The following is a 112,903-nucleotide window of genomic DNA, read 5'->3' as shown; positions in this document are numbered from 1 at the left end:
CCGCCTGTTGACGGCCAGGTCGGACTTTCCGATCTGGGTGCGCTACACCTTGACGCTCGGCCTGGTGGGCATCGCGTTCATCGCCCGCGTGATGCTGGATGATCACCTTCGGTCCTATCCCGTTCTACTGTTCATTCCGGCCATCTTTCTATCCTCCGTCCTGTTCGATCGCGGCAGCGGTCTCGTGGCGACGACGGCAAGCACCGTGCTCGCCGCCGTCTACTTGGTCCCGGGACCCCCATCATCTGCTGCGATCCCGCTTGTCCTCTTCGTTCTGACGGGCATCTGCATCTCCGCCGTCACCGAGCTGCTGCGCCACACCTTGAGGAAGCTTTCGGAAGCAAAACTGTACTCGGAAGTCCTGCTGCAGGAGCTCGCACACAGAACCCGGAACGATCTCGCCACGATCATGTCGATCCTCCGGCTGCAGGCCCGCTCCGAAAGCGATCCGGCCGTACAAATGGCGATCGCGTCGGCGGTGAGCCGGGTGGACGTGGTCGCGAAGGTCCACGACCGCTTGCGCGATACCGCCGACAGCAGCCGCATCGCGCTCGCGCCGTACATCCAGTCCCTGTGCGGGAGCCTCGCCGACTTCCATCGCGGCGTCCGCGCCATCACGATCGGCGTTCGCTGCGACCATATAGAGGTGCGAAGCTCGCAGGCGGCCTCGATCGGGCTGATCGTCAACGAACTCGTGACGAACTGCTTCAAGTATGCGTTTCCGGAGGGGCGCAGCGGCGCAGTGCAGGTTGACGTTCGCGCCAGGAACGGCCACGTCCTAGTGACGCAGGATGACGGCGCGGGCTGTCCGGCCGAAGTCAAGAGCGGGCTAGGCACCCGGCTCGTCAGCCTTCTCGCGACGCAGATGAAGGGCACCGTGGTGAGACGGCCTCTTCCGCAGGGCTGCGAGGTGCAGGTCTCCCTCGCACTCGACGCCTGACTCCCGCGCGCATCAAATTGAAGCTGGCCGGGACCGCAGACCGGTTGTCATAGACCGTGGAGAACGACCCAGCCATTGACCTGCGGCGGAGACCCGCGTGGCAAGCAGGCTGATCCGGAGGTCGGCGACGCCTCACGATCTGAGGGGCAGGGCGCTCCGTAGGGCAGCCGCTGCACCGATCCCAGCGACTCGCTGCCAACCCCCGGCCGCGGCGGCAGGACGGAACGATTCCGGCGGTGCGCGTTGAGTCCGCATGTGTGCCGTGGCGTTGCGTCAGTCTCGTTCGGGAGTACCGCGCGTTGCCGGCGCGCGCAAAGCTGCTATTCCAGGTTATATCGAGCCGTGTGATCCCACGTTGCGCGAGAAACCGCCACGTGGTCAGGATTGGGTCTACGAAATCAAGGCCGACGGCTACCGTGCGCAACTGCATCTGGAAGCTGGCGATGTTACCGTCTATTCGCGCACGGGGCTCGATTGGACCGAGCAGTTTTCCTCGATCGCAGCCGCGGCTCGCGAGCTGAAGGCGAAGAGCGCGATCATCGACGGTGAGGCCGTCGTCTACGGCCGGGGCGGCCTGCCCGACTTCCAGCAGCTTCGGCGCGAGCTCGGGCGCAAACGCAGCGAGCGTGTGCGCTATCACGCCTTCGATCTCCTGCACCTCGACGGGTACGATCTACGCGGGGCGGCGTATGAGGATCGCAAGCAGTTGTTGCACGAGCTTCTGAAGACGGCGCCGGAGACCTTCGTCTACGTCGAGGCTCTCGAGGCCGACGGAGACAAGGTCTTCTTGAAAGGTTGCGAGCTCGGCCTCGAAGGTCTGGTCGCCAAACGGCTCGGCCAGCCCTACCGCTCGGGCCGGCAGGAGACCTGGATCAAGCTCAAATGCAAGAAGAGCGAGACGTTTCCGATCGTCGCGTTCGTCGAGAAGCTCGGAGCTCACCCGCGCAAGATAGCCTCCCTTTACGTGGGCCGCCGTGAGAACGGCAAGCTGCTCTACGCGGGCAAGGTGCGCACCGGCTACACGGAGGCAGCCGCGCGCGAACTGCGCGAGCGGCTGGATCCGCTGATCCGCCGCACATCGCCGCTGGACGTCAAGGTCAAGAAGCCGAAGGCCGCCTGGGTCGAACCGAGCGTGAATGCCGAGGTGGAGTATGGCGCGTTGACCGACGATGGCCTGCTGCGAGAGGCCGTGTTCAAAGGACTTCGGGACGACCTCGCGGTGCGTAAGGTGAAGGCGCCGCGTCTGGTGCCCTCGTCCCCCGGACGGCCGAAGCTGGGCGTTCCCAAGGAAAACATCCTGCAGCTTCTTCCCGACGCGGTCGCGCCTTCCAAGGAGGAACTTGCCGACTACTGGGAGCGAGTCTGGAAGAAGGCGCTGCCGCACCTGGGCCACCGGCCGCTCAAGATGGTGCGGCACGTTCACGGCACCACTTTCTACCATAAGGGACCGCTTCCGAAGGATATTCCGGCAGCCGTCCACCAGCTTCGCATCCAGAAGCGCGAGGGAGGCCAAGGCACGCGCCTGTGGATCGACAGCCTGGATGGCTTCCTTGGCCTGGTGCAGATCGGAGCCGTCGAGCTGCACCCCTGGAATTCGACGATCGAGGATATCGAGCGCGCCGACCGCATCGTCATCGACCTCGATCCCGGCGACGGCGTTGATTGGGAGCAGGTCGCTGACACCGCGCTCGAACTCCGGGGCTTCATGAGGCGCGAAGGACTGGAAGCCTGGCCTAAGCTGACCGGGGGCAAGGGTATCCATCTGGTGGCTCCGCTCGATGAGCCGATGCTGCACGATCAAGCGCATCGCATCGCACGCCACCTCTGTTCCGACTTTGCCGCGCGCCAGCCCGAGCGCTACCTTCTTTCGGCGCAGGCGAGGCGCAGCGGCCGGATCTTCCTCGATTACCTGCGCAACGGGCGCGGTACGACCGCCATCGGCACCTATTCGCCGCGAGCGCGCCCATCCTTTCCGATCGCTGCGCCCGTCACCTGGGCGCGCATCGAGAATGGCGTCGGGCCGGACGCATTCACGATGGACAGCCCATTTCGGGTGAAGCAGAGGAAGCCCTCATGACGGACGCCTTCGAGCGTTGGATCGAATGGACCAAAAAAAAGCCCGGCGAAAGACCAGGGCTCCCGTCCGAGATCCACGCCACTCTCGCCTCTCTTCCTCGAGAGGATCGTGTCGACCGGCAGAAGGTCAACGCCGCCGTCGAACATCGGGCCGAGCTGACTCGGACCGGAAGGACGGCCTGGCTTTATCTCAACGACTACGAGCATGGAAAACAGCGGAACGTCGGCGATCCGGAATGGGTAAAGGTGTTCGCGTCGGCAGAGGCGGCCGACCGATGGTTCGACAAGCACGATCCGGAGGGCGTTGCCTGGGAATACGAGGTCGAAGGCGGGCAGCGGCAAACTTCCGTTTGGATCCATCTAGCCGATGAGAACTCCCGAGCGATCGGCGACGCCTCCTGGGCCAAGCTCTTCGCCTCCAAGCAGGCCGCCGACAATTGGCTCGAGCAGAACGCTCCCAACGGTAGGGCCTGGTCATATCCGGTCGACGATTAAACTGAGCACAAAGCGCGCGGGCATCGGTTGGTCCGGGGCGAAGCGGCAGCCCGCAGCAGGGCTCTAATGGGCCGATGCCAGCCGAAAAGCCCGTGAATCACTTGTTTTTCAAGTACCTCCTGACGAGATATCGTGCCAAGCCATATCCATGCCTCAGGACACGACGAATCTGGCCGCGATGGCGGAGGCCTTGAGCCGGTCGGCGGACTACCGGGTGCTGCGGCGCCTGGTGCCGCGGCCCGCGTACCAGCCAACCGTCGGGCAGGATTGTAGGACGGGCATCCTTCTGGACACCGAGACGACGGGCCTCGACCACGCCAAGGACGAGATCATCGAGCTCGGGATGGTTAAATTCGACTACGCTGCGGACGGGCGGATCATCGGTGTCCGAGACACCTTCTCCGCCTTCAATGAGCCTAGTGCGCCGATTTCCGCGGAAGTGACGGCACTCACGGGCATAACCGAAGACATGGTTGCCGGTCACAAATTCGACGATGCCGCCGTCGCGGCCTTCGCCGAAGACGCGGTCATAATGATCGCCCATAACAGCGCTTTCGACAGGAAGTTCGTCGAGCGCTACTGGCCCGTGTTCGAGCACAGGGCCTGGGCCTGCAGCATGAGCGAAATCGACTGGCGCAAACACGGCTTCGCGGGCTCGCAGCTCGGCTATTTGCTCAACGGCGCCGGCTACTTTCACCAAGCGCACCGGGCGGTCGACGACTGCCACGCCCTGCTGGAGGTTCTCGCCTTCGAATTGCCGACGGCCGGCTCGCCGGCGCTGTCGCTCCTGCTGGAGACCGCCCGCAAACCGACGATGCGGGTGTGGGCGGAGCAGACCGCGTTCGAGCTCAAGGACTCGCTGAAGCGGCGAGGCTATCGCTGGAACGACGGGAGCGACGGGCGCCCCAAGTCCTGGTTCATAGACGTCCACGAGGCCGCTCTCGACGACGAGATCGCCTTCCTTCGTACCCAGATCTACATGCAGGACGTCGAGCCAACCGTGCAGAGGCTGACCGCCTTCACGCGGTTTTCCGGCAGGATTTGATGGAATCTAGCGGCCGAGGCGCTTCTCGACGCGCTTGCGGGAATTCCCGACCTTCTTGACGGCTTTCTTCACCGCCGATGCCGAGCGGCCGGTCTTCTTCGCTTCGTAGCGGACTTCATAGTCCTGTCCCTTGGCTACCCGCGCTCGGTCCTGTTTGCGCCCTCGCGCGGTCTTCTTCTTCGCAGCCATCGGCTACTCCTATCGCGAATGATTAATGAGGGTGCAACGCCGCCAGGATTCGCAGGTTCCGCACCGTTTCTTACCTGCCGGCTGACGGCCGGGATGTTGCGGCGAGTGCCGTTTATACGGCCCATGAGCTGCTCGCCGCATCTCCCGCAAGCTGGAGGCCCGCTTCCGAACCATAGACGACAACGGACGTTAGCGAATCATGTCAGATGCCTTTGATTATTTCCGTGCCTATGCCGTCCGGGCTCTGTGCAAGGCCCGCTCGATGCCGCAGGGCAAGATGAAGCACCTGCAGCTTGTGGTTGGACGAATTTATAACCTCCTGAAGAAAGAGGCCGCTTACACTCCAAACATGCAGCACCTCGAGGACTTCCGCGCAGCGCAGAAGCTCGAGAGGTCTCTCGATCGGGAGCCTGACGTGGTCGCGAGCGCTCGACATCGTGTCACTCCACCCGGATCGCCGCATATGGCGCGGGAGGCTCATTGAGTGTCAGCCCTCGATACCCGCGCGGTAGCAGGCCTCCTTCGAGAATATGCGCAGCGCAGCGCCTTGCGCGGCGGCAATCCGTACCGCGTAAAAGCCTACTCTCGGGCCGCGGATAGCCTGGCGGCTCTTGCCGAGCCGCTCGATGTGCTCATCGCCGAAGACCGGCTCACCGAGATTCCGGGCGTCGGCGATGCTATCGCCGACATCATCGCCAAACTTCACAAGACCGGCAGTCATCCCAGCCTTGATAAGCTGCGGAAGGAATTTCCGGAGGGCGTGCTCGAGATGCTCGCGGTGCCTGGCCTTCGCCCGGAGAAGGTGCTGCGACTCTACAAAGATCTGGGCATCGCCTCGCTCGCGGAATTGGAGACCGCGGCGAAGGACGACCGCATTAAGAAGGCCAAAGGCCTCGGGGCCGCCTTGCAAACCAAGATCCTGCAGAATCTGGCGATCGCAAAGAGCGGTGAAGGCCGTCTCCACCTACACCGCGCCGCCGCGCTGCTCGCGCATGCGAAGGACTCCATCGAGAAGTCCCGCCCCGAACTCAAGCGTGTGACGATCGCCGGCGATTTCCGCCGCGGCTGCGAACTCGTCGGCGATCTCGCGATCGTTGCGGAGGCTGCCAAGGCGGACAAGACATCGAGGCCGTGGTCCGACGGGCTGCAAATCCGAGTATCCGACCGCAAGCACTTCGGCGCCGCGCTTTTGTTCGCGACCGGCTCCGCCGCCCACATCGAGCAGCTCCGGATGGTGGCCGCCGAAAAGGAGATGCGGTTGGACACCGACGGCTTGCACAAGGGGCGCACCTTGATCGCCGGCGAGGAGGCGGAGATCTATCGCGCGCTCGGTCTGCCCTTCATCGAGCCTGAGCTCCGGGAGGGCCGCGGCGAGGTCGAACTGGCTCTGAAAGGCAAGCTCCCGAAGCTCGTCACCGACCGGGACCTGCGCGGCATTCTCCACTGCCACACCGATGCCTCCGACGGCGCCGAGACCCTGGAGACCATGGCGAAGGCGACGCGCCAGCGAGGCTTCGAGTATTTCGGGGTGGCCGATCATTCCAAGTCAGCACACTACGCGGGAGGCCTCTCGGTCGAGCAGATCGCGCAGCAGCACCGGGAAGCTGACCGCCTGAACAAGCGCTTCGGCAAAGACTTTCGGATCCTCAAAGGCATCGAGTCGGACATCCTGGCGGACGGCTCGCTCGACTATCCGGGTGACGTGCTAGAGCGTTTCGATTTCGTGGTCGCCAGCATCCACGGCCGCTTCAAACTGGACCGCAAAGCGCAGACGCAGCGACTGCTTCGGGCCATCTCCGATCCTCACACCACCATCATCGGCCACATGACTGGGCGGCAGCTGCAGCGGCGGCCCGGCTACGAGATCGACGTCGAGAAGGTGCTGCGCGCCTGCGCCAAGCACGACGTCGTCGTCGAGATCAATGCCCATCCATGGCGCCTCGACCTCGATTGGCGCTGGCACCAGGCTGCGCTCGAATTCGGCTGCATGCTGAGCATCAATCCGGACGCGCACTCGATCCCCGAACTTGACAACATGCACTGGGGCGTCCTGATGGCCCGAAAAGGCGGCGTCCCGGCCGACCGGGTCCTGAACGCGATGAAGCTTCCCGAGATCACGCGCTACTTCCGCCAGAAGCGGCGCTCGCTCCCCCGCGCCGCCTGATGCCGCAGGCGCACGATCTCTCGCTCGATGGAAGGGTGGCGGCGGTCGCCGCCGATCCTGGGCACCACTTCAGCAAACCGGTTCAGGACGGCATCGTACTGGTGGAGGGCCACGGCGTCCAAGGCGACGCTCATGCCGGCCCCTTCGTTCGGCACCGCTACCTCGCCCGCCGCAGGCCACGCCTACCCAATCTCCGGCAGGTCCACCTGACTCCGGCCGAGCTCTTTGCGTCCCTCTCGGAAGCCGGCTTCGAGGTCGCAGCCGGGGACAAGGGTGAGAACATCACAACGACTTGCCTCGACTTGGAGCGGATGCCGCTCGGCACCTTCATCGAGTTGGGTCCCTCGGCAATCGTCGAGCTGACCGGTCTCCGGACGCCGTGTGTCCTCATCGACCGCTTCCGGGCCGGCCTGAAGCGACAGGTGCTCTCGTCGGCGGAAACGGGCCCACCGTTCAAATCCGGGGTGCTGGGCGTGGTCCGGGCCGGGGGAACGGTCGCGGCTGGTGATGCGGCGCGAATTCGCCTGCCGTCTTCCTCGTTTCGGCCTCTGCCGGCCGTGTAGAAAGATCCTACCATGGCCCGCAAATCGACTCTGCCTCTTCGCCTGCAGCCCATGCTGGCCACGCTGACGGATGCGCCGTTCGACGATCCCGAATGGATCTTCGAGGACAAATTCGATGGTTTCCGCATGGTCGCGGAGATCCGGCGTGGTCGGGTCGCGCTCTATAGCCGCAACGGGAAGATCATCAGTCACTCCTACGTGGAGGTCGCAAAAGCGCTAGAGGGCGTGAAGGCGGACGCCGTGATCGATGGCGAGCTGGTCGCGATCGGCAAGGACGGCGCATCACATTTCCAATTGCTCCAGAACGCCCTGCGCCATGAGGCCAAGCTCTTGTACTGCGCGTTCGATCTCATGTTCGCGGACGGCGAGGACCTGCGAGCACTGCCGCTCCTCGAGCGCAAGAAGCGGCTGAAGGCCATCCTGCCGCGCCACAAGCTGATCGCGTTCAGCAACCACCGCAAAGGCAATGGAACGACGTTCTTCGCAGAAGCCGAGCGAAGGCATCTCGAAGGCATCATGGCCAAGCGCGCCGACAGCCCGTACGCGTCCGGACGCCGGACCGCCGACTGGCTGAAGGTGAAGGCCGCGCAGCGGCAGGAGGTCGTCATCGCCGGGTTCACGGCACCGAGGCGGACCCGGCCCTTCTTCGGCGCCCTTGTGCTGGCGGTACGCGAAGGCGAAGCCTGGCGGTACATTGGCCACGTCGGCACCGGCTTCAGCCACCAGGTTCTCGGAGAGCTTCACGGCAAGCTCCTGAAGCTCAAGACGCCCAAGTCGCCCTTTCCCGCCAAGGTAAAGGATGAGCAGGTCACGACCTGGGTCCGTCCTTCACTGGTCGCAGAGGTGAAGTTCGCGGAGTGGACCAGCAAGGGAGAGCTGCGCCAGCCAGTCTATCTTGGCCTCCGGTCCGACAAAAAGGCCAAGGACGTCGTTCGCGAAAAGAGCTGGTCGCGGGAATAGTGCCGTCTAGACGAAGCGATCGACCTGTTCAGCCGGCGGCTCGCTCGGATGCAGAAGGCCACGGCGGCAGGGGCGGCAACCCGAGAACCTTGCGTACTGGTCCGAACGACCGACGGTGAGCTGCGCATGCACCGAGCCTGGCAAGAGCTTCATAGTGAGCCGGCACGGGGTAACCCTTGTGATCCGCGAAGCCGTAGCCGGGGTGAAGAATGTCGAGAGTTCGCATGACCGTGTCGCGCTCGACTTTCGCGAGGATCGAGGCCGCGGCGATACTGGCGGACTTGGCGTCGCCTTTGATGATGGCTTGCTGGGGGATGTCGATTTCCTTCAACCGCTTCGCATCGATCAGCAAGTGCTGCGGCGTCAATCCCAGCCCTCGGACCGCACGCTGCATGGCTCGGATGCCCGCCCAGTAGATATTGATCGCGTCGATCTCCTCGACTTCGACGAACGCCACAAACCAACTCTCGGCCTTTTCCTTGATCTCCTTCGCGAGTTCTTCGCGAGCCGAAGCGTCGAGCTTTTTCGAGTCATCGATCCCAACTATCCGCGTGCCAGGTTTCAGGATCACCGCGCCTGCGGACACTGGCCCCGCAAGAGGGCTCATTCCGGCCTCGTCCACACCTGCCACGGCATGATGGCCGCTTTCCCAGAGAGAGGCCTCGAAGCGGAGCATCTTGCGGAGGCGCTGCCCTTCGGACCTGTTTTCGAAGCGGCGTTTGTCGATCGAAGCCAGGATGGCACGTGCACCCGCGCGGCCATCAGCCCGCAGGATCTGCTCGACGCTGGCCTCGAGTGGTCGTTTCTCGACGACATAGCGCTGACGCAACACATCGAGCGAATATTGGGACATCGCGGCCTTCGCACAGACTAATTGGGAAAGCGTGTCCGTAAACTTTGTGGCGATTGTCTGAAGTTAGGGCGTTGCCGCCATCGTCAGCCTGCGCAGGCCCCGTCGAGAGGAACCGCCCGCTCTAGCTGGGGGCCGGTATTCTGCGCCGCTACTGATCTGCATCTACGACCCGCATGTCTCCAAACGGAACCAACCGCTGTCTTCATTCCTTTAGAAAGGAGTGGAGCCTCGCTCCCAAGGTGCTTCCGAGGACAGGCCCATGCTCCGAGAGACTCGCAACGAAGAACAGGTTCTGGACCGCACCGCCGAGGTCGCAGCCACCATTGCGGAAGAAGGCCTCCGCTATGTCAGCGACTCCGCGCCCGGTTACACCCGCAAGCGGACGGGGACTACCTTCAGCTACTACGACAAGGACGGGAAGCGCATCACCGATGACGCCCTTATCCAGCGCATCAAGTCCATCGGTATCCCGCCGGCCTATGAATCCGTCTGGATCTGCCCTTCGGCGAACGGCCACATCCAGGCGACCGGGCTCGATGCGCGGGGCCGCAAGCAGTACCGCTACCACTCGAAATGGCGCGAGCTGCGCGACCAGAACAAGTACGAACACATCGTCCAGTTCGCTGCCGCGCTGCCCGCGGTGCGCGACCGTGTCGCGGCCGACATGAAGCTGGAAGGGCTACCTCGCGAGAAGGTTCTGGCCACGATCGTCAGCCTTCTAGAGAAGACTTTGATCCGAGTCGGCAACGCCGAGTATGCCGAGAAAAACAAGTCCTACGGACTCACCACGATGCGACGAAAGCACGTTGCGGTGGGCCGCGGCGTCCTTCGGTTCGACTTCACGGGCAAGTCGGGCAAACAGTGGAAACTTCGCGTCGAGGACAAGCGGATTGCCGCCATCGTGAAGCGCTGCGCGGAGATCCCAGGACATGAGCTCTTCAAGTACCTGGACGACGACGGACAGCCGCGTACCGTCGATTCCGGCGACGTCAATGCCTACATCAAGGACATCACAGGCGAGGACTTCAGCGCAAAGGATTTCCGGACTTGGGCGGGGACGGTTATGGCGGCGTTGGCGCTGACCGAGTTCAAGAAGTACGACAGCCAGGCCGAGGCGAAGCGCAACGTCGTTGCCGCGATCGAGAGCGTCTCGAAGCAGCTCGGCAACACGCCCGCAATCTGCCGCAAATGCTACGTGCACCCGGAAATCCTGAACGCCTACATGTCCGGTGACCTCGTGAGCATGATAGAAGCCAAGATCGCTCGGAAGTTCAAGCGCCAGTACGCCAAGCTCACGCCGGACGAGATCATGGTGCTCGCATTTCTCCGCAATCTTCTCGATTCTCTGAAAGCTCCCGCCTAAGCTTCCGCTCACAGTCGGCATTAGGGCCTTTTGTTAACTGCTACGGTTCCGAAGTTCTTCCGATTTCTGGAAATCCGCGCGAACTGCTCGAGCGAGATTTGAGCGGAGGACATCGTCAAGCGCGCTCAGCAGATCATTGCCTTGAATCCTTGGGAAACTTCGTCCCGGACTGCAAGTTCGCCTGGTCGAGAAGACTTGGCGCTCTTGGAGATCGGTTGAAAGAGAAGTTCGGTGTACTTCAAAGCTCGCTGGGGCTTTTGGCGGGCGCATGGTGCCATGATGGAACTCGCTCCTTACCTAGGCGCGGCCACCTCGCGTCCCTTCCCTACATTCCTCAAGTTCGAAAGGCGTGGCCGCGCGGGCCCGCTGGCGACCTGTCGTCGGGCATGCTGTCGTCGCTCACCATGGCACTGATCCTTTGGATGATCTATGGCTTCATCCGAAGTGATTGGGTGATCGTTTGCGCCAACGTCGTCGGCGGCTCGCCGGCACTGTTCTCGCATGCAAGGTGCGGGATACGAGATAGCAGCCAGCGGTTGGTGTTTAGGCAGAGCAGCTTACGTTGGAAGTGACAACTTCTAAAGGGCTCGTCAAGCCAAGGAACACTCAACCGCCCCCGGTGTTTGATCCGCATGCGCTTTAGGCGCGAGGCTCTCTCGAGCCGGAGCGGCCCCAGCCCTGGGTCACTGATCCAGGCCTGGGGTCGTTTGCGCGCTCAGTCGAAAAAGCTCCGTTTGGAAAGTAAGCCGCCTGACCATCTTGATCTGTACACGTGCCAAAGAACAGGTGATCTCACTCGGCGGCGCCCCAGCCGTCCAGACAACGACTGGCACTTTTTCGCAGCTCAGGCTGCCTCCGCAAAGGTTCGGTTCAACTGCTCGAAGGGAATTTATTCCGAGGAGTGGGACTTCTCGCGCTGGACCTGCGGTCATCAGACCATTCCCGAGCAACTGTATTGCTCCACCGAGCACTGAAAAAACATTAAGTCCCGCCTTCTGTTGTATACGACGGATCCTGATCGTGCCATGGCATCGGTTTCCGCATTGCTCGCGTCCGAAGCAGCGATTTATCCTTGGAAGGGCCGACGGATGCTGAAGCTAAAAAATATGGGGATGGTCAAAGCAACGTTCTCGAGGCGGACACGGCCGTTCAACGATCCACCTCGCCGAACACAATATCCAGCGATCCCAGAATCGCGGAGACGTCGGCGAGTAAATGACCCTTGCAGAGGAAATCCATGGCCTGCAGATGCGCAAAGCCGGGAGACCTGATCTTGCACTTGTAGGCCTTGTTGGTCCCGTCCGAGACCAGGAACACGCCGAACTCGCCCTTGGGAGCCTCGACCGCGACATAGATCTCGCCGGCAGGAACGTGAAACCCTTCGGTGTAGAGCTTGAAGTGGTGGATCAGGGCCTCCATCGAGCGCTTCATCTCGCCGCGCCTTGGCGGCGCGACCTTGTTGTCCTGCACCAGAACCGGACCACGCCCGTCCGGAGATTTCAGCTTCTCGATGCACTGCTTCATGATGCGGACTGACTGCCGCATCTCCTCCATGCGGATGAGATAGCGGTCGTAGCAATCGCCGTTCCGGCCGATCGGGATGTCGAAGTCCATCTCGGCATAGCAATCGTAAGGCTGCGCCTTCCGCAGGTCCCAAGCCGCGCCCGAGCCGCGCACCATCACGCCCGAGAATCCCCACGCCCAGGCCTGCTCCAGCGTCACCCTGCCGATATCGACATTGCGCGCCTTGAAAATCCGGTTGAGCGAGAGCAAGCGGTCCAGATCATCGACGACCCGCAGGAACGGATCGCACCAGGCTTCGATATCGCCGATCAGCTTCGGGGGAAGATCCTGATGCACCCCGCCGGGCCGGAAATAGTTGGCATGCATCCGGCTGCCGGACGCACGCTCGTAAAACACCATGAGCTTCTCGCGCTCCTCGAAGCCCCACAGCGGCGGCGTCAACGCACCGACATCCATGGCCTGCGTCGTGACGTTCAGGAGGTGGGACAGGATACGGCTGATCTCGTGATAGAGCACCCTGATGAGCTGTCCGCGGCGCGGCACTTCGATGCCCATCAGTCTTTCGATGGCAAGGCAGAAGGCATGCTCCTGCGTCAGGGGAGCGACATAGTCGAGCCGGTCGAAATACGGAATGGCCTGTACATAGGTCTTCTCCTCGATCAGCTTCTCGGTGCCTCGATGCAGCAGCCCGATGTGGGGATCGACGCGCGCGACGACTTCGCCGTCCAGCTCCAGCACGAGCCGCAGCACGCCATGGGCGGCTGGGTGCTGAGGACCGAAATTGATGGTGAAATTTCTCAGGCTGGGAGACTGTTCGGGCATGCTGCTTCCGGTCGAAATGCTGCAGCGATCACCCTAACGGCGATCCGTCGGAGGCGACTTCACACAGGTTAAGCGCAGGCCCGAATGCTTCAGAGTTGGCGTGCCGTCCTCCGGCTTGGAACGCAGCCTCCTCAGCCGCGTTCAATGTCGAAATAAGCATCGTTTGCTGATAGCTGCCGCCACTCTGTCGTTCACGGCGTGCCTCGGCTCTTCCACCTCGGCGACGGCGCAGGATCGCTATTGCCTCCAGGGTCGGACCTGGGGCTATCCGGGTTTCGCCAGTTACGCTCAATGCATGGCGACCGCCTCGGGCACCCAGGCCCATTGCGACATCAACCCTCGCTATGCCCAGGCCCGCCGTAATACCGATAAGCACCTTCCGCTAAGGCGAGCCGTGCCATCGACCCCGAGCGATCGGTGACCGCCGTCGTCTTCTCCGGCGGCCTCGGGCTCGGAGCCTATCACGGCGGCGGGCCCTCACGGCTCTCACGCCGAGGATCGACTGGGTGGCGGGTTCATCGGCGGGCGCGATCACGGCGGCCCTGATCGCGGGCAGCTCAAGCGCCGATCGGCTGCAGAACTTGCAGAGCTATTGGCATGCAGGCGGCTGGTCAGCAAAGACGAGCGACAGCCGTCATCTCCTCGCGTGGATGAGCTCGATCAGCACGCGCCTGTTCGGCCATACCGGTTTCTTCCATCCGCGGCTTCCCGTTCCGGCCTCTCACTTCGGCGGCCTGTATGATCTCAGCCCGACACGCGAACGGCTGCGACAGCTGATCGATTTCGACCGGCTGAACGATGGTGATCCCGGCATCACGATTTGCGCCACCGACGTCGAAAGCGGCGATGTGGTGCTATTCGACTCGCCGTCCGGGCGGATCGAATTGGATCACATTCTTGCCAGTTGCGGATTCCTTCCGGATTCGCTCCGGTGCGGATTGCCGGCCGCTCGCTGGGGGACGGCGGATTTTCTCTGAACGCGCCGTTCGATCCGATCCTCGAAACTCCCGACGCGCTCAGGCTCTATGTCTTCGATCTCTTTGCACGTGACGGGAAGGTCCCCGACGGTCTCGAGGCCGCGGCCGAGCGCAAGAGCGATCTCACCTTCGGCAACCAGACCTTTCAGCGCCTCGGCCCCGCGCTGGAGGCGCGGCAGCTCCGCGCCGAGCTTCAGGGACTTGCTCGGGACGATCAGGTGTATCTGCTCAGCTATCGGCCGGGCCGCGAGGAAGCCGGTCCAGAGAAATCCTTCGACCTGTCGGAAGCTGCCATGGCGCAGCGCTGGCAGGCCGGCGTTCTGGACATGCAGCATGCCGCGGGCCTGGCTCCTGTTTGAAACGGAATCTGCAGCGTGCGGCGATAGCGACATTCCTGTAACTGCGGCGAACGGCGCGGCTCTAGATCTACCGGTCGAGGCGCTGGCGAATGTCGCGCAGAAACCGCGTCAGACCATCATCGGCGGTCATGCCAGCCGTCGGCGCAATGGTCGTGATGCCCCAGTTCGCCAGTAGGGCTTCCTGCACCGGATTGCGCTGGGCGACAAATACAAAGGATTTCGGCCGGTCCTGGCGGTGCCCTGATTCATCCCAGATCTGCCAGATCCGGTGCAGCAGCAGCCTTATGTTTGGATCCGACATGCTGTAGCCGACGAAGAGCAGCGTGCTCCCCAATGCCTCGGCGCGAAAGCGAATATCGAGCGGAGAATTGAATGAGAGCCGGTTGAGAAAGTCGGTCTCGGTCAGGACGAGCGAGTCGTCGTCTTCGAAGTCGCCGTGGAACTTGATGATGTGCGTGACGCCAAGCCCGGCGCTCGCGATCTCCTTCGCGCTGCTGATCTTCGCGTAGGGCTTCTTCAGGACATCGAAGGCGGTCTCGAGGTTGCGGTCGTAGTTCGTCGTGTAGATGACGGGAAATCGAGCTCGACGATGATCCGGTGCAGCTCGGAGGCAGCGATCCGCTCGGGATCGACGCGCCAATTGCGATCGAGCCAACTGCGGAGCGGGCCGATGCCGCCACGCTTCAGCCGGTAGTACTCCGCAAGCATCTGGTAGCCGCCGTGCATTCCATCGACGACATCGTGTTCGAGACCGAGATCGTCCAGCAGATGCTCGATCAGGGACTGCCAGGATGGCAATCCTACCGCCATCGAAACGCCGGCGCCAACGAACAGGACCGCACGGCGCCGTTCTATCGCCGTGGCCAAGACTTCGTGAGCTGGCCGCTCCTCGGATGTGAGTCCTGTCGGTCGTTGATCCGTCTAGGTGGAATGATCGGGTCGGACGCGGGTTCCTAGATCAGGGTCACATCCCCTGCCGCTCGACAGCAGAGACACACTCTTTTCGGTTTGCGCCGCGAAGCTGGCAATCAAGCGCCGAAGCTCCGCTTTGTGAACCAGGCGCGCTGCCGTTTCCGCGGAGACCCAGATCGCCTGCCGCTCACCCTTTTCAGGCCACCAGCGCTCCTGACCGTGGACCTTCATGGGGAAGACGGCCACGTTCATGGTCCGCTTGCGGTCGCCCTTCCGCTTGCGATGCTTGAAGCTGCCCATTGCGCGAGTCGCTATGATTCCGACGAGCCCCGCCTCCTCGTAAGCCTCGAGCGCCGCCGTGTGATGCGGCTTCTTGTTGCGCATTGCGGATCCCTTCGGGACACTCCATCGGCGCTTGCGCCTGGTCGTAATCAGCATCACGCGCAGCTCGGCGTTGTCCAGACGAAATGGTAAGGCAGCGAACTGCTTCTTTCCCATCAGCACCTCCAATTCGGCGTTTGTTAAGCGAACGCCGCAACCATGGTTCCTGTGCACGCGGCGCTCAGAACTTCCGCTCGACCATCTTGAGGCGCAGGGCGGCGATGGCTTCTCCGGGATTAAGACCCTTGGGACAGGCCTTCGCACAATTGAGTATGGTATGGCAGCGATAGATCCTGAAGGGGTCTTCGAGCATGTCGAGCCGCTCGCCCGTCGCTTCGTCCCGGCTGTCGTTGATCCAGCGCGCGGCCTGAATCAGGGCCGCCGGCCCTAGAAAGCGCTCGGAATTCCACCAGTAGCTCGGGCAAGACGTCGAGCAGCAGGCGCAGAGAATGCACTCGTACAACCCATCGAGCTTTGCCCGGTCCTCGTGGCTTTGCCGCCATTCCTTCTGGGGCTCGGGCGAACGGGTCTGCAGCCATGGCTCGACCAGCGCAAGCTGCGCATAAAAGTTCGTGAGATCAGGGACAAGATCCTTCACCACCGGCTGGTGCGGCAAGGGCAACACGCGCAGCGGCTCACCTTGCGGAAGATCCTCGCTCATGGACTTGGTGCAAGCCAGCGTGTTCTGGCCAGCGATGTTCATAGAGCAGGAGCCGCACACGCCCTCGCGGCAGGATCGCCGGAAGGTCAGCGTCGAATCGACGTTGTTCTTGATCCAGATCAGGCCGTCCAGCACCATCGGTCCGCAATCGCCCTGATCCACGAAGTAGGTGTCGAGCCGGGGATTGCGCCCATCGTCGGGATTCCAGCGATAGACGTGGAATTCGCGCAGGCTTGCGCCGCCCGGCTTTGGCCAGATCTTTCCCTGCTCGATGCGGGAATGTCTCGGAAGCCTGAACTCGACCATGCTCTTCTCCTCCGTCAGACCGGCGCGAAGCAGCGCAATTGCAAGAGTTCATCCGCCGACAGACCGAACAGGATGACGCGAAACGCCGGTGCTGTTGCGAGCACCAGCAGCAGCAGAAAGATGCCGTAGACCAAAGCTGGCGGCGTGCTTCTAACGAGCTTGTAGACTGCCTTGCGCATGCTCTCTCTCCGCTCCCGCACGCGCCATGGCGGCGCCCATCACGGCCATCGCAGCCCCCCACAGCAGAAAGCCGAGATCCCAGAAGATGCGCTGGCCTTCGGGCGCCGTCTCGTTGACCTGATGCAGCCTGAGGATCTGGTGGTCGATCACGCCCTCGACCAGGTTGAAGATCCCCCAGCCGAACAGGATCAGGCCGAGACATTGCCGACGTGACCATTGCAGCTCGCGCCTGCGTGCCTGCTGCCACAGCAAATAAAGAGCGGTAAGCACCGCGACATAGGTGCCGCTGTGGAAGAGGCCGTCCCACGTCGTGTTCAACCTGATATTCTCAATGGAGTCGAGTGGATACCAGCCGCTTAACATATGATGCCATTGCAGCAGCTGATGAAAGACGATGCCGTCGAAGAATCCGCCGAGGCCAAGTCCGAGAAGAACACCGGCGGACGTCGGGAAGCTGTTCGGTTGAGTGTGTTGCATGTGGTGAACTCGTGCGCGGCGCGGCACTTTGGATGCCCAAACAAGCCATTGCGCGCAGAGGCGTTCCTATGATGAAGGGCAATCTCACCAGCGGTGAGCACGCAATCGCGACCAATTCGCCGGGACTAAACATGCGTTAAACGAGCGGGACGTTCGAGCATGCTGCGCCGGCTCCATGCCGACTTGTCGAAGGATTAGGAACGTTCGACGGGGCGGACGCGTCTGTGGTCCATACGTTGGAGATGCAACATGCTGAGACGATCGTTTTTGCTCGCCCTGGGCGGGCTCGGCTTATCGACCTACACTGCAGGCGCCAGAACCATTCCGCAAAGGGACTTTCGCACGGCCGACCTCATGGGCGGCGCGTTTGCGATGCAGACAAGTCAGCTCGCCTTGACACGCACGCGCAATCCCGACGTCATCAATTTCGCAAGGGCTGAGATCGCCGAGCAGGTTCAGGTCGCGAGCGCGCTCGCGGCGGCACCAGGCGCCGCTCCGCTGCGGCCCGACCACGCCACGCTGCTGAGCCAACTCGAGGCCACGCCGGCAGGCCGGTTCGATCGGATGTACGTGCAAGGGCAGATCCGGGGACATCGCGAGTTGCTCGCGCTCAACAGTTCTTATTTGCGAAGCGGCAGCAATCCGCAGGAGCAGCAGGTTGCGCAGATGTCGCTTCCGGTCATTCAGCGACACTTGGCGATCCTGAGCAGTCTCAGGGAGATCGCGTAGGGGTTTCGACGAGAGGAGGCCGCCGTGGCATACGCCCTATTTAAGGACGGGGAAAAGCTGAGCCGGACGTTTTCGACGAAGGAGGAAACTCTGGAGAAAGCGGACCAGGCCGGACTGGTCGAACAGGATGACGGCCAGCCCGTGCTCCAGGACGATCTAAAGATCAGGCCGTGCCGCGCCGATCCCGAACCGCAGGACGAGGCGGCTCTCGACTGGACGCCGAACACGCCGGCGTCGTGATCATCCTTGGTTCATGCTCTAGCATCCCCTGCAGATGCTCTTGATCTTCCGATCAGCCTCCGATTCCTGCGAGCTCTCGGAGCGGATCTGGTCGTCGCCCTGCAACGAGGGACCGGGCGTGACCGTGCCATCGATCCGGCCGATGTTGGTGCCCCCCGCCGGATTGCCGGCGCGCCCGACGGTCGTTGATCCCCGGGGACCACCGCCACCGCTGGACTGAGCCGTCCCAGCCGAGTTGGTTCCGGGCGCAGTCGCGGCCCCGGACGAGGTGCCACCGGCGCCCGCGGAAGCGCCGGCTCCTCCCGCACCACCGCCCGAACCTCCTCCGCCGCTCTGTCCCGATGCCGGACCGGCGGAAGCGCTTGCCAACATTGGGGCCAGCACGAGACCGGTGAGCCGCATCGAAATTTTCGCGTTGCTCTTGTTCGACATCATCGATCCTGCTGATAGCCCTGATCGGTGGTTGATATTGCCGTGGCGGCCCTGAGTGTCGAAATCCTCGCGGCCCGGAACCTTCTCTTCCACCTCCACCGCCGGATCCGACCCGGGTCCTTTGTGGCTGCGCTGCTCTTGGGGGATGGGGGGCATCTTTGACATGGCGTGCTCCTGATTTCTTACAATGGAGCAATGAGATTCCCTCTCGGCCGTTCCTTGGCCGATGGCGCAGCGCGCTCACGTGAACAGACGGAACGCCCCGTGTCGATTCGGGTTGATCAGCATCGCTGGGCCGGGCGGCAACCAGCATTTTGCAGTCTCGAAAGGTGAATCGATGCCCAAGGCCGTTGACAACGACCCGGGAGAGACGCCGCTCGACGATCCGCGGCAGCAGACCGACATGCCAACTCATCGGCAGGGCAATTCGGAGAAGGACCAAATCGATCCGAAGCGGCCACCGCTCGATCTGGAGAGATGGCAGAAAACGAACACGCACTAGCCCCGGTCTACCAGGAGCGTCGCCCCGAGCCGAACGTTCTTGAGGCCGATACGCTGGCGAAGTTAGCGGTGCAGAACTGGAACAGGGAAGGCTCGCCCGTACTCCGAGCCGGGGCTTACTGCCATTTAAGCCGCGGAAAGCTGCTCGCCACATCGGCCTGTCCGCACCACTCTGCCCTCTGGTCCATTGAGTACACCTCCGGCGCATCAAGTCACTTCTGCCGATGACCCGTCAGAATTGCCAGGCACTGAGCACCAGCATGACCGGAACGAAGAGACCAGGAACGTAAAGTACATCGCGACGTCCCTCTGGTTGTCGCTTAACTCGGAATAAGCCTTTCGCATTTTTCGACTGTCCTTTATGCCGCCAACATCCTCGCGCGTACGGCTGTTCCTATGCTCTAAAGTAAAAAGCTCCCGGTCTGATGACCGAGAGCCTTTCCTGGCACAAGGGTACATCCGTCCTAACGTGCCGTGACCTTTGTCCTCACTTGTGGGAAAGCTCGCGACTTCCCATTCACTTAGTTGATCGAGGCTCTGCGCCGAAGCCGTCTGAGTGCCATCGCTCGTCGCGTAGATGCCGCTCGAGGTCGATCGCTCGATCTGCATTGTAAGCTCGCTTTAGCAACCAGTTGCGTTCCTCTCCTGGAGGAGCGTGGTCTGCCTCTTCTCGCAAACGTGTTGCGAACTGCGCCAGCCGCGCTTCGAGAGAGTCAATTTGCTTGAATCGTCTCCTGCGCTTGATCATCGGTGACCTCCCTTTGGACGTCCGGGAGTTATATCTTCGGATAAATGCAAGCTGCAGGAACATAAGTTAAATTGTGCGAAAGAAGTATTCTAGTTCATCGTATCAAATGATAGGACGGGTGAGTGGCTTGGGCACTAGAGTCAGCGCCCACCAGATATTCCAAGATCCATGGAAGATGATCAGAAAAGCATCCATTCCGGCCACCAAGGCGGATCGTTTCATTGCAACACACGCGGCAACACAGACAAATCCCGTCATTCAGAAATGCCTCCGGACGGCAACGTGGGCGGCTGACGGTCACGTGCTTGGTCCCGCCGCGGCAGCCATCTGGCTCGCTTCGCGGTTATGTGGGGGGGCGGCGTCATCACATGTCCGCGAGCCATTTGGCGGTGACAGTGGCGGCAGCGATCGCTGCTCCGAGAGTCATCAAGAGCATGATCGACCGGCAACGACCTGACCGTTGCGTGGTGGGTCAAGATCGACGAGGGGTCGGCATCTCTGGCAGGCCGTACGATTCCTTCCCCTCTGGGCACAGCGTGCATCTCGGAGCCGTTGTCGGCGCCCTGGCTTGGGCGTACCCCAGGAAAAGAACGTACATCTATGCGGTCGGCGGAGCGCTCGCCGCGACCAGAATAGCCGTGCTGGCACATTGGCCGACGGACGTCCTTGCCGGCTGGGCGCTGGGTGCCGCGATCGAGAAGTCAATCCGTCAACTATCCGCCTGACGAAGTTGGCTGCTGAAGAAAAAACTGAGCTCAGTGCACGTTGGCGATGATGGCGGCCACGCGCCGGGAGTGCTGATCCACGATGACGAGACTTTTGCCCGCGATCAGATACTGGTCGCCCCAAAATCCGTTCAGCACCTGAGTTGCTTCCGGCGGCAGGTCGGCGACGGCCGTCTGCCCGGGAACGGACGTCCCGATCATCATCTCGAAGTTGGGGCGATCCATGGCAGGCGCTTGCTGCGAGGAAAAGATCGCGCGTAGCTGCTCACGTTGTTCGCCGCTGAGGTTCGCTGGGCCGGCAGTTTGCTGGATCTCGCGGGCTCGACGGCCCGTCGAGTCTTCGTTTCGAGCGGGATCTTCCTTCGCTGCCGCGCTGATCGCCTCCCTCTGTGTCGGAACTCCGGTCCCGACCGTGGTGGCGGGTGCGCTGCTGTCAGCTCCTGTCGGCGGACGTCCAACATAGTCGGTGGTGCCGAACATCTGGGGTGCGACAAACCACAATGCAAAGCCGACGAAAAGAACCGCGGCGATGGCGCATCCCCACATCATCAGTCTGCGGGTGCCTTCTCTCTCTTCGCTTCGGGGAAGATTTGCGACCATGGCGAGCGTCTCCGATTTCTTGTCCCAACCGGAGCATCGATCCGACGTTCCTAAGTCACGGCTCTGAGGCCGCCTCCCCGGATGCGGAGCTCACCTCGCAGCGACATCATCGGTAGGAACGTTCAGCTCTCGCGAGCGCTGAATAGCAGTCGGATGACTCGCCGCGCCGACAGGAGAATGCGATGCAACGACCTTCAGAAACCAAGCTCCAATCGCTTCCGGATGAATGAAGCCATGGATTTCCTCTGCAGGGGGCATCTGCTCGCCGACGTCTCCGCAATCCTTGGTTCCCTGGACTCGTGTTCGGCGAGGTGGATCGTTAAGATGTGCTGCATTGGATACGACTTCATGACTCAGTGGCTGGTCTGGTAAAGCGCGCTTTTGGCTTTCACTAGAACACTATATCACTTGGAGGCAGTTTCGACCCCAAAAGCACCGGTGTTACGAAAGGCTGTTGATCTCTGGCTTTCTTCGCCTCGTCGTTCCTCGGGGTGAAATTGCCGTTCTCCGTCGAAGTCCTAAGCCACTTGGTCACGTCGCCGATCGCCTCTCGCGGCGAGCGGCCGAACTTCCTCAAGCTGCGGAAATATTCCAGCTGAAGATGCGCCGAGGTACCGCGCCTCGGGATGCTCTTGAGATACTGGATGTCGTCTTCCACCCCGAGATGCTCGATATCGGGAGCCAGCATCGCGATCACCGCGTCCAGCAAGCTTCTGAACGAGACAGGCTCCAACGACACCAGATCGATGTACGTGCCATCGGTCCCGTAGCGCTGGGCCCGCCAGCGATTTTCCTCGATCAGGGCGCGATGCACTGCCGAATGGTTCGCGTTCAGATCGGGATGATGGACGGCATGCCTCACCAGCGCACGAAACAGTGCCGCGATCGCGACCGAGTCCGCAATTGCCGTGCAGCAGTCGGTGATACGTAGCTCGAGGGTGGGATGCTGGAGGGAAGGCCGCAAGGCCCACCAGACATAGGTCGCGTTGGGGACGATGCCCGCGTGGACCAAAGTCTTCACGTAAGTCTCGTATTCGGTGAGGTTGCGAAACATCTCGGGAAAACCAGTGCGGGGCAGAGCGTCATTGGCGGCATTGCGATACCCCAGCAACCCTGTAGGATAGCCGCACCAGAACGGCGAGGAGGTCGACAGTGCCAGCAGGAGCGGGAGGAACGGTACCAGTCGGTGCATGATCTCGACCCGCAGGTCAGGCTCGGGCACCTCGACGTGAACATGTAGCCCGCTAATAGGGTTGCCAAGGCCGACCATCCCGAGATCGCTGATGACCTTGCTGTAGCGGCGCTTGCGCGTCATGCGCTGCTGCTGCGGCTGCGCCAGCGGGTGCGTGCCGGCGGCGATGATGCCGATACCGTGGTCCTTGCCGACTTCGGCGAGGACGGAGCGGTAGCGCGCGAGCTCGGCCAAGGCGTCGGCGGAATTGGTCAGCGGCGGGGTGGCGACCTCTATCTGCGATTGCAGTATCTCGGTGTTCAGTCGCTCACCCAGGCGCTTCTGAGATGCCGTCATATAGGCCTTCGGCAGCTCGGACCGCGGCGCAGCGGATTGGCGGTTGACCAGGAAGTATTCCTCCTCGATGCCGAAGCGGTAGCGGTGCATGGTCCTAAGCTGTCCTCTTTGTCTGTGCGTACAGGCGAGCCGCATCTCCGAAGGCGGAGAGGATGCGCGCCGATGCATGATCTGTGCTTGCCCAATAGTCCGGATGAAACAGCGTGCCGAGTGCAAAAGCGCTGGCGCCTGCGACGCTAACGGCTTCTATCGAGCCATCCTCCGCCACTGCTTCCACGATGAGCCCCGGTGCGAGATGCTTGATCAGGAAGCTGTGCAGCGAATTCACTGTGACGGCATCTTCGCCGCAGATCTGTTGCAGGACACCTCCTTTGCGCAGCGTCACTTTTTGCCGTAGCCGGTAGCGCGCATCTTCATTGTCCGCATCGGGCGTGCCGTGGCGCTGGTCTTCGGGCAGGTCATCTGGCTCCTTTTCCAGCGTACCGCCAAAAGCGACGTTCAGCTCCTGTAGGCCGCGGCAGACAAAGAGTGCGGGAATGCCCCGTGCCAGCGCGCGCGGGATCAGCTGGAGCGCGACTTCGTCGCGGTATTCGTCGAACGGGCCGTCGCGAGTCTCGTCGACCATTTGGCCGTAACGCGAGGGATGAACATTGGTCTGCCCGCCGCCGACGAAGAGGCCGTCGAGGCCGTCGAGGTAGGCGTCAATGTCAGCTTCGCGTGCCGCCGGAAGGATCCGCGGTACGGCCCCGGCGACGAGGCCGACGGCGTTCACGCAGATCAACGCGACCGAGGCGAGGTGTTCGCCGCGTGCCATCATGGTGTCGGAGAGAATACCCACCTGCGGCGCCCCGGTGCGCGCCTGCCACTGCCCGCGCGAGGCGCTGTGCCGCCACTGCTGGAGGCCGTAGGCAACCGCATCCGCGGCGCTGCCGAATTGATGGATCGCTGCCTTGAGCTCCCTGACGTTTGTCCCCAAGCGAAGCGCCCATCGACTGCAGGCGGCGGGGTCGTGGGGATCGATTGTGGGACGGGGCTCGTGCAAATGTCTCGGCTACCTTCATTCGTGTGTCTGTGCTTGGTAAAACAGCAACTGTGCAGAATGGTTGCTCTGGTCTATTGACGTGTCACGCGGTTAACTTTTGTTATGAAGCGGGTGTTTGGGCAAAAGCCGAAATACGCTGAGTTAGGATCCAAGACCGCGCCAGGTCGGCAGAGCAAGCTGAGTACGCAACTCGACAAGCCCAGGATGGACCGCCATTCCTCGCCGAGTGCCTCCGCCGCCCATTCGACGAACGTCCTAGAATTAACCTGTGTTGTGGGCGCCAGGCGAGCGATTGCATATTCTCATCAAATAGAAAAGGAAACGGGATGGGATTGACGCGCAAGCGGGTCAAGCAGACAACCTCTCTCGAACACCGCTTGGCTCAATTCGCGGAGCACATGAGGAGGCGAGCTGACGCCAAGCTGACCGGCGCTGAGAAGAACGAACTACACAAGAAGGTCGGCAACGCAGAGCAAGCCTTGGACATAGAGCGGCAGCTACGGCAACCGCATTGATGTTCACTTGGGCGGATGTACCCCAGTGAGCCAGAAGGCCTCCGGTCCGACCCCAGAGGCCTTTTTCTAGTGTTTAAGCGAAGCAGATCAGGCCCGCTATTCGACTTCAGCTCAGCGCATTCGTCACGGGTGGATGCGACGTTGGCCGGCCTGGTCGGAAACAGCGGGTTTGATCAGAGCGAGCAGCCCGCCACCGATACCCGGATTTGCCGGCGATTAGGAACGGGTGCCATCGAGATGGGGAGGTTTGGCCGCATGGGCGTAGACCGGCACGTCCCATTCGCTGCAGCGTATCGAGCGCGTCAACATGGTCGAAGTGACCCTGCGTCATCACGATGCAGGCGGGCCCGCCGCTGCCACCAAGGCAAGCGCTTGACGCGGAGTGGATCGCCTGGGCCGAGCCCGGACACCCGCATCCATCAGCACCCAATTGCCGTCCGTGCATTTTCGCAGTCAACGAAGATCACATTGACGATGGCAAGCTGTCGGTGGGCAATGTCGGCGCGACCTGACGCGTATTGTCGTTGCGGTCCAAATCGAGATATGGCTCGGCGCCCCTGCGGATAGAGGAGGAGTTTGCATCATGCCCTGCCAGCCTCCTGCGGTTCGTTCTATCGCTCGATGGTGCCCATCCGCCGGATTTTCTTCTGAAGCAGCATGACGCCATAGAGAAGTGCCTCGGCCGTCGGCGGGCAGCCGGGGACGTAGATGTCGACTGGAACGACGCGGTCACAACCGCGCACGACGGAATAGGAGTAATGGTAGTAGCCGCCTCCATTGGCGCAGGATCCCATCGAGATCACGTAGCGAGGCTCCGGCATCTGGTCGTAGATCTTGCGGAAAGCCGGAGCCATCTTGTTGGTCAATGTGCCGGCGACGATGATCACGTCCGATTGTCGCGGCGAGGCTCGGGGCGCGAAGCCGAATCGTTCCGCGTCATACCGAGGCATCGACATCTGCATCATTTCAACGGCGCAGCAGGCGAGCCCGAATGTCATCCACATCAGCGATCCCGTGCGTGCCCAAGTAATCAGTTCCTCTGCTGTTGCCGTGAAAAACCCCTTGTCGGCGAGATCGTCACGAATTCGCATGAAGTAGGGATCGGACGCATTCGCTGGCAGCCCGTCGCCAGGTCGCCTCCGATCGTGGGCAATATCGGTCTGCGGAGGAGTGTCACTCATTGGGCCCCTCGGACGCAGTTGGCTCAAAGCAGAAGGTCACCCTGCGGAGAACAGGGGTTCTACAGGAGCGTTCCTGCATGCGCCGATATGTTTGATGTTCGGCTATCGCATGTTAAGCGCCGTGTGTTTGGGAACGCGGAAGCTAACAGGCGGATCAAGGAGTGAATGCGGGCATTGGAACGATCGCTGCGGGGCGCGGTTGCGCAAGGAAACCAGTCAAACGGAGACAGCACATGGCGAACGCCGCACGCGAGACATTCGTGATTGGACTACGCAATGCACATGCGATGGAGGTGCAGGCGAGGGAGTTAATGGAACGGCAGTCGGAGCGGCTGGACGAGTATCCGGAGGTCAAAGCCAAGGTCGCAGCTCACCTTCAGGAGACCAACGAGCAGCTGAAACGGCTCGAGCGGTGCCTGGAATCATGCGGCGAGAGCACGTCCAGTCTCAAGGACACCGCGCAATCCGTGATGGCCAACATGCAGGCGATGGCGCACTCGGCCGCCAACGACGAGATCCTCAAGAATACCTTCGCCAACAATGCATTTGAGAACTTCGAGATCGCGGCCTACAAGTCCCTCATTGCACTCTGCGACGCCGCCGGAGTCACCGAGGCCAAGGCAGAACTGGAGGCATCTCTGAAGGAAGAGCAGCGTATGGCTGCGTGGATCGACTCAAACGTCGAAAAGGTGACGATGGAGTTCCTAGCGCATCAGCGGCAGGCGGCATAGTATCAAAGCGGAGGTGAGACCGCCCGTTTACCTTGCGCCGATCGGGATCTCGTCGCTCGCTGCGACCGGGCCAGCCCGCCGCATTGCGCATCCCAATGCAGGGAGTGGATTTCCAGCATCCCGGCGAGCGGGCGATGTGAAGATTTCCACCTCTCCCATTTTCGTTGCGCCCTCAGCGGTCGTCCCGAACTGGTAGCTGCCTCCGAATCTGCTCTTTCGGATGGACAACCCCTGCCTATAACGGACAGCACTAGCAACCATCGTCGCTTCATACGCTTAGAAACCGGGAAAGTCCTTTGGAACGGCTCAGGGCGGCCGAATCACAGTCGAGGTCAACAGAGGACATGACCACCGAGCGCCATCCCGAACATCCATGGTGGAAGTCCGCCGTCATCTATGAGATCGCGCTGATCTCGTTCCAGGACTCCAATGGCGACGGCAAGGGCGATCTCACCGGCCTGATCTCGCGCATCGCCTATCTGAAATGGCTCGGCGTCGACGCGGTGTGGCTGACGCCGATCTACAAAAGCCCATTCCGGGATCTCGGCTACGACATCTCGGATTACTGCTCCATCGACCCAGGGCTCGGTAGCCTCGACAATTTCGACCGCGTGCTCGAGGAGTTGCACGCCCAGGGCATCCGCCTCATCCTCGATTTCGTTCCCAACCACACCGCCAACGATCACGCATGGTTCGTCGAGAGCTCCAGCTCGCCGAACAGTGCCAAGGCCGACTGGTACATCTGGGCCGATGCTGCCGCGACGGGGGGGCCGCCCAACAACTGGCTGAGCCGTTTCGGGGGCAGCGGTTGGGAATGGTGCGAGGCGCGGCGGCAATACTATTATCACTCGTTCCTGGTCGAACAGCCCGACCTGAACTGGCGCAATCCAGAGGTGCAAAAGGCGATGGCCGACGTGCTGCGCTTCTGGCTCGATCGTGGCGTTGACGGCTTCCGCGTGGATGCCAGCGCCGTGCTGATCAAGGACGAGCTCTTGCGCGACAATCCGCCGAACCCGCAGGCCGAGGGCAAACCGCCGCCGCAACGGCAGACACCGGTGTTCACCGACGACCGGAAAGAGACGATGAATTGCATTGAATTCATCCGGGAGGTGATCGATAGCTACCCGGATCGGCTGCTGTGCGGCGAAGTCCAGGGCAAGACCGACCGGATCGGTCATTTCTATGGTGACGGTCGGCCGCGCCTGCATCTGCCGCTCAATTTCGCGCTGGTGGACGCGCAATGGCAGGCGCTGTCGCTGCAAGCGGCCATCGACGCCTATCTCAATGCCATTCCCGACAAGGCTTGGCCGGTCTGGCTGATCGGCGGGCACGACAAGCAGCGAATCGCAAGCAAGATCGGCACGGGGCAGATGCGCGTGCTGGCGATGCTGCTTATGACGCTGCCTGGAACGCCCTTCCTCTACATGGGTGACGAGATTGGGCGCAAACGTGTGCCCATTGCGCCCGATCGCGTTCGTGATCCCTTCGAGAAGCTGGTACCCGGCTATGGGCTTTGCCGCGATCCCGAGCGCGCGCCGATGCGCTGGGAAGACACCGAGAGTGGCGGCTTCACCACCGGCGAGCCATGGCTGCCTCTGGAGCGGGGCGATGCGCCAAACGTAGCTGAGCAGCAGCGGCACGAACGTTCCGTCCTTGCCGTGTTTCGCGCGCTGATCGCGCTGCGGCGCGAGCATGCCTGCCTGCGCGAGGGCGGCTACGCCCCAGTGCGATCCCGGGACGATGTCCTCGCCTTCAAGCGCCTGGCGGGCACGACGGAAATGCTGGTGGCGCTCAACACCACCTGCGAGCCGCGGAAATGGCACTGGCAGGGCCGCGGCCGCGTGCTGATATCGACTCATCTGGACCGGTCGCGCGAGCTATTGCCGGACACGACGATCCTGCTTCGGGGTAATGAAGGCGTAATCATTGCATTCATCTCCGACGACAACTTCGGCAGTGCGAACCTTTGATCGGCTCCTCTCGGCGCCATCCAGTCTCGACGTAGTTCGGTGAGGCTTTGCGAAGAGAGGGGCAGTTGACACGTTATTTGCCTGCAGGGCAGCGATCAGCCTTCTCCGAGGGACTACGCCGCAAGCGTCAAACTAAGTAGTTCTGAAGACTGCTCTCTGTTGCGCCAACCATCTCCGGCTGAGCCTTCGCGGTGCGGCAGACCGAAGGACGGTCCCCGGATACGTGGCGCCATCGTGGATTACGAACCCGTCCAAAGGATCACCATCATCCGCTAGGGTCGGGGATAATTCCCAATCGTAAGGATAAGTTAAGCCAGCCATCAAGGCCTTCGAAAGCGTAAACACCCGCGGCTCGCGATCGAATTCCAATTTGCAGCAACTCCCGCGAGGAGTCTCAACCACCGCCAAATATTCTTTTTGTCGGCCTAGGTAGGCAGCTTCAAATAGTTGGTCATCTCAGATGTCCTCTATTTGAAACGTGCAGTCAATTTCTGAGTTCTATCGCAGACGCAGTCGCCTTGCGGCCGACTAAGTCGGCGTCAGGGCAGGGCGGCGTCTCTTTGAGCCGGGACGATCCGGCAAACAACTTCATGTTAGTCCCAGTACGGGATAGCCGGGCGGGCGACCATCAGCCAGAAGATAGCCAGCACGGCTGCGAACGCCGGAAATCGAAGATCAACCACCACCAGAAGAGACGGTAATACTCGCCGGGCAGCTTGGAGTCGGTCTCGATCGCGCGAACGGCAAGGTTGCGCATTCGCATTTGCATCCACACCACCGGGAGCCAGAAGCCGCCTGTCACCACGTACAGTGCGATGGACCCCGCAACCCATCTGTCGCGAAGGGAATACCCGCTCGACCCGGCGAGCCATGTGCCCGTGATCGGCTGCAGGATCACTGCGCTTGCCGTGAACAGGGAATCGGCCAGCACCACCGTCCGCGCGACCCCCGCCATCTCGCGCAGGTCGCCGCGAAGATGAGTCACCAGCATGAAGAAGGCGATGCCGACCCCCGTGCCGAGCAGGACCGCAGCCCCGATGATGTGCCCCATCTTCACAAGGTAATAGAACATCAGCGATCCTGTCGGATCGCCATGGCGTCGAGATTGAGCATGATGATTGGCCAGATCTTCAGCATCGGCCCAAGCGGATCGGCCCACAGCCGCGGCACCAGCGCCGTACCGATCATTGCATAGCTGAGTGAGATGATCAGTGCTGCCCATAGGCCGTAGCGGCTCAGAGGCCGCCGAAGAATTGCAAGGCCAATGCGATGTCGGGGAGCGCGCCGGCGACGATTGTGAGAGCCGCGACATTTTCTGGCAGTCTGCCTTCTCGTAGCAAGGACATCCCAATTTCCCATCTCGGACCGAGCGAGATGATGCCCGTGCCACTCCAGAACAGGCCGAAGGCGCCGAAATTCAGCGGCTTGAGCAGATATAGCCGTGGAAACCAGCGTTCCTGCACCGAGGGTGGCTCACGTGCGAGCGCAGCTTCGATGTCGCGCGGTCTTATGCCGGTGATCTGACGCCAGGGCTCAGCATCGCCCGTCGCGCCGCGCCGCATTTCTGCCCGCGCGGCCGCGTTGATGGGTGTTGCCCAACCCAGCATCTGCGCAACGTCACGGGCGCGATAAGCCGCCGAAGCCACCCAAGCTGGTAGGTGCAGGCGGTAAGCCGGCCTCCAGCGGAGCCAGGAGCGAAACAGCGCGACCGTGTCGCTGAAGGCAATCCGCTCTGGACCGGCCAGATCAAGCGCGACGCGAGCGGGAGCGCCGGGTCGCAGGAAGAACACCACCGTCTCGACCACGTCGTCGAGATGCACCGGTTGAATAGCTGCGGTGCCCGGCATGACCGGTAGAATCATAAGGGATGCGAGCCCTCGCAATAGCGCGCTGCCACCATATGCCGGCCGGCCCACCACGAGAAGGCCGCAGCACGACCCAATCGACGTTCCTTGCCATCAAGGCGGCTTCGCCGTCGTACTTGGTGCGAGAAAATTCGCTAATGGCTTCGCGATTGCTGCCGATCGCCGAGAACAGGATCACACGGCGGATGCCCGCACTTTCACACGCGGCGTAAAGCGCTGCGCTTCCAGCGACATGAACGGCTCGCAGGTCCTGGCCGTGCAGGGCACCCGCCGCGTTGATGACGGCATCGACACCTGTAAGAATACCCTTCCAATTCGAAGCGTCGGTGGTCCGGGCGACATCGAGGGTAATGTGCTGCGTATCGGATGTGACTGTTGGATGACGCGACACCAGTACGCATTCATGCGCTCCGGCCGACAACTTGCCCGGATTGCCGAGCCGATCAGTCCCGTACCTCCGATGAGAAGGATGCGCATAGACTGGTCCTTCATCTAGGCTATCCGAGAACGGCTGTGCCAACGAATAAAGCGAATCTATTATGATCGTTCCTGCGGTGGAACTGATGAGGTCGTGCAGCACTGCCTACTAGCTGGCCGGCACCTTGCCTCGAACGCTCGCCAACCTAGGCCTGCTTGCTCCCACGGCGGAAATGAATTGCTGCGTTGAGCCCTTGCGGGAACGCTCTCTCGCGGCGCTCGGCAAAGTTCAGCCAAGGGCGCACCACGAGACATCTCAGAGCAAGACAGCTTACGCTCAGCAGATCAAACCAGCCGCAGCGCCAAGCTCCAGGTTTAGCGGATCGCGTTCGCCACGCAGTTTCAAATAGAACAGGTTACGAGCGACCTGGAGCCGATTTCTATGCGTGCGCATTCGGATTGGAAGCGAATCTACGACCAGATCGTAAATCGCTCCGAGCAGCGACAGGTCCTCAGGTGAAAATACCGTCGATCCGAACATGTCGTGTCCATGCGTTTGTGGTGATGCCCTTGTTCAATCACACGGCCGGCATTTGCGCCTTATCCTTTGCAAAGTTTCGCCAGCTTATCGCACATTGAGCTGCTGCCCGCACAGGAGCGAGAGCACTCTTCGTAGGCATGCGCCACCTGATTTGGCCCAACATAGGCACGCCTGCGCATCCACGTATGTTGGGTACATGACCGACAGCAGCTCAGCTTGCTGGTAACTAATCGCGCATGAATCATCTTCTGTACTGGTGCCGCAAACTCGCACGGCTGATCAAGCCTGAAGACCGATTGCAGCTTGAACCGGCGGATGAGCGGTCGTCATGGATTCGGCGGGAGAAAGCATGGATCAATTCGGGCCTACAGCCGCCGAAAGAGTCTTGACCCCATCGCTGCGGCTTCGCCATCTGCAAATGCGTTGCACTATGGCGGCAGAGCGAAGCAGGGACCCGTTGGTGCGGGCATCATGGCTCGCAGCGGCAACGGCTTACGACGTGCTGCGATCGTCGCTCGAGCACCTCAAGCCGGCTCCAGCAAGCGGGCGTATTGATCGATAATGAGGCGGTAGCAGGGGCATGCCGCAGCTTCCAGACCCGGCCGATCGATGACTTCGATATGGCCGCGACTATAGCGGATCAGGCCGGCCTGCTGGAGCATCCGCGCCGCAATCGTTACCGTCGGACGGTGCACTCCCAGCATCTGACCGAGGAACTCTTGGGTCAGCGTGAAGCTCTCGCCGTTGACCCGGTCGTGGGTATGCAGGAGCCAGCGGGCACAACGCTCCTGCACTTCGTGCAGGCGATTGCAGGAGGTTCCCTGGGCGATCTGGTTGAGCAAGGCCATGACGTAGCGCATCAGCCGGGCATTGAACGTCGGCGTCTGTTTCAAGACCTCGAGCATGCCGCTCGCAGCAGCCCGGAAGCCCGCACCTTCGACCTGCACGAACACGCGGCTTGGCATGGTCGATGCGCCGAGCAGAAGGGGAACGCCAACCATTCCCTCGTTCCCCACCGTCGCGAACTCGATGATGTCGCCGTCCTCCGGCTCATTCACCATCGAGAGCACACCTCGGGTCGGGAAATACATGTGGGTGATAGGCTCGTCGGGCTCCGCCAGTACCTGCGTGTAACGCAACTCGACAGCTTGCAGATGTGGCTGCACGAGCTCTAGTTCCCGGTCGGGCAGGTTCGCGAGGAGCCTGTTATCCATTGCACTCCTCGGGCTCGGGACTAAAGGTAGGTCATCTGGATGGACATATGGCCTCTGTTCCAATAAACGCAGCCGGTGGTGGTTCCTGTCTCGGAGCGGTCGGCGTCGTGGCCTCCGGGGGTGGCATTCCGGCGCTCATTGACATCGTTCGGAGGCTGGAGCCGGATTTTCCACTTCCGATATTCATCGCGCAGCACCTGCCCCGCATCCCGCTTCCCCTCGACCAAACTCTGTCTTGGCACAGCAGACTCCCGGTGAGATGGGCCAAGGCAGGTGAGCCAGGCAAGCTGCCCGGCATCTACCTGGTTCCGCCCGGAACGGGACTTCGCCTGACCCCGAGTGGCGTTGCGCTGGATGCGCTTCCGCCGCAATCGACCAGCTGGCTGGCGTCGTGTGACCGGATGGTGAGAGCATTTTCGCCCGCTTCGGCCGCCACACTGCCGTGATCGTGCTGAGCGGAATGCTGCCTGCCGGAGTCCACGGCATTCGGGTGGTCAGGCAAGGCGGTGGCATCACGATGGCCCAGGACCACAGTTCTCGTCACATTGAAATGCCAAGCGCCGCAATCGATTTTGGAAAGGCGGAGATTGTCTGCGGGCCGGCCGGGATCGCTCGCGTATTGAGTCTGTTGCCAGACCTTTGGCGTGGGGCACCGGACGACATAGAAAAGCTGTGAGGCCATTCTCAGAGCTTCCGATCATCCCAACCAGCTCCCTGCATTCGCATTTCTAAACGCGTACGAAGCACTTTTGATTGCATGTCCTAAATCTTTTCGGCCGGAGCGAGCGCTCTCGACATCTGGGACAGCGATAGACGACAGGGCTTGCGGGCAGTGTTGGAGGCATGGACCGTCTCAACGACCTTCAGAAACCAAGCTCCAATCGCTTCCGGATGAAGCTGCTGAACAGGCCGCTGAACATCCAGCAGGACCGCACGCCAGACCGGAGCTGACCGACCCGGACAAGACACCCGGCTGCGGTGTTTTGCCCGAACCGGATGATCCGAACATCAGCCCGACGGGTTAGAAATAGAGACCCGCGGGACGGCAACGGAAAGCAAAGATCGCGGCGCAGACCTCAGCCGTCGCGGGTGCAAGCCAATCCTGCTCGGCACACGTTGTCATTTCTCCCGGACGGCTGGGAGAACCTGCTCTGCGAACGCCTCGATGAAGCTCAACTGCCGTCGGCCCACTTGGTGGAGATGAATCTCGGCAAATCCCATGTCAGCGTACTGAGCAAGCCAGGCGCGATGCTGCCCCAGGTCTGCCGACACCAGGACCGATCGGCGAATGTCCTCGCCCTTGACCAGGCGGCCCACATTGTCGAAATCCTGTGGTCGTCGAAGGTCCCAATTCACCTCTCCGCCGACCGCATTTGAGGCCCATTGGTGCAGGGCCTCGGCTTCAGCTTCTTCTTCCGTCGGAGCCCAGGACAGCGCCATTTGCAGGATGATGGGCTTGCCGTCCCCGCCTCCTCGACGGAAGGCCTCGATTACCCGGGTAAGCTGCTCCGGCTCGGCCTGAACGGTGATGAGAGCGTCGGCCCAGCCGCCCAGCCACTCTGCTGTCGTCTCGGTCGCGGCCGCTCCGACCAGCATGACCGGCTCCTCCGGGGCGGGTATAGAGCCTGGCTTCAACGACGTTCACCGATGGGTGACAGTCTTGCCTGCGAGGAGCGCCCTGATGACATGCACGCATTCGAGAAGGTGTCCGTTGCGCTCCTGCTTCTCAGGCCACGGCATGCCGGTGATGGATTCGTTGATCGCCTCGCCGCTCCCAAGAGCTAACCAGATGCGACCCGGATACATCTGCCCGAGCGTCGCGGCACCTTGTGCGATCACCGCAGGATGATAGCGATAACCAGGCGCCGTAATGATCCCGAACGGGAGGCTAGTCGCTTCCAGTGCTGCACCAAGCCAGGACCATGCGAAACCCGATTGCCCCTGTCGCTCGCTCCATGGATGAAAATGCTTGCGCCAAAAGCATGCATGTCCCGCCCGGCCGGAGCGTCCGTCCCTAGGTGCTACTCGCGGGCAAGTTCGCCGGGAAGATGCTGCTCCCCCTGGTCGGTGAGAGTTGGAAACTCGCCTTGGTTTACTAAGGCCACCACGGGCTCGACGGTTTCGGTTGTGACCGGTTTCTGCAGATGCGGCTTCGCGTCCTCGAACGCGATGGCCATGCGCGCCAACTCCCAATGCGCTTCGGCTTTTCCTTCTGGTTGGCCCTCGTCCAGCCACATACGATGAGCGCGCTCACGTATTCTCTGCTCCAGATCGGTCATGCGCGTGCGCTTCAGATGATTTTGGGCATCGACTCTGGCCGGTCGAATACTGGGCCGTCAGAGTCGTCGGCATCGGTCTCGTCCTCTGCCGCCGCGCGAACGGCCTCTTCTGTCTCGCTCAGTCCGTCGATCGTCTCGTTTGCTCCCATGCCCGGCTGATGCTGCCCCGTCACGTCACTCCTCGGCCGCGCGCCGACAGGTTTCTCCACGTCTGACGCGGAAGGCGAAGCCGGATCAGCGCCAAGATTATCTTCTCGACCCGTTATACCGGGGAGCAGGACTTGATCTGATCCCTGCACCTGTGCGGTGTTGGCGTATTGTGATCCAGATGGCGAATTGATTTCGTTGCGATCCAAGGCTGCCTCCTGTCTGATCACAGGACTACCCATTTGCGCTCATGATCGTTCCTATTATCGATCCTTCGTATCTTTGAACGCCTGTACGCACTGGAGCGTCCAGACGGCCCAAGGGCGGAGTCCCTGCCGCCGGCCCTAAACGCGATGGAGTTGCCGGGGATCCCGCGCTCTCTCGGCCAGAAGTGGCACTCGCTCGCTCTACGCCGGCTTGGTCGCATACACACGACCTCTTGCTCAGGGGAACGGTATGGCAATCGTCGGCGATCGCAGCCCCAATTCAATAAGCCGTCACCGCTCGAAGTCGCTTTGCCGCAAAGAGTCCTCATGGCGAGCAGGAGGCTGGCTGAATGCCATCCCTCGACCTCGCGGCGTAGCAAGTTTCCTGCGAGAGCACGCGCAGCGCACCGGCTTGCGCGGCGGCAATCCCTACCGCGCAAAAGCTCGTCCCGGCCCGCCGATAGCTTAGGAGCCTTTGCCGTGTCGCTGGACGCAGTCATCGCCGAAGACCGGCCGCGTCGGCGACGCGATATCTGCGATCGCTACAATGCTTCACTTAAACGGGCGGGGCCTCGCCTTGAAACAGCGTCACTTCGACACCGCCTCAACATTGCAACTTTTTCCCGATTTGACTGCGCTTGACCCTGTCGCGACGGACGCGACGGCCTACGGAGGCACACTTAGATATCTGATGTGCGCTGTTGCCATAGCTTGTACGACGTCGGTCTCGGCGATGCCTGTTGCGACTCCGGATGCAATCGGCGGGCCCGCCTCAACTGCGATCGAAGTCAAGGGTGGACACGGTCATGGTGGCGGCCACGGGTGGGGGCACCGCGGCGGCCGTGGCCATCATTACGGGTGGGGAAGAGGCCGTGGCCATCACTACGGCTGGAGCCGCCACCATCATTGGTGAATGCCAGGGCCGCTCGATAGCGGCCCTTTTCATTGTAGACCAGGCGGCGAACAGCCATCTCTGGCCCTTCGCTAAATCGCTTGCTGACGTTCTCGCGACCGCGTCTTTTCAGGCAACGTTTTCTCCGCGGACATCTGGAAGCCAGCCTTATCGCTGTCGTCCGGCACCCCTCCGCGCGTTTTGAACAAACCGTTTTTGTCGCTCCGGCTGGCAAGCGACACTAGGAACGATTCAAGAAAGCGTGAGTTCGACATCAAATCCAAGAAACAAAGCAAGAGGGTAACGCGATGACACAATCCGTGGAGGAGTTGAGACGGGAGTCCGAGCGTAGCCGCGCGGAGCTGGCGGCGACGGTCGGACGGTTGAAGGAGCAGATAGCGGACACTGCCGAGGACATTCGCCACAAAGTCTCGCCGCAGCACATCAAATCCGAAGTGACCGAATACGTCACCCACAAGACCCAGAGCTGGGTCGATGGCCTCAAGCAACACATCATGGACAACCCGATGCGCGCAGTGGCCGCGGGCGCCGCAGTGGGCGTTCCGTTGCTGAGGTTGGCGCGAGGTACGCCGCTGCCGCTTCTCATGATCGGGGCGGGGCTGGCCCTGACGTCGAAGACGGTGCGGGATCGCGCTGCAGATGCGACCGGCCCGGTCATGGACAAGGCGGGGCGCATGCTTGACGAGGTGACGCAGGGCGCGCGGTCCATGCAAGGCGACGCCAAGGAGACGCTATCCTCCGCGCAAAGCCGAGCCGCCGGCATGGCTGATGACGTCCAGGACAAGGCCGCTGGTCTCGCCGCTGATCTGCGGGCGAGCGCGGCGCAGGCTGCCAGCTTCGCGAGTGAAAAGCTCAAGAGCGGCATGGACGCGGCCAAGGATGCCGCTGCGAGCGCGCCCAACCAGGCCCGACAGACCATCGGCGACAACGCCGCGCTGATCGGAGGCTTGGGCATCGCGATCGGGGCCATCATCGCTGCGGCTCTTCCCGAGACCAAGGCTGAAGCCAAGGTGATGGGCGGAGCCAGCGACGGAGTGAAGCAGGCTGCGGCCGCGGCGATGCAATCCGGATTCGAGGCAGCCAGAGACGCGACCACATCCGCCGCCGATGCTGCGACGCAAAAGGTCGCCGAGGCAGATCTCGGCAGCCATGCCAGCCGCATGACCCAGAACATCGCCGGCACATTGAAAGAGGCTGCCGACGACGTGGTCAAAGCTGCCTTTAGCCCCTCTCAACCCAACACGTGAAGGAAACCATGATGAGCGATTTGGACCCGCACAACGTGACGCAGTTCGGAAAGAAGCAGGACAAGGGCACCGCAAAAGATATCAAGGAGCAGATGAGCGATGCCGGAGCGGAGGTGAAACAGCGGGCGGGCGACGCTTTCCGGGCATCGGCCGACGTCGCGCGCGACAGGTTCGGTGAGGCCGCGGATGCAGCAAAGGGGGTCGCGGAAGGAACGGTGGACCAGATCCAGAGCCAGGCGCGCGAGCAGCAACGTTCGGGCGCAGATTTCGTCGAGCGCCTCGCAAGCAACATCCGCGAAGCCGGCCGGGCTTTCGAGAGCGACGTCCCGTTCGCCGCTCGCGGCATCGGCTCCGCCGCCGACTATGTCGAGGACGCTGCGCAGAAGATCCGGGATGGAAGCTTCCGAGATCTCGTCGAAGGCGCGACCGATTTCGCCAAACGTCAGCCTGCGGCCTTTCTCGGCCTATCGGTGCTGGCAGGCTTCGCCGCCGTGCGCTTTCTGAAGGCGTCGGGCGGACAGTCCTCATCCAGCGGGCAGCGCGACACGACGGATGGATCGTCATCGCAAAGCAGTCGAAACCCAAGCGGGACGTCGTTCTCGGCGGGACAAGAAACCTGGGCTCAGGAGTCCATGCAGCGTGGTCCCAATCGGCAACAAACCTCCTCCACAAAGGGCAGCACAGTACCATGAGCATCGAGCGCGATATCAAAACCAGCCAGAGCGAGTTCAGGGCGATCTCGACGCTGGTCGGCGATGCCATGTCGCAGTTCGCCAAGCTCTTCCAGAACGAGATCGACCTGGCGAAAGCGGAGCTCGGCGAAAAGCTCCAGAAGATTGGCGGCGCGCTGGGTTTGATCGTGGGTGGCGCCGTTCTGGTGATCCCGGCGATCGTGATGGCGCTTTTTGCCCTGTCCGCCGCATTGATCTCGGCGGGATGGTCGCAGCCCGTCTCTTATCTGACCTCGGCCATCATCGCGGTGGCGATCGCCGCCGTGCTGGTCGCAATCGGCATCAACCGGCTTGATGCGCGTCAGTTGGCCCCCCGAGAAACGATCGGCCAACTCGAAAAGGACAAGGACACCGTGAAGGGAATGGTGCGATGAACAGCACGAAAACCAGCTTTATGGACAGTTTGGTGATCGCCGCCCGGGAAAACCCGCTTGCCGCCGCGCTGATCGGAGGCGGCGCGCTCTGGTTGCTGACCGGCGATCAGAAGCTGAAGAGCGCGGCGCGTTCGGCTGCGGAGGCCGTCGCACCCGTCGCCGAGATGGGATCGCGCGGCGTGAGGTCGGCGGCGTCTGCCGTCAAGCAGACCGTAGCGCCTCCGACCGCACCTGAAATGGACAACGACAGTTCCCTGGGAGTCGGAGAAACGTTTCGAGGCGCAAAAGCTGCCGCTTCCGATGCGGTGTCGGGAACTGCCGACAGCGTCCGCAATCGCTTTGACGAGGGCGTCGCCTTCGCGCAGGAGCAATTCGGCAAGCTCGGCAATTCCTTTCCGGATAAAGAAGCGATCGACAGCGCGAAATCGTCACTCACGGATATGCTTGAGCGGCAACCCCTCGTGCTCGGTGTCGTGGGCGTCGCGATTGGTGCAGCCGTGGCAGGCGCGTTCCGCGCGTCCGAGCTGGAAAACAGATATATCGGCGACGTCAGCGACGATGTGAAGGCCGACCTGAATCGGCGCGCCGGTGCGGTGTCGCAGGCCCTGCGCGAAGCCTCTGATACGGTCGTCTCAGAAATCAGCGACACCGGCGCGGAAGTCGTGGACCGGGTTCGGCAGGCCGGTATGGACGCTGCGGCAGCCGCGCGCGCAGGGGTGAAGTTGCCTTCGTGAGGTGGAGGAGCGCGCGGAGGACGGCGCGCTATTCCACACTAGTCAGGCCAAGATGGCTACGCAGATCGCACCGCGTGACGTGACTCTGAAATGGCACGCCTTTATCGTCCGGCGAGGGAGCCATATACGAAGGGTACGATAATGGCGCCGACTACGGCGCCAATGAGCCCGCACTCTCTCCCGACACTGCCCGAGCCTCACGGGAACGTTTCACAACGGGGTTCGGCTAAGCGCCGCGCGCGTTGCCGACGCGTCTGCTTCATAGGGCTGCCATGTCTAATGCGGATCGCTCCCCGTCCTGGGAAGAGGAGAATGTCCCAGCGGCCTTGAGCCCGGCTTCTACCCTCTTATCGTTGCACATCGGCGTGGTCATCGTGGCTGCGCTATACGTCGCTCGAGAGGTGCTCGTTCCGATTACGGTCGCGGTCCTACTGTCCTTCGTCCTGTCGCCTTTGGTGAACTTCTTTCGGCGCTTTCGGCTCGGCCGAGTACCATCAGTTCTTATAGCCGTACTCCTTGCGATCGGGATTATTGGCGTCATCGGCACTGTTATTGGATCTCAAGTGGCACAATTAACGCATCGTGCCCCGGAGTATGCGGCGACAATCGAGAAGAAGGTATCCAACGTGCGGGAGTTCGCGTTGAGCAAGTTGTCAGGTGTGCTTGAGCACCTTGGTTACGAGGGTAAGTCTGGCCAAACCTCGGCTGCGCCGCCGTCCTCGTCGCCAAACGTTGATTCGCCCGCTCCCGAGCAACCAGCGCCCGGCACTCAACCATCGAATCCCTTATCGCTGCTGGAAAAATATCTGTCCCCCGTCCTGTCGCCATTCGCGACGTTCGGCATCATCGTGGTGGTCGCCATCTTCGTCTTGCTCCAGAAGGAGGATTTGCGGGACCGTATGATCAGGTTGTTCGGCTCTACGGACTTGCATCGCACGACCCTTGCGATGGACGACGCCGCCAAGCGCTTGAGTCGCTACTTCCTGGCACAACTTGCCTTGAATTCGGCATTCGGTGTCGTCATCGGAGTAGGCCTGTATTTCATTGGTGTGCCAAACCCTCTTCTGTGGGGCATCCTTTCCGCGCTGCTGCGGTTCGTACCCTACATCGGCTCATTCATCTCCGCAGGCCTTCCTATCGCACTTGCAACGGCCGTTGACCCGGGGTGGTCTATGGCAATCTGGACGGCCGCGCTGTATGTGGTGGTCGAGCTGCTCGTCAGCCAAGGCGTCGAGCCCATTCTCTACGGTCATAGCACTGGTCTCTCGCCGTTCGCGGTGGTGGTTTCGGCGATTTTTTGGAGCTGGCTTTGGGGATCGATCGGACTTGTTCTTTCGATGCCGCTAACATTGTGCTTGGTCGTTCTAGGCAGACACGTTGACCGACTCGAATTTCTTGACGTTCTACTCGGCGATAGGCCCCCGCTTACCCCCGTCGAGAGCTTCTATCAACGCATTCTTGCAGGCGATGCCGACGAAGCCCAAGGCCATGCGGAGCTCCTGTTGGACGAGCGTTCCTTGTCTTCCTACTATGATGAGGTCGCGCTCAAGGGCCTGCAGCTTGCTGCAAATGATGCGGAACGCGGCGTGATCGGTCACCGGCAACTCGAGAAGGTCAGGAACACGGTCCTCGGCTTGATAAGTGAACTGTCTACCTACGATGACAGCCATCCCCCGCCGTCCGCGGAGCCTCCTGCAGGTACTCCGAAAGACCAGCGAGGCATGACGCAAGCGCCTTTGCCAAAGACCATCTTGAATGCTCAGTCGCTCTCGGCTCCGTGGCGGGGCGAGAGGCCGGTGTTGTGTCTTGCAGGCAAAGGTCCACTCGACGAATCCGCAGCTGCGATGCTGGCGCAACTGCTCCAGAAGCACGGCCTCGGAGCAAGGACAGCGAGCTATCATGAGGCATCCCGGGAAGGGATCAGCTCCTTAGACGTGGAAGGTGTCGCAATGGTTTGCATCTCTTACCTCGATATCCGAGGCAATCCCTCGCATTTGCGATATCTGCTGCAGCGACTGAGGCGCAGACTTCCTGGTGTCCCCATTCTCGTCGGCCTATGGCCGGCCGATGACGAGGTTCTCAAAGACAAGGCAGTGCAGATCGCAGTCGGTGCCGATCACTACGTCACTTCCCTGAAAGCGGCTGTGGATACCTGCTTAGCCGAAGCCCAGAAGGGGTCTCGACCGGCAGCCTTGGCACAAGGCAGCTCTTCCGCCAGGCGAGACGAACGTTAGCTCACCTACCTTGTGCCGCGCCAACCGTGTCGGCGACCCGGGCCCCACGGGCCCCCAGCTTAGTCGGAGGCCCCGACGTAGTATCGCGCGCCGTTTGATGCTCCATTTCGGCGTCGATTTCCGCACCGAGGAGAACCACGATGGCTGAGATCCACAGCCAAGTCATGAAGCCAATGACGGCCCCCAGCGAACCGTACGTCTCGTTGAACTTGCCGAAACTGGCGGCGTACCAGGAAAACAAGCCGGAGACTGCGAGCCAAAGGAGTGCCGCAATTGCGCTGCCCCACGTGACCCAGCGCCATTGGGCTGCCTCGCGGCTGGGGCCATAGCGGTAGATCAAAGCCAAGGCCAACGTGAGTACCACAAACATCGCCGGCCATCGGCCGATCCGGAGCAGAAGATCGCCCGTTTTGGACAAACCTAGATAGTCGAGTGCCACGGGGACGGCGACGATCGAGCCCAGAGCTGCGACCATCAAAATGATGCCGCCGATCGTGAAGCTAAGAGTAACAGCATTTAGCTTGAAGAATCCGCGCTTCTCGTCTTCGCCATGCACGATGTTCAGCGTGTCAAACAGCGACTTCACCGCGGCGTTTGCACTCCAGAGGGATGTTGCCAACCCAACCAGGAAGGTTATGCCGAGCGTGTTGGAGCCCTTCGACGCCACGCGCGTCAGCTGCTCTCTGGCGACATCCACTGCCCCGCCCGGCAAGAAGCCGCCGAGCTGATCGAGGTGTTTGCCGATGGTCATAGGATCGGAGAAGAATCCATAAACCGCAACGAAGGCTGCGATTGCGGGGAAAATTGCAAGGATGCTGTAGTATGTCATACCCGCTGCGAGAGCCAAGACTCTATGCTTCGAGGTATTCGAATAGACGCGCAGCAAGATATCTTTCCATCCTTTCGCTGGAATCTCGGTTGGCGAGGTCGCCTGTCGGCCGCGGTCGTCTGCGTGAGCCTGCGGGCCGGCTAACGACCGGGCGCCATCCGAATTTCTCGGGGGCGAGGTCTGTTCGTCGGAGGGGGCGACACGTTCCAAAACGAAAGCGATTGCAACCAATCCTACAGCCGTCGCCAGTCCCCATCCGCCCAGGTTTTCTTCGCCGGGTTTCTTGTCGATCTTCATCATCGTGGCCTCCGCGACATCCAATCGGAGCGAACGACAACTGTTCCTTCAATGGCGAGCCTCCCCATCTTTGGTCACTTAACTTCACCGCTGCGGGGTGGCTTCGATCGGAAGGCCCCACGACAGTGATCGAAGCCGGACCCGAGGCGATCATCGAGTGGACCGGTCTCCGGACGCCTTGTGTCCTCATCGACCGCTTTCGGGCCGCCTTAAGCGGCACGTGCTCTCGTCCGGGGAAACGCGCCTTCCGTTGATATGCGGGGTGATGGGCGTGGTCCGCGCCCGCGGTACGGTCGCGGCCGGCGATACCGCGCGGGTGCGGCTACCGCCGACCTCGTTGGAGGCCTTGCCGGCTCTGTAAGAGCCCGGTGCACAACTCGGTCGCCTGATGGCCGAATCGGAATGCGGACGTTAGATCGGGCGGGCATGGCCGCAAACAAGGTAACGGCGGTACGCTTGGGGCTGGGGAGGCGATCGACGGTCCGGGACTATCAAGCCGCACAGCTTCGCTGAGCGGCTTTTTCTTTGACTAGGAGGCGTTCGCCCTGGCTCGTTCACGGGCCTCGCGGCGGCGTTCTCGGCACTCGCGCCGGCGCTTGGCACGGTCGGCGAGCTGCCGCGGCGGAGGAACCGGCGCTATGTCCGTTACCGTCGGGGCAGTCTCGCTGACTGCAGTCACCTGGATTACCTCCGGCGACGGCCGGGCTTCCATGAACTCGAGCACTTCCCGCCCTTTGCAAGTCAGCCTCCATCCGCCGTGTATGCGTTCGACCAGCCCTTGTGACCAGATGTCGAGATCCGGGACCCGCGCCGCGAGGCGTCTGGTCCGATCCGCCCAGTCGCGTCCGCTGGTCGCCAGGGATGGCCATGTCCCTCTTGAGGTCCGCCATGACGGCAAAACCGTCGGGGTAGGCCACCCGGATCTTCAGGACCGTAACCTGGAAGTTCACGCCCCGCTCCCGGATCAGATCAGCGCCACATCGTGGGCGCGCGCGACAAGGCTTCCGGGCCAACCTGCCTCAGCCCCTCGCGAGAAACTTCGCCTTTGGATGCTGCTTCCAGGATCTTCGATGCGACGTGAGCACGTGCACCGATCTCGCGGTGCGAGACGCTCTCGCATACTTCATCGAGGACCGCGCGCAAAAGCGCGGTGGTTGCAGTGTCGAACATGAGATGCTCCCTAAGGGAAAATCCTATTCTAGCCTAGTTTTGCCGGCTTGGGATTCGGGCATGTTAACCTTCAGGAATCCGTCGGAACTAGACGGGGGCTCTGGCGCCCGATGCCGATTCTAGCCGCGTTGCAGCGAGCACCAGGTGGGCCGACTCGGATGTGCGGTTGGAGCTAATGATAAGCGGCCGGTGACCAGAGCCAGGGTCGTCGATTGAGCTGAAGATCCCGTAGTGACGGAGCCAGCCTCCCAGCAACATCCCTACTACCCGTCCAAGGCGTTCCGGAGGGTCTTGAGAAGATCTTCGGACCTCCAGGATTTCCCGACATTTGCTGCGTCGCGCAGGACCGCATGGGCTTGGAGATCGGCGGCGACATAGCCGCTGGCGAGAATGAAGGGCACGGACATCGCCTTGAGCGCTTCGGCCACCGGGGTGACCCATTTCCCGGCCAGGTTGACGTCGAGGATGGCCCCGTCGGGCCGGTCATCTTTCAGCAACGCGAGAGCGGCGTCTACGTCTGGGATTGGACCGATCACGCGATAGCCGGCGGTCCTTAGCTCCGTCGAGCTCCAACGCGATGAGGTACTCGTCTTCGACTAGCAATATTCAGGGAGCGTCGTGCACAATGTGTCCCCAGGCTTCAAGGCTCCACAGGTGCGTTGATGTGAACTCTTAAACCAGTCGCCTCATACTTCAGTTCCGGTGCCGCGACCTTCAACGGCTGCTCCACTAGATCACCCAGATCAGTCTCGGTGCCGCCAGCCAGCCCAAGGCTCTCGGCTCCGGACACAGTTTGGAGTCGCCCCAGGAATGCATCGCGGAACTCCTTTGCTGAGCGGTCTTCCACATTTTCTGTCTGATTGGCGAGAGAGCGAATGATCCCGAGAAGGTTCTTCATTCGACGGCGCGTTTCGGAGAGGAGAATGTCTTTCTTGGCCTCGCTGTGCCGCCTCTCGGATACGTCCTCGAACAGGATCAAGATGCTGGTGCTGTTATTGTCAGGGTGAACGAGGCGCCGCGCACTGACCAGCATCGTACGGGCGCCGATGGTCGGGAAATCGGCCTTCACCTCGTATCCGACCACCGCCGTAGACCGGGAATGATCTCGCCAACCAGGCTTTTGAGTTCGTCCATGTCCCATTGACCGGTGCCTAGGCTGAATAGGCTGCGCCCCACCGTGTCGTCGCGACTAACCCTGAAGGTTGCGTAAAACCCCGCGATTGGCCGTCAGAACACATCGGCTTGGTCAAGGACCAGCAGGGATTCCTGCAGGGTGTCAACGATCCCTTGCGCCTGGACATGCTCGCTGCGCCGAAGCCAGTACAAATCTTCCAAATGCATTCTTGCCTCTCACCTCAGCATTAGAGTTCCCTGAACCCGGTACATAGGGAGCTGGAGGGCAACCGAATTGCGCTGGAAATAACCTCTGTTAATGGGGGCCCATTTCGCATTTTCGGCGTTCCATGCGTTAATAGAGCATGGACAGCGAACCCATTGTCGACGACCTCAAACGACAGCTCGCCGCAGCCCACGCCGAAATAGTTGAGCTCCGGGGTTCGCCGCAGCGCTGGCAAACCCTGCGCGCGGAGGAGGAAAAGTACCGCGCCATGTTCGATCTGATTGACGAGGGCTTCTGCATCGTCGAGGTGATCGAAGGAGAACGGGAGCCGATCGACTATCGCTTCCTGGAGACGAACGCCTCGTTCGAACGCCAGACCGGTTTGGTGGGCGCCGTAGGCCGCAGAATGCGCGAGTTGGAGCCAGAGCACGAGGAGCACTGGTTTGAACGCTATTCCCGGATCGCTCGGACGCGCACCCCCGAACGTTTTGAAGATCGTGCCGACGCACTCGGCCGCTGGTACGATGTCTATGCGTTTCCCGTCGGCGCGCCCGAACAACGACGCGTCGGCATCCTTTTTCGCGATGTGATCGAGCGCAAGCGCGCGGAGCAGCAGCAGTTATTGTCGAACAAGCTTTTGCGCACGACGGTTGATAGTTCGCTGCAGATGATCCAGCTGTTCAAAGCAGTACGAGACGAACATGATACGATCGTCGACTTCGAGTGGCTCCTCACCAACAAGAAGTGGAACGAGCGCTGGGGATCGAATGTCGGAAAGCGCCTGCTCACCGAAAATCCGGCAGCTGTGGAGTCCGGCGTCTGGGGCAAGTTCCTGGAAGTGATGGAGACAGGCGCTCCGATCACGCACGAGCACTTCTATAGGCAGGAGCAGTTCGACGGCTGGTTTTTGCAAACGATCGCAAAGGCCGACGACGGCATCTTGCTTTCAACACTCGACATTACCGATCAAAAACTCACCGAAGCGGCTTTGCGCAACAGCGAAGCTGAGTATCGCATGCTGTTTGAGGGCATCGGCGAGGGATTTTGCCTCTGCGAGCGCGTTGCCGGCGAGCCGGTCGACTATCGCTACCTTGCAGCCAATCCCGGCGTTTCAGCGTCAGAGTGGATTCGCTGACCCGGTCGGCATGACGATGCGAGAACTCGTGCCCGGGATCGAGGAATCGATTATCGAACACTATCGCCTGGCGGAGGAAACCGGACAGCCGCAGCGGTTCGTGTCGCACGTAGCGGTGCTCAACCGTTGGTTCGAGATTGAGGCAACATCGGCGACGCGGCCGGGCCGCATTGCGATCCTTTTCAGGGACATCAGCCAGCGCAAGCACGCAGAGGCCGTTCTGCGCGAGAACGAGGAACGGCAGGCGTTCCTGCTCAAGCTGACCGATGCACTCCGCCCGCTCGCGGATGCCCAAGCGATACAGGCGACCACCGCCCGGCTACTCGGCGCGCATCTGGGTGTGGACCGCGCGATGTATGCGGAAGTGACGGGCGAACCCGGCTCGGAGACAGGGGTAATCCGCGGCCAGTTCATCCGGCCTGCAACTCCGGGCCGGCCTGCTCCGCCCCCGTTCCCGGATCGTTTTACTTACGAGAGCTTCGGCACTGATGTGATGGGGAGACGCTATAGCGGCGAAGGTCTCGCCGTCGCAGATGTGAACGCCGACGCGGGGTTCGATGCGATCGAAAGCGCGGCATGGGCCAGCGTAGGCGTTCGCGCGGCGATTGTGGCGCCGTTGGTGAAAAGCAAGCGGCTGGTCGCCGAACTGGGCGTTCACTCCGAGACGGCGCGCATATGGACGCAGGCTGAGATCTCGCTGGTGCACGAGGTCGGCGAACGAACGTGGGCCGCAGCAGAGCGCGCCCGCGCCGAAGCCGCGCTACGCGAAAGCGAGGAGCGGTTTCGTCAGTTCGCCGATGCATCTTCCGATGTTCTGTGGATACGCGACGCGCACACGTTGGCGGCAACTTATGTCAGTGCCGCCGCGGCAAGGGTCTACGGAACGACTCCAGAGAGCCTGATCGACAACCAACACTTTTGGGATTCGCTGATCGTGCCGGAAGATCGTTCCAGAATGAGGGTGCAGCTCGAGAATGTGGGTCGCGGCGAGGCCCTTTTAGAAGAGTTCAGGATCTTGCGGCCAAGCGACAATGTGTTCCGCTGGATACGCCGCGCCGCTTTTCCTCTCATCGATGCGCAAGGCCAGGTCCAGGGCGTTGCAGGCATCTCGTCGGACGTCACCGAGACAAGGCTCCTGACAGATCATCAGGCCGTGCTGCTGGCCGAGTTGCAGCACCGGGTTCGCAACATCATGGCGATGATGCGCTCTGTGACTTCGCGGACGGCCGAACGCGCAGATAGCGTGGCCGATTACGCCTCGCTTATGGCCGGACGGCTGCTTGCGTTGTCGCGCGTGCAAGCTCTGTTGACGCGCGCGGCGAACGCCAGCGTCGACATCAAGACGATCGTGAGCGGAGAATTAAACGCACAGGCCCACCACAGCAATCAGTTCAGCACGGATGGTCCCGATATAGAGCTTTCTCCGAAAGCCTCAGAAGTTCTCACACTAGCGTTCCACGAACTAACCACCAACGCCCTCAAGTACGGCGCCCTCTCCTCGACAGATGGGAAGGTATCCGTCTTCTGGACCACCTTCGAACGACGTGGCACAACCTGGCTGGGGCTTGATTGGATCGAGGGAGGTGCTCCGCGGGCCTTCCTAGAGGTCGGGAAGCGCCCGCGGCGGGGATTTGGAACCGAGCTTATCGAAGGCCGTATTCCATATGAGCTCGGCGGCAGAGGCAGCGTGTCTGTAGGACCAAACGGTGCCCGGTGTCGCCTGGAATTCCCGCTTGGCGCCGGCGCAAGTATCTTGCAAACTGACGCACCTCAGGCCGCCACCGTCTTTGGAGGAGCACTCGACATGGGCAGCGCACCGGACCTGAACGGCAAGACTGTCCTCGTGGTAGAGGACGATTATTATCAGGCGACGGACACCGCCCGGGCGCTCGCCGGGGCAGGCGCAAACGTTATCGGCCCCTGTCCGACGGAAGATGCCGCACGTATCGAACTGGGAAAACAGCGACCTGACGCAGTCGTGCTCGATATCAACCTGGGTGAAAGGCCGACCTTCGAGCTGAGCGCAACGTTGCTTGAACAGTCAATTCCGTTCGTGTTCGTGACGGGGTACGATCAGGACGTCATCCCGGAGGGATACGAGCACATCGAACGTATCCAGAAGCCCGTGCTTTTGCGCCAGATCGTCGAAACGGTTTCGCGGCTGGGGGGAACAGCAGTTCAGTGAGCCGCGCTGCTTCCAGTCCCGTATTCTAAAAGGAGCGCCTGAAGACGTAGAGAGCTCCCATTAGGAACCAACGGCTCCGGTGGGACTTGGCTGCAGACGTAAAGTCCCGTCCTAGAGAAACCATGCCCCATTCGTTTCTACGAAAGTTGCGGCACGGCGCGAATCTGGCAGAGAGTGACGCACGCGAACTGGTTGCATCCGCGGGACCCGTTCGAACTGTCCGCGCCGGTGAAGATATCATGCGCGAAGGAGAAGAGTCTCACGGTCTGCCCTTGATCCTCGAGGGGTGGGCAGTCCGCTCTCGCTTTCTTTCCAACGGCAAACGTCAGTGCATCTCGCTTTTGATTCCAGGTGACCTTGCAGAACCCTTCGGCGTCTTGCCGCGCTTCCTTGACCATTCAGTCTCCGCCGTTACACCCGTCAAATTCGCGCCCGTTTCAGTTACGGCGCTGCGTGGCGCAGCACGAGCCAGCCATTCGATCGAGGAGGCGCTTTGGTGGGACCTTCTCATGTCGATAGCGATTGAACGCGAGCACATCGTTAGTCTCGGCCGCCGGGCGGCTGTCGAGCGCGTTGGTCACTTGCTTTGCGAGTTGCACATCCGCCTTACCTTGGTGGGCCAGGCCGACGACAAGGGCTTTGATCTTCCGATCACTCAAGCGGACCTGGGCGACTTGCTCGGGCTTTCGACTGTACACATCAATCGATCCCTTCAGGAATTACGGCGGCGCAATCTGATATCGTGGAGGGCGCGGCGTCTAACGCTTCACGATCTTAAGGAACTTCGCGATCTGTCCCTGTTTGATGAGAACTACCTTCACGTGGCGGTGCATCCTGTCGGAAAAATAGGTGGATAGATCCGCCCTGTTTGCGAGGTACCATGAGCGAAGATGATATGCGCGCGCGGCTCAAGGAGCTTGAGGCCGATAACCAGCGTCTTCGGCGGCTCCTGGATCAACGCAATGCGCCCGCCGAACTGCGCCACCGCCTTCGTAACACGCTTTCAATGTTTCGTTCGATTATCCGCGGATCGGCGGTCACTCCGCGCGATCAGGAGGGATATGCCGCTCACCTTGAGGATCGGCTGAACGCCTTTGCAAGAGCGCAGGCCGCAGCGGATGAATTTGGCAGAGTTCCGTTGTGGGAGTTGTTGAGCGAAGAATTACTTTCCTATGGCGTCTCTGATGGCGAGCGAGTCAGTTTGAATGGACCCGAGGTAGCGTTTCAGCCGAGACCCGGGCTCGTCTTCGCGCTGACAATCCATGAGCTGGCCGTCAATGCCGTCGAACACGGCTCGCTCGGCTTAGGAACTGGCCGGATCGAGGTGAACTGGCGCGTTCGTTCGCTCTCCAGCGGACCATGTCTGGACTTCGTTTGGAAAGAATCGGGTGATGTCCAGGTTTCCGGGAGTGACCATCGAGGCTTTGGCACCGAAGTTTTGACAAAGATGCTCCCCTACGAGCTTAGTGCAAAGGCAAGGATCGATTTTGAACCGGAGGGGCTCCGCTGTTCGATCTCTCTGCCTTTGCCGCCAGACACGGGTTCAGCTGAGGAAAGTTGATCTAACGCTGGACAAAAGGATTCAGCCGAAAGTGGACATGCTAACCTGGGTTAAGGCCGCCCACACGCTCGGCTGCTACGGGTTATTCAACAAATCACCTGGGCGTTCAGGTCCTCGGCGGCGCGTGCTCCTGCACCAGGAGCATCCGTGACCAGCATTGCCTTCACCTTCGCGATGGCATCGAGGCGCTCGGCCCGACAGGTTCAACACTTCTCACGCTCCGTAAGCTCGCCCACATCGTAGGTGCTGCCGCCCGCGAGTTGATCACCGACGGCGCACTCGCATTGAGATCGACTTCGGCTATCCAACCAACGCCGCGAGGCGAGCGGCATGGGGCTTCAGGAAACTTAAATGACCAGCACTGACCGTTCCGATCCCCTGGTGAGCGGAGTCGATGACGTCATGATCACAGCCGAGCTGGCGAGCCGACCCTCGCGGGCCCCAGAGCACGAGAGCGAGAGCCGAGCGCTCGCACTTCTGGCCGAGGAGATGGCCAGCAATCCACGCGGCGTGCTCCGGAAGTGCGCCGAACTGGTCATGGAGCTGTGCAAAGCGGATTCCGCCGGCATCAGCATTCTGGAGCCCGGGGGAACAAGCGGTATCCTGCGCTGGCACGCTGCAGCAGGCGGGTTTGCGCCGAACCTTCATCGCACCATGCCCCAGGAGGCGAGCCCCTGTGGGACGGTGATGGAACGCGACCGCGTCCTGTTGTTCAACGAAGCCGAGCGGTTCTTTCCGGCCCTCCGGGATGTCGAGCCACGGATTTACGAGAACCTGCTCGCCCCCTGGCATGCGAAAGGCAAGGCGGTGGGCACCCTCTGGGCCATCCACCACACGCCCGAGGGACGGTTCGATGCAGAGGATGCGCGCGTGCTTCAAAGCCTTGCCCGCTTCGCCGCAGCCGCCGTCCAGATGATCTCCGCCCTCGACGAAGCCACAGCCGAACGAAACGAATTGGAGCAGCGCACGAAGGCCCTGCACGCGAGCGAGGCCCGGCTCGCGGCAGCCATAGACCTCGTCGGTCTCTCACCATACACCTGGAATCCGGTCACCGGGGCACTTGAATGGGATGCCCGGCTCAAGGCGATGTGGGGGCTGCCCCCTGACGCTCATGTTGACAAGGCGGTGTTTCTGTCCGGCATCCACCGCGAGGATCGCCTGCGTGTCGAGGCTGCTATCGCCGAATGCATCGATCCTGCTGGTTCTGGTCTCTACGCCATCGAATACCGCGTCATCGGAATCGGGGACGGGATCGAGCGCTGGGTCTTCTCCCGTGGCCAAACGGCATTCGAAAATGGCCAGCCGGTGGGGTTTACCGGAGCTGTGCTCGATACAACGACGCGCAAGTTAGCCGAGGAGGCTCTGCATCAGAGCGGAGAGCGGCAAGCGTTCCTGCTGAAGCTCAGCGACGCTCTGCGTCCTCTAGCAAATCCTGTCGAGATCAAAACCGAGGCAGCCCGCGTGCTCGGTCGTCACCTGGGTGCCGGCCGAGCGGCCTACGCCGAAGTGGAAGTAGACGGCGCGCACTTAAAGGTCGATCGCGACTACACTGATGACGTACCGAGCTTCGCCGGCCGCCACCCGTTCGAAAGCTTCGGCCGCGCATTCGTCGCGGGCCTCCGCGCCGGCCGCACCGTCTCGGTGGCCGATGCGGAGCACGACGCGCAGTCGGACGAGACGGAGAGGGCTGCCTACGCCGCCGGCAAGATCCGCGCCGCCGTGGCCGTCCCCCTCATCAAGGGCGGACGGCTCTCCGCCGTCCTCTTCCTGCACTTCCCGGCGCCGCAAGAGTGGAACGCAGAGCGTGTGGCGCTCGTCGAAGAGACGGCTGAGCGCACGTGGGCCGCTGTGGAGCGCGCCCGTGCGGAGGCCTCGTTGCGCGACAGCGAGGAGCGGTTCCGGCAATTCGCCGATGCGTCCGCGGCGGGCCTTTGGATCAGAGATGCAAACAGCCTGGAGATGGACTTCGCGAGCCCCGCTGTCGGCTCGATCTACGGCGTCCAACCCGATGAGTTGCTAGGGGACGTGAAGCGGTGGGCGGCGCTGGTCGTGCCTGACGACCGGGATGAAGCCCTTGCACATTTAGAGGCTGCGCGGCGAGGTGAGACAGTCATCCACGAATTTCGCATCCAGCGGCCGTCCGACCGCGCATTCAGGTGGATCAGGAACACTGGCTTCCCGCTCGAGGATGCCGATGGGTGCGTTCAGCGGATCGGCGGGATCGCCGAGGACATTACCGCTGCCAAGCTGGCTATAGAACACCAAGGCGTGCTGCTGGCGGAGCTTCAGCACCGCGTGCGCAACATCATGGCGGTGATCCGATCCATGGCGCTGCGTACCGCAGACGGCGCCGCTGACGTCGCGGACTATCGGTCATTGCTGGAGGGGCGCCTCTTGGCATTGGCGCGGGTGCAGTCCCTACTAATCCGCGAGGCGAATGCGGGTGGTTCTCTCCGAGAGATCATCGCAAGCGAGGTCAGCGCACAGGCGCATCGGGACGATCAGTTCGAGCTGGACGGTCCTGAGATCAGGCTGTCGCCGAAGGTGGTTGAGGTGCTGACCTTAGCCTTCCATGAATTGGCAACCAACGCGCTCAAGTATGGCGCGTTTTCGGTCCAGGACGGCCGGCTAAGCGTGTCATGGAAGCCATTCGAAAAGCGCGGACGCATGTGGCTGGCACTGGACTGGACGGAGACGGGCGCACCGCCGCGCGAGCCGTCCAAACGTCGCGGGTTCGGCAGCGACCTCATCGAAGGCCGCATCCCCTACGAGCTTGGAGGAATGGGTAAGATTACTCTCGAACAGGATGGCGCGCATTGTCGAATGGAGTTTCCACTAAAAGAAGGAGAAAGCATCCTCGAGACGGATGCGCCCAAGCCTGTGACCATATTCGGAGGAACGCTAGACATGACTAATGCACCTGATCTGACCGGCCGAAAGGTCCTTGTGGTCGAGGATGACTACTACATCGCTGGCGACACGGCCGCGGCGCTGCGCGGAGCCGGGGCAGAGGTCCTCGGTCCTTGCCCGGACGAGGATACCACGCTTAGCCTTTTTGATTCACAGATGCCCACGCATGCGGTGCTGGATCTGAATTTGGGCGGCGGCGGCCCGAAGTTTGCGATCGCTCGTTGGCTAAAGGAACGCGGTGTGCCGTTCGTCTTCCTCACCGGCTACGACCAAGATGTCGTCCCAAATGAGTTGGCAGACGTAGTCCGATTGCAGAAGCCACTTCCACAGCGGAAAGTCGTGGAGGCAGTCGCGGATCTGAAGGCCTGACGTCGGCTGTTCGCCTCTAAGCAGACATGCGCTCGTTGCGCGCCGATGGTTCTGATTTTGATCCGCAGATGCGATCTCGTTCGATGCATCGGCCCTCTAGGAACGTGCCAAGAGTATACTGCAGTGTCCGTAATAGCCCGGAGGGCGTTTCTTGGCGCTCTTATGATAACTGAGTGGCATGTCAGCAAACGTCCCCGGTAAGAACGATGGGCAACCCCTTTGCTCACGATGCGGATCCGCTCTGAACCTAGTGCAGCATCTGCTTGATCCGACGAGTGGCCGCACGGTTCGGCTCTTCTCTTGCATTTGCGGCGAGCAAGCGTGGCGGGACGAGGCTGCTCCACCACCCTCTGCACTTTGACCTTTGGAACGATCGATTTGACGTAAGAAGCTCCTTTGTGCTGCTTACGCCCGTTGAGCCGTTCCCCGAGAGTTCCGAGTGTTGCGCGCCTGAATTGGTCGCGACCACGACTAACGCCACGCAACGCAACTTACAGGCAGTCCGGCGAGATGGTCCAAACCGCCGTATGCTTGATCTCGGCGTCTTCTAGTTCGCGGGTCACGGGTACGCGATAGTCGGCGAGTCGGACAAGTTTTGCCTTCGGAAGGAAAGAGCGCCCGGGGTCGCCGATCAAGATAGTCGCGCCGGCGCGCGCGTGGTCGGCCAGGAATGCGAAGGCACGCGTCGCGGTGTCTCGCTCATAGAAGATGTCGCCCGCGAGGATGGTCTGCCATCGGTCGTTTGCTTTGGTGTCGAGCACGTCCTCGCGGCACGATGTGAGGTGGACCTGGTTGACCTCCGCATTGAGTTCGGCCGCCGCGATCGCGAAGGCGTCGATGTCCGACACGGTCACCCCGACCGCGCCGGCCTTCATCGCCGCGATGCCGACGAGTCCGGATCCGGAAGCGATGTCGAGCACGCGCCGGTCCCGCACGCTATCGGGATGATCGAGTACGTAGCGCGCAAGCGCTTGGCCGCCGGCCCAGGCAAAGGCCCAGAAGGGCGGGGGAAGGCCGGCCTCGTTCAGCTCGTTCTCGGTCTGCTGCCAGAGCGGCAGCGATTCATCGGCGAGGAAGATCGCGATTTCCGGCACCAGCGGCACCGATCGCAGCCGGGTGTTGGCGCGGATGAAGGATTGCGGGTCGGCAATTGTCGTGGCTGTCAAGGCGGGCCGTCGCTGTCTCGGTCCCCTGATGACTAGCACGAGCCGTCTCGCCCCGCGAAGGTGGTCGCAGTCCGTTGCTGTTCGGACATCGCATCTCCTACCACTTGTCCCTTCTAGTGTCAGTCAAATGGCTGGACCATCGCGCGGGCGACATCGAGAATCCTGACAGCCTCGAGATCAGCGAACATCAAGGAAGCCAGAGGTAGGCTTCGGGTGCGCTATGTCCTTCAGCGCGCGGTGCGTGCACGTCGCGCGGGCGTTCGGCGACGCGACCTTCACAACCCGAATGGGTAGGTGTCCGGGACGCCGGTAGGGCGATGTTCCGGCTCCAAGGGACGGACGGCATGCGTTTCGTCGAACCACACGAACGCGTCGAACTGCTGCGGCAGCGAGGCTTCCGCGTAGTGGCTTTGCAGCTCGGTGATTGGACGGTAGATGACGCCGATGAAGCGTTCGAGGCGCGGCTCGAGCAGGCGACGCCGGAGACCTTCGTCCCGGCGGAATTCGAGCAGGCCGCTCGCCGCACCTGCGTCGTGGAAGAGACGTTCATAGCTGTCCGACCGGGAAGGCCGCACCGGCATCACTTCCATTTCGGCGTCCCAATTCGACGCGGCGGCGACGGTGCCGGTGTGCGTACCGAATCCAATTGAGGATGCTGCTTCGGCGAACTTCTCTCGGCAAAGCTGCCCGATGTTGAGTTCGTCACGGACGGCGCCCATCTCGGTATAGCGGGCGTCTCCGATGTGGGAGTTGTGGGCCCAGACCACGGCCTTGGATCGGGGGCCTTGCGCGTCCAGAATATGGCCCAAGGTCTCGAACATGTGCGTGTCGCGCAGATTCCAGGATTCGGCGCCGCCATAGTACATTATGCGATAGTAGCGCTCGGCCGCGGCGATCAGCCGGGCGTTCTGGGCGGCGTCCAGGAAGCTGTCCGGATCGTTTGCCGCGTAGTCCAGTTCCTTCTTCAGGATATCTTGGCACTGTCGAAGGATCTCCGCCTGGCATTTCCGATAGCCTTAGCCTTCGGTCAGGACGGCGCGGCCGTAGGTCGAAGGCTCACGCTGCCAAGGCGTCAGGCATCCGTAGCGTTCGCGGGCTACCGCTGCGGCTTCGGGATCCACCTCATTGAGGTAGGCGAGAACGGCTGCGATCGAACTCCGCATGTTGTAGATGTCGAGGCCGTAGAATCCGGCCCGCTCGCTTGCCGGCTTCGCGTCATTGTGTTTGCGCATCCATTCGACGAAGGCGGCGACATCTTTATTGCGCCACATCCAGGTCGGGAAGCGTTCGAAGGGCCTCTCGCGCGTGCCGCGGGTCGTTCGCTGACGAACATACCGGTCGACGGCGGCGGCGTCGGGCCAATCCGCTTCGACCGCGACGATCTTGAAGCCATGCTTCTCGATCAGGTGGCGCGTGATGGCGGCGCGAGCCTGGTAGAACTCCGACGTGCCGTGACTGGCCTCGCCCAGCAGAACGATGCGGGACTGCGCGAAGCGGTCCAGCAACTCCCCAAAGGCTGGATCGTCGAAACTCGGCAAGGGTTCGATGGCGGCGCCGATCATTTCCGGCAGCGAGCGGAAGCGCGTGCGCCCGGGGACGTGATTGCTGGCGGAGCGCGTGCCGTCCTCGGCCCATCCGTGCTCTCCGATCAGGGGTACGAAGCGGACGGCGCCGAAGGTTTCCTCGGCATATTCCGTCTCGCTCAGGCGCGTGATCCGAAGCAGCGACTGTTCGCCTTCGCGACTGCCGACCGGGATGACGAGGCGCCCGCCGACGGCCAGTTGCGCCTTGAGTGCATCCGGTACGGTCGGGCCGCCGGCGGCGACCAGAATGGCGTCGAATGGGGCTTCTTGCGGCAGGCCGCGGGAGCCGTCACCGGTGTGAACGATGCAGTTATCGTATCCTAGCGCCTCGAGACGCTGTGAGGCGATCCTCGCCAGATCGCCATGTCGCTCGACGGTGTGAACCGTTCCAGCGAGCCGCGAGGCGACCGCCGCGGCATAACCCGAACCGGTGCCGACCTCGAGCACCTTGTCTGCCGACTTCAGCTCGGCCGCCTCGCTCATCAACGCGACGATGTAAGGCTGCGAGATGGTCTGCGCGTTCGCGATCGGCAACGCACAATCCTCATACGCGAATTCCTCGAAGCCGGATTCGACGAACCGCTCCCGTGGGACCTCTGCCATGACATTCAGAACGCGTCGATCACGAATGCCGCGGCCGGCAAGTTGCACCTCGACCATGCGATTGCGAAGTTGGGCGGATTCGGCCATCGCAGCACCTCCTTCGAAGTTCTGGTGCGAGAAGCCAATCAGGGGAGGCCTGCCCGGTTCCTTTCCGGATGGGCAAACCTCTGCGGCCGCAGTCTTTTCAGCGGCAAAGCAACCTTTGTTAATGGTGCAGCCGACGCACCCGCTCTAAGGTTAGGTTGGTCGCCGGACTTCAGCCGCCGACCTGAGCAGAGATCGTCCATGAGAGAACTCGACGACCGGACAAAGGCCAATCTCGACGTTGTGCTGGAAGAAGCTTGCCGGGGGCTCCCCCACGGCGGCGATCATGAACTGAGAAGGCAGATCGCCGAGAGAATGCTGGAGAGCGCCGTCGCGGGAAATACCACGCTCGCGGGTCTGACCGACGTGGCGAAGGCGGCCCTGGCAGAGGCGACGAAGAGATCGGCCTAGACGGCGACGCGTGGCCCGACGCGTAGCAAGAGTCTTCTCCCGCTGCTGGCTCGAAGGGGAGCTTCGAACGACATCCTCAATTGTCGGCTCGTTGGAGTAGCCGGAGGCAACCGACCGAACGCGCGCGCCCGACCCAATGCGGGCATGAAGAATTTTTAGTACTGAACAACGTCTCGATCTGCGCATTCAAAAGGCATGGACCTAGATCGGGAGAATCTGGCAATCAGCGCTGTGTGCCGCGAGCTGGCCAGGGTGTTTTCGGGAGAGATCAGCACTCGAAACCTGCCGGATCTAAAAGCAGAGCTGGTGGCACAACTTCGCAACGTCGCAGGACGCTCGCCCGGCCGCGAACGTCCTTAATCGACCATTAAGCATTTGGTTAAAAATTGTCGATAGGGTCGCGAATGGACAGCATTGGCGCGCAGCAAATCCCGGATTGGACATCTCAAGAGCTGGACCGACTTCTTCAGTTGGCTAGAACCAGGGCAACCGCGGCAGAGGCAGCCAGATTGTTGGATCGGCGGGTCGGCTCGGTCCGTCGCCAGGCTCGGCAGCTCGGGGTACTCCTCTACAAGGAAAGATCCTAGCCGGGCACTGAGTCATGCAGGACCGATCCTCCCAACGCCGCCGCGTTCTCAAGGCTGGCCAAATCGTGTTCGGCTCATCGGTCGTTGATTGCATCGTGCGCGACGTTTCCGGAACGGGTGCGCGTATACAAGCGCAAGGTCCACTTTGGTTTCCCGATAGCTTCGTGCTCGCGATAGCGTCGGATCGCACCTCCAGACGCTGCCATATTGTTTGGCGGAAGGACGGTCAGATCGGCGTGGCTTTCGACGAGTAAAGCCGCCTCAATGGCCGGCCCGAAGGCACTTCTGAACCTCGACCGCTGCTGAGCGGCCGCTCAATGACGTCCGCTCACCAGTGATGGTGGTGCCGCCACCCGTAGTGGTGTCCACGGCCTCTGCCCCAACCGTAATGATGCCCACGACCTCCGCGGTGACCCCATCCATGACCGTGTCCCCCTTTCACCTGAATTGCGCTCGGTTCAGACGCGCCAATCGCATGCGGTGTTGCGAAGGGCATCGCCGAAGCCGGAAGCGCGGCAATCGCAGCGAAGGCGAACGCGACGAATGCGGACAGGCTAACGAACTTCACGTGTTCACTCCTCCAAGCCGAACTGAGCACTTTGCAATGTGCGTCAGATCGTTCAATGAGGATGGCGGGAAAAAGTTGCATCAACGCACTCGTTGGGGAAATGCGGGTGCAATAAAAACGGCCCCGGCTCCGCGAGCAGCACAACGAGGCCGGGCCGAAAGTGAGTAGCGGTCTCGGCTGCAGCCTCCAGCGAACTACAAACAACGCCAGGAAAAGGTAGCCCTCCTGTGTCATTTGATACATCGAGGGCCCAAGCTCTTTGATAGACGTTTCTGAACAGGGGGGCAGGCATGGACCGGCTCAGGAAGGCGCTCGGGCACCTCGAGGCTCCGGATTGCCCGAATCGTTTTACTCCGATGAGATGGTTTCCCTCTGAATTGGTGCGCGACGACGGAGAAAGCTCGATCGCTCACCTTTTCGTCTGCCCAACGTGCAAACGCCCGCAGCGGACGGTCTCCAAGTTCACGCCCGTCAGCGTCCGGCCCGACAAGATGGCGGCTCCTCGCTTGTCATCGATCGAAGACAACAGACGCCCGCGCCGAACTGGCGGACGGAGCCGTAGCCCGCCGCCAACTTCGAAAGTAAAGGACGCGACGCGAGTTGCTCGCTGCAAAGTCGCTACTTTCGCTGCAAGGCGGTTCGAAGAGCCTTGAGGAGATAGTCGGGCCTCCACGATTTCCCGACATTGACGGCGTCGCGCAATACTGGAACGCCTTGAAGATCGGTGGCCGCGTAGCCGCTGGCAAGAACGAAAGGTACAGACATCGCCTGGAGCGCTTGCGCCACGGGGGTGACCCATTCTCCAGTGAGGTTGACGTCGAGGATGGCCGCGTCGGGCCGATCAGCCCTCAACAGCTTCAGAGCGCCATCAATGTCTGGGACGGGACCGATCACGCGGTATCCGGCCGCTCTCAACTGGGTGTCGAGCTCCAATGCGATGAGGTACTCATCTTCGACAACCAAGATTCGGGGAGCGTCATGCACAATGTGTCCCCGGGGGTTCAAGCCTCCACAGGCGCGGTGATGTGAACCCTTAAACCGCTTGGCTCATAGTTCAGTTCCACGGCGCCGCGTAAGCCCTGCACGGCGCTGAGTTCGATCAGCTTGGAGCCGAAGCCGGCGCGAGTTGGCCGCGTGACGGGTGGGCCGTTTTCCTCTCGCCAGTCGATGTGAAGAATGGTCTTGTTCTGCTCCTCCGACGTGCGCCAGCTGAGGTGCACCAGCCCGCCGGACTTGGAGAGAGCCCCATATTTCCAGGCATTAGTGACGAGTTCATGCAGAATGAGGCTCATCGGCACGACCTGCCGTGGGCTGAGGCGAATTGCTGGCCCTGCGATCAGCCGGTATCGCTCTGGGCCAGCAGCCTTCAACGACTGCTCCACCAGAACACCAAGATCGGCTTCAGCTTTGCCCGACAGTGCGAGGGTCTCGGCTTCGGCCACAGTTTGGAGCCGGCCCAAGAAGGCATCGCGGAACTCCTTGGCTGAACGGCCTTCCACATCTGTCTGATTGGCAAGAGAGCGAATGATCCCGAGCAGGTTCTTCATCCGATGGCGCGTTTCGGCGAGGAGAATGTCCTTTTGGGCGTCGCTGTGCCGCCTGTCGGTCACGTCCTCGAACAGGATCAAGATGCTGGTGCTATTGTTGTCGGGGTGAACGAGGCGCCGCGCACTGACCAGCATTGTGCGCGAACCGATCGTCGGGAAGTCGGCTTTCACCTCGTATCCGACGATGGCGGTGGACCGGGAGATGATCTCGCCAACGAGGGCCCTGAGATCGGGTATGTCCCATTGACCGTTGCCAAGGCTGAATAGGCTGCGTCCAACAGTGTCATCCCGGGCCACCCTGAAGGTTTCGTAGAAGCCACGGTTGGCGGTGAGGACACAACCGCTCTGATCAAGCACCAGGAGGGGCTCCTCCAGAGTATCAACGATCCCTTGCGCCTGAACGTGCTCGCTGCGCAGAAGCCGATACAAGTCTTCAAGATTCATCTGCCCGTCCCGCACCTCAGGAAGTTTACGTTAGACTAGTATGGCGTGCAGTCGTTCACAATCGGAATGGGCTCGGTCTGCCGGCGCCTAGCGGGGGGTAGAGTATGCTCTTCACCACTGAGGCCTATTCGGCCCCGCTGGGCTCAGACCCTTCTTGTGCTTGCCCTGAAGTTGCTGAGGCAAGGCGAAACCGTGCAAGCTTTGTTGCTCTGCGAAATACGTCCTCAGGAACCCTGGCCGGGCCCGCCCGGTTGGACGGCTGACAATCAAATTAGACGAGGACATCGACATGTCTAAGAAGCTCTTCGCCCGCGCGTTGGTCGTCACGGCTCTTTCGGCGGTTCCGCTGCATGCTTTCGCAGAAGACGCCGCGACCGATTCCTACAAGCAATCGATGGAGAAAATGAATGCGGACATGCAGAAGGGCATGGATCCGGATGCGACCAAGGCCTGGGCGAAGATGATGATCGCTCATCACCAGGGCGCCATCGACATGAACAAGGTCGTCCTGAAGGAGACCAAGGATCCGACGATCCGGAAGATGGCCGAAAAGGGAACGAGCGAACAGGAGGCCGAGATCAAGCAGCTTCAGAGCTGGCTCTCGAAGCACGGCGGCTAGTCTATGACGGGCGCGTGCTGAGCCGCGCGCGTAGTCGCCGGCAACGGCTGCAGCGACCGTTAGGCTGACACAGCCGCGCCGGACAGGTTCACTTGTCCTTGTCGCCCATGTGATGCGGATTGGTTGTCGACGGACCGCCGGTGTAGTGGTGCCCTCCGGAGGTCGTCTTCTTGGAGGAGCCGACCGTGTCTTTGGGGCCCATGTGGTGGGGGACCTCGGTTTTCGGACCGCCACTATAGTGGTGGCCGTTTTTTTCCTTGTCGGCAGTCTGAGCCATCGCGGGCAGCGCAAGCGACGCGGCAGTTACGACGGCGAACATTGTCCTGATGATCATGTGCTTTCTCCCGGGCTGAAGATGGCTCATCGAAGCAGAAAGACCGGTTTCCGTCTTTGACGTGCCTCAAGGTCGCGGGGAGCAAGCTCAAGCCCGGACGCGTCGTGCTTCCGGTCCCTTCCGGATCGAAATGCGCTTGACCGAATCCGCTATACGGCCAAGCACCCCGGTGAAGTCCGGAAAATCGATCATCGCGATCAGCAGTCCGATGATCCAGAAGATGTTGTAGTGGGTGAACATCGCGAGAAGTCCCAACGTCGCGACGAACTGATACTGCACCTTCTGGGCCTTATGGGCGATGTGCTCCGGCAGATGATGCAGGCGGAGCATAAGGACGCCGAACAAGAGGATGATCAGCACCAAAAAGATCGCCATCGGGATCAGCAACAGATCGGCTTGCCCTAGTCCTGCGACGAACCATGGCAAATGTGCAGGAACGATCGAGGGTTGAGTATCGCTCAATGGAAACTGCTCCGCGGAGGCAAGGTTCGGCCTCGAACTACAGTGGCTTCCGTCGTCCAAGGATTGACCTAGGTCAACGGGGAGCGGTCCAGTGGTAAGGTTTCGGTTGACGTGCATCAAGCGGCCTCGCGGCGGAACGGGTCATCCTGCGCCCAGCCAACCGCAATAAGGAGCTTGTCATGCGCGCATTGACCCTCGCCGCCGCGATACTCGCCTCGGCCATCGGGTATTCTGCCTGGGCTCAATCCGACGCCGACCACCAGGCTCACCATCCGGACCAGAAGGAAGCGCCTGCGCCAAAGACTACCGGGCCGCCGGAAACGCCGCGCAGCGCCGTCCCTCACGGAGCTATGGGCGGCGGCATGATAGACATGGTGGGCGCGAACATGCCGATGTCGGACATGATGCGGATGATGGGCGTGATGCGGCAGTCCGGTGCGGATGGAATGGGCGGCATGGAGACGATCGACCGCGTCGAGGGCCGGATCGCTTTTCTGCGGACCGAACTCAAGATCACCGACGCACAGCAGTCCGCCTGGAACGCGTTCGCCGACGCGTTGCGGACCAACGCTAAGACGCTCGGAGGGATGCGCGGTTCGATGATGATGCCGCAACAGGGCACCGACCTCGTCGAAAAGCTGGCGCTGCAGGAAAAATGGCTCGCAGCGCGCCTCGAAGGCACCCGTGCGATGAAATTGGCGCTTACCAACCTGGCCGGAACGTTTTCCGAGGAGCAGAAAAAGACCGCGGACGAACTGCTCGCGCCGCACATGGGCATGATGCCGATGATGGCGGCGATGCGAGGCGGCGCCACGACGGGCATGGGGATGCCGGGCAGCAAGCCGCCGAAGTAGCCTCGGTCAGAAAGGCGACCGGCGAGCTTCGGGCTCCTCATTTCGCCCGCCGAGCAGGCAGGTCCTTCGCGCCGCCCGGCGTCGGCTTGGATTCGAGTTCGGCGATCAGTTGCTTCATCTCGCCGATCTCCCGGACCTGCGCCTCGATGATTCCGTCCGCGAGCTTGCGGACCCTCGGATCCTTGATGTGGGCCCGTTCGCTGGTCATGACGGCGATCGAGTGGTGCGGGATCATGGCCTCCATGTAGGAGACGTCGCCGACCGTCTCTTGGCTTCGCACCAGCCACCGCGACCCGCCGAACGCGATGGCGGCCGCCAGCACGATCGCCGCATTCGTACGCGAATCCTTGTACATGCTCCACATGAAGCCGAGCATGATGACGGCCATCATGGCTCCCATCAGCAGGGCCATCCACGCCCTTGGTCTGGCTGAAGAACACGTGATCGAGGGCCCACGTGTTCAGATACATGAGCCCCTACATCACGATAGTCGAGACCGCGATCATCGCGGCGAAACGGGCATAGGACATGGCCGGCGCTCCGGTTGTTTATCGGGGCCAATGGAGAGCGTTCGCGAAAGTTCCGGTTGCCCGCGTCCGTAGTTGATCTGCCTCAACAATGATGGCAACGGCAGCACTAAGCTCCCAGCAGCCATAGGAGCGTGCCGATGTCGGTGCAGGACCATTCCGGATATCGAGAGCGTCCTCAGGAGGGCATGTCCACCAAAGCGAAGGCCGGCATGGTCCTGCTGGGATTTCTGGCCATCGCCGGCGCGCTCTTGTTCACCGAGCACCGGGCCCACGTGCTCGGATTGCTGATCTGGCTGCCACTTCTTGCATGTCCGCTGATGCACTTCTTCATGCATGGAGGGCACGGCCACCATCACGGCGGCCGTCGACCGAACGATCCAAGGAGCCCATGATGCACGACACCGCACCCGCCTACGGCCTATGGAGCCTCGTCATCGTCAATTCGGCGGTGTTCGTCCTGTTCGCCTACAGCTTCTTCAAGCCGCAGACGTCCCGCGACTGGCGCTCGTTCGGAGCCTTCAGCGCATTCCTGGTGGCGCTGTTCGTCGAGATGTACGGCTTCCCGCTTACCATCTACTTCTTTTCCGGCTGGCTGCAGTCGCACTATCCGAACGTCGACTGGTTCTCGCATGACGCGGGCCACCTGCTCGAGATGATGTTCGGCTGGAAGACCAATCCCCACGCCGGTCCGTTCCACATCCTGAGCTTCATCTTCATCGGCGCGGGCTTCATTCTGATCTCCGCCGCGTGGAGGGTGCTGTACGACGCGCAGCAGACCCGAAGCTTGGCGACCACCGGCCCCTACAGCTACGTCCGCCATCCGCAGTACGTCGGCTTCGTCCTGGTCATGTTCGGCTTCCTGCTGCAGTGGCCGACGATCCTCACGTTGGCGATGTTTCCGGTGCTGACGATCATGTACGTCAAGCTGGCGCGCGACGAGGACCGGGACGCGAGGGCCGAGTTCGGCGAGGCCTACGCGAAGTACGCGGCGGAAGTCCCGGGCTTCATTCCGCGCCTGAGCCGGATTCTCGGGCAAGACTCGACCGGCAGTTATCGTCACGGCTGATGCTGATCCGGAGCGGCCACGATGCGCGAGGCGTTGGGCCGCTGGCGACTATCCTCGATGCTCCTGGCGACCTCCGGCGTTCTGTTGGTCGGCGTCGGCCTCTACTTCCTTTTCCTCCGGCCACCATTGCTGCCGGAGGATATCCGATACATGAATCTGACCCCGGCCGAACTGCAGTCCATCGGGCCGAGGCTGACATCGTGGCTCTCCCAGGTATTCCGCGTCCTAGGCGGCTACGTGGCGGCGACCGGAGTGCTCGCGCTCACGTTGGCGTGGACGTCCTTCCGCGACCGTCGGGCGGTCGCTGCAGCCGGCGCCGGCATCGCCGGCGGGGTCTCGATCGGGTTGATGGCCACCGTCAACTTCATGATCCATTCCGATTTCAGGTGCTGCTCGCCATGTCCCTGGTCTGGGCCGCGAGCATCGCGGCGTTCGTCCGTGAATCCGCCGTTGTTCCAGAGGCGGGCTCGGGACTCTGACCTACGTCAATACCGGAGGGGCGGATCCGGACGACAATCCCTGCTCGAAAGGGCAGCCATGAGCGACTCCGTGTTCATCGCGAAGGGACTGACGAAGACCTACGTCTCCGGCGAGGTGATGGTGCATGCCCTCAATGACGTGGACCTCGAAATCGCCGAAAAGGAAGTGGTCGTGCTGCTTGGGCCGTCCGGCAGCGGCAAGACCACATTGCTCAACATCATGGGTGGTCTCGACCGACCGACCAGCGGCAGGCTGTTCTTCCGCGACCTGGATCTGACCGACCTCGAAGATCGCGAACTCACGAAGTATCGCCGCGATCACGTCGGCTTCGTCTTCCAATTCTACAATCTGGTGCCGAGCCTCACGGCCTACGAAAACGTCGCGCTGGTCACCGAAGTCGCCAAGAACCCGATGCGGCCTTCCGAGGCCCTCGCGCTGGTCGGACTCGAAGAGCGGATGCATCACTTTCCGGCCCAGCTCTCCGGCGGCGAGCAGCAGCGGGTGGCCATCGCCCGCGCGATCGCGAAGCGCCCGGCGGTGCTGCTCTGCGATGAACCCACTGGCGCGCTGGACTCAAAAACCGGAATTCGCGTCATCGAGGCGCTGCTCGGCGTGAACCGACAGCTCGGCACGACCACAGTCATCATCACCCACAACGCCAGCATCCAGGAAGTCGCCGACAGGGTGCTATTTTTCGCCGACGGCCGGATCGCCCGCGTCCGGACAAACGAGACCCGCCGGGAAGCGGCCGAACTCACCTGGTGACAGCATGAGCGCGCTCGACATCAAGCTGTTTCGGGACGCCAGGCGGCTCTGGGCGCAGGTTCTCGCCGTGGCCCTGGTCGTCGGTGGCGGTGTCGCGACGCTGGTGCTCGCGGTGGGCTCGCATCGATCGCTGGAGGAGACCCGGATCGCGTACTACGAACGCTATGGTTTCGGCGACGTGTTCGCCGAGGCCAAGCGGGCGCCCAAGGCGCTCGCCGACAGGATCGGCGAGATACCGGGCGTCGCCGCGGTCGACGCCCGCATCGCCAAACCGGCGTTGCTCGACATTCCCGGGTTTTCCGAGCCCGCCAGCGCGCGGTTCGTCTCGCTACCCGACAACAGCGAGCCACATCTCAACCGGCTCTACGTGCGTTCCGGACGGATTCCGGAGCCGGGGCGGGCCGAGGAGGTCGTCGTCAACGAGCCGTTCGCCCGGGCTCACGGCTTCGCCGAGGGCGCGCGGTTCTCGGCCATCCTGAACGGCAAGAAGCGCGAGCTCGTCATCGTCGGCACCGCGCTGTCGCCGGAGTTCGTCTACACGGTCGGCCCGGGCGACCTGATGCCGGACGACCGCCGCTACGCCATCGTCTGGATGTCGGAGAAGGCGCTCGCCGGCGTCTACGATCTCGACGGCGCCTTCTCGGCCGTGTCGGTCAAGCTGCAGCCCGGCGCTTCCGAGCGCGAGGTGATCTCGCGGCTCGATGCCTTGCTCGACCCCTATGGCGGGCAGGCGGCCCACGGACGGAAGGACCAGACCTCGCACGCCTGGCTCGATCATGAGCTCGACATGCTCAACAACATGAGCCGCACCCTGCCGCCGATCTTCCTGCTGGTCGCGGCCTTCCTCGTCAATCTCACCCTGACACGCCTAGTCGCGCTCGAGCGCGAGCAGATCGGCCTCCTGAAGGCGCTGGGCTACGCCGACAGCAGCATCGTGCTGCACTACTTCAAGTTCGTGGCGCTGATCGTCGTCATCGGAGTGATCCTGGGCGGCGTCGTCGGCACATGGCTCGGATATCGCGTCACCGCCCTGTTCGGGGACTTCTTCCACTTTCCGTTCCTGGTGTTCGCGAAGGCGCCGGATCTCTACGTCACCGCCGGCGCGCTCAGCGCGGCTGCCGCCGCCATCGGCGCGCTGCGGGCGCTGCGCGAAGTGGTCAAGCTGCCGCCGGCCGTCGCGATGCAACCGCCGGCCCCTCCGGTGTACTGGCGGCTGCTGCCGGCGAGCGTCCAACTAGATCAGATGGTCTCGCAGCCCACGCTGATGATGATCCGCAACATCGCCCGACACCCGGTCCGGGCGGCCTTCACGACGCTGGGGATGGCGCTGGCGACCGCGATCCTGGTCGTCTCGCTGTTCACGCGCGACACCATGGAGCAACTGATCGACGTGACGTACTTCCTCGCCGATCGACAAGATGCGACCATCGGCTTCGCCGAGAAGCGGATCGAGAACGTCGTGCTGCAGGTGAACCGGCTGCCGGGCGTTCTGGGGGCCGAGCCGTTCCGCGAGGTGCCCGTCCGGATCCGCCATGGCAACCTGGAGCGTCGGATCACGATCAGCGGCCGGCCCGCCGGTGCCGATCTGCGGCGCATCATCGACGCCGACCTCCGGCCGGTCGCGCTTCCGGAGACCGGCCTCGCCATCTCCGCCATGCTCGGGCACATCCTCGGGGTAGGGTCCGGCGACACGGTCGAGATCGATCTGCTGGAGGGCGCCCGTCGCACGGTCAGCATGCCGATCGTGGCGACCGTCGAGGACTATTTCGGTATTCGGGGAATGATGGACATCGAGGCGCTCCGCAAGCTGATGCGCGAGGCCCCCCTCGTGAACAGCGTGAACCTCAGCCTCGACGACAACCGCAAGGAGGACTTTTACGCGGCGGTGAAGTCCATGCCGACGGTCGGGGGCGTCGCGTTGCAGCGGGTCTCGCTGGCGAACTTTCGCAAGACCGTCGCGCTGCTTGTCACCACGATGGCGAGCATCTACACCGGGCTCGCCGCCGTGATCGCGTTCGGCGTCGTCTACAACAACGCCCGGATCTCGCTGTCCGAACGGGCGCGGGAGTTGGCCAGCCTGCGCGTGCTGGGCTTCACGCGCGGCGAGGTGCTGCGCATCCTGCTGCTCGAACTCGCTATCCTCACGCTGGTTGCGCAGCCACCCGGCTGGCTGATGGGCTATGGGCTCGCTTGGGTCATGAAGACGAACCTCGCCGGCGAACTGATGCGCGTCCGCCTTGTCGTCGAGCATTCGACCTATGTGGTCGCCACATCCGTCGTGGTGATGGCAGCCATCGCCTCCGCGGCCGTCATCCGCCAACGCATCGACAACCTGGACCTCGTCGCGGTCCTCAAGACGCGAGACTAGCCATGCAGGCACAGCGGATCAAATGCATCATCGGCGCTGCGGCCCTCGCCGCGATCACGGGAGGACTGGCGTGGTTCGCCTGGCCGCGTCCCGTTCTAGTGGACCTCGCAACGGTTGCGAAGGGGTCGATAGAAGTCACAGCGGATGACGACGGCAAGACCCACGTCCGCCACGTCTACACGGTCTCCGCGCCCATCGCGGGAAAGGTCCTCAGGATTTCTCATCCACTCGGCGAGCAGGGCCCTTCGCTTCACGTCGGCGATGAGGTCGTGGCCAACCAGACCGTCATTGCGCTGATGCAGCCGACGCTGCCGGGCTTCATCGACGTCCGCTCGCGCGACCAGCTTCAGGCGGAGGTCCTTGCCGCGGACGCCGCCATCCAGCAGCAGGAGGCCGAGGTGAAACGGATCGAAGCCGCGCTGGAGTTCTCCAGAACCGAATTCCAGCGGGCGCAGACGCTGCTGCGGACGCAGTCCACCTCGGCGCAGGCATTCGACAAGGCGAAATTCGAGGTGGCGACGAGCGAGGCGTCGCTGGCGAGCGCAAAGGCCCAGGTCGAGATGCGTCGCGCGGTGCGCGCCAGTCTTGCCGCGCGGCTAATGGACCCGGCGAGCACGGCTCCGTCGGCGGAGCCGACCTGCTGCGTGCGGGTGCTGGCGCCGGCGAGCGGGAAGGTGCTGGCGATCGTCCAGGACAGCGAGGCGACGGTTCTGCCCGGGACGCGTCTCGTCGACATCGGCAACCCCCTCGATCTGGAGGTCGTCGCCGACCTGCTCTCGACCGATGCGGTGCAGATCAAGGTCGGCGCCCCCGTCCGGATCGACGGCTGGGGCGGACAGCCCATCAAGGGAAAGGTGCTCCGCGTGGACCCCGCCGGCTTCCTGAAGGTCTCGGCACTCGGCATCGAGGAACAGCGGGTCCGGGTGACGATCGACTTCGCGGATCCGCCCGAGGCGTGGGCCTCGCTCGGCCACGACTACCGGGTCGTCGTCCACGTGACCACCTGGAGCGCTCCGGGCGCCCTGACAGTACCGGTGAGCGCTTTGTTCCGGAAAGGCGACCAGTGGGCCGTTTTCGCCGACGAGAACGGGCGCGCGAAAGTCGTTCCGGTCAGCATCGGCCACCGCAACAGCCGGCAGGCCGAGGTGCTCTCCGGGCTGTCTGCGGGGGACCGCGTGGTGCTTCATCCCAGCGACCGAATTACTGACGGAACGAGGATGGCACAACGCAACTGAAGCCCTCCTTCTTTCGCCACCTCGGAATGGCTCGAAATCGACCGAGTTTGACGGCCGAATCGGCCGGTCAGGTGGTACACAGCGGTGGTCACAAATCGTGGCCGCGCTATTTAGGAATCCTTGTTTTACGGCGGATTTCGCGCAATCGCGGCATCGGGGAAGGGAGTCCCACTCTCTCCGCCAAGACGGTGTAGCACCACTTCCATCTGTTCGATGCGAACGAGGTGGATCACGTGGCTATAGGGCGTCGCCAACGCAAATCTCTTCAGACGGTGCGGATGAACTCGGTGCAGTTACAGAGGCGTCGTGCAGGCCGATATGTCGGCGCCCTTCATAAGCGCCGACAGCCGGGAGGTGTGGTCACGAAATGCATTGGACACCTGATGGCTGCCTTCAGCAGGCGAGCGAAGCGAGCGCGTCCTCATCCTCGGGCGACAAGGGAGATGCCGAGGCTCCTCCTGCAAAGCGCTTGAGACTCTCCAGGCCCGACGCAACCTCCTTCCCGATCGATGAAAAACGGGGTCTCACTCGGAAGTTCGCGCCCTCCTTCTGAACGAACAAAGCGAATTCCCGGAGACAATCGTATCGCAGGCACGACAGACGATCGCCGTCGCCGGCTTGTTCCGCCTTCGCCATTCGGGATTTGAGCGCGTTCTTCGTGCTCATTTGGCTCCTGCTCAACCTGTAGCACCACCCGGGAGCCCGAATGCAGTTCATGAAGTTCCAAGCCTCGCGAAAGAGAGCATCGAGCCTGATCTCGTCGGCGTCGAGGTAGGATGGCGCTGCGAGCACCTCAATCTGCGGCATGCCAACTCCCAATAGGATCGAATGCCCGGCCGCAGCCTCGGATTGATAGGGGAGGTAAAACTCTCCCCGCCGCAATCGCTCCTGAACCCATTCGCTCCCGAAGAATCCGGCCTTGAGCCTCAAATCGTCGGCGTCGAACTCAGCGGATCTGTCCTGACCGGCACTTGCGATCACCGTCCCGCGCCATTCGCTGAGGAAACGCTTGCGCGGATGCGGCTTCCTGACCGGAGGAGGCTCACAAACGTACAAGGGGTGCCCACCGCGGACGAAAGCGCGGTCACCGACGATCAACAGATTCTCGGCGACGGTTTTCTGCGCCCGCGCGTAGACGTCTTGCTCATCACTTTCCTCGATGCGCCGAAAGGCGACCTCTGAGCCCGATCGCAACTGAGATACGCGTGCTCCCGGAAAGCGATCCGCGGGAAACAAACCGATCGGCGAACTGATATAGCTTCCCAACGCTTCGATGAGATCACTTCTGCTCCACACGCTATATTCGTAGAAATCGTCATCGGATAAGGTACGCTGATCGATCGGCCACCATAATCGCGATTCGAACGACAACAGTTCGATCATCGGCTGACCCGGTCTGACGAGCCGAAACGCGACATCGACCTCGCTCTGGTCCGCCTCTCTGATGTAGGCAGCCCGACGACCGATAAAGCATTCTTCGCGAAGCGCCCGGCCACCGCGCGGGATGAACTCGCAGGAGAACGGAAACTCCAACGTTATTGGCACCATCTGGACCACGCTCAACTCCTTCGTTTCGAAGATGCTCGCTCGTGGTCGATCCAGACTCAAACGAAACCTTTTTTGTCAAAATGACTATATGTGGACGGCCGAATTACGCGTTCGAATCAATGGCTTAAGTGAATTTGGTTGCCGGCTGCGCGCCCACGTCGGAGTCTTCTCGCCGGTCGCGACGATATGCGTGACCTGAGGCCCCGCGGTCGCCCAACGAACTGATGGCGAGGGCGTTCCTGAAGCCGCCTGCGCAACCGCAGCGGGTATGGAGCCAACGCTGGACGGGTCGCGGCCCGCGCAGACCCCTGCTCACCACCTCCGGAAAAGGAGGTCGCGCCGTTCCAGGGCCAGCGTCGTTCGGTGCCATTCTCGATAATCTTGCTGACCGCTTCGCACGCGACAAACCGGCCTATACTCAGACAACTTGCGATAGCATCGCTACTGAACCGCTTCCTCGGGAAGATTGTATTCCTCTGCGAAGATTATCTCGGCCGTCGTCTGGCACTTTAGGTAGGTCGACGACCCTCCCTCGTTCACCTCTGCTCGGCGGTGCCAGGCACCGGGGTCCCAGTGTGCGCGGCCTTCTCGGGTCCAGACTGCCGGATTGGATCGCCCTGGTCGGGCGAACGACCGCGCAGGGCCATGATTTCTGCCGAGGAGAGCTGCGGATCGCGTTTGACCCGAATCGCCGCTTCAAGGGTCGGCTCTACCGGCGAGAGGTCATCTCGCTTACGGAGATCGAGAATTCCATGAGAACGCCCCTGGGGGCGCCACGAGGGTCACGCAGCTTTCTGGTCACCGCGCAGGTCGCGAAAGTTCCGGCTCTCCTTCGCGTAAGCTGTGAGCAGGGTCTTCACCCACAGGGCCATGCCTTCGGCCTTCAGGTCGATCTTCTGCGAGCGACTGTAGTGTTGCTCGGTGACCGGGGCGAGCTTCTCGCGTTCCTTGGTCTTGCCGAGCGAGGTCTTGTGACCGAGAATGGCCGTCGCCGCTCCGCCGAGACGCTTGTCGTCGAGATACGTGGCGATCGTCCGCCTGCAGTCGTGCAGACTCCACCTTTCGATGCCGTAGAGCGCGAAGAGGTCGGTCCGCTCTTTCTTGGGGCGCGGTTTGGGGCCGGGTTTTCCCTTTCGGAGCGGTTTTTGCTTCACCGTGTGATCGTAAACGCGGCCCTGAAGGCGGTACATCGCCAGATTGATGGCGGATTGCGTAATGTGCTTCTTCGGATCGCGGCCGGTGAACATCCACTTCGACGTCCCGCCAGACAGGGCATGGTAGTTCTGGAGGATCTTGAGCGCATCGGGCGGGATTGGGAGCGAATGCGGTCGACCGCCGTCCCTGCCGCCCTTCATCTCGTCGGCCGTCCAGTTCGCGATCTTCCAGCCTCGAAGCCGACGTACGACCTTCGAGGCGTCGTAGAGACGGTCCGGGCGCAACTTGAGAAAGGCGCCGGTCCGCTGGGCCGTCAGGCAGACGCCCCACAGCGCGCCGAGCGTGCCGGGGTACGTTTCGTGCTCGCCTTCCGCGAGATGCTTGAACTTCTCTGCTATGAGAAGCGTTCGCGCGATCTCTTCGACCGTGGGAGTGCGGGTCCGCTCGCGCGTCTGGTATTCGAACGACCATCTCGTCCACCACTCGTACTGGACCTCTTCCAAGCCCGACGCTGTAGCGTGATACTTCCATGCCCAGCTCAGCATCGCCTTCGACTGCGTCACCGCTCGGTGGACCGCCGATTTGGCGTATTTCACTGCGATCGCGTCCCTGAGCTTCTCGAGGTCGCGCAGCTTGACGTCGCGGACCATCTTGTCGTTGATCGCGGCAAACTGCTCGAGTTCGAGGTAGTGCGCGTATTCCTCCCGATAGCTCCCTTTCAGCTTCGGCTTCTTGTACGCGAGGAACTTTTCGGTCAGCGTCTTCCAGGTCCAGAATGGTGCGGCCGGCCTCACCGGAAGCTTACGAACCTCCTGCAGCTTGGCGAGGCCCCGATCCAATCGTTCCGCGGTCTCCTGGTCGAAGCGCGCGCGCGCGCTTTCGGACGCGTCCGGATCCGGGAAGCCGACGAAACTCAGAAGGACGTTCACGACGTTCCGAAGGTCGCGCTTCCAGTACGCCGCGAGCTGAACCTGCTTGGCGATGTATCTGGCCTGGTCCAGCGGGAGATGTCCGACGTCGCACAGGCGGATGGTCATCTCGCGTCGTCGCAGATACCAGACCGGCTTGTTTCGCGTGATGCGGATCGTCAGACCGACGGTGCCGATGTCGCGCCATTCCACAACAGTCTTGGCGAGCTTGTCGTCCTGGCTGAGAAGCGTTGCCTGTTCGACGATGCTGTCGTTGAAACGGAAGGCCTTGCGCTTGTATTTCGCGGGCGATGGCATGGGCGAAACCTCGTACAACAATCGTACAATGACAGCTAAAAAAGGCGGGAATGTTCGCGAGACGTTCGAATACGCTATTTTTATGGATTTTTGCGTTCCTTCAACGAGTTAACGCGGTTGCACGACTTTCCAATGTGGTTTACGGAGCGTTTTCCCAAGCTGCATACGAGGGTTCGATTCCCTTCGCCCGCTCCAAGTTTCCATTCCCTATCCAATAAGCGACCGTAGGCCGCTCACCCGCCGCGCAAAGATTCCAATATATTGGTCTGTCGTTGCCGGCAGGTGCGCCTCGCCCGGCTTAAGGTTCGCTTCGCCGTGACGGGTCGGTCCTCATGTCGGGCAATGTTCGGATCAGGGATCATGGACCAACAGAAACTCGACCGCGCCATCGGTCGGCGCCTGAAGACGCTGCGGACGCAGGCGGGCATGACGTTGAACGAGCTTGCGGGCCGCTCCGGCGTCAGCCGGGCCATGATCGGGCGGGTGGAGCGGGCGCAGAGCAGTGCGACGGCGGCGCTGCTGAACAAGCTCTGCGCGGCGCTCGATGTCACGCTCAGCGATGTCGTCGCGCTCACGGAGAAGCCGCCGGAGCGCCTGGTGCGGCTTGCGGACCAGCCGCTCTGGCGCGATCCCGACAGCGGCTATCGCCGGCGTCACGCCTCGCCGCCGGATGCGGCCAGCGGCATCGAGATCATCGTCGTCGACCTGCCGGCCGGCGCGCGCGTCTCCTACAGCCCGTGGGGCCGCAACGCCTTCACGCAGCAACTCCTGATGCTGGAGGGCGCGATCGCCGTGCATATCGATGCCAAGGCGGTGCGGCTGCGCGAGGGCGATTGTCTCGATTTCGACGTGATGCGCGCCGTGATCTTCGAGAACGAAACCAGGCAGGACGCGCGCTACGTCATCATCGTCAGGCGCGGCGCTTCCTACGGCAAGTTGTGAGGACAAAGCGTGGAGACGAGCACGATGCAGATCCGTACCGGCGACACCTATGATCCGCGCGTCGTCGCGCTGCTCGATCACCACGTGACGACAGCGCGGGCGCAGACGGCGCGGGGCAGCGACCATGCGCTCGATCTCGCGGGCCTGCGTGCGCCCGAGGTTGCGTTCTGGACCGGCTGGGACGGCGAGACGCTGGTCGTCACCGGCGCGCTGAAGGTGCTCTCCGCCGGCCATGGCGAGGTCAAGTCGATGCACACGCTGCAGACCACGCGGCGGCGCGGCTATGGCGGCCAGATGCTGCGCCACATCATTGCCGAGGCCCGTGCACGCGGCATAACGCGGCTCAGCCTCGAGACCGGCTCGTGGGACTATTTCAAGCCGGCGCACGCGCTCTACCTGGCGCACGGTTTCGTCGCCTGCAGCCCGTTCGAGGGTTATGTCGAGGATCCCAACAGCCTGTTCCTGACGCTCGAGCTGTCGGCGCCGGCGCACCGGTAGCTCACGAGCGATCTTGTCGAGTACGCGCTCGGGGGCGGGACGTCGTTCCTGGACCGGGACGCAAAAAGACCGATCCCCTCATCAAATGAGTTGCGTACCTCAAAACACCTCTGCTAGCCTTCAGCCATGGCCGAGACCCTCACGCCGACTGCGCTGACGCTGAAGGACATCGCCCGCGAGGCCGGTGTCAGCCTCGCCACGGTCGACCGCGTCCTGCACAACAGGCCGGGGGTCCGCCCGGACACGGTCCGGCGCGTCAAGGACGCCATCGCGCGCAATTCGTTCCAGCCGCATGTGGCCGCCGCCGAGCTCGCGCGCGGCCGCGCCCGCCGCTTCGCCTTCGTGATGCCGTCGGGGCCGAACCCGTTCATGCAGCAGATCGAGGCCTATCTCGGCGAGATGGCGGCCTGGCTGTCGGCCCGCCGCCTCAATGTCGAGATGATCGCGACCGACGTGTTCGAGCCCGCCGCGCTCGCAGCCTCGCTCGAGGCGCTGGCGGGCGACTATGACGGAGTCGCCGTGGTGGCGCTGGACCATCCGAGCGTCCGCGCCGCCATCAACGATCTCGTCGATGCCGGCGCCAAGGTCGTGACGCTGGTCTCGGACGTGCCGTCCTCGCACCGCCACCATTATGTCGGCATCGACAACATCGCTGCGGGCCGCACCGCCGGCGCGCTGGTCGGGCGGCTGGTCGGCCAGAGGTCCGGCAAGGTCGCGATCGTCGCGGGCTCGCAGGGCCTGCGCGACCATGCCGAGCGCATCTTCGGCTTCAACCAGGTGATGGCGAGCGAATTCCCCGATCTCAGCGTACTGCCGGTGCTGGAAGGGCGCGACGAGGACGACCGTTCGGAGCAGCTGCTGGCGCGGCTGCTCGGCAAGCACGCCGACATCGTCGGCCTCTACAACGTAGGCGCCGGCACGCAGGGCGTCGCCAAAGCGCTGAACGACAAGGCGCAGAACGAGAAGGCCTCTGGCGCGGCCGGGCGCGACAAGCAGGTGGTGTTCGTCGGGCACGACGTCACGGCGCTGACGCGGCGGTTGCTGCTGCAGGGCGTGATGGATGCCGCGATCTCGCAGAACCCCGGACATGAAGCGCGCGCGGCCGTCCGCGTGCTGCTCGCGCTCGCCCGCGGCGAGCCGATCTTGAGCGAACAGGAGAAGATCCGGATCGACATCGTGATGCGGGACAATCTGCCCTAGCGGCAGGTGGATTTGGCAATAGGCGGCCAGCGGGGAAAAGCGACGCAAGATCGCTCTCCCGCGGCAGGCGAAAGGGAGGACGATTTGTATCTCGGGATCGACATCGGCACGTCCGGTGTGAAAGCGGTGCTCGTGAGCGAAGCCGGCGCGGTGACCGCGACGGCGGCGCGCGAGCTTGCGCTGTCGCACCCCGCGCCGCTGTGGTCCGAGCAGGATCCCGATGCCTGGGTCGATGCGGCCGTCGGTGCCGTCGACGATCTCGCCGCGCGCCATCCGCGCGAGGTCGCGCAGGTCCGCGGCATCGGGCTGTCGGGTCAGATGCATGGCGCGACGCTGCTTGGCGAGGACGGCCGCCCGCTGCGTCCGGCCATCCTCTGGAACGACGGCCGCTCGCAGGCCGAATGCGCAGCGCTGGAGCGGCGCTGTCCCTCGTTGCACGCGATCGCCGGCAATCTCGCGATGCCCGGCTTCACCGCGCCGAAGCTGCTCTGGGTGGCAAGGCACGAGCCGAAGATCTTCGACCGCGTGGCAAAGGTGCTGCTGCCGAAGGCCTATGTCCGCTATCGCCTCACCGGCGAGATGGTCGAGGACATGTCGGACGCGGCTGGCACGCTGTGGCTCGACGTTGGCCTGCGCCGCTGGTCCGCGCTGCTGCTGCACGCCACCGGGCTCGATCTGCACCACATGCCGCGTCTCGTCGAGGGCAGTGCGGTGAGTGCGGTGCTCGCGCCTGAATCCGCGCAGCGCTGGGGCATGGCGAAAAATGTCGTGGTCGCGGGCGGCGCCGGCGACAATGCGGCCAGCGCGATCGGGCTCGGCGCCATCGCACCTGGCGATGCCTTCCTGTCGCTGGGAACGTCGGGCGTGCTGTTCCGCGTCACCGATCGCTTCGCCCCGGCGCCGGCTTCGGCCGTGCATGCCTTCTGCCACGCGCTGCCCGGCCTCTGGCACCAGATGGGCGTGATGCTGTCGGCCGCGGCTTCGCTTGCCTGGCTTGCCGGCGTGATGGAGACGCCGGCCGCAGCGCTCCTGGCGCCGCTCGGCGAGCGCGTCGAGGCACCAAGCCCGGTCCAGTTCCTGCCTTATCTCGACGGCGAGCGCACGCCGCACAACGATGCCGCCGCCAGCGGCGCCTTCGTCGGCCTGCGCGGCGCGACCGGGCGCTCAGAGATCGTGCAGGCCGTGCTCGAAGGCGTCGCCTTTGCCGCGCGCGACAATCTGGCGGCGCTGAGCGCAGCCAGCGGGCCGATCGCCGAGGTCGATCTCGTCGGCGGCGGCTCGCGCTCGCCGCTGTGGGCGCAGATCTGCGCCGACGTGCTCGGCCTGCCCGTCCATCGCGTCGAGGAAGGCGAGGTCGGCGCCGCACTCGGCGCTGCGCGGCTCGGCCGGCTCGCCGCGACAGGCGAGAATCCCGCGGACGTCTGCACGCGTCCGCGGCGGCTCGCGAGCTTCACACCCCGCCCGTCCGTCGCTGCGGCCTATGACGAGGCCTATCGGCGATGGCGCGCGCTTTATCCCGCATTGAAGGAGTCTTCTTAAGTGAACGCGCCAGCCAAATTCTTCGATGCAAGTGCACCCGTCGCCTTCGCCGGCAAGGAGGCCGAAGGCGCGCCCGCCTTCCGCTGGTACGACAAGGACCGCCTCGTGCGTGGCCGCCGGCTCGAGGATCACTTGCGCTTTGCGGTCTGCTATTGGCATTCGTTCTGCTGGCCCGGCGGCGATCCCTTCGGCGGCGAGACCTTCCTGCGGCCGTGGCACCACGGCACCGACGCGATGGCGATGGCGCGCGCCAAGGCCGATGTCGCCTTCGAGCTGTTCCGCCTGCTGGACGTCCCCTTCTTCACCTTCCACGATGTCGATGCGGCGCCGGAAGGGGCTTCGCTCGCCGAGTCCGTCGCCAACCTCAACGCCATCGCCGATCTGTTCGAGCAGAAGATGGCAACGAGCAAGGTTCGCCTGCTCTGGGGCACTGCGAACCTGTTCACGCACCGCCGCTACATGGCGGGCGCGGCGACCAATCCGGACCCCGAGATCTTCACCTATGCCGCCGGCCAGGTCCGCGCCGCGCTGGAGGTGACGCACCGGCTCGGCGGCCAGAACTACGTGCTGTGGGGCGGACGCGAGGGCTACGAGACGCTACTCAACACCGATCTCAAGCGCGAGCTCGACCAGCTCGGCCGGTTCGTCTCGCTCGTCGTCGAGCACAAGCACAAGATAGGCTTCAAGGGCCCGCTCCTGATCGAACCGAAGCCCAAGGAGCCGACCAAGCACCAATATGATTTCGACGTCGCCACCTGCTACGGCTTCCTGGAGCGCTACGACCTGCTCAAGGACGTCAAGCTCAACATCGAGCAGAACCACGCCATCCTCGCCGGTCACTCCTTCCATCACGAGGTCGCGCTGGCCGAGGCGCTCGGCGTGTTCGGCTCGCTCGACATCAACCGCGGCGATGATCTGCTCGGCTGGGACACCGACCAGTTCGCGATGAACGTGCCGGAGCTGGCGCTGGTGTTCCACGAGATCCTGAACCGCGGCGGCTTCACCACGGGCGGGCTCAATTTCGATGCCAAGATCCGCCGCCAGTCGATCGACCCGGATGATCTCATCCATGCCCATGTCGGCTCGATGGATGCCTGTGCGCGCGCCTTCCTCGCCGCCGCCGACATGCTCGACGCCGGCGCGCTCAGCGCGCCGCTCGCAAAGCGCTACGAGGGCTGGGCCGGGCCCGAGGGCCGCGCCATTCTCGCCGGCCAGCGCTCGCTCGCCGATCTCGCCGACCGTGCGATGAGCCCCGGCTTCGATCCGCAGCCGCGCTCCGGCCGGCAGGAATATCTGGAATCCCTGGTGAACCGCTATGTCTGAGGAAACGCCGCTGATGACGAAGGCTGACGCGACACCGGTGCTCGAGCTCACCGGCATCGGCAAGGAGTTCGGCGCGATCCGCGCGCTGCATGACGTCGACATGCAGGTCTGGCCTGGCGAGGTGGTCGGCCTGATGGGCGACAACGGCGCCGGCAAGTCGACGCTGGTGAAGATCATCGCCGGCAATTTCCGCCCCACCCATGGCGAGATGCGCTTTGCCGGCAGCGCGGTGCATTTCAACCGTCCGGTCGATGCCCGCGCCGTCGGCATCGAGGTCGTCTACCAGGACCTCGCGCTCGCCGACAATCTGAGCGCCGCCGCCAACGTCTTTCTCGGCCGCGAGCTGAAGCGCAGGTTCGGACCCATTGCCTTGCTCGACCACAAGGCGATGGCATCGCGCGCGCTGGAGCTGTTCGGCGAGCTGCGCTCGGAGACGCGCCCCGACGATCTCGTCAGGCAGATGTCGGGCGGCCAGCGCCAGGCGGTCGCGATCGCGCGGACCCGGCTTTCCAATGCGCGGCTGGTGATGATGGACGAGCCGACCGCCGCGATCTCGGTGCGCCAGGTCGAGCAGGTGCTCGGCCTGATCCACCGGCTGAAGGAGCAGGGCGTCGCCGTGATGCTGATCTCGCACCGCATGCCCGACGTGTTCGCCGTATGCGACCGCGTCGTCGTCATGCGGCGCGGCGAGAAGCGCGCCGACAAGTCGATTCACCAGACCTCCCCCGAGGAGGTCACCGCCCTCATCACCGGTGCGAAGGAGGCGGCGTGATGGCCATGCCCATGGAATCCCCGATCAGCTTCACCAATGTCGGCAAGATCAGATGGTGGCAGCGCGGCATCTTCGCCTCGCAGACCGGCTACGTTCTGCTCGCGCTGGCGGTGCTGCTGGTGATCATGCATTTCGCCAGCCCCTACTTCTTCACCCAGGGCAACATGCAGAACGTGGCGAAGAACTTTTCCTTCATCGCCATTGCGACGCTCGGCGTCACCTTCGTGATCATCACCGGCGGCATCGACCTGTCGGTAGGATCGATGATGTGCTTTTCCGCCATGATCACCTCGATGGTGATGACCGAGCTGTCGGCGCCCGGCTCGCCGCTGGTACACATGGCCGCTGACGGCAAGACCGTGCTCGCCAATGTGCCCGGCCTGATCCTGCTCATCTCGATCCTCGCCGGCCTCGGCGTCGCGCTGATTGCGGGCCTCGTCAACGGCTTCTGCATCGCCGTGCTCGGCCTGTCGCCCTTCGTCACCACGCTCGGCATGCTCTCGATCGTGCGCGGGCTCGGCTATGTCGTCTCCAATGGACGCGGCAGTTTCCCGGGCGGGCCGGACGCCGATTATTTCTATGCGCTCACGTCCGGTGACGTGCTCGGCGTGCCCGCGCCGTTCATCTATCTCGTGATCCTGGCGCTCACCATGGCCGTGGTGCTGCACCACACCTCGTTCGGCCGCCACGTCTTCGCGCTCGGCGGCAATGAGAAGGCGGCCGAGCTCACCGGCATTCCGGTGGTGCGGGTGAAGATCGAGGTCTACGTGATCTGCGCGCTCGCCGCGGGCCTGCAGGGCATCATCATCTCCGGCTGGCTCGGATCGGCGCCGGCCAACATGGCGACCTCCTACGAGCTCAACGTGATCGCGGCGGCCGTGATCGGCGGCGCCAATCTCGCCGGCGGCATCGGCGGCCCGCTCGGGGCCATCGTCGGCTGCGTGCTGCTGGAGGTGATCCGCAACGGGCTCGTGCTGGCCCAGGTCAGCTCGTACTGGCAGCAGACGCTGGTCGGCGTGATCATCATTCTGGCTGTGCTGGTCGACCGCATTCGCTCGCGGATGACCTGAAATGACGACATCTCGGGAAGGCAAGGAAAACGCCGCCTATCCGCTTCCCGGGGGCTTTCGAGGGGATAGGCACCAACAAGAGTGGAGGAGACCATGAGGAAACTGCTTCTTGCCGGTATCGCGGTCGCGATGATGGCGACGCCGGCATTTGCTGCGAATTACCGTTTCGTCATCGTGCCGAAGGCGATGAACAATCCGTTCTTCGACTTTTCGCGCGATGGCTGCCTGAAGCGCGCCAAGGAGCTCGGCAACATCGAGTGCATCTACAAGGGACCGGTCGAGCATGAGCCTGCGACCCAGGCCCAGATCATCCAGGACTTCATCACGCAGAAGGTCGATGGTCTTGCCATCTCCGTCGCGGACGTCGCGGCCATGACCAAGTCGATCGAGGCGGCGACCGCTGCCGGCATTCCCGTCATCACCTTCGATGCGGACGCGCCGGGCTCCAAGCGCATCGCCTATATCGGCACCAACAACAAGGAGTTCGGTGTCGCGCTCGGCAAGGAGCTCCTGAAAATGCGGCCGGACGGCGGCAAATACGCGATGGTTTCCGGCGGCCCCGGCGCCAAGAACCTCGCCGAGCGCGTCGACGGCGTGCGCGAGGCGCTGAAGGGCTCGAAGTGGACCGAGGTCGCGGGCTCGCCGACGTTCTGCAACGACGATCCCGCGCTCGCGGTCCAGCAGATGACGGACATGCGCACCGCAACGCCGGACCTCGCCGCCATCGTTCCGATCGGCGGCTGGCCGATGTTTGCGCCCGAAGGCTTCAAGGCCTTCGCCAGCCGGAACAAGAAGGACATCGATTCCGGCAAGTTCACGCTGGTCGTCGCCGATACGCTGAAGATGCAGCTCGAGCTGCTGCGTGACGGCTACGCCAATGCGCTGGTCGGCCAGCGTCCGTTCGAGATGGGTGAGAAGGCGATGGACACGCTGCTCGCCATCAAGAAGGGCGAGAAGGTGCCGGAGATCGTCTACACCGGCCTCGATCTCGTCACCAAGGACAACGTCGCGCAGATGTTGAAGTAGGAGCGCTGCCAGCCCCGCGCTCCTGCATGCCTCTCCCGCTTGCGATTTCCGCAAGCGGGAGAGATGATTTGGAATGGAAGACGACTGCTGGAAGGCGATGGAATGAAAAGGTCGCGGCTCGGCGCTCTCGATGTCACCTCGATCGGCCTCGGTTCCGCCCCGCTCGGCGGATTGTTCTCGCCCGTCAGCGATGCCGATGCGCAAGCGACGCTTGAACGCGCCTGGTCGCTCGGCGTTCGGTTCTTCGATACCGCCCCGCTCTACGGTTTCGGCCTCGCGGAGCGGCGGTTGGGGGCCTTCCTGCGGCAACAGCAGCGCGATTCCTACGTCATCTCGACCAAGGTCGGCCGCCTGCTGCGCGCACCGGACGGTGCTGCCCCCGAGGACGAGCACTACAAGGGCACGCCGCGTGAGCGGCCGGTGTTCGATTTCAGCTATGACGGCGTGATGCGGTCGGTCGAGGAGAGCCTGCAGCGCATCGGCCTCGACCGCGTCGACGTCCTGCTCGTGCATGATCCCGACGATCATTATGACGATGCCGTCACCGGCGCCTTCCGCGCGCTCCGGCGCCTGCGCGAGGACGGCACGGTCAAGGCGATCGGCGCCGGCATGAACCAGTCGGAGATGCTGGCTCGCTTCGCCGAGGCCGTGCCGGTCGACTGCTTCCTGCTCGCCGGCCGCTACACGCTGCTCGACCAGGGCGCGCTGGATGCGCTGTTTCCGCTCTGCCAGGCGAGGGGCATCGGCATCCTGCTCGGCGGCATCTACAACAGCGGCATCCTGGCCAATCCGCGGACGAGCGCGAAATTCAACTATCAGGATGCTGATGCGGCGCTCGTGGCACGTGCGCTGGAGCTCGACGAGCTCTGCCGCAGGCACGGCACCGAGCTGAAGGCCGCCGCGCTGCAATTCTGCATGTCCCATCCGGCGGTGACGGTCGCCGTGATGGGTGCGCGCAATGCCGCCGAGGTCGCTGACAACATCGCCATGTCGGAAGCGGCGGTCCCGTTGGCGTTCTGGCAGGACTTGCGGGCGCGAAAGCTCGTCGATGTGCGCGCGCCACTTCCTGGCGGAGCGTAAGGCATGATCGTCGACTCCCATCAGCATTTCTGGGATCCCGCACGCGCCGATTATCCCTGGATGGAAGCGCCCGAGCTCGCGCCGATCCGCCGTTCCTTCGGCCCGGCCGATCTCGCGCCGCTGCTACAGGCCAACGGCATCGAGGCCAGCATCGTGGTGCAATGCCGCTCCGCGCTGGAGGAGACCGAGGAGTTCCTGCGTGTCGCGGACGTGACGCCCTCTGTCGTCGGCGTGGTCGGCTGGGCCGACCTGACCGATGCTGCGCTCGACGAAACGCTCGACCGGCTGCGCGCTTTGCCTGGTGGAGCAAAGCTGGTCGGGATCCGTCACCAAGTCCACGACGAGCTTGATGCGGATTGGCTGCTGCGCGACGACGTCCAGCGCGGACTTACCGCGGTGTTCGCCCACGATCTCGCTTACGATTTCCTCGTCCGCAGCCGCGAGCTGCCTGCCGCGATCGCAACCGCGCAGGCCTTTCCGCACGCGCGTTTCGTGCTCGATCACGCCGCCAAGCCGCCGATTGCGGCCGGCGGGAGCGCGGAATGGGCCGACCGCATCGCAGCGCTGGCTGCCTGCGGCAACGTCTGGTGCAAGATCTCGGGATTGGCGACGGAAGCGGTCTGGAATGACTGGGATGCGGAACGGCTGTTTCCGTTCGTTGCGCACGCCGCAAGATGTTTTGGCGAGGACCGGTTGATCTTCGGATCGGACTGGCCCGTGTGCCTGCTTGCGGGAAGCTATGGCGAAATCAAGACCGCGCTGGAGGCCTGCCTTGCGAGGCTCGGCCCGCGTGTGCGGGACAAGGCGTTCGGGGCGAATGCCAAGGCTGTGTATCGCTTGGGTTAATTGTAGTGGATGCGCGCTCTTACCCTCTCCCCTTGCGGGAGAGGGTGGCTCGCCGCGGAGCGGCGAGACGGGTGAGGGGTCTTTCTCCGCGAGTCACCCTTCACATGTGAGCTTGCTGAAGCAACCCCTCATCCGGCGCTTCGCGCCACCTTCTCCCACAAGGGGAGAAGGGAAGAGGCCGTGGCGCCCGCCTCGCAGCAACCCTACTCCGACATCGGCTTGTCGGAAATGTCCCAGTCTTTCCCGGTGAAGGTGGAGATGAACAGCGTCTTCATCGGCGTGTAGTCCTCGGGCGTGTAGCTGTAGGTGACGCCGTCGAGGAAATACGGCGAGTGGAAGCCATTGAGGTTCGATGCCTGCTTCAGCACGTTGGCGCGGGTGAGCTCGTCGCCGCAGCGGCGCAGGATCTCGCCCATGGTCGCGGCCTGGCCGTAACCGGCGAAGGCGATGGTGTTGTCGGGATCGATCGCCGGCGTGTACTTCTTGCGCAGCTCCTCGAACGCCATGACGTCCGGGTCCTTCTCCCATTTGGGCAGGCCGACCTCCTTGTTGTAGCGGATCGCGACGATTCCGGTGGCGTTCTCGAGGCCCGCGGCATTGAGGATCGAGCGGCCGGTGGAGCCGGCGGAAAGCAACTGCAGCGGCTTCCAGCCGAGCTCGGCCACTTTCCGGATCGACTGCGACGAGGCCTTGCCGGTCGAGATGTTGTAGAAGACGTCGGCCCCCGACTTCGAGAGATTGACGAGCTGGGAATCGACGGTCGGCTCGGTCAAATCATAGGTCTGCTCCATGATCACCTGCGCAGTGCCGCCGGCATCCGCCAGCACTTTCTTGAAGGGTGCAAGGAAGTCGCGGCCGAAATCGTCGTTCTGGTAGAGGATGCCGATCTTGGCGTTCGGCTTCACGCTGACGACGTGTCGCGCCAGGATGCGCGCTTCGGTCGGATAGAGCGGCAGGCCCGCCATCGTCCATTTGAACTCTTTCGGATTATTCCACTTCGACGCGCCGGTGTTGAGCAGCAGCTGCGGCACGCCCTTGGAGTTCAGGTATTTGTGCACGGCGGTCTGCGGCGCGGTGCCGAGCGAGCCGTACAGCGCGAGCACTTCCTCCTGCTCGACCAGGCGCCGCGTCGCCTCGACGCATTTCGGCGCGCTGTAGGCGTCGTCCATGGTGAGGAATTTGACCTTGCGTCCGTTGATGCCGCCCTTCTCGTTCAGCATCTGGAAATAGGCTTCGCCGATGCGGCCGAGCACGCCGTAGAGCGAGCCGGGGCCGGAATGCGGCACGGTCTGACCGATCTTGATCTCGGTGTTGCTGGCGCCCGCATCGTATTTCTTCTCCGCAGCCCAGACGTAGGGCGCGGGCAAGGTGGATGCGGCGATGGTGGCGAGTGCGCCGGCGCTGAAATCGCGCCGCGATGGATTCTTGGTCATTGTTGTTTTCTCCCTGGTGCGCGCATTGTGCTGACATCGCAGCTCGGCTCGCAAGTGGGAAGTCGCAGCTTTGCGACGCAATGACGCTCAAATCGTCAGGCGTTAGCGCCTAGACTCAAGTTTTCTCGGCGACGACGACGAGGCCGCGCACGGGCTCGTTGTTCTCGTTGCGCGGCGAGGCTGGCTCCAGGGTCAGCAGCTTCAACCCCGCCTTGGCGATGGCGCCGCGCACATATTCCGCCGAATGGGCATAACGCAGGCCGTCGCCGAGCACGATGCCGCTGCCGTCGTGCGTCTCCAGCGTGAAGGCAAGCACGCCGCCTGAGACGAGCACGCGCTTTGCCTCAATGAGAACAGGGGCGAGATCGGAGAGATAGACGAACGCATCCGCGGCCACGATGAGGTTCGCGCTGGCATCCAGCTTGCCGCGCAGGCCCTCGAGCATGTCGGCGACTTCGAGCGCGGCATAGAGGTTCGTCGCCCGCGCCTCCTTGATCATGCCGGGCGACAGATCAATGCCGGTGAAATGGTCGACCTGCTTGGCGAACGCGGCTGCCGCAAGGCCGGTGCCGCAGCCGAGGTCGATGGCGTGCTTGAAGTAGGCCGGCTTCTTGGCGGCGACGCGCGCGGCCAGCACCGCCTTGAAGATCAGCGTGGGGGCGCGATAGCCGAGATCGTTGATCAGCGCGTGCTCGAACCGCGGCGCGTATTGATCGAACAAGGCCTGCACATAGGCCTTGGGCATCTCCGCCATCGCGGTATCCCCGAGCCGCATCAGGTGCAGGCCGGCGCCGTGCTGGTCCTCGGGGTCGCATCGCCGCGCTTCACGAAACGCCGCGATGGCCTTGTCGCGCTCGCCGAGCTGCTGACGGATCTCGCCGAGCGTGAACCAGGCCGAGGTGAAATCAGGTGCGAGCTCGATCGCCTGCTCCAGAAGGTCGGCGGCGGCGGGCAGGTCGCCCTTGAGCTGGAGGTCGCGCGCGAACTCGAAGCGGCGGTCGGCCATGAGATCGCCGGAGGTCAGGAACAGGCGGAGCGGCATTGAGGAACCAGGAAACGAAACGGGTAATTGACTCGAAGATGTGATGGCTCGACTTATATAACAGGCATGCGCCCGCAAGACATCCTGCTGCCAAATGCTGCCGGCCTGTGCTGCAAGCCCGGCGGCTTCCATATCGACCCTGTCCGCCCCGTGGAGCGGGCCGTGATCACCCACGGCCATTCCGACCATGCCCGTGCCGGCCATGGCGCCGTGCTGGCGACGCAGGAAACGCTGGACATGATGCGGCTGCGTTACGGCGAAAACTTTGCCGGCTCGACGCAAGCCATCCGCTATGGCGAGGAGATCCGGCTCGGCGACGTCAAGGTCAAATTCCACCCCGCCGGCCACGTGCTGGGCTCCGCACAGATCGCCGTCTCGTGCAAGGATACCTGCATCGTCGCCTCCGGCGACTACAAGGACGCGCCCGATCCGACCTGCACGCCGTTCGAGCTGGTGCCGTGCGACGTCTTCATCACCGAGGCGACGTTCGGGCTGCCGGTCTTCCGGCATGGCGATGCCAGCGACGAGGTCAAGAAGCTGCTGGCTTCGGTCGCGTTGTTTCCGGAGCGCGCGCATCTCGTCGGTGCCTACTCGCTCGGCAAGGCGCAGCGCGTGATCAAGCTGCTGCGGCAGGCCGGCTACGACGCGCCGATCTACCTGCATGGCGCGATGGAAACAATCACGCATTACTACCAAAGCCGCGGCATCGATCTCGGCGAGCTCAGGCCCGCGAAGGGCATGAAGAAGGCCGCGCTCGCCGGCACCATCACCTTGGCGCCGCCATCGGCCACATCAGATCTCTGGACGCGCCGCTTTCCCGATCCGGTCACCGCCTTCGCCTCGGGCTGGATGCGCGTGCGCGCCCGGGCGCGGCAGCGCGGCGTCGAGCTGCCGCTGGTGATCTCCGACCACGCCGACTGGGACGGCCTCACCGCGACCATCGCGGCGACCGGCGCCGGCGAGATCTGGGTCACCCACGGTCAGGAAGATGCGCTGGTGCATTGGTGCCGGAGCAAAGGCCTGAAGGCGCAGCCGCTCGATCTCGTCGGCTATGGCGACGAGGAGGAGAGCGAGACGCCCATTCAAGGCGAGGCCGAAGCATGAACCGCTTCGCCGAGCTGCTCGACCGCCTCGCCTATGAGCCCGGCCGCAACAACAAGCTGCGGCTGCTCACCGGCTATTTTCGCGAGGTCGGCGATCCCGACCGCGGCTATGCGCTCGCCGCGCTGACCGGCGCACTCAGCTTCAAGCACGCCAAGCCCGCGCTGATCCGCGATCTCATCGCGGCCCGCACGGATGAGGTGCTGTTCGGCTTGAGCTACGACTATGTCGGCGATCTCTCGGAGACGGTGGCGCTGATGTGGCCGAAGGCCGCGCTCGCCGCCCACAACAACCCACCCCCGCCGAGCCTCACCGAAGTCGTCACCACGCTGCGCACGCTCGGCAAGACCGAGCTGCCGAAGCAGCTCGAACGCTGGCTCGACGAGCTCGACGAGACCGGCCGCTGGGCGCTGCTGAAGCTCGTCACCGGCGCGCTTCGCATCGGCATTTCCGCGCGGCTCGCCAAGACCGCCGCCGCTGCGCTCGGCGACAAGGACCCGCACGAGGTCGAGCTGATCTGGCCGGGCCTCGTCCCGCCCTATCTCGACCTGTTCGCCTGGCTGGAGGGCCGCGGCGACAAGCCCGTCAACCGCGATCCCGCGCCGTTCCGCCCGGTGATGCTGGCGCATGCGATCGAAGATGGCGATTTCGCCGCGCTCGATCCCGCCGACTACATCGCCGAATGGAAATGGGACGGCATCCGCGTGCAGGCGGTCGCCGGGCGCGACGAGCGCGGCCATATCACCGCGCGGCTCTATTCGCGCACCGGCGAGGACATCACGGGCAGCTTCCCGGATCTCGTGCCGTCGCTGCGCCTGCCGGGCGCGATCGACGGCGAGCTCTTGATCCTGCGCGAAGGCCGCGTGCAGAGCTTCAACGTTCTGCAGCAGCGGCTCAACCGCAAGGTGGTCTCGCCGAAGCTGATCAAGGAATTTCCGATTCACCTGCGCGCCTACGATCTGCTCGGCGACGACGAGAACGATCTGCGCGAGCTGCCTTTTGCCGAGCGGCGCGAGCGGCTGGAGAGGTTCATCGCGAAGCTCGACGATCCCCGCATCGATCTCTCGCCCACCGTGCCCTTCGACAGCTGGGAGGCACTCACCGCCGCGCGCGCCGATCCCGCCAGCGCCGGCGCCGGCGAGGACGCGGACGCCGTCGAGGGCGTGATGCTGAAGCGGCGCGATGCGGCTTATCTGCCGGGGCGGCCGAAGGGCCAGTGGTGGAAGTGGAAGCGCGACCCCCACATCATCGATGCCGTCCTGATGTATGCGCAGCGCGGCCACGGCAAGCGCTCGTCCTATTATTCCGACTACACCTTTGGCGTCTGGACCGAAACCGAGAATGGCGAGGAGCTGGTGCCGGTCGGCAAAGCCTATTTCGGCTTCACCGACGAGGAGCTGCTGCAGATCGACCGCTTCGTTCGTCGCAACACCACGGAAAAATTCGGTCCCGTCCGCCATGTCGTGCACGAGGGCGACAAGGGGCTGGTGCTGGAGGTCGCTTTCGAGGGATTGCAGCGCTCGCCCAGGCACAAATCCGGCGTCGCCATGCGTTTCCCCCGCATCAGCCGCCTGCGCTGGGACAAGCCACCGCGGGAGGCCGACCGGCTGGAGACGCTGGAGAAGATGCTGAAGGCCGAGCCGGCGGAGATTGATGTTTGAACTGTTGCCACGAAGGCGGTGCGCTCCCTCTCCCGCCTGCGGGAGAGGGCTGGGGAGAGGGCTGTCTCCGCAATGGGACACTCCCCCAGAGGAGAGAACCCTCACCCGCGCCTACGGCGCGGCCTCTCCCGCAAGCGGGAGAGGCTAGGGAGCCCGCGGCTTGCAGCGTGCCACAATCGAAGTTCTGGCTCTGCCCGAATTAAACTCCCGTAACCCGATTGACGCCCCCTTGCGGGTTCCCCATGTCCCCCGCCGTGCCCTATAATGGGGTCGAATCCGCTTCAGGAGTTTGCGATGGTCCAAGACGTCAGAGATTTGCCGGCCGGCCGCGGTGACGGCCTGCACCGCTTTCTCGGCGGCTCGCCGCTGACCGTCGCGTTCCGCCTGGTGCTGCTCTCGATCCTGGTCGGCGTCGTGCTGGCGACGATCGGCTTCGACCCCTGGAACATCATCCACAGCATCCGCCTCTTGTTCCAGCGCCTGTGGGATCTCGGCTTCGATGCGGTGAACTGGCTGTGGCGCTATTTCCTGCTCGGCGCGGTCATCGTGATCCCGATCTGGCTGCTGTCGCGCGTGTTCGGCGCGCCGCGCGGCCGGTAAGGGTGTGATCGAGGGAGTGCGCAGCCGATGCAACTGCGTTTCGTCGGCTGCGGTGACGCCTTCGGCTCCGGCGGCAGGCTCAACACCTGCTTCCATGTATCCGGGCGCGAAACGAACTTCCTGATCGACTGCGGCGCGTCGGCGCTCCCGGCGCTGAAGCGGCTCGAGATCGATCGGGGCGACATCGACCTGATCCTGATCACGCATTTCCACGGCGACCATTTTGCCGGCCTGCCGTTCTTTCTGCTCGACGCGCAATTCTCGCTGCGGATGCGGCCGCTGACGATCGCCGGCCCGCAAGGCATCGAGCGGCGGCTGCGTGAGGTGATGGAAGCGCTGTTCGAGCATTCCTCGCAGACCAGGCAGCGCTTCGAGCTGAACGTGGTCGAGCTCGCACCGGGGCAAAGCCGAAACTTCGGCACGGTGAATGTGACGCCTTATCCGGTCGTGCACGGCGAATCCGGCGGGCCGTTCCTTGCCTATCGCGTCGCGGCCGAGGGCCGCACGCTCGCCTACAGCGCCGATACCGAATGGACGGAGACGCTCATTCCGCTGGCGCATGGCGCGGACCTTTTCATCGCCGAAGCCTATATGTACGAGAAGGTGGTCAAGAATCATCTCAGCCTGAAGACCTTGGAACAGCATCTGCCCGACATCGGCGCCAAGCGGCTCGTCCTCACCCATATGAGCGACGACATGCTGTCGCGCCTGGGTGATGTCGAGCACCTCGCCGCCGAAGACGGCATGGTGCTCGTGTTCTGAAAGATGCACGCACCCGTTCATCACCGCGTCGGAAGCCGGCAGGTCTTCGCCATCGCAGGTCCCGCGATGGTCGCGAACCTCACGACGCCGCTGATCGGCGTGGTCTCGACCACCGCGATCGGCCGGCTCGACGATGCCGCGCTGCTCGGCGGCGTCGCGATGGCCTCCGTCATCTTCGACTGCCTGTTCTGGCTGTTCGGCTTCCTGCGCATGAGCACGCTGGCCTTCACAGCGCAGGCGCTCGGCGCGGGCGAGACGCGCGAGCAGACCGTGATCCTGGTGCGCGGCTTCATCGTCGCCGGCCTGATCGGCGCGGCGCTGATCGCACTGCAATTGCCGCTGGCAGGCGCACTGTTCGACCTGATGGGCGGCAGCGAGGGCGTGACGCGCGCGGCAAAGACCTATTTCATGATCCGGATCTGGTCCTCGCCTTTCGCCTTCGCCAATTACGTCATCCTCGGCTGGCTGGTGGGGCAGGCCCGCGCCAATCCGGCCCTTGCGCTCCAGGTCGTCATCAACCTCGTCAACATGGTGGCGACGATCCTATTGGTGCTGGTCTACGACACCGGCATCGCCGGCGCGGCGATCGCCGCGCTGGCGTCCGAGGCGATCGGCTTCGCGCTCGGCGTAATCGTGTGCAGGCGCTATGCACTCGGCGGTTTTGCCGTGCCGCGCGCAACGCTGTTCGATCGCGAAAAGCTGATGCGGCTCCTGGCGGTGAACACCGATATCCTGATCCGCACCGCGGCGCTGATCGCCGTGTTCCTGTTCTTCACCGCCAAGGGCGCGCGAGCCGGCGACGTCACGCTGGCCGCGAACTCCGTGCTCAACAATTTCCTCCTGGTCAGCGCCTTCTTCCTCGACGGCCTTGCGAATGCGGCGCAGCAGCTCTGCGGCCGCAGCTTTGGCGCGCGCGACGCCAAGGGATTTGCGGATTCGACCAGGCTGGTGCTGCGCTGGGGGCTCGGCTTCGCCATCGTCGTCGCCGTGCTGTTCGCAGGCTTCGGCCCCGATATCATCAACGTCATGACGGCGAGCGAGGACGTCCGCCGCGCCGCGCGCGAGTTCCTGCCCTTCATCGTGCTCGCGCCGATCCCCGGCGTGTTCGCCTTCGGCTTCGACGGCATCTATGTCGGCGCGACCTGGGCGCGGGAGATGCGCAATCTGATGCTGTTGTCGCTCGCGATCTTCTTCGCCGTCTGGCTGGCGCTGCAATCGTTCGGCAATGCCGGCCTGTGGAGCGCGCTGATCGCGTTCTACGTCGCGCGCGGCGGCTTGCAGGGCGCGAGGTATCCGGTGCTGTATCGGGCGACGTTCGCGAAGCCGTAGCTCTCGCGTCCCGGACGTGCGAAGCGCGAGCCGGGACCCAGCATGCGGCCACATGGGCCCCGGCTCTGCAGCGCACCACGCCGAAGCCGGCGCGCTGCCATAGCGCGTCGAAGACGCGCGTAAACGCGCTAATGGCGTCCGGGGCAGGACACCGAGCTACATCCCCGGCCAGTCTTCCGCCGTCAGCGTCGCCGCATCGGCGCCGACGATCTCGGAGAGCGAATCCCGCCCGGTTCGCAGCAGCGTCGAGGTCAGGTCGCGCTTGATCTCGTCGACGAGGCCGAGACCCTTGTAGACCAGCGACGAATAGAGCTGGATCAGGCTGGCCCCGGCGCGGATCTTGGTCAGCGCGGCGCCGCCCGAATCCACGCCGCCGACGCCGATCAGCGGGAACGCGCCTTCGACGCGCACATAGGTTTCCGCGACCATGCGCGTCGACAGGCGGAACAGCGGCCGGCCGGACAGGCCGCCTTGCTCCTTCGCCCGCATCTCCTCGCGCAACGTGCTCGGCCGCGCGATCGTCGTGTTCGACACGATCATGCCGTCGACCCGGCGCGAGCGCGCGACCTGCACGACGTCGTCGAGCTGAGCCAGGCTCAAATCCGGCGCGATCTTGAGCAGCACCGGCGTGTCGCCGGCCTTCTGCCTGACACGCTCGCGGGCGTCGATCACGCGCGCGAGGAGGTCGTCGAGCAGCGCGCCTTCCTGAAGGTTGCGCAGGCCCGGCGTGTTCGGCGAGGAGACGTTGACGGTGAAATAGCTCGCCACCGGCGCGAAGGTCTCGATCAGCTTGACGTAGTCGCCGACGCGGTCAGGTGAATCCTTGTTGGCGCCGACATTGACGCCGACGATGCCGCCGTGCTGCGCGCGCGCGGCAAGCCGGCGCAGCGCGACTTCCGCGCCGTCATTGTTGAAGCCCATGCGGTTGATGATTGCTTCGTCGCGCTCGAGCCGGAACAGCCGCGGCCGTGGATTGCCGGCTTGCGGCTTCGGCGTCACCGAGCCGATCTCGACGAAGCCGAAGCCGAGCCGCAGCAGCGCATCCGGCACTTCGGCGCTCTTGTCGAAGCCCGCGGCCATGCCGATCGGATTCGGAAAGTTCAGCCCGAAGGCGCGCACCGCGAGCTTGGGATCATCGGCCCGCGGCTTGACCGGTGGCAGGAAGCGCAGGCCCTGGATCGCGAGACGATGGGCGTCTTCGGGATCGAGCCAGCGCAGCACCGGCAGCGAAAAGGCGTCGAACGCGCGGATCACGGCAACAGCTCCGGAACATCGTGACCGCCGTCGGAGCGCGTGTTGAGGTTCATCACCGCGATCACCGCGCCGAAATCGAGCTCGCCATAGAGATGGGGGAAGAGCTCGTCATTGCGCGAGCGTTCCCAGCGCAATTCGCTCCCCAGCGCATCGCCGTCGACCTCGACCAGGAACAGCGCGCGCTGCCCGAAATAGTGCTTGCGCAGGGTCTCGGGAACCTGGGCCGCGGTCGAGAAATGGATGAACCCGTCGCGCGCGTCGTCTGCGCTGCCCCGGTAGACACCCTGCCGTTCCGCCTCGCGCCAGGCCGAGGCCGGACAGATTTTGTAGATCTTGACCACCGCTACCGCAGCCTTGTTTGTTCTTTGAGTCTTTTGGGTTTTTTCGTCTTTTGCGGGTCCTCGAAACCCGGGCGCGACCGTAAAGGCCACCCCTTCCGAACTCAAGGCTTAGAGCCTTTTCCGCGCCGATGAAATCGGAACGGGGGCTCCAGATTCCTGTTTTGCGCGTTTTCCTGACGCGAACGGGTACCCGCTCCGTTACGAACGCCGTTCTCCCTCGCCTCTTGCGCGAAAAACGGAAAACCTGTTGATTTGAGGACAGTTTTCCTGAGTTGCGACGGGCTGGACCTTCCATGGTCAGACAGGCCAAAGCGCAGAGGATGCTGACTCACGACCAGATCTGGGCCGCACTGGACCGGCTGGCGGCGCGTGCCGGGCTGTCGCCGTCCGGCCTCGCCAAGCGTGCCGGACTCGACCCCACCACCTTCAACAGGTCCAAGCGCGTCACCGCCGACGGACGCGAGCGCTGGCCTTCGACCGAATCGATCGCAAAAGCGCTGGCCGCGGCTGACGCCTCGATCGACAGCTTTGCCAAATTGATCGACGACGACGGCGCGAGCGATGGCCGCTCGGTGCCGCTGCTCGGTTTCGCACAGGCGGGCACGAGCGGCGCTTTCGACGAGGCCGGCCTTCCATCCGGCAAGGGCTGGACCGACATCGCGCTGCCCGCCACCGAGGACAGCCACGCCTTTGCGCTGGAGATTTCCGGCGATGCGCTTGCGCCTGTTTATCGCGACGGCGACATCGTCCTGGTCTCGCCCGGCGCGCCGATCCGCAAAGGCGATCGCGTGGTGGTGCGGAGCAAGGCGGGCGAGATGACGGTCGCGACGCTGAAGCGCCGTACGGCCAAGGCGCTGGAGCTTGAGCCGCTCGATGCGACGCAGGCCGAATGGACGATGGCGGCGGGCGACGTGGCGTGGATCGCGCGGATCCTGTGGGCCAGCCAGTGATCGCGTGACCGGACCATGACACAGTTCGCGTTGCGACCGCCATTGCGACTCACCACGCCTCTCGCATAGGTTGCGCACCTGTTGCCGACCAAGTTCATCTCGAGGGGGAATACGATGAATCGCCGCCACGCATTGAAGGCCCTGGCGGGTCTCGCACTTTGTCCGTTGTGCAAGCCGGGCTTCGCCGCCGAAGGCGCGCATTGGAGCTATGAGGGCGCCGGCGGCCCGGCCAAATGGGGCGATCTCGAGGCGGCCAACAAAGCCTGCGCGGCCGGCCTGCAGCAATCGCCGATCGACATCGAGGCGACGATCAAGTCGCAATTGCCGGTTCTGAAGCTGAGCTGGGGCAAGAGCGCCGACACCATCGTCAACAACGGGCACACCATCCAGCTCAACTTCGCCGAAGGCAGCACGCTGATGCTCGGCGACGTCAAGTACAAGCTGCTCCAGGTGCACTTCCACCGGCCCAGCGAGCATATGATCGGCGGCAAGAATTTTCCGATGGAGGCGCATTTCGTCCATCGCAACGACGCCGGCGGGCTCGCCGTCGTCGGCGTGCTCATGACCGAGGGCAGGCCGAACGCATCCTTCGCCAAGATCATCAAGACCATGCCGGCGGCGGAAGGGACCGCGGTGAAGGCCGATGCGAGCATCGATCCGCTCGCCATGCTGCCGCCGAAGCTCAGCTATTACCGCTATCCCGGCTCGCTGACGACGCCGCCCTGCTCGGAAGTGGTCGAGTGGCTGTTGCTGACCACCCCGATCCAGGTGGCGGCGAGCGATGTCGCCGCGTTCGCAAAGCTGTACCCGATGAACGCAAGGCCGGTGCAGAAGGACAACCGCCGCTACGTGCTGCGATCGATTTGAGTGCGTCACACCGCGGCTTCGCTACGTAGTTCAAGGTCATTCCCCGCGTAGGCGGGGAATCCAGTAAGCCGCGGCTTCTCGATTCATCACATCTGCCGCGGCGTACTGGATCGCCCGGTCAAGCCGGGCGATGACAGTGGAGTGGGATCACGCGCTCCTCGCCAGCGCGCCGTCGATCATGTTCACCGCGTTCTGCACGCCGTAGACCGCGACGAAGGAGCCGAAGCGCGGGCCCTTCTCCTGGCCGAGCAGCACCTGATAGAGCATGTTGAACCAGTCCAGCGTCACGCCGGGGCGGCCGTCCTTGCCCTTCTTGACCTGGTCGAGGAACGGCTCGCGGCGGCCGATCTCGTAGACGACGTTCTGGATCTCCTCGGCCGAGGCGTCCTGCGCCAGCTGCGAGAGCGCATCGCGCAGGTCCTGCAGCGCCGCGCGCTCGCTGTCATCAGGCACGCGGAACTGCTTCGTCGGCGCGACGAAGTCGCGGTAGTAGTTGATGGCGTAGCCGACCATCGCATCCAGCTTCGGATGCGTCTGCGGACTCACGCCCGGACGATAGCGGCCGATGAAGCCCCACAGCGTCTCGGCGTTCTCCGCGTTCGACGACGACACCAGCGTCAGGAGCAGCTGGAAGGTGACGGGCATGTCGCCCTGCGGCGGCCTGCCGTTGTGGATGTGCCAGACCGGATTGCCGAGCTGCTGCTTGCCGTCCTGCTTCGGAAAGCCGTCGAGGAATTGCTGGTAGTCGTCGACATTGCGCGGGATGACGTCGAAATACAGCCGCTTGGCCGCCTTCGGCTCGCGATACATGAACAGCGACAGCGATTCCGGCGAGGCGTAGCGCAGCCATTCGTCGATGGTGAGGCCGTTGCCCTTCGACTTCGAGATCTTCTGGCCCTTCTCGTCGAGGAAGAGCTCGTAGTTGAAGCCTTCGGGCGGCGTGCTGCCGAGCGCTCTTGCGATCGCGCCGGACAGCTTCACGGAATCGATCAGGTCCTTGCCGGCCATCTCGTAGTCGACGCCGAGCGCGACCCAGCGCATCGCCCAGTCGGCCTTCCACTGACACTTGACGTTGCCGCCGGTGACGGGCGTCTCGACTTCCTGGTTGGTATCGGGATCGACATAGGTCACCGTGCCGGCCGCGACGTCGCGGCGGATCATCGGCACCTGCAGCACGACGCCGGTGGTCTTGCTGATCGGCAGGAACGGCGAATAGGTCGCGCGGCGGTCCGGTCCCAGCGTCGGCAGGATGATCGCCATGATCTTGTCGTAGGCGGCCAGCATCTTCAGCAGCGTCGCGTCGAAGCGGCCGGACGTGTAATAGTCGGTCGAGCTCGCGAACTCGTAGTCGAAGCCGAAATGATCGAGGAAGGCGCGCAGCCGCGCATTGTTGTGGTGGCCGAACGACGGGTACTCGTTGGAGAACGGATCGGGCACCCGCGTCAGCGGCTTGCCGAGATGCTCCGCCAGCATCTCCTTGTTCGGAACGTTGTCGGGCACCTTGCGGAAGCCGTCCATGTCGTCGGAGAACGCCAAGAGGCGCGTCTTGATCTTGTCCTCGGTGAGCACGCGGAAGGCGTGGCGCACCATCGAGGTGCGCGCCACCTCGCCGAACGTGCCGATATGCGGCAGTCCGGACGGACCGTAGCCGGTCTCGAACAGCACCTCGTCCTTCGGGCTTTTCTTCAGCCGCGCGACGATGGCCTTCGCCTGCTCGAACGGCCAGGCGTTGGATTGTTCGGCGAGCGAACGCAACTCGCTCGGGTTTGCGGCTAGGTCAATAACGGACATCAGGGGCCTCCGGGCCGCGGAAAATAGCGATTTCCCGGCAGAATGCAAAAGTTGCGAGCTGATACCCCCAGCCCTCTCCCGCTTACACAGGGCTAGCGCATATGGGAGTTCTTCTCCGCGGCCATCCTTCGAGACGCCCGCTTTCGCGGGCTCCTCAGGATGAGGGCGGAGTGCGCGGCAGCAGTTTCAACGGGCACAGACGCTGATTAGCCTCATCCTGAGGAGGCGCGTCAGCGCCGTCTCGAAGGACGAGGCGTGCGCGCAGGCCGCCGCCACAAGTCATATGTGGTAGCCCAGCGCTTGCGGGGAGGGTTGGAGGTGTCGCCGCGTCGGATCGAATACGATGCGGCTCAATGTGCCGCTGATGCCGAGCGCTTGGTCGCGATTGGCTTCGGGGCCGGCTTGGCGCTGGCCTGCGGTGCGCTGTCCCAGCCGCCGTTCGGGGCCGCAACGTTGACGGCATCGTCGGGCTGCGGCTCGGCGCTGAAGGTCTGGATCGCGAGCTTGGCGGCGGCGAGCGATTGCGGGTCGAGGCGCTTGGCGACGTCGTCACGCTTGCCGGCGGCATCCGCATCGCCCTGGGCGGCAGCTAAGCTGAACCATTTGTAGGATTCGGCGAGGTTCTGCTCGACGCCGATGCCGCGGGCATAGAGGATGCCGAGGTTGAACTGGCTGTCGGCGACACCGCGATCGGCCGCTTTCCGGAACCACTGCGCCGCGCTCTTGTAATTGGCGCCGCGACCGCCGCCGTCGGCATCGAGCACGGCGAGATTGTGCATCGCCTTGGCGTTGCCGCGCTCGGCGGCCTGGGTGTAGTAGCGGCGCGCGATGTCGGCGTCTTTCTTCACCCCCAAGCCCTTTTCGTAGAGCGTGCCGAGACGGAAGGTTGCGGGGACGACCCCGGCCTGCGCCGCGCGATCGTACCACTTCGCCGCTTCGTCGTAATTGGTGGCGACACCCTTGCCTTCGGCAAAGCGCACGCCGATCTCGTAGGCCGCGGTCGCATCGCCCTTCATCGCGGCAGTGCGCAGGGCCGGGCCGCCGATGCCGTCAGGCAGCTTCTCGCTCGGCGGCACCTGAATCACGCCAAGCCTGGCGCGGCTGCTGCCCGACAGCGCGCCGGTGACGTCGCTGGAGGTCGGCGGCGGCACCGCTGCGGCAGGCGCTTGCGGGATTTCAACCGAGGCCGCGCTGCCGGAATTGGGAATGGGCGCCGGCGCGGCGTTGTTCTGCGACTGCCGTCCGAGCGGTGTCGGCGAGGTCATCGACGGGGTGATCTGTTCCGGCGCGGCCGGCTTGGTCTCGACCGGCGGCGGCGCGGGCTGCGGTGCCGGCTCGCTCGGAATGTTTTGCATCGCCTGCGGCGTCGGTGACAGGCTGCCGCCTTCGAGCAGGTTCATCGCCATCTTGAAGGTGCCGAGCACGATCACGACCACGCTCGCGCCGACCAGCAGCGAACGGATCTTCGAGGTGATGGTCGAGCCACCTTCCTGGCCCTTCTCCTTGGCGCGGGCGATCGCGGCCTTGGCGCCACGGGCGGGCTTCTCGGGCGGCTGCGCGGCGGCGGCCTGCGCGGCGCGGCGGGCGGCGGCGATGAAGCTCGACGACGACACCGGCTCCTTCGGTGCGGCGGCAATTTCGCTGATCGCGCTCTCGGAGGCGGCGATGCGTTCCGACGGCGAGGCGAGGCGTCCGCCCGGCCGGGTGCCCGGCTCGAGCGGGTGATCCGGCGGCAGTTCCGGCGCGAGTGCAGCGCGCGCGGTGTGCGGCTCCAGGATCTCGCTGATCGCACGCGGCGGAACCGGTGGTGCCGCCGGCACGGGCGGTGGCGCGGCGGGGGCGGCGGCGTGGAATTCGCGCGGCGCGGCGACGAAGGCGGCCGGCGCTGGCTGCGCGGCAGCGGGATTGGGCAGTTCGGGTTTCGGATCGTATTTCGGCGGCTGTGCTTGGGCTTGCTGCCGCGGCTCGCGCGCCATCTGCGCCGGCTCCATCGGCGCCGCCATCGGCATCGGCTGGGGAGCGGGGGCGGGCGCCGGCGGCGCGGTGCGCACCGCGCGCAGATCGCCCTCGATCATCGAGAGGCGATCGACGACGTGGCCGAGCGCGCTGTGGACGGCCTCGAGCGAGTCCTGGGTGTGCCGGTTGGTCTCGGCCTGGCTGAAGCGGATGTCGGAGAGCTCGCGCTTGACGAGATCGACCATGCCGGAATCGGGCGGAGCTGCGGAGCTGCGGCTCTCGGCCAGCGCGGCATAGGTCGCCTGCTGCCGTTCCAGGTGCCTGAGGATGTCGTGCAGCCCGTCCTCGACGCGGCTCAAATTGCCGTTGCGCGGATCGGCCGCGGCCTCGATCCGCTCCAGCAGATACGAGACCCGCTGCTCGAGATGGGCGAAGGTCGAGGCGGAATCGTTGCCGACCTGCATGCGGTCGAACCGGTCCGACAGCGCGCGGATCGCAGCTTCGAGATGCTCGGTGCTCTCGGACGGCTGCGGCCGCTCGCGCGTTTCCAGCGCGGCGGTGAGCGCCGCGATGCGCTGCTCCAGCACCGCAAAGCTGTCGCCGTGACCGGAGGCGCGGGTGATCTGGTCGACCTTGGACGACAGCAGCTGCACGTCTTCGGACAAACGCGCGAGCGCCTCGTTGGAGGCGACGTTGGAGACGATGGCGCGCAGCGCCGAGATCGCGCCCTCGAGCTGCTGCACGGTCGAGGGATCGTCATTGGCGCGCAGGATCAGGTCGAGCTTGGCGCCGAGATTGCGGATCGCCTCGTCGTAGCCGGTGAGCTGCTCGGCCGGCGTCAGCGTGCGCAGCACCTGCTTGATGTCGGACAGTGCGCGCTCGATGCCGGCGAGAACCTGCCCGTCGGTGCCGTTGGAGCGGGTTTCGTCGATCCGGCGATGCAGCGAGCGGATCTCGTTCTCGATCGATTCGATCGCGCGCCGCGGCATCGCCTCGGTGATGGCGGCGCGGATTTCGGCCAGCTCGCTGCGGAAGGCATTGATGGCCTGTTCGGTATTGTCGGGCCGCTGCAGCGATTCGATCTGGCTCGTGATCTTGAGCAGATGGCGCTCGAGCGAGGAAAAGTCCGGCTGCGGTGGCGGCGGCGCATAGGCAGGGGCGGGTGGCGCCATCGGCGGCGCGTAAGCAGCCGTCGGCGCGAGCGACGGCGCGGCACGCGGCGGCATCTGCCTCGGCGCAAAGCCGTCGAGCTCGCTCTGGCGCGCCGTGATCTCGGCGACCGCGACGTCGAACGAAGCCGGGCTCAGGGGTGGTGAGCTGCGATAGACCTGCGCGGCTGCGCGCTCGATGGCATCGGCCTGGCGCTGGCGCGCCTCGGCCGGGGTGGGGCGCGGGGCCTGCGGCTGCGGCGGTTGCCGCTGCGGGCGGGAGATCTGCGACAGGCGCGCGTCGAGCCGCGAGATTGCGTCGTTGAGCTGGCGCGCGACGCCCTGCTCGCGCGAGACGTCTGGTCTTGAGGAGTCTTGTCTTGAGGAGTCTTGGCGCGGCGCGGGCTTTGAGATCCGCTCGATCTGCTGGGTGATCGCGTCGAGCCGCTGGTGGATGTCGGCGACTTCGCGGCTCTCCTGGCTCGGCATGTGCTGCGGACGCTGATCGTAAGGTCCGCGAAAATTGGGCGGGGCAGTTTCGCCGAGCGTGGAGTTCAGCCAATCGTTGAGCGACATGCCGGCACGACGCGCAGCAGCCTCGGCCCGCTCCCGGACGGATGGATCGATGCCGTCAACACTCCACGATACGCGCGAATTCATGACTCTGTCCGGTTCCGACTTCGGCACCCCACCCGGCGCCTCCAGCTTCCCCACGCGTGCCGGTTGTAAAGACAATCGAATTTGGCGCGGGTCGTCTGCCTCGAAAACCGACTTTTTCCTGTTACGGTAAATAACGGGTTAAGGAACGCGGCCCGGCTGTCTTAAAGTTGGGCGGCGGGAACTGGGGCTGCCGGGAGTGACGTCGCTGCACCTTTTGGCGGCGTGCTCTCGCCACACACTCCGCCGTCATCGCCCGCGAGGGCGGGCGATCCAGTACGCCGCGGCGGCTCGATTCCAGCCGCGCCGTCACGGAGTACGGGATGCCCCGCCTTCGCGGGGCATGACACCGGTGGATGTGGCGGCAGCACGCCGTAGCGTCGTTGGCCGGCGTCTCAGCCCTTTTCGCGCTTGCCATCCTCGATCGGCACCACGGTGGCCTTGCCGCTCATCGCCGACAGCGCCTCCAGTGCCTCCTCGCAGAAATCGGCCACCATCTGCTCGTGACGGGCGCCGAGCTGAAGCAGCAGCAGATTGCCGAGGTCGAGCCGGCCTTCCGCCGTGCCGTCGGGAAAGCGCTTCTTCAGGATGCGCTCATAATTGGCGTGGCGGTCGCGGTGGTGTTCCAGGCGGGCCATCAGGTCGGTGCGCATGGGCTCGATGTCGATGCTGTCGAGCGCATGCAGCCGCACCAGGAGGTCGTCCTTGATCGAGGGCGGCGTGCTTGGCCGCGCGGCCCAGTGCCGCAGTGCTGTTCGGCCCTCGGGAGTCAGCGTATAAATCAGCTTGTTGGGCTTGCCTGACTGCACCACCTCGCGGCCCTGGATGTAGCCGCGGTCGCGCAGCTTGGAGAGCTCGCGGTAGATCTGCTGATGGTCGGCCTTCCAGAAGAAGCCGATCGAGGAATCGAACGTCTTGGCGAGCTCGTAGCCCGTCATCGGGCGTTCCGTCAGGCATGCGAGGATTGCGTCGCCCAGTGCCATGACTGGCCTTCCTTCTGAGGTTTGACCAAGCTGCTTGACTTTATGCGCATCGGCGCATATGCGTCAATGTGCATATGAGGCAGCGTGCAGGCGGGTCAAAGGCCCGACTGAATAATCAAGCGAATTCAATCACATCTCTACTGTGCATGGGGTTGTTTTCGCAGTTTGCCCTTAGCCTAGGGAGGCACCTGAGAATGACCGGCCTCGATTCCTGGTACGCCTACATGAAGTCGCACGACCGCGCCGCGCTCTGGGACCTCCTGCATCCCGACGCCGTGTTCGAAAGCCCCGTCGTGCACACGCCGCAAGCCGGCCGCGACATCACCTTCAAATACCTCTCCAGCGCCGAGAAGGTGCTCGGCGGCCCCGGCTTCACCTATGTCGGTGAATGGCGCAGCGACAATGGCGCCGTGCTCGAATTCAAGAATGTCATCGACGGCATCGAGATCAACGGCGTCGACATCATCAGCTTCGATACCGAGGGACGCATCACGCATTTCAAGGTGATGGTGCGTCCGCTGAAGGCGATCAACATGCTGCACCGCCTGATGGCGGAGCAGCTTGCCGCCGCCCAATCATAAGCTCAACATCACCCCTAAAAGCCCTACGCCGGGAGACCCCCATGCCGATCTATAAAGCCCCCGTCGAAGACGTGAACTTCCTGCTCAACGACGTCTTCCAGATCGACCGATACGACAACCTCGCCGGCTTCTCCGATGCATCGAGCGACGTGCGCGAGGCCATTCTCGGCGAAGCCGCCAAGCTCGCCGAAGAGGTGCTGCAGCCGCTCAACCGCGTCGGCGATCTCGAAGGCTGCAAGCGCGGTGAAGACGGCAGCGTCGCCACGCCGAAGGGTTTCAAGGAGGCCTTCAAGCAGGTCGTCGAGGGCGGCTGGCTCGGCCTGTCGGCGCCGACCGAATATGGCGGCCAGGGCCTGCCGGTGACACTCTCGCAAGCCGTCAACGAATTCCAGATCTCCGCCAACATGGCGTTCTCGATGTATGGCGGCCTCACCATGGGCGCGACCGCGGCGCTTCTGGTGCACGGCTCGCCTGAGCAGAAGAAGACCTACGTGCCGAAGATGGTGGCCGGCGAATGGACCGGCACCATGAACCTCACCGAGCCGCATTGCGGCACCGACCTCGGCATGCTCCGCACCAAGGCGGTGCGCCAGGCCGACGGCAGCTTCAAGATCACGGGCACCAAGATCTTCATCTCGGCCGGTGAGCACGATCTCGCCGACAACATCATCCACCTCGTGCTCGCCCGCATCGAGGGCGCGCCGGCCGGCATCAAGGGCGTGTCGCTATTCGTGGTGCCGAAGTTCCTGGTCAACGCCGACGGTTCGGTCGGCGCCCGCAACGGGGTGGTCTGCGGCTCGATCGAGCACAAGATGGGCATCCACGGCAATTCGACCTGCGTGATGAACTACGACAACGCCACCGGCTGGCTGATCGGCGAAGAGAACAAGGGCATGCAGGGCATGTTCGTGATGATGAACGAGGCCCGGCTCGGCGTCGCCGTGCAGGGCCTCGCGCAGTCCGAGGTCGCCTACCAGAACGCGGTCGCCTATGCCCGCGAGCGCATCCAGGGCCGCGCGCTCACCGGCGCCAAGGCGCCGGACAAGCAGGCCGACCCGATCATCGTGCATCCGGACGTGCGCCGCACGCTGCTCTCGATCCGCGCCTTCAACGAGGCCGCGCGTGCCTTCGTGATGTGGACCGCGCTGAAGAGCGACGTCGCCCACCGCTCCGAAGACCCGAAGGACCGCCAGGCCGCCGACGACCACATGAGCCTGATGACGCCGGTGCTGAAGGGCTTCCTCACCGATTACGGCTTCGCCAACGCGGTGCAGGCGCAGCAGATGTACGGCGGCCACGGCTACATCGCCGAGCAGGGCATGGAGCAGTTCGTGCGCGATGCGCGCATCGCCATGATCTATGAAGGCGCCAACGGCATCCAGGCGCTCGACCTGGTCGGCCGCAAGCTGCCCCGTGACGGCGGCCGCGCCATCATGGCCTTCTTCGGCGAGGTCATGGCCTTCGCCAAGGAGAACGGCGGCGACGAGGCGCTGAAGCCCTTCATCACCCCGCTCTCCACCTCGCTCGGCCATCTGCAGCAGGCGACGACCTGGCTGATGCAGAACGCGATGGCCAAGCCTGACAATGCCGGTGCCGCCGCGACCGACTACCTGCATCTCTTCGGCTTCGTCGCGCTCGGCTACATGTGGGCGCGGATGGCCAAGGTGACGCTAGGGAAGATTGCCGAGAGCGGGGCGACGCCCTATCTCTCGACCAAGCTCGTCACCGGCCGTTTCTTCATGGAGCGGATGCTGCCGGAGACCGCGGCCAATCTGGCGCGCATCCAGGCCGGCTGCGCCACCATCATGGAATTGCCGGCGGAAGCGTTCTGAGCCTGCTTCCGCTGCCTGCTCCCAATCGTATCGAACATCACATCAGGAGGGCGTCATGCCTGAGGCATTCATCTACGACCACGTTCGCACCCCGCGCGGCCGCGGCAAGGCGGACGGCGCGCTGCACGAAGTCACTGCGCTCGCGCTCGCGACCGTGCCGTTGAAGGCGCTGAAGGACCGCAACAACCTTCCCGAGGATTCGGTCGATGACGTCGTGCTCGGCGTGGTCGATCCGGTCGGCGAAGCCGGCTCCGACATCGCGCGCTTCGCGGCGCTGAAGGCCGGTCTCGGCGAAGCCGTGCCGGGCGTGCAGATCAGTCGCTTCTGCGCCTCCGGCCTCGATGCCGTGAACTTCGCCGCGGCGCAGATCATGAGCGGCCAGCATGAGCTCGTGATCGGCGGCGGCGCCGAATCGATGAGCCGCGTCGGCATCGGCGCCTCCGGCGGCGCCTGGCCGATGGATCCCTCGATGGCGGTGCCGGCTTACTTCATGCCGCAGGGCGTGTCGGCCGACCTGATCGCCACCAAATACGGCTTCTCGCGCGACGACGTCGATGCCTACGCCGTGCAGAGCCAGCAGCGCGCCGGCAAAGCCTGGGACGAAGGCCGCTTCAACAAGTCCGTGGTGCCGGTGAAGGACATCAACGGACTCACCATCCTCGCCAAGGACGAGCATATGCGTCCCTCGACGACGATGCAGTCGCTGGCTCAGCTGCAGCCCTCGTTCACGATGATGGCGCAGATGGGCGGCTTCGACGGCGTTGCGATCCAGTCGCACCCGGAGATCGAGCGCGTCAATTACGTGCACCATGCCGGCAATTCCTCGGGCATCGTCGACGGCGCCGGCGCCGTGCTGCTGGGCAGCAAGGAGGCGAGTGCGAAGTACGGCATGACGCCGCGCGCAAAAATCCGTGCCTTCGCCAACATCGGCTCGGAGCCGGCGATGATGCTGACCGGTCCGGTCGACGTCACCGAAAAGCTGTTCGCGCGTTCCGGCATGAAGAAGTCGGACATCGACCTGTTCGAGCTCAACGAGGCCTTCGCCTCGGTCGTGCTGCGCTACATCCAGGCCTTCGACATCGACAATGCCAAGATCAACGTCAATGGTGGCGCGATCGCGCTCGGTCATCCCTTGGGGGCGACCGGCGCAATGATCCTCGGCACCGTGCTCGACGAGCTCGAGCGCACGAACAAGTCCACCGCCCTCGTCACGCTGTGCATCGGCGGCGGCATGGGCACCGCGACCATCATCGAGCGCGTGTAAGGCTAGGGAGCAACCAACATGTCGTACAAGAACTTCAAGGTTGAGACCGACACCGACGGTATCGCGCTCGTCACCTGGGACATCCCGGGCCGTTCCATGAACGTGCTCGACGAGACCTCCACCAACGAGCTCGAGGCGATCGTCAAGGCGACCACGGCCGACGCCGCGGTGAAGGGCGTCGTCATCACCTCGGCCAAGGAAGCGTTCTGCGCCGGCGCGGACCTGTCCATGCTCGAAGGCATGAATCAGGCCTACGCGAAGGTCTTCAAGGAGCAGGGCGAGACCGCGGCGAACCAGATGCTGTTCGACCAGAGCCGGCGCTTCTCGCAGGTGCTGCGCGGAATCGAAACCTCAGGCAAGCCGTGGGCGGCGGCGATCAACGGCCTCGCACTCGGCGGCGGCTTCGAGATCACGCTGTGCTGCCACTACCGCGTCGCGGCCGAGAATCCCAAGACCCGGCTCGGCCTGCCCGAGGTCAAGGTCGGCCTCTTCCCCGGTGCCGGCGGCACGCAGCGCGTGCCGCGCCTGGTGCCGCCGCAGGACGCGATGACGATCCTGCTCAAAGGCGATCCTGTCACGGTCGACAAGGCCAAGGCGCTGAACCTGATTCACGCCATCGTTCCGGCCGCCGACCTCATCAAGGCGGCGAAGGACTGGATCAAGGGCGGCGGCAAGGCGATCGCGCCCTGGGACGAGAAGGGCTTCAAGCTCCCGGGCGGCCCGGTGTTCTCCAAGGCCGGCATGATGATGTTCCCGGCCGGCAACGCGATCTACCGCCGCGAGACCTACGACAATTACCCGGCCGCGCGCGCGATCATGAGCTGCGTCTATGAAGGCCTGCAGCTGCCGATCGACGCGGCGCTGCGCGTGGAGTCGCGCTACTTCACCTCGGTGCTGCGCTCGAAGGAAGCCGCAGCGATGATTCGCAGCCTGTTCCTGTCGATGCAGGAGCTCAACAAGGGCGCGCGCCGTCCGAAGGACGTGCCCGCAACCAAGGTGAAGAAGATCGCCGTGATCGGGGCCGGCTTCATGGGCGCCAGCGTCGGCTACGTCTCGGCGCGCGCCGGCCTCGACGTCGTCCTGATCGACCGCGACCAGGAGAGCGCCGACAAGGGCAAGGCGCATGCGCAGAAGGTGATCGAGGAGCAGATCAAGAAGGGCCGCGCCAAGCCTGCGGACGCCGAAGCGCTGCTCGCGCGCATCACGCCGACCGCGGACTATGCCGCGCTGAAGGACGTCGACCTCGTCATCGAGGCCGTGTTCGAGGACCGCAAGGTCAAGGCGGAGACCTTCGCCAAGGCGCAGCAATATCTCAAGCCCGACGTGGTCTTCGCCTCCAACACCTCGACATTGCCGATCACCTCGCTGGCCGAGAGCTTCAGGGATCAGGGCAAGTTCATCGGCATCCACTTCTTCTCGCCGGTCGAGAAGATGATGCTGGTCGAAATCATCCTCGGCAAGAACACCGGCGACGTCGCGCTCGCGACCGCGCTCGACTATGTCCGCCAGATCGGCAAGACGCCGATCGTGGTCAACGACTCCCGCGGCTTCTTCGCCAATCGCTGCGTCGGCCGTTACGTCGCCGAAGGCAACGAGATGTTCCTGGAGGGCGTGCCGCCCGCGATGATCGAGAACTGCGCCAAGATGGCCGGCATGCCGGTCGGCCCGCTCTCGCTCTCGGACGAGGTCGCACTCGACCTCGGCCTCAAGATCATGAAGGCGACCGAAGCCGACCTCGGCCCCAACGCCATCAATCCCGAGCAGAAGAAGCTGATGGTGGAGATGGTCGAGAAGCAGGGCCGTCTCGGCCGCAAGAACAGCAAGGGCTTCTACGATTACCCCGAGAAGGGCAAGGGCCAGAAGAGCCTGTGGCCGGGTCTCTCCGCGCTGCAGCCGAAGCAGCTCGACCCCGATACGCTTGACATCGAGGAGCTGAAGCAGCGCTTCCTGGTAGTGCAGGCGGTGGAGGCCGCGCGCACCGTCGAGGATCACGTCATCACCGATCCGCGCGAGGCCGATGTCGGCTCGATCCTCGGCTTCGGCTTCGCGCCGTTCACCGGCGGCACGCTGTCCTATATCGACTTCATGGGCACGAAGAAGTTCGTCGAGCTCTGCCACAAGCTGGAGGCGAAATACGGCTCGCGCTTCACCCCGCCGAAGCTGCTCGAGGAGATGGCGGCGAAGGGTGAGACCTTCTACGGCCGCTTCGCGCCGAAGAAGGCGGCGGCCTGACGGAAGCGTCGGGGCTACGCAGAAACAAAGGCCGGATCATCGATCCGGCCTTTTTATTTGCGCTCACCGAACGGCGAGAAGGCGCGGCCCGATACCGCATCGTCGGCGAGACTGGCCTTCCAGCTGCCTTCGTCGCCGCGGCCGATGCGCACCTCGAAGCGCCATCCATTCTGGTTGGTGAAGGCGGTGTCCGCACCGCTCTTCGTCCTGGCGTAGCGACAGGGATATTCGGTCGGCCGGTCCGGGAAGACGATCTTGCCTTCCTTGCTCTCGAACACGGCCGAGGTGATCTGCGGATGGATCATGAAGATGCAATTGCGCTCCGGCGCCACCGGCGTCGAGAGCCCGAGCATCGCGAGCGGCGCGCCGGCGGCGGTCATGAGGACGATCATGTTCATGGAGGCAATTGTCTCCTGGGGATGTTCCTTCGACGTCGCCGTTGATCAAGTGGTTCACGATGAAGGGGCTGGATCATCGATTTCGCCGATCTGCGCTTGCGCCTCGGCATATCGGTTGATGTGCTTCCGTCTCACACAGCACCCAATCCCCGGCCCGGCCACGCTCGCTCCGCCTGGCACCGCTTTTGCTGATGAACGACCGGATGGCCCATCGACATTGAAGGTGTCCCCCAATGATTTCCACGGTGTCTCAAGACAGCGCAGCCGGCGTTGCGGTAAGATACGCCCCCTTGTTGCTGCTTGGTCGGCCGTGGCTGCGCCGCCGGCTCCTCCGGTGGCGCAGAAAAATTCCTTCGTGGGTCGGCCTGGTCCTACTCGTCCTCGTCTTTGATGTGGCGTTGGCGGTGCTTGCCTGGTTCGCCGTCGATCTCGTCCTGCACTGAAAGCTCACCTCTGTGCACGTAGAATGTCGCCGCCAAATAGGCGACCTGGCCGGCAATCAGGCAACCGACGACGATTGGAACGCCTGTCCAGAATCCAAAGCCCGAGGTCTGAAGAACCGTCGCGGCAAGGATCGCAGTCGCCGGCGAGACCAGCAATAGGGTCCAGACCCGAAAGAATAGCCCTGTCGCCAAGCCGGTGATTGCGCTCGCGAGCAGGAGGAGGAGTACAGTCGCCACGATAGTTTCCGGTCCGACGGTCAGCGTCCTGTCCCGCGCTGAAGCTGAGCCAAGAGCATTGCTCTCACAAGGATGGTGACGTCCTCGGAGCGCACAACGCGGAGTTATTGTTAACCCGGACAATGCTCGTAAAATCGGCGTCAGCGCATCGCGCATCTTCGGATTTAGCAAATGACGGAAGCAAAGAGCCGAATCATCGATCCGGCTCTTCGTCGTCCCGCCGGTCGTGCTTCGCGAACGGCGGACCAGACCTGATGGGCGATCATCTGGACAATCACTTGGCCTTCCGTCACGATCTTATTGCTGTCGAGGCCCAGCGGAGGGATCTGGCCCCAAGGGGGCTCAGCTTCAGATAATCCTCACCATTTCGGGCTCTTGGCGCCGATACCGACCTCGACCAGGCCATAGGGCGGGCCGGCCTCCAGGAGCACGATGTGGGGAGACGGCGGGCACACACCGGGCAAACCGTCCGGTTTCGAGGAATTTCCTTCCCCTGACGCTTGGCTCGGCCGAAAGAACGACTACATGCACCTGCTTGAAATAGTCAAGATTGATGCAGGTGCATCGAATGGAGTAAGAGACGGGCGACGAGCTTGAGCGGGACCATGAAACGCAAACCATCGACCGAGGCAACCGCCGCCTGGATCCGCCTGATGCGGGTGCAGAGCCGCGTGCTCGATTGCGTCGAGCAGGACTTGAAGAAGGCCGGCTTCCCCCCGCTGGCCTGGTATGACGCGCTGCTCGAACTGTCGCGGGCGCCCTCGGGCGAGCTGCGGCCGGTCGAGCTCGAGCGGCAGATGCTCATCCCGCAATATTCGACCTCGCGGCTGATCGACCGCCTGGTCGACGAGGGCCTCGCCTCGCGGCGCGAATGCAAGATCGACAAGCGCGGCCAGTTCGTCGAGATCACCGAAGCCGGCCGCGAGCTGCAGAAGCGGATGTGGGGCGCCTATTCGGCCGCGATCGAGAAATATGTCGGTTCGAAGCTGTCGGACGCCGACGCCGTCAAGCTCAGCAATCTGCTCGACCGCCTGGGCTGCTCCTGCGGCGAGATGAAACTGCCGCCCGCCGCCGCCAACGAAAGCATGCCGTCGCGATGATCGCGCGGCAAATCCGCTCGCCCGTGCACCCCGGTGGGTTCGCGGGCCGTCCCTGTCACCCGCGCGCGTTCGGTCGAAGCGCTTTTGATTAGAGTTTGATATGGCGCGAGACCAGATCGACATGACGCCCCTGCAATCGCGCGACGAGCTCGTCGCGTGGTTCGAGGCCGGCTGCAAGGACCCATCCGAATTCCGCATGGGCACCGAGCACGAGAAGACGCCCTTCACGCTCGAGGGCCATCGTCCGGTGCCTTACGAGGGCGCGCGCGGCATCGGCGCGCTGCTCGAAGGCATGAAGCTCCTGCTAGGCTGGGAGCCGATCATGGAGCAGGGCAACATCATCGGCCTCTACGACGTCACCGGCGGCGGCGCGATCTCGCTCGAGCCCGGCGGACAGTTCGAGCTCTCCGGCGCGCCGGTCGAGAACGTGCACCAGACCCAGAGCGAGCTGATGGCGCACTTGGCGCAGGTGCGCGAGATCGCAACGCCGCTCGGCATCGGCTTCCTCGGGCTCGGCATGACGCCGTCCTGGTCGCGCGCCGACATCCCGGTGATGCCCAAGGGCCGCTACAAGATCATGACCAATTACATGCCGAAGGTCGGTCAATACGGCCTCGACATGATGTATCGGACCTGCACGGTACAGACCAATCTCGACTTCTCCTCCGAAGCCGACATGGTCAAGAAGCTGCGCGTCTCGCTCGCGCTTCAACCGGTCGCTACCGCCTTGTTCGCCAATTCGCCGTTCACCGAGGGCAAGCCGAACGGCTTCCTCTCCTTCCGCTCCGAAATCTGGCGCGACACCGACAATGCCCGTTCGGGCATGATGCCGTGGGCGTTCGAGGACGGCATGGGGTTCGAGCGCTATGTCGATTACGCGCTGGACGTGCCCATGTATTTCGTCAAGCGCGGCGAGGAATATATCGACGTCTCGGGCTCCTCGTTCCGCGCTTTCTTCAACGGCCGCAACAACAATCTTCCCGGCGAGCGTCCGACCTTGTCGGACTGGGCCAACCACCTCTCGACGATCTTCCCCGAAGTGCGGCTCAAGCGTTATCTCGAGATGCGCGGCTCCGATGGCGGCCCGTGGGGCCGCTTGCCGGCACTGCCGGCGTTCTGGGTCGGGCTGCTCTACGACGATGCTTCGCTCGATGCCGCCTGGGACCTGGTGAAGCACTGGACCTCGCATGAACGCCAGGCCCTGCGCGACGACGTGCCGCGCATGGGCTTCAAGGCGCGGATCAAGGACCGCTACCTGTTCGAGATCGCCAAGGAGTGCCTGATTCTGGCCCATGCCGGCCTGCGCCGGCGCGGCCGGATCGACCAGCTCGGCCGCGACGAAACGCGGCATCTCGAGCCGCTCGACCGCATTATCGATGCCGGCCGGACGCCGGCCGAGGAAATGCTGGATAAATTCAACGGACCCTGGAAGGGCTCGGTGGAACCAGCCTACGCGGAATACGCGTTCTAGACCTCTCAGACCCAGAGATCCTGGATTTCAGCCGTTCATCGCCCATACAGGTTTGCGGCGATCAAATGACCGGCTGAAAAAACCTGAGCGTCGTCAATAACTCGAAAGCTGTTCCGATGGGGAAGGGCCGCCTGTCCGGGGCCGTCATGGCCAGCGCCGCGGCATGTCTCGCGCTGCTTTTGCTTGCATTTGCGAGCGTGCCGGCGCCTGCCCAGACCGCCTTCGATCGGCCGGGCGGCGACTATTTCAGTACGCCCGTCACCTCGGGCGATCCCGAGGATTGCGCGTTGCTGTGCGAGCGCGATCGCCGCTGCCGCTCCTGGAGCTTCAACTATCCCGACGTCGAAGGCGGCTCGGCGGTGTGCTGGCTGAAGAACACGGTGCCGACGCGCGTGCCGGGAAGTTGCTGTATCTCCGGGGTGCGCGGCGCCGGCGTGATCGAGCCGCGCGTCGAGGGCGTCGAGACGTCGATCGACCGGCCCGGCGGCGACTTGCGCAATTTCGAGATCAAGGACGGCGACGGCGTCGAGGCCTGCAAGGCCGCCTGCACCGCCGACAACAAATGCCGCGCCTTCACCTATGCCCGCCCCGGCTACACCGGCCGTGAGGCACGCTGTTTCCTGAAGAAGGAAATCAAGCCGCCGCGAAGGAAGGCGGGGTTCACGTCGGGCGTGGTGCGATAGGCGCAGCTCTCACCGCCGTCATTGCTGTCGTAGCAACCATTAAAGCGGCGCCCGATTGCCTTGAGCATGACGCCGCGCTTGCGACCGTCAAGGCGTGGCCTTTCAGCAGCGGGTGTGAGGCGAGAGCAGAGCGACGGCCAGCCTTGACGGCCGCTGCGCGCGGCGTCGTTGTGGCGGCAGGTCGGGACGAAGAAACGGTCGCCTGATCGAACAAAGAAACGCGGTCAGACGGCGGGCAGCTTGGCGCGTTGAGGCACCTCGGCCACCCAGGGAGTTCCGCGGGCGACGACGGCGTTGATGGTGACGAGCAGCTTTCTGGCGCAGGCGATGCGCGCGCATTTGTGGCGTTTGCCGGCTGCGATCAGGCGGGCGTACAGAGCCTTGAGCTGCGGATTCCAGCGGAAGGATGCCGCGAGAGCCGCGTTGTAGAGCGCCCGGCGCAGGCGTTCGCGGCCACCCTCGATGTGACGGGCGCCGGCGTGATTGCCGCTGTCGTCGTCATAAGGCGCCAGCCCGCCGAGAGCTGCAGCGGGCCCGCGCGTGATGTTGCCGACCTCGGGCATCCTGACCAGGACGGCAACGGCGGTCGGCAGGCCGCAGCCGGCGACGCTATAGATCAGATCGAGCCGTGCGGCCAGATCAGGGTGCTGGCGGATCGCCGCCAGCAGCGCTTTGAGTTCGGCTCGTTTGGACTTGGCCAGGAGCGCGATCTGCGCCTTCCAAATCCCTTGAATCCGCGTGTCGCGGCAACTCTCGAGCCGGTTCTTCAGTCTTGCGATGTCCTCCGTGATCTGGTCGATCATCGTCAGATGCTCGGCAAAGGGCTGCAGGCGCGGATCCGGAGCGGGATGGATCGTCTTGACCGCAGCAGTGCACATCGCGATCAGCGCCGCGTCGATCTTGTCGTTCTTGGCCAGCAGCTGATGGAACGTGGCATAGGCACAGACCTGCTTCGGCTGAAACAGGATGACGACGAACCGCTTGCGCCGCAGCTCGGCGACCACCGCCTGCTCGTAGCCTCCACTGGCCTCGATCCCTATCCGCTTGACCTTGCGGCGCTTCAGCCACTCCACCAGCGCCTGGTGGCCTTCTACCGTGTTGTCGACCTGCCATTGCTCCGAGCTGCCGTCGACCGCCACGTCGAGCTTATGTTTGCCGGTATCGATCCCGGCACAGATCGTGATACGCTTGGCCATCTTCCTCGACCCTCCCTTGTGAATGCGAACCTGAAGTTCGTTCAACCATGCGGGTCCCGATGAAGTGCCGACCGCGATCTTGCTACGAAACGCAGCCCTTCAAGGCTTCGGTGGGCATCGATCCGATCGATCGGCGGCCCAGCTCGGGCGGCCACCCGGGCTGGGCCATTCCTCACGGAACGGGGCCATCCTAACCCGGCGCGCTAATACAAGGGTGGGCAAAGGCGCGCAGCGCCGTGCCCACGATCTTTCAGCCATTGCACGAGGTGGTGGGCACGCTTCGCTTTGCCCACGCTACGAGATCTCACTCCGCTGCAACCACCGTGATCTCCGGCCACAGCGCCTTCCAGCGCGCGGCCTTCGCCGCATAGTTCGCCGCAGAGAAATTCGCACCCGGATTGGGCCGCGCGATCAGCCCTACGACATCGTCAAAGCCATGCGGCGCGTAGACCTCATAGCCATCGCCCGTGCGTCTCATCCCGATTTGCGTGTTCTGCGTGAGGAAGCGGTCGATGCCTTCCCTCGAGCTGCTCAGCGGCGGATAGGGCAGGCCGTGCTTGGCGGGATACCACACGTGCACGCGGGCCTGGTTGCGCACCTCGATCTTGGCACCGAGATGCGCGAGGCGCGCATGGAGGGTGCGGATCACCGCATCCTCGGCCTCCCACGATGTGTCGGGGTCGAAATAGAACACGTCATAATCGGCGATGCCGTGATCGATCGGGCGGCCCGTGAGCACGTTCCACACTGTCTGCACCAGGCATCCCGACACCA

The 112,903-nt window shown here is 63.5% G+C and carries 105 protein-coding genes and 7 pseudogenes (1 of these 112 running past the window's edge); 64 read left to right on the top strand and 48 right to left on the bottom strand.

Going from position 1 to position 112,903, the window contains the following annotated elements:
* Positions 1-49: 49 nt before the first annotated feature.
* The 4 genes from AB7M16_RS16625 (at position 50) to AB7M16_RS16610 (ending at position 4,556) form a co-directional block, all read left to right on the top strand.
* Positions 50-940 carry a sensor histidine kinase gene (locus tag AB7M16_RS16625; protein ID WP_453944537.1) on the top strand — a complete coding sequence of 297 codons (891 nt, stop codon included), beginning with the start codon at positions 50-52 and terminating at the stop codon, positions 938-940.
* Positions 941-1,193: 253 nt separating this feature from the next.
* Positions 1,194-3,017, top strand: a complete 1,824-nt coding sequence (gene ligD / locus AB7M16_RS16620; RefSeq protein WP_453944536.1) for a DNA ligase D — start codon at positions 1,194-1,196, stop codon at positions 3,015-3,017.
* Positions 3,014-3,511: a hypothetical protein gene (locus AB7M16_RS16615; RefSeq protein WP_453944535.1), complete on the top strand. Its 498-nt coding sequence runs from the start codon at positions 3,014-3,016 to the stop codon at positions 3,509-3,511. Before ligD (AB7M16_RS16620) ends, AB7M16_RS16615 begins: the two co-directional genes overlap by 4 nt.
* A 148-nt stretch (positions 3,512-3,659) precedes the next feature.
* On the top strand, positions 3,660-4,556 hold the full coding sequence (locus AB7M16_RS16610) for a 3'-5' exonuclease (protein WP_453944534.1): 897 nt from the start codon (positions 3,660-3,662) through the stop codon (positions 4,554-4,556).
* Between the two features lie 6 nt (positions 4,557-4,562).
* Here AB7M16_RS16610 and AB7M16_RS16605 read toward each other — a convergent pair whose 3' ends face one another.
* Positions 4,563-4,745, bottom strand: coding sequence for a DUF3606 domain-containing protein (locus AB7M16_RS16605; protein WP_085352473.1), 183 nt, complete (start codon positions 4,743-4,745; stop codon positions 4,563-4,565).
* A 199-nt stretch (positions 4,746-4,944) separates the two neighbouring features.
* On the opposite strand from AB7M16_RS16605, the gene AB7M16_RS16600 reads away from it, so the two are divergent.
* Genes AB7M16_RS16600 through ligD (AB7M16_RS16585) form a run of 4 tightly spaced genes read left to right on the top strand, consistent with a single transcriptional unit; the run spans position 4,945 to position 8,432 of the window.
* On the top strand, positions 4,945-5,229 hold the full coding sequence (locus AB7M16_RS16600; protein ID WP_453944533.1) for a hypothetical protein: 285 nt from the start codon (positions 4,945-4,947) through the stop codon (positions 5,227-5,229).
* On the top strand, positions 5,230-6,909 hold the full coding sequence (locus AB7M16_RS16595; RefSeq protein ID WP_453944532.1) for a PHP domain-containing protein: 1,680 nt from the start codon (positions 5,230-5,232) through the stop codon (positions 6,907-6,909).
* A complete protein-coding gene (locus AB7M16_RS16590; RefSeq protein ID WP_453944531.1) occupies positions 6,909-7,472 on the top strand; it encodes an MOSC domain-containing protein in 564 nt (187 codons plus the stop codon). Before AB7M16_RS16595 ends, AB7M16_RS16590 begins: the two co-directional genes overlap by 1 nt.
* A gap of 12 nt (positions 7,473-7,484) precedes the next feature.
* Positions 7,485-8,432, top strand: coding sequence for a non-homologous end-joining DNA ligase (gene ligD / locus AB7M16_RS16585; RefSeq protein WP_453944530.1), 948 nt, complete (start codon positions 7,485-7,487; stop codon positions 8,430-8,432).
* 28 nt (positions 8,433-8,460) lie between these two features.
* Here ligD (AB7M16_RS16585) and AB7M16_RS16580 read toward each other — a convergent pair whose 3' ends face one another.
* A complete protein-coding gene (locus AB7M16_RS16580; RefSeq protein ID WP_453944529.1) occupies positions 8,461-9,285 on the bottom strand; it encodes a ribonuclease HII in 825 nt (274 codons plus the stop codon).
* A 220-nt stretch (positions 9,286-9,505) separates the two neighbouring features.
* Between AB7M16_RS16580 and AB7M16_RS16575 the strand changes: the two genes are divergently transcribed.
* Both AB7M16_RS16575 and AB7M16_RS16570 read left to right on the top strand, forming a co-directional pair.
* The gene (locus tag AB7M16_RS16575; protein ID WP_453944528.1) at positions 9,506-10,648 is read left to right on the top strand and encodes a DNA topoisomerase IB; all 1,143 of its coding nucleotides are present in this window, start codon (positions 9,506-9,508) and stop codon (positions 10,646-10,648) included.
* A 215-nt stretch (positions 10,649-10,863) separates the two neighbouring features.
* Complete coding sequence (locus AB7M16_RS16570) at positions 10,864-11,220, top strand: SemiSWEET family sugar transporter (RefSeq protein ID WP_453944527.1); 357 nt, start codon at positions 10,864-10,866, stop codon at positions 11,218-11,220.
* A 577-nt stretch (positions 11,221-11,797) separates the two neighbouring features.
* On the opposite strand, the gene AB7M16_RS16565 is transcribed toward AB7M16_RS16570, so the two are convergent.
* Positions 11,798-12,994 (bottom strand): NADH-quinone oxidoreductase subunit D, encoded by a 1,197-nt coding sequence (locus AB7M16_RS16565; protein ID WP_453944526.1) that lies wholly within the window; start codon positions 12,992-12,994, stop codon positions 11,798-11,800.
* A gap of 169 nt (positions 12,995-13,163) precedes the next feature.
* Between AB7M16_RS16565 and AB7M16_RS16560 the strand changes: the two genes are divergently transcribed.
* From AB7M16_RS16560 to AB7M16_RS16550, 3 genes are all read left to right on the top strand, one after another.
* Positions 13,164-13,415 carry a DUF3551 domain-containing protein gene (locus AB7M16_RS16560; RefSeq protein WP_453947204.1) on the top strand — a complete coding sequence of 84 codons (252 nt, stop codon included), beginning with the start codon at positions 13,164-13,166 and terminating at the stop codon, positions 13,413-13,415.
* Positions 13,416-13,500: 85 nt separating this feature from the next.
* Positions 13,501-13,971, top strand: coding sequence for a patatin-like phospholipase family protein (locus tag AB7M16_RS16555; RefSeq protein WP_453944525.1), 471 nt, complete (start codon positions 13,501-13,503; stop codon positions 13,969-13,971).
* Positions 13,926-14,330: a hypothetical protein gene (locus AB7M16_RS16550; RefSeq protein WP_453944524.1), complete on the top strand. Its 405-nt coding sequence runs from the start codon at positions 13,926-13,928 to the stop codon at positions 14,328-14,330. Before AB7M16_RS16555 ends, AB7M16_RS16550 begins: the two co-directional genes overlap by 46 nt.
* A 67-nt stretch (positions 14,331-14,397) precedes the next feature.
* Here the strand turns inward: AB7M16_RS16550 and AB7M16_RS16545 are convergent.
* From AB7M16_RS16545 to AB7M16_RS16525, 5 genes and pseudogenes are all read right to left on the bottom strand, one after another.
* Positions 14,398-15,197: pseudogene (locus AB7M16_RS16545) on the bottom strand (SIR2 family NAD-dependent protein deacylase).
* 54 nt (positions 15,198-15,251) lie between these two features.
* Entirely contained in the window at positions 15,252-15,740 is a 489-nt protein-coding gene (locus tag AB7M16_RS16540) for an NUDIX hydrolase (protein WP_453944523.1), read from the bottom strand.
* Between the two features lie 64 nt (positions 15,741-15,804).
* Positions 15,805-16,590 (bottom strand): succinate dehydrogenase iron-sulfur subunit, encoded by a 786-nt coding sequence (locus tag AB7M16_RS16535; protein ID WP_453944522.1) that lies wholly within the window; start codon positions 16,588-16,590, stop codon positions 15,805-15,807.
* Positions 16,591-16,604: 14 nt separating this feature from the next.
* On the bottom strand, positions 16,605-16,769 hold the full coding sequence (locus tag AB7M16_RS16530) for a hypothetical protein (RefSeq protein WP_453944521.1): 165 nt from the start codon (positions 16,767-16,769) through the stop codon (positions 16,605-16,607).
* The gene (locus AB7M16_RS16525) at positions 16,741-17,247 is read right to left on the bottom strand and encodes a DUF2243 domain-containing protein (RefSeq protein ID WP_453944520.1); all 507 of its coding nucleotides are present in this window, start codon (positions 17,245-17,247) and stop codon (positions 16,741-16,743) included. The genes AB7M16_RS16530 and AB7M16_RS16525 overlap by 29 nt, the downstream gene beginning before the upstream one ends.
* A gap of 249 nt (positions 17,248-17,496) precedes the next feature.
* Here AB7M16_RS16525 and AB7M16_RS16520 point away from each other — a divergent pair, with 249 nt between their 5' ends.
* Together AB7M16_RS16520 and AB7M16_RS16515 are read left to right on the top strand one after the other, a co-directional pair.
* On the top strand, positions 17,497-17,976 hold the full coding sequence (locus AB7M16_RS16520; protein WP_453944519.1) for a DUF4142 domain-containing protein: 480 nt from the start codon (positions 17,497-17,499) through the stop codon (positions 17,974-17,976).
* A 24-nt stretch (positions 17,977-18,000) separates the two neighbouring features.
* Complete coding sequence (locus AB7M16_RS16515; protein ID WP_453944518.1) at positions 18,001-18,216, top strand: hypothetical protein; 216 nt, start codon at positions 18,001-18,003, stop codon at positions 18,214-18,216.
* An 18-nt stretch (positions 18,217-18,234) separates the two neighbouring features.
* Here AB7M16_RS16515 and AB7M16_RS16510 read toward each other — a convergent pair whose 3' ends face one another.
* A complete protein-coding gene (locus tag AB7M16_RS16510; protein WP_453944517.1) occupies positions 18,235-18,813 on the bottom strand; it encodes a hypothetical protein in 579 nt (192 codons plus the stop codon).
* 112 nt (positions 18,814-18,925) lie between these two features.
* Between AB7M16_RS16510 and AB7M16_RS16505 the strand changes: the two genes are divergently transcribed.
* Positions 18,926-19,150 (top strand): hypothetical protein, encoded by a 225-nt coding sequence (locus AB7M16_RS16505; protein WP_453944516.1) that lies wholly within the window; start codon positions 18,926-18,928, stop codon positions 19,148-19,150.
* 1,115 nt (positions 19,151-20,265) lie between these two features.
* Complete coding sequence (locus tag AB7M16_RS16500; protein ID WP_453944515.1) at positions 20,266-20,622, top strand: phosphatase PAP2 family protein; 357 nt, start codon at positions 20,266-20,268, stop codon at positions 20,620-20,622.
* 30 nt (positions 20,623-20,652) lie between these two features.
* Here the strand turns inward: AB7M16_RS16500 and AB7M16_RS16495 are convergent, their stop codons facing one another.
* Positions 20,653-21,222, bottom strand: coding sequence for a DUF1236 domain-containing protein (locus tag AB7M16_RS16495; protein ID WP_453944514.1), 570 nt, complete (start codon positions 21,220-21,222; stop codon positions 20,653-20,655).
* Between the two features lie 228 nt (positions 21,223-21,450).
* Between AB7M16_RS16495 and AB7M16_RS16490 the strand changes: the two are divergent.
* Positions 21,451-21,545, top strand: a pseudogene (locus tag AB7M16_RS16490) (NADH-quinone oxidoreductase subunit D-related protein); the annotation flags it as partial.
* A gap of 68 nt (positions 21,546-21,613) precedes the next feature.
* Here the strand turns inward: AB7M16_RS16490 and AB7M16_RS16485 are convergent.
* The 3 genes from AB7M16_RS16485 to AB7M16_RS16475 form a co-directional block, all read right to left on the bottom strand.
* A complete protein-coding gene (locus AB7M16_RS16485; RefSeq protein WP_453944513.1) occupies positions 21,614-22,840 on the bottom strand; it encodes a carboxylate-amine ligase in 1,227 nt (408 codons plus the stop codon).
* Between the two features lie 4 nt (positions 22,841-22,844).
* A complete protein-coding gene (locus tag AB7M16_RS16480; RefSeq protein WP_453944512.1) occupies positions 22,845-23,726 on the bottom strand; it encodes a gamma-glutamyl-gamma-aminobutyrate hydrolase family protein in 882 nt (293 codons plus the stop codon).
* A gap of 1,192 nt (positions 23,727-24,918) precedes the next feature.
* Positions 24,919-25,488 (bottom strand): NuoB/complex I 20 kDa subunit family protein, encoded by a 570-nt coding sequence (locus tag AB7M16_RS16475; protein ID WP_453947202.1) that lies wholly within the window; start codon positions 25,486-25,488, stop codon positions 24,919-24,921.
* A 233-nt stretch (positions 25,489-25,721) separates the two neighbouring features.
* Here AB7M16_RS16475 and AB7M16_RS16470 point away from each other — a divergent pair, with 233 nt between their 5' ends.
* Positions 25,722-26,219: a ferritin-like domain-containing protein gene (locus AB7M16_RS16470; RefSeq protein ID WP_453944511.1), complete on the top strand. Its 498-nt coding sequence runs from the start codon at positions 25,722-25,724 to the stop codon at positions 26,217-26,219.
* Between the two features lie 344 nt (positions 26,220-26,563).
* On the top strand, positions 26,564-28,189 hold the full coding sequence (locus AB7M16_RS16465) for an alpha-amylase family glycosyl hydrolase (RefSeq protein ID WP_453944510.1): 1,626 nt from the start codon (positions 26,564-26,566) through the stop codon (positions 28,187-28,189).
* A 132-nt stretch (positions 28,190-28,321) separates the two neighbouring features.
* Here AB7M16_RS16465 and AB7M16_RS16460 read toward each other — a convergent pair whose 3' ends face one another.
* From AB7M16_RS16460 to AB7M16_RS16430, 7 genes and pseudogenes are all read right to left on the bottom strand, one after another.
* Positions 28,322-28,534 carry a hypothetical protein gene (locus AB7M16_RS16460; protein WP_453947200.1) on the bottom strand — a complete coding sequence of 71 codons (213 nt, stop codon included), beginning with the start codon at positions 28,532-28,534 and terminating at the stop codon, positions 28,322-28,324.
* Between the two features lie 248 nt (positions 28,535-28,782).
* Positions 28,783-29,261: pseudogene (locus AB7M16_RS16455) on the bottom strand (DUF2269 family protein).
* Positions 29,261-29,395 carry a DoxX-like family protein gene (locus AB7M16_RS16450; protein WP_453947198.1) on the bottom strand — a complete coding sequence of 45 codons (135 nt, stop codon included), beginning with the start codon at positions 29,393-29,395 and terminating at the stop codon, positions 29,261-29,263. Before AB7M16_RS16450 ends, AB7M16_RS16455 begins: the two are co-directional and overlap by 1 nt.
* Positions 29,396-29,424: 29 nt before the next feature.
* Positions 29,425-30,036 (bottom strand): hypothetical protein, encoded by a 612-nt coding sequence (locus tag AB7M16_RS16445; RefSeq protein ID WP_453947325.1) that lies wholly within the window; start codon positions 30,034-30,036, stop codon positions 29,425-29,427.
* Positions 29,936-30,445: an NAD(P)H-binding protein gene (locus AB7M16_RS16440; protein ID WP_453947197.1), complete on the bottom strand. Its 510-nt coding sequence runs from the start codon at positions 30,443-30,445 to the stop codon at positions 29,936-29,938. Before AB7M16_RS16440 ends, AB7M16_RS16445 begins: the two co-directional genes overlap by 101 nt.
* A gap of 363 nt (positions 30,446-30,808) precedes the next feature.
* Complete coding sequence (locus AB7M16_RS16435; protein ID WP_453944509.1) at positions 30,809-31,012, bottom strand: hypothetical protein; 204 nt, start codon at positions 31,010-31,012, stop codon at positions 30,809-30,811.
* Between the two features lie 524 nt (positions 31,013-31,536).
* Entirely contained in the window at positions 31,537-32,226 is a 690-nt protein-coding gene (locus AB7M16_RS16430; RefSeq protein ID WP_453944508.1) for a Crp/Fnr family transcriptional regulator, read from the bottom strand.
* Positions 32,227-32,273: 47 nt separating this feature from the next.
* Between AB7M16_RS16430 and AB7M16_RS16425 the strand changes: the two are divergent.
* Positions 32,274-32,902 (top strand): annotated as a pseudogene (locus tag AB7M16_RS16425) (chemotaxis protein CheB).
* 443 nt (positions 32,903-33,345) lie between these two features.
* Here the strand turns inward: AB7M16_RS16425 and AB7M16_RS16420 are convergent.
* The 3 genes and pseudogenes from AB7M16_RS16420 to AB7M16_RS16410 form a co-directional block, all read right to left on the bottom strand.
* Positions 33,346-34,164, bottom strand: a pseudogene (locus AB7M16_RS16420) (LLM class flavin-dependent oxidoreductase); the annotation flags it as partial.
* A gap of 83 nt (positions 34,165-34,247) precedes the next feature.
* Positions 34,248-34,505, bottom strand: a complete 258-nt coding sequence (locus AB7M16_RS16415; protein ID WP_453944507.1) for a DUF2934 domain-containing protein — start codon at positions 34,503-34,505, stop codon at positions 34,248-34,250.
* An 11-nt stretch (positions 34,506-34,516) separates the two neighbouring features.
* On the bottom strand, positions 34,517-34,861 hold the full coding sequence (locus tag AB7M16_RS16410) for a hypothetical protein (protein ID WP_453944506.1): 345 nt from the start codon (positions 34,859-34,861) through the stop codon (positions 34,517-34,519).
* Positions 34,862-36,058: 1,197 nt separating this feature from the next.
* Between AB7M16_RS16410 and AB7M16_RS16405 the strand changes: the two genes are divergently transcribed.
* The 5 genes from AB7M16_RS16405 (at position 36,059) to AB7M16_RS16385 (ending at position 41,091) form a co-directional block, all read left to right on the top strand.
* The gene (locus AB7M16_RS16405) at positions 36,059-37,018 is read left to right on the top strand and encodes a DUF3618 domain-containing protein (RefSeq protein WP_453944505.1); all 960 of its coding nucleotides are present in this window, start codon (positions 36,059-36,061) and stop codon (positions 37,016-37,018) included.
* Between the two features lie 11 nt (positions 37,019-37,029).
* Complete coding sequence (locus tag AB7M16_RS16400; RefSeq protein ID WP_453944504.1) at positions 37,030-37,710, top strand: hypothetical protein; 681 nt, start codon at positions 37,030-37,032, stop codon at positions 37,708-37,710.
* Positions 37,707-38,123 carry a phage holin family protein gene (locus AB7M16_RS16395; RefSeq protein ID WP_453944503.1) on the top strand — a complete coding sequence of 139 codons (417 nt, stop codon included), beginning with the start codon at positions 37,707-37,709 and terminating at the stop codon, positions 38,121-38,123. Before AB7M16_RS16400 ends, AB7M16_RS16395 begins: the two co-directional genes overlap by 4 nt.
* On the top strand, positions 38,120-38,857 hold the full coding sequence (locus AB7M16_RS16390; RefSeq protein WP_453944502.1) for a hypothetical protein: 738 nt from the start codon (positions 38,120-38,122) through the stop codon (positions 38,855-38,857). Before AB7M16_RS16395 ends, AB7M16_RS16390 begins: the two co-directional genes overlap by 4 nt.
* A 326-nt stretch (positions 38,858-39,183) precedes the next feature.
* A complete protein-coding gene (locus tag AB7M16_RS16385; protein WP_453944501.1) occupies positions 39,184-41,091 on the top strand; it encodes an AI-2E family transporter in 1,908 nt (635 codons plus the stop codon).
* A 1-nt stretch (position 41,092) separates the two neighbouring features.
* On the opposite strand, the gene AB7M16_RS16380 is transcribed toward AB7M16_RS16385, so the two are convergent.
* The 5 genes and pseudogenes from AB7M16_RS16380 to AB7M16_RS16360 all read right to left on the bottom strand — a co-directional run bounded on the left by AB7M16_RS16380 (position 41,093) and on the right by AB7M16_RS16360 (position 44,456).
* Positions 41,093-42,220: a YihY/virulence factor BrkB family protein gene (locus tag AB7M16_RS16380; RefSeq protein ID WP_453944500.1), complete on the bottom strand. Its 1,128-nt coding sequence runs from the start codon at positions 42,218-42,220 to the stop codon at positions 41,093-41,095.
* Positions 42,221-42,746: 526 nt separating this feature from the next.
* Positions 42,747-43,167: pseudogene (locus AB7M16_RS16375) on the bottom strand (hypothetical protein).
* A gap of 19 nt (positions 43,168-43,186) precedes the next feature.
* Positions 43,187-43,387 carry a hypothetical protein gene (locus AB7M16_RS16370; protein WP_453944499.1) on the bottom strand — a complete coding sequence of 67 codons (201 nt, stop codon included), beginning with the start codon at positions 43,385-43,387 and terminating at the stop codon, positions 43,187-43,189.
* A 263-nt stretch (positions 43,388-43,650) separates the two neighbouring features.
* Positions 43,651-43,884, bottom strand: coding sequence for a hypothetical protein (locus tag AB7M16_RS16365; protein WP_453944498.1), 234 nt, complete (start codon positions 43,882-43,884; stop codon positions 43,651-43,653).
* 143 nt (positions 43,885-44,027) lie between these two features.
* Positions 44,028-44,456, bottom strand: a complete 429-nt coding sequence (locus AB7M16_RS16360) for an HWE histidine kinase domain-containing protein (protein ID WP_453944497.1) — start codon at positions 44,454-44,456, stop codon at positions 44,028-44,030.
* A gap of 409 nt (positions 44,457-44,865) precedes the next feature.
* Here AB7M16_RS16360 and AB7M16_RS16355 point away from each other — a divergent pair, with 409 nt between their 5' ends.
* From AB7M16_RS16355 to AB7M16_RS16335, 5 genes are all read left to right on the top strand, one after another.
* Positions 44,866-45,861, top strand: a complete 996-nt coding sequence (locus AB7M16_RS16355; protein ID WP_453944496.1) for a PAS domain S-box protein — start codon at positions 44,866-44,868, stop codon at positions 45,859-45,861.
* A 10-nt stretch (positions 45,862-45,871) separates the two neighbouring features.
* The gene (locus AB7M16_RS16350) at positions 45,872-48,046 is read left to right on the top strand and encodes an HWE histidine kinase domain-containing protein (RefSeq protein WP_453944495.1); all 2,175 of its coding nucleotides are present in this window, start codon (positions 45,872-45,874) and stop codon (positions 48,044-48,046) included.
* A 122-nt stretch (positions 48,047-48,168) separates the two neighbouring features.
* On the top strand, positions 48,169-48,903 hold the full coding sequence (locus tag AB7M16_RS16345) for a Crp/Fnr family transcriptional regulator (RefSeq protein ID WP_453944494.1): 735 nt from the start codon (positions 48,169-48,171) through the stop codon (positions 48,901-48,903).
* Between the two features lie 23 nt (positions 48,904-48,926).
* Positions 48,927-49,607, top strand: a complete 681-nt coding sequence (locus AB7M16_RS16340) for an HWE histidine kinase domain-containing protein (protein WP_453944493.1) — start codon at positions 48,927-48,929, stop codon at positions 49,605-49,607.
* A gap of 351 nt (positions 49,608-49,958) precedes the next feature.
* Entirely contained in the window at positions 49,959-52,886 is a 2,928-nt protein-coding gene (locus AB7M16_RS16335) for a PAS domain-containing protein (protein WP_453944492.1), read from the top strand.
* A 491-nt stretch (positions 52,887-53,377) separates the two neighbouring features.
* On the opposite strand, the gene AB7M16_RS16330 is transcribed toward AB7M16_RS16335, so the two are convergent.
* A complete protein-coding gene (locus AB7M16_RS16330; RefSeq protein WP_453944491.1) occupies positions 53,378-54,052 on the bottom strand; it encodes a class I SAM-dependent methyltransferase in 675 nt (224 codons plus the stop codon).
* 275 nt (positions 54,053-54,327) lie between these two features.
* Positions 54,328-56,325: pseudogene (locus tag AB7M16_RS16325) on the bottom strand (protein-L-isoaspartate(D-aspartate) O-methyltransferase).
* Positions 56,326-56,523: 198 nt separating this feature from the next.
* Here AB7M16_RS16325 and AB7M16_RS16320 point away from each other — a divergent pair.
* On the top strand, positions 56,524-56,733 hold the full coding sequence (locus AB7M16_RS16320) for a hypothetical protein (protein ID WP_453944490.1): 210 nt from the start codon (positions 56,524-56,526) through the stop codon (positions 56,731-56,733).
* A gap of 601 nt (positions 56,734-57,334) precedes the next feature.
* Positions 57,335-57,574 (top strand): PilZ domain-containing protein, encoded by a 240-nt coding sequence (locus tag AB7M16_RS16315; protein WP_453944489.1) that lies wholly within the window; start codon positions 57,335-57,337, stop codon positions 57,572-57,574.
* Between the two features lie 932 nt (positions 57,575-58,506).
* On the opposite strand, the gene AB7M16_RS16310 is transcribed toward AB7M16_RS16315, so the two are convergent.
* Together AB7M16_RS16310 and AB7M16_RS16305 are read right to left on the bottom strand one after the other, a co-directional pair.
* Positions 58,507-58,851, bottom strand: coding sequence for a response regulator (locus AB7M16_RS16310; RefSeq protein WP_453944488.1), 345 nt, complete (start codon positions 58,849-58,851; stop codon positions 58,507-58,509).
* Positions 58,852-58,889: 38 nt separating this feature from the next.
* Complete coding sequence (locus AB7M16_RS16305) at positions 58,890-59,879, bottom strand: sensor histidine kinase (RefSeq protein ID WP_453944487.1); 990 nt, start codon at positions 59,877-59,879, stop codon at positions 58,890-58,892.
* Between the two features lie 289 nt (positions 59,880-60,168).
* Here AB7M16_RS16305 and AB7M16_RS16300 point away from each other — a divergent pair, with 289 nt between their 5' ends.
* Positions 60,169-60,498: a DUF305 domain-containing protein gene (locus AB7M16_RS16300; RefSeq protein ID WP_453944486.1), complete on the top strand. Its 330-nt coding sequence runs from the start codon at positions 60,169-60,171 to the stop codon at positions 60,496-60,498.
* Between the two features lie 88 nt (positions 60,499-60,586).
* Here AB7M16_RS16300 and AB7M16_RS16295 read toward each other — a convergent pair whose 3' ends face one another.
* Together AB7M16_RS16295 and AB7M16_RS16290 are read right to left on the bottom strand one after the other, a co-directional pair.
* Entirely contained in the window at positions 60,587-60,832 is a 246-nt protein-coding gene (locus tag AB7M16_RS16295) for a hypothetical protein (RefSeq protein ID WP_453944485.1), read from the bottom strand.
* An 87-nt stretch (positions 60,833-60,919) separates the two neighbouring features.
* Positions 60,920-61,354: a hypothetical protein gene (locus tag AB7M16_RS16290; protein WP_453944484.1), complete on the bottom strand. Its 435-nt coding sequence runs from the start codon at positions 61,352-61,354 to the stop codon at positions 60,920-60,922.
* 119 nt (positions 61,355-61,473) lie between these two features.
* Here AB7M16_RS16290 and AB7M16_RS16285 point away from each other — a divergent pair, with 119 nt between their 5' ends.
* Entirely contained in the window at positions 61,474-62,148 is a 675-nt protein-coding gene (locus AB7M16_RS16285; protein ID WP_453944483.1) for a Spy/CpxP family protein refolding chaperone, read from the top strand.
* A gap of 37 nt (positions 62,149-62,185) precedes the next feature.
* Here AB7M16_RS16285 and AB7M16_RS16280 read toward each other — a convergent pair whose 3' ends face one another.
* Positions 62,186-62,560 (bottom strand): DUF305 domain-containing protein, encoded by a 375-nt coding sequence (locus AB7M16_RS16280; protein ID WP_453944482.1) that lies wholly within the window; start codon positions 62,558-62,560, stop codon positions 62,186-62,188.
* Positions 62,561-62,815: 255 nt separating this feature from the next.
* Between AB7M16_RS16280 and AB7M16_RS16275 the strand changes: the two genes are divergently transcribed.
* From AB7M16_RS16275 to AB7M16_RS16255, 5 genes are all read left to right on the top strand, one after another.
* Positions 62,816-63,070, top strand: a complete 255-nt coding sequence (locus AB7M16_RS16275; protein ID WP_453944481.1) for a DUF2933 domain-containing protein — start codon at positions 62,816-62,818, stop codon at positions 63,068-63,070.
* Complete coding sequence (locus AB7M16_RS16270) at positions 63,067-63,744, top strand: methyltransferase family protein (RefSeq protein ID WP_453944480.1); 678 nt, start codon at positions 63,067-63,069, stop codon at positions 63,742-63,744. Before AB7M16_RS16275 ends, AB7M16_RS16270 begins: the two co-directional genes overlap by 4 nt.
* A 537-nt stretch (positions 63,745-64,281) precedes the next feature.
* Entirely contained in the window at positions 64,282-64,989 is a 708-nt protein-coding gene (locus tag AB7M16_RS16265) for an ABC transporter ATP-binding protein (RefSeq protein ID WP_453947196.1), read from the top strand.
* 4 nt (positions 64,990-64,993) lie between these two features.
* Complete coding sequence (locus AB7M16_RS16260; RefSeq protein ID WP_453944479.1) at positions 64,994-67,357, top strand: ABC transporter permease; 2,364 nt, start codon at positions 64,994-64,996, stop codon at positions 67,355-67,357.
* Positions 67,358-67,359: 2 nt separating this feature from the next.
* Positions 67,360-68,592: an efflux RND transporter periplasmic adaptor subunit gene (locus AB7M16_RS16255; protein ID WP_453944478.1), complete on the top strand. Its 1,233-nt coding sequence runs from the start codon at positions 67,360-67,362 to the stop codon at positions 68,590-68,592.
* 393 nt (positions 68,593-68,985) lie between these two features.
* Here the strand turns inward: AB7M16_RS16255 and AB7M16_RS16250 are convergent, their stop codons facing one another.
* A complete protein-coding gene (locus AB7M16_RS16250) occupies positions 68,986-70,149 on the bottom strand; it encodes a hypothetical protein (protein ID WP_453944477.1) in 1,164 nt (387 codons plus the stop codon).
* A 773-nt stretch (positions 70,150-70,922) separates the two neighbouring features.
* Positions 70,923-72,521, bottom strand: coding sequence for a tyrosine-type recombinase/integrase (locus tag AB7M16_RS16245; RefSeq protein WP_453944476.1), 1,599 nt, complete (start codon positions 72,519-72,521; stop codon positions 70,923-70,925).
* Between the two features lie 360 nt (positions 72,522-72,881).
* Here AB7M16_RS16245 and AB7M16_RS16240 point away from each other — a divergent pair, with 360 nt between their 5' ends.
* The 10 genes from AB7M16_RS16240 to AB7M16_RS16195 all read left to right on the top strand — a co-directional run bounded on the left by AB7M16_RS16240 (position 72,882) and on the right by AB7M16_RS16195 (position 82,817).
* Entirely contained in the window at positions 72,882-73,463 is a 582-nt protein-coding gene (locus AB7M16_RS16240; protein WP_453944475.1) for a helix-turn-helix domain-containing protein, read from the top strand.
* 24 nt (positions 73,464-73,487) lie between these two features.
* Positions 73,488-73,961 carry a GNAT family N-acetyltransferase gene (locus AB7M16_RS16235; RefSeq protein WP_453944474.1) on the top strand — a complete coding sequence of 158 codons (474 nt, stop codon included), beginning with the start codon at positions 73,488-73,490 and terminating at the stop codon, positions 73,959-73,961.
* Between the two features lie 126 nt (positions 73,962-74,087).
* The gene (locus tag AB7M16_RS16230; RefSeq protein WP_453944473.1) at positions 74,088-75,161 is read left to right on the top strand and encodes a LacI family DNA-binding transcriptional regulator; all 1,074 of its coding nucleotides are present in this window, start codon (positions 74,088-74,090) and stop codon (positions 75,159-75,161) included.
* A gap of 84 nt (positions 75,162-75,245) precedes the next feature.
* A complete protein-coding gene (xylB, locus tag AB7M16_RS16225; protein ID WP_453944472.1) occupies positions 75,246-76,700 on the top strand; it encodes a xylulokinase in 1,455 nt (484 codons plus the stop codon).
* Complete coding sequence (xylA, locus tag AB7M16_RS16220) at positions 76,701-78,023, top strand: xylose isomerase (RefSeq protein WP_453944471.1); 1,323 nt, start codon at positions 76,701-76,703, stop codon at positions 78,021-78,023.
* A 13-nt stretch (positions 78,024-78,036) separates the two neighbouring features.
* The gene (locus tag AB7M16_RS16215) at positions 78,037-78,795 is read left to right on the top strand and encodes an ATP-binding cassette domain-containing protein (RefSeq protein ID WP_172786098.1); all 759 of its coding nucleotides are present in this window, start codon (positions 78,037-78,039) and stop codon (positions 78,793-78,795) included.
* A complete protein-coding gene (locus AB7M16_RS16210) occupies positions 78,795-79,865 on the top strand; it encodes an ABC transporter permease (RefSeq protein ID WP_453944470.1) in 1,071 nt (356 codons plus the stop codon). The genes AB7M16_RS16215 and AB7M16_RS16210 overlap by 1 nt, the downstream gene beginning before the upstream one ends.
* Before the next feature lie 93 nt (positions 79,866-79,958).
* On the top strand, positions 79,959-80,891 hold the full coding sequence (locus AB7M16_RS16205) for a sugar-binding protein (RefSeq protein ID WP_172786096.1): 933 nt from the start codon (positions 79,959-79,961) through the stop codon (positions 80,889-80,891).
* A 102-nt stretch (positions 80,892-80,993) separates the two neighbouring features.
* A complete protein-coding gene (locus AB7M16_RS16200; protein WP_453944469.1) occupies positions 80,994-81,971 on the top strand; it encodes an aldo/keto reductase in 978 nt (325 codons plus the stop codon).
* A 3-nt stretch (positions 81,972-81,974) separates the two neighbouring features.
* The gene (locus AB7M16_RS16195) at positions 81,975-82,817 is read left to right on the top strand and encodes an amidohydrolase family protein (RefSeq protein ID WP_453944468.1); all 843 of its coding nucleotides are present in this window, start codon (positions 81,975-81,977) and stop codon (positions 82,815-82,817) included.
* A gap of 203 nt (positions 82,818-83,020) precedes the next feature.
* Here the strand turns inward: AB7M16_RS16195 and AB7M16_RS16190 are convergent, their stop codons facing one another.
* Positions 83,021-84,250: an ABC transporter substrate-binding protein gene (locus AB7M16_RS16190; RefSeq protein ID WP_453944467.1), complete on the bottom strand. Its 1,230-nt coding sequence runs from the start codon at positions 84,248-84,250 to the stop codon at positions 83,021-83,023.
* A gap of 115 nt (positions 84,251-84,365) precedes the next feature.
* On the bottom strand, positions 84,366-85,292 hold the full coding sequence (locus tag AB7M16_RS16185) for a methyltransferase domain-containing protein (RefSeq protein ID WP_453944466.1): 927 nt from the start codon (positions 85,290-85,292) through the stop codon (positions 84,366-84,368).
* A gap of 66 nt (positions 85,293-85,358) precedes the next feature.
* On the opposite strand from AB7M16_RS16185, the gene AB7M16_RS16180 reads away from it, so the two are divergent.
* The 5 genes from AB7M16_RS16180 to AB7M16_RS16160 all read left to right on the top strand — a co-directional run bounded on the left by AB7M16_RS16180 (position 85,359) and on the right by AB7M16_RS16160 (position 90,745).
* Positions 85,359-86,396, top strand: a complete 1,038-nt coding sequence (locus AB7M16_RS16180; protein WP_453944465.1) for a ligase-associated DNA damage response exonuclease — start codon at positions 85,359-85,361, stop codon at positions 86,394-86,396.
* Positions 86,393-88,054 carry an ATP-dependent DNA ligase gene (locus AB7M16_RS16175; RefSeq protein WP_453944464.1) on the top strand — a complete coding sequence of 554 codons (1,662 nt, stop codon included), beginning with the start codon at positions 86,393-86,395 and terminating at the stop codon, positions 88,052-88,054. Before AB7M16_RS16180 ends, AB7M16_RS16175 begins: the two co-directional genes overlap by 4 nt.
* A 294-nt stretch (positions 88,055-88,348) precedes the next feature.
* Positions 88,349-88,654: a DUF6460 domain-containing protein gene (locus AB7M16_RS16170; RefSeq protein WP_453944463.1), complete on the top strand. Its 306-nt coding sequence runs from the start codon at positions 88,349-88,351 to the stop codon at positions 88,652-88,654.
* A 27-nt stretch (positions 88,655-88,681) separates the two neighbouring features.
* Entirely contained in the window at positions 88,682-89,416 is a 735-nt protein-coding gene (locus tag AB7M16_RS16165; protein ID WP_453944462.1) for an MBL fold metallo-hydrolase, read from the top strand.
* Between the two features lie 3 nt (positions 89,417-89,419).
* Complete coding sequence (locus AB7M16_RS16160; RefSeq protein WP_453944461.1) at positions 89,420-90,745, top strand: MATE family efflux transporter; 1,326 nt, start codon at positions 89,420-89,422, stop codon at positions 90,743-90,745.
* 156 nt (positions 90,746-90,901) lie between these two features.
* Here the strand turns inward: AB7M16_RS16160 and AB7M16_RS16155 are convergent, their stop codons facing one another.
* The gene (locus AB7M16_RS16155; protein WP_453944460.1) at positions 90,902-91,999 is read right to left on the bottom strand and encodes a quinone-dependent dihydroorotate dehydrogenase; all 1,098 of its coding nucleotides are present in this window, start codon (positions 91,997-91,999) and stop codon (positions 90,902-90,904) included.
* The gene (locus AB7M16_RS16150; RefSeq protein ID WP_172786228.1) at positions 91,996-92,340 is read right to left on the bottom strand and encodes a DUF952 domain-containing protein; all 345 of its coding nucleotides are present in this window, start codon (positions 92,338-92,340) and stop codon (positions 91,996-91,998) included. The genes AB7M16_RS16155 and AB7M16_RS16150 overlap by 4 nt, the downstream gene beginning before the upstream one ends.
* A gap of 293 nt (positions 92,341-92,633) precedes the next feature.
* Between AB7M16_RS16150 and AB7M16_RS16145 the strand changes: the two genes are divergently transcribed.
* Positions 92,634-93,290, top strand: a complete 657-nt coding sequence (locus tag AB7M16_RS16145; protein ID WP_260381199.1) for a S24 family peptidase — start codon at positions 92,634-92,636, stop codon at positions 93,288-93,290.
* 114 nt (positions 93,291-93,404) lie between these two features.
* Positions 93,405-94,157: a carbonic anhydrase gene (locus AB7M16_RS16140; RefSeq protein WP_453944459.1), complete on the top strand. Its 753-nt coding sequence runs from the start codon at positions 93,405-93,407 to the stop codon at positions 94,155-94,157.
* Between the two features lie 147 nt (positions 94,158-94,304).
* Here the strand turns inward: AB7M16_RS16140 and AB7M16_RS16135 are convergent, their stop codons facing one another.
* The 3 genes from AB7M16_RS16135 to AB7M16_RS16125 all read right to left on the bottom strand — a co-directional run bounded on the left by AB7M16_RS16135 (position 94,305) and on the right by AB7M16_RS16125 (position 100,692).
* Positions 94,305-95,948 (bottom strand): lysine--tRNA ligase, encoded by a 1,644-nt coding sequence (locus AB7M16_RS16135; RefSeq protein WP_453944458.1) that lies wholly within the window; start codon positions 95,946-95,948, stop codon positions 94,305-94,307.
* Between the two features lie 350 nt (positions 95,949-96,298).
* On the bottom strand, positions 96,299-99,712 hold the full coding sequence (locus AB7M16_RS16130; protein WP_453944457.1) for a hypothetical protein: 3,414 nt from the start codon (positions 99,710-99,712) through the stop codon (positions 96,299-96,301).
* A 392-nt stretch (positions 99,713-100,104) separates the two neighbouring features.
* On the bottom strand, positions 100,105-100,692 hold the full coding sequence (locus tag AB7M16_RS16125; protein ID WP_036020538.1) for a PadR family transcriptional regulator: 588 nt from the start codon (positions 100,690-100,692) through the stop codon (positions 100,105-100,107).
* Positions 100,693-100,886: 194 nt separating this feature from the next.
* Here AB7M16_RS16125 and AB7M16_RS16120 point away from each other — a divergent pair, with 194 nt between their 5' ends.
* The 4 genes from AB7M16_RS16120 to AB7M16_RS16105 are packed head-to-tail and all read left to right on the top strand — an operon-like array spanning position 100,887 to position 106,601.
* Complete coding sequence (locus tag AB7M16_RS16120) at positions 100,887-101,273, top strand: nuclear transport factor 2 family protein (RefSeq protein ID WP_172786081.1); 387 nt, start codon at positions 100,887-100,889, stop codon at positions 101,271-101,273.
* Positions 101,274-101,314: 41 nt separating this feature from the next.
* The gene (locus AB7M16_RS16115; RefSeq protein WP_453944456.1) at positions 101,315-103,105 is read left to right on the top strand and encodes an acyl-CoA dehydrogenase C-terminal domain-containing protein; all 1,791 of its coding nucleotides are present in this window, start codon (positions 101,315-101,317) and stop codon (positions 103,103-103,105) included.
* Between the two features lie 55 nt (positions 103,106-103,160).
* On the top strand, positions 103,161-104,369 hold the full coding sequence (locus tag AB7M16_RS16110; RefSeq protein ID WP_453944455.1) for an acetyl-CoA C-acetyltransferase: 1,209 nt from the start codon (positions 103,161-103,163) through the stop codon (positions 104,367-104,369).
* A gap of 18 nt (positions 104,370-104,387) precedes the next feature.
* Positions 104,388-106,601, top strand: coding sequence for an FAD-dependent oxidoreductase (locus tag AB7M16_RS16105; protein ID WP_453944454.1), 2,214 nt, complete (start codon positions 104,388-104,390; stop codon positions 106,599-106,601).
* Between the two features lie 53 nt (positions 106,602-106,654).
* Here the strand turns inward: AB7M16_RS16105 and AB7M16_RS16100 are convergent, their stop codons facing one another.
* Together AB7M16_RS16100 and AB7M16_RS16095 are read right to left on the bottom strand one after the other, a co-directional pair.
* Positions 106,655-106,999: a hypothetical protein gene (locus AB7M16_RS16100; RefSeq protein ID WP_453944453.1), complete on the bottom strand. Its 345-nt coding sequence runs from the start codon at positions 106,997-106,999 to the stop codon at positions 106,655-106,657.
* A 371-nt stretch (positions 107,000-107,370) separates the two neighbouring features.
* Entirely contained in the window at positions 107,371-107,679 is a 309-nt protein-coding gene (locus AB7M16_RS16095; protein ID WP_439401680.1) for a hypothetical protein, read from the bottom strand.
* A gap of 605 nt (positions 107,680-108,284) precedes the next feature.
* On the opposite strand from AB7M16_RS16095, the gene AB7M16_RS16090 reads away from it, so the two are divergent.
* The 3 genes from AB7M16_RS16090 to AB7M16_RS16080 all read left to right on the top strand — a co-directional run bounded on the left by AB7M16_RS16090 (position 108,285) and on the right by AB7M16_RS16080 (position 110,933).
* Complete coding sequence (locus AB7M16_RS16090) at positions 108,285-108,779, top strand: MarR family winged helix-turn-helix transcriptional regulator (RefSeq protein WP_172786076.1); 495 nt, start codon at positions 108,285-108,287, stop codon at positions 108,777-108,779.
* 100 nt (positions 108,780-108,879) lie between these two features.
* Positions 108,880-110,250 carry a glutamate--cysteine ligase gene (locus AB7M16_RS16085; RefSeq protein ID WP_172786075.1) on the top strand — a complete coding sequence of 457 codons (1,371 nt, stop codon included), beginning with the start codon at positions 108,880-108,882 and terminating at the stop codon, positions 110,248-110,250.
* A gap of 116 nt (positions 110,251-110,366) precedes the next feature.
* Entirely contained in the window at positions 110,367-110,933 is a 567-nt protein-coding gene (locus AB7M16_RS16080; protein WP_453944452.1) for a PAN domain-containing protein, read from the top strand.
* Positions 110,934-111,157: 224 nt separating this feature from the next.
* Here the strand turns inward: AB7M16_RS16080 and AB7M16_RS16075 are convergent, their stop codons facing one another.
* Positions 111,158-112,129 (bottom strand): IS110 family transposase, encoded by a 972-nt coding sequence (locus AB7M16_RS16075; protein WP_453944235.1) that lies wholly within the window; start codon positions 112,127-112,129, stop codon positions 111,158-111,160.
* A gap of 304 nt (positions 112,130-112,433) precedes the next feature.
* Positions 112,434-112,903: the 3' portion of a nucleotidyltransferase family protein gene (locus AB7M16_RS16070; protein WP_453944451.1), read on the bottom strand. The gene runs 97 nt beyond the window's last position; 470 of the gene's 567 nt are visible here — the last part of the coding sequence; its start codon lies off the right edge, out of view; its stop codon occupies positions 112,434-112,436.

The organism is Bradyrhizobium sp. USDA 372, assembly GCF_053629095.1.
This window is presented reverse-complemented; position numbering and strand designations above follow the sequence as displayed.

What these genes read in the sequence shown, in the direction of transcription:
- AB7M16_RS16465 (WP_453944510.1), top strand. Translation starts at nt 26,564, where the DNA reads ATGACCACCGAGCGCCATCCCGAACATCCATGGTGGAAGTCCGCCGTC.
- AB7M16_RS16085 (WP_172786075.1), top strand. Translation starts at nt 108,880, where the DNA reads ATGGCGCGAGACCAGATCGACATGACGCCCCTGCAATCGCGCGACGAG.
- AB7M16_RS16100 (WP_453944453.1), bottom strand. Translation starts at nt 106,999, where the DNA reads ATGAACATGATCGTCCTCATGACCGCCGCCGGCGCGCCGCTCGCGATG.
- AB7M16_RS16280 (WP_453944482.1), bottom strand. Translation starts at nt 62,560, where the DNA reads ATGGCCCTGCTGATGGGAGCCATGATGGCCGTCATCATGCTCGGCTTC.
- AB7M16_RS16335 (WP_453944492.1), top strand. Translation starts at nt 49,959, where the DNA reads ATGACCAGCACTGACCGTTCCGATCCCCTGGTGAGCGGAGTCGATGAC.
- AB7M16_RS16075 (WP_453944235.1), bottom strand. Translation starts at nt 112,129, where the DNA reads ATGGCCAAGCGTATCACGATCTGTGCCGGGATCGATACCGGCAAACAT.
- AB7M16_RS16275 (WP_453944481.1), top strand. Translation starts at nt 62,816, where the DNA reads ATGTCGGTGCAGGACCATTCCGGATATCGAGAGCGTCCTCAGGAGGGC.
- AB7M16_RS16500 (WP_453944515.1), top strand. Translation starts at nt 20,266, where the DNA reads ATGTCCGCGAGCCATTTGGCGGTGACAGTGGCGGCAGCGATCGCTGCT.
- AB7M16_RS16605 (WP_085352473.1), bottom strand. Translation starts at nt 4,745, where the DNA reads ATGGCTGCGAAGAAGAAGACCGCGCGAGGGCGCAAACAGGACCGAGCG.
- ligD (WP_453944530.1), top strand. Translation starts at nt 7,485, where the DNA reads ATGGCCCGCAAATCGACTCTGCCTCTTCGCCTGCAGCCCATGCTGGCC.
- AB7M16_RS16475 (WP_453947202.1), bottom strand. Translation starts at nt 25,488, where the DNA reads ATGAGTGACACTCCTCCGCAGACCGATATTGCCCACGATCGGAGGCGA.
- AB7M16_RS16535 (WP_453944522.1), bottom strand. Translation starts at nt 16,590, where the DNA reads ATGGTCGAGTTCAGGCTTCCGAGACATTCCCGCATCGAGCAGGGAAAG.
- AB7M16_RS16495 (WP_453944514.1), bottom strand. Translation starts at nt 21,222, where the DNA reads ATGGTCGCAAATCTTCCCCGAAGCGAAGAGAGAGAAGGCACCCGCAGA.
- AB7M16_RS16230 (WP_453944473.1), top strand. Translation starts at nt 74,088, where the DNA reads ATGGCCGAGACCCTCACGCCGACTGCGCTGACGCTGAAGGACATCGCC.
- AB7M16_RS16355 (WP_453944496.1), top strand. Translation starts at nt 44,866, where the DNA reads ATGGACAGCGAACCCATTGTCGACGACCTCAAACGACAGCTCGCCGCA.
- AB7M16_RS16430 (WP_453944508.1), bottom strand. Translation starts at nt 32,226, where the DNA reads ATGGATAACAGGCTCCTCGCGAACCTGCCCGACCGGGAACTAGAGCTC.
- AB7M16_RS16340 (WP_453944493.1), top strand. Translation starts at nt 48,927, where the DNA reads ATGAGCGAAGATGATATGCGCGCGCGGCTCAAGGAGCTTGAGGCCGAT.
- AB7M16_RS16390 (WP_453944502.1), top strand. Translation starts at nt 38,120, where the DNA reads ATGAACAGCACGAAAACCAGCTTTATGGACAGTTTGGTGATCGCCGCC.
- AB7M16_RS16580 (WP_453944529.1), bottom strand. Translation starts at nt 9,285, where the DNA reads ATGTCCCAATATTCGCTCGATGTGTTGCGTCAGCGCTATGTCGTCGAG.
- AB7M16_RS16240 (WP_453944475.1), top strand. Translation starts at nt 72,882, where the DNA reads ATGGACCAACAGAAACTCGACCGCGCCATCGGTCGGCGCCTGAAGACG.
- AB7M16_RS16205 (WP_172786096.1), top strand. Translation starts at nt 79,959, where the DNA reads ATGAGGAAACTGCTTCTTGCCGGTATCGCGGTCGCGATGATGGCGACG.
- AB7M16_RS16345 (WP_453944494.1), top strand. Translation starts at nt 48,169, where the DNA reads ATGCCCCATTCGTTTCTACGAAAGTTGCGGCACGGCGCGAATCTGGCA.
- AB7M16_RS16140 (WP_453944459.1), top strand. Translation starts at nt 93,405, where the DNA reads ATGAATCGCCGCCACGCATTGAAGGCCCTGGCGGGTCTCGCACTTTGT.
- AB7M16_RS16175 (WP_453944464.1), top strand. Translation starts at nt 86,393, where the DNA reads ATGAACCGCTTCGCCGAGCTGCTCGACCGCCTCGCCTATGAGCCCGGC.
- AB7M16_RS16235 (WP_453944474.1), top strand. Translation starts at nt 73,488, where the DNA reads ATGCAGATCCGTACCGGCGACACCTATGATCCGCGCGTCGTCGCGCTG.
- AB7M16_RS16600 (WP_453944533.1), top strand. Translation starts at nt 4,945, where the DNA reads ATGTCAGATGCCTTTGATTATTTCCGTGCCTATGCCGTCCGGGCTCTG.
- AB7M16_RS16400 (WP_453944504.1), top strand. Translation starts at nt 37,030, where the DNA reads ATGAGCGATTTGGACCCGCACAACGTGACGCAGTTCGGAAAGAAGCAG.
- AB7M16_RS16485 (WP_453944513.1), bottom strand. Translation starts at nt 22,840, where the DNA reads ATGCACCGCTACCGCTTCGGCATCGAGGAGGAATACTTCCTGGTCAAC.
- AB7M16_RS16590 (WP_453944531.1), top strand. Translation starts at nt 6,909, where the DNA reads ATGCCGCAGGCGCACGATCTCTCGCTCGATGGAAGGGTGGCGGCGGTC.
- AB7M16_RS16350 (WP_453944495.1), top strand. Translation starts at nt 45,872, where the DNA reads ATGACGATGCGAGAACTCGTGCCCGGGATCGAGGAATCGATTATCGAA.
- AB7M16_RS16315 (WP_453944489.1), top strand. Translation starts at nt 57,335, where the DNA reads ATGCAGGACCGATCCTCCCAACGCCGCCGCGTTCTCAAGGCTGGCCAA.
- AB7M16_RS16120 (WP_172786081.1), top strand. Translation starts at nt 100,887, where the DNA reads ATGACCGGCCTCGATTCCTGGTACGCCTACATGAAGTCGCACGACCGC.
- AB7M16_RS16530 (WP_453944521.1), bottom strand. Translation starts at nt 16,769, where the DNA reads ATGCGCAAGGCAGTCTACAAGCTCGTTAGAAGCACGCCGCCAGCTTTG.
- AB7M16_RS16170 (WP_453944463.1), top strand. Translation starts at nt 88,349, where the DNA reads ATGGTCCAAGACGTCAGAGATTTGCCGGCCGGCCGCGGTGACGGCCTG.
- AB7M16_RS16510 (WP_453944517.1), bottom strand. Translation starts at nt 18,813, where the DNA reads ATGTCAAAGATGCCCCCCATCCCCCAAGAGCAGCGCAGCCACAAAGGA.
- AB7M16_RS16080 (WP_453944452.1), top strand. Translation starts at nt 110,367, where the DNA reads ATGGGGAAGGGCCGCCTGTCCGGGGCCGTCATGGCCAGCGCCGCGGCA.
- AB7M16_RS16435 (WP_453944509.1), bottom strand. Translation starts at nt 31,012, where the DNA reads ATGTTCGGATCGACGGTATTTTCACCTGAGGACCTGTCGCTGCTCGGA.
- AB7M16_RS16265 (WP_453947196.1), top strand. Translation starts at nt 64,282, where the DNA reads ATGAGCGACTCCGTGTTCATCGCGAAGGGACTGACGAAGACCTACGTC.
- AB7M16_RS16300 (WP_453944486.1), top strand. Translation starts at nt 60,169, where the DNA reads ATGTCTAAGAAGCTCTTCGCCCGCGCGTTGGTCGTCACGGCTCTTTCG.
- AB7M16_RS16470 (WP_453944511.1), top strand. Translation starts at nt 25,722, where the DNA reads ATGGCGAACGCCGCACGCGAGACATTCGTGATTGGACTACGCAATGCA.
- AB7M16_RS16610 (WP_453944534.1), top strand. Translation starts at nt 3,660, where the DNA reads ATGCCTCAGGACACGACGAATCTGGCCGCGATGGCGGAGGCCTTGAGC.
- AB7M16_RS16180 (WP_453944465.1), top strand. Translation starts at nt 85,359, where the DNA reads ATGCGCCCGCAAGACATCCTGCTGCCAAATGCTGCCGGCCTGTGCTGC.
- AB7M16_RS16160 (WP_453944461.1), top strand. Translation starts at nt 89,420, where the DNA reads ATGCACGCACCCGTTCATCACCGCGTCGGAAGCCGGCAGGTCTTCGCC.
- AB7M16_RS16200 (WP_453944469.1), top strand. Translation starts at nt 80,994, where the DNA reads ATGAAAAGGTCGCGGCTCGGCGCTCTCGATGTCACCTCGATCGGCCTC.
- AB7M16_RS16115 (WP_453944456.1), top strand. Translation starts at nt 101,315, where the DNA reads ATGCCGATCTATAAAGCCCCCGTCGAAGACGTGAACTTCCTGCTCAAC.
- AB7M16_RS16090 (WP_172786076.1), top strand. Translation starts at nt 108,285, where the DNA reads ATGAAACGCAAACCATCGACCGAGGCAACCGCCGCCTGGATCCGCCTG.
- AB7M16_RS16405 (WP_453944505.1), top strand. Translation starts at nt 36,059, where the DNA reads ATGACACAATCCGTGGAGGAGTTGAGACGGGAGTCCGAGCGTAGCCGC.
- AB7M16_RS16255 (WP_453944478.1), top strand. Translation starts at nt 67,360, where the DNA reads ATGCAGGCACAGCGGATCAAATGCATCATCGGCGCTGCGGCCCTCGCC.
- AB7M16_RS16215 (WP_172786098.1), top strand. Translation starts at nt 78,037, where the DNA reads ATGACGAAGGCTGACGCGACACCGGTGCTCGAGCTCACCGGCATCGGC.
- AB7M16_RS16110 (WP_453944455.1), top strand. Translation starts at nt 103,161, where the DNA reads ATGCCTGAGGCATTCATCTACGACCACGTTCGCACCCCGCGCGGCCGC.
- AB7M16_RS16525 (WP_453944520.1), bottom strand. Translation starts at nt 17,247, where the DNA reads ATGCAACACACTCAACCGAACAGCTTCCCGACGTCCGCCGGTGTTCTT.
- AB7M16_RS16615 (WP_453944535.1), top strand. Translation starts at nt 3,014, where the DNA reads ATGACGGACGCCTTCGAGCGTTGGATCGAATGGACCAAAAAAAAGCCC.
- AB7M16_RS16380 (WP_453944500.1), bottom strand. Translation starts at nt 42,220, where the DNA reads ATGATGAAGATCGACAAGAAACCCGGCGAAGAAAACCTGGGCGGATGG.
- AB7M16_RS16195 (WP_453944468.1), top strand. Translation starts at nt 81,975, where the DNA reads ATGATCGTCGACTCCCATCAGCATTTCTGGGATCCCGCACGCGCCGAT.
- AB7M16_RS16285 (WP_453944483.1), top strand. Translation starts at nt 61,474, where the DNA reads ATGCGCGCATTGACCCTCGCCGCCGCGATACTCGCCTCGGCCATCGGG.
- AB7M16_RS16190 (WP_453944467.1), bottom strand. Translation starts at nt 84,250, where the DNA reads ATGACCAAGAATCCATCGCGGCGCGATTTCAGCGCCGGCGCACTCGCC.
- AB7M16_RS16145 (WP_260381199.1), top strand. Translation starts at nt 92,634, where the DNA reads ATGGTCAGACAGGCCAAAGCGCAGAGGATGCTGACTCACGACCAGATC.
- AB7M16_RS16395 (WP_453944503.1), top strand. Translation starts at nt 37,707, where the DNA reads ATGAGCATCGAGCGCGATATCAAAACCAGCCAGAGCGAGTTCAGGGCG.
- AB7M16_RS16565 (WP_453944526.1), bottom strand. Translation starts at nt 12,994, where the DNA reads ATGCCCGAACAGTCTCCCAGCCTGAGAAATTTCACCATCAATTTCGGT.
- AB7M16_RS16105 (WP_453944454.1), top strand. Translation starts at nt 104,388, where the DNA reads ATGTCGTACAAGAACTTCAAGGTTGAGACCGACACCGACGGTATCGCG.
- AB7M16_RS16540 (WP_453944523.1), bottom strand. Translation starts at nt 15,740, where the DNA reads ATGGGAAAGAAGCAGTTCGCTGCCTTACCATTTCGTCTGGACAACGCC.
- AB7M16_RS16520 (WP_453944519.1), top strand. Translation starts at nt 17,497, where the DNA reads ATGCTGAGACGATCGTTTTTGCTCGCCCTGGGCGGGCTCGGCTTATCG.
- AB7M16_RS16260 (WP_453944479.1), top strand. Translation starts at nt 64,994, where the DNA reads ATGAGCGCGCTCGACATCAAGCTGTTTCGGGACGCCAGGCGGCTCTGG.
- AB7M16_RS16130 (WP_453944457.1), bottom strand. Translation starts at nt 99,712, where the DNA reads ATGAATTCGCGCGTATCGTGGAGTGTTGACGGCATCGATCCATCCGTC.
- AB7M16_RS16135 (WP_453944458.1), bottom strand. Translation starts at nt 95,948, where the DNA reads ATGTCCGTTATTGACCTAGCCGCAAACCCGAGCGAGTTGCGTTCGCTC.
- AB7M16_RS16210 (WP_453944470.1), top strand. Translation starts at nt 78,795, where the DNA reads ATGGCCATGCCCATGGAATCCCCGATCAGCTTCACCAATGTCGGCAAG.
- AB7M16_RS16270 (WP_453944480.1), top strand. Translation starts at nt 63,067, where the DNA reads ATGATGCACGACACCGCACCCGCCTACGGCCTATGGAGCCTCGTCATC.
- ligD (WP_453944536.1), top strand. Translation starts at nt 1,194, where the DNA reads ATGTGTGCCGTGGCGTTGCGTCAGTCTCGTTCGGGAGTACCGCGCGTT.
- AB7M16_RS16415 (WP_453944507.1), bottom strand. Translation starts at nt 34,505, where the DNA reads ATGACCGATCTGGAGCAGAGAATACGTGAGCGCGCTCATCGTATGTGG.
- AB7M16_RS16165 (WP_453944462.1), top strand. Translation starts at nt 88,682, where the DNA reads ATGCAACTGCGTTTCGTCGGCTGCGGTGACGCCTTCGGCTCCGGCGGC.
- AB7M16_RS16305 (WP_453944487.1), bottom strand. Translation starts at nt 59,879, where the DNA reads ATGAATCTTGAAGACTTGTATCGGCTTCTGCGCAGCGAGCACGTTCAG.
- AB7M16_RS16125 (WP_036020538.1), bottom strand. Translation starts at nt 100,692, where the DNA reads ATGGCACTGGGCGACGCAATCCTCGCATGCCTGACGGAACGCCCGATG.
- AB7M16_RS16185 (WP_453944466.1), bottom strand. Translation starts at nt 85,292, where the DNA reads ATGCCGCTCCGCCTGTTCCTGACCTCCGGCGATCTCATGGCCGACCGC.
- AB7M16_RS16295 (WP_453944485.1), bottom strand. Translation starts at nt 60,832, where the DNA reads ATGATCATCAGGACAATGTTCGCCGTCGTAACTGCCGCGTCGCTTGCG.
- AB7M16_RS16245 (WP_453944476.1), bottom strand. Translation starts at nt 72,521, where the DNA reads ATGCCATCGCCCGCGAAATACAAGCGCAAGGCCTTCCGTTTCAACGAC.
- AB7M16_RS16445 (WP_453947325.1), bottom strand. Translation starts at nt 30,036, where the DNA reads ATGCCGGGCACCGCAGCTATTCAACCGGTGCATCTCGACGACGTGGTC.
- AB7M16_RS16320 (WP_453944490.1), top strand. Translation starts at nt 56,524, where the DNA reads ATGAGAGAACTCGACGACCGGACAAAGGCCAATCTCGACGTTGTGCTG.
- AB7M16_RS16370 (WP_453944499.1), bottom strand. Translation starts at nt 43,387, where the DNA reads ATGTTCGACACTGCAACCACCGCGCTTTTGCGCGCGGTCCTCGATGAA.